Origin of the sequence: Curtobacterium uvaldense, from assembly GCF_028307415.1 — a bacterium.
Lineage (GTDB): Bacteria > Actinomycetota > Actinomycetes > Actinomycetales > Microbacteriaceae > Curtobacterium.
Genome location: NZ_JAQMHU010000010.1, coordinates 1 through 113,062, shown reverse-complemented (window position 1 = coordinate 113,062; position 113,062 = coordinate 1). Strand labels below are relative to the sequence as shown.

Here is a 113,062-nt window from a genome sequence, read left to right as displayed (position 1 = left end):
ACGGGGGTTCCATGCGAAGCCCGGCACCACTTCAAGTCGTCGAACCTGATACGAGCAGTAGCCACCCGCAGCGCCGACCTGCCGGAAGTAGGTGAGTGCGTCAACGAGGGTCTGCTCGGCGGTCGCAGGGCGAGGCCGGGTTGAGTCGGCGCGGGGCATCCGTCCGTGCTCGTCGACAAAGTCATCGAGGTCGTGCACTCGGTCGGTCCAGCGTCGCACGAAGGATTCAACCTCCACGGCGTCATCGGTGTCGGCGACGTAGAACGCGACGCCGCGTCGTTGGTCGAGGGTGAGCGTCAGGGCTGGCTGCGTTGCGTGGTCGGAGTACTCGGCGTGGAGCGCTGCGAGCGCCGTGGTCGGGGTGGGCATGTGGTCCTCTCCGAGGCCGGTGGTCGGCCTCGGAGGGGGTATGCGCGGAGCGGGCGTGATCTTGGAGGACGCGCGGGTCGCGGACGAGCGGGGTCCGCAAACAGGACCAATCCGGCCGCGAAGATCACTACGTTTTCTGAGTCCCCGAAGCAGAGAGCCGCCCGGATCGCATGCACATCGCGAGCGTCACGCGTACGACGCCGACGTCACCGTCACGTGCGCAAGCAAGCGGCGACACGCCCGGCATCACGCATCCGTTCGCATCGGCGGCGGTACCCACCGATCCCTGCGGGCATGCGGATCGGCAGGCAGCGAGATCAGAATCTGGAGCGCTTTCCCACGGCTCATCTCACTGCGCCTGCATAGGCCGGGCATGCCTAGCCAGATCCTCCGCTCGCTGCGTCAGTACATCGCCCCGATGCTGCGCGCCCTCGTGTCGTTCCTCGCACGCGGAGAAACACCGGTGAAGTACGTCCCGACGTTCGCGGACGACCGATGGAGCGTTGTCCGGGACTTCGTAGTCAGCGCAGTGGCCGACGCGGCAGCATGCATTGCTCGGCCCGCCGACCGGCTCATCGTCGTTGCGGCACCGTTCGTCGACTGGGTCATCAACGTCAACGGATACCCGGCGAAGACCGTCGTCGTGTTCCACCCCGTCATCATCCGGCGCTACATCACCAGGACCGACGTCACCTGGTCGGACACCACGCGTCGCACGTACCGGTCCGCTCTGATGCGTATGTCCGAAGTCCTCGTCGGCGAGGTGCCGCTGGAGTTCGCGCCGACGGCTCCGCAGAACATCGCAGCCCCCTACGACGACCTCGACCTGCACCTCCTTGAGAGCTGGGCGACGGGCCAGTCGACCGCGGCTCGACGTCGCAGCGCCGGCGTCGTCCTCGCGCTCTGCGCTGGAGCGGGGCTCAAAGCGAACGAGCTCCTCCGGGTCCGCCGCCGAGACATCGTCGCTGACGCCGAGGGTGTCAGCGTCACCGTCACGGCGGGAGCCCGGACCGTCCCGCTCCTCGCGCGCTTCGAGAGTCTTCTGCTCGACTCCATCTCCGATGTCGAACCGGACCACTGGGTGTTCGGCTCTCCGAAGCGTGTGAAGCACGGAATCAGCACGCTCACCACGTTTCTCTACGACACCGATCGTGGCAACGAGCCCGACCCCGTCACCACCCGCATGCGGAACACATGGCTCATCACGCACCTCATCGCCGGGACCAACATGCGTTCCCTGATGACCGCCGCTGGTGTCACAAAGTTCGAGCACCTCGACCAGCTTGTCGCCCACGTTCCCGCGCCCGACACTGCTTCCTACTGCCGTCAGCTGCGCGCGGAGGTTGCACGATGACCGCGGCGAAGCCGAAGCATCACGACTTCGACGACGCCGAACGGTGGATGCAGGACGACTTCGGTATGAAGATGTCGACCTACATCCGCATCGGTCAGGCCTTCCCCCTTGAGCTGGCGACGTTCGAGACCGTCCGCTTGTTCGACCTGGGGTGCATTCGAGCGCGCATCGAGCGTTGGAAAGCGGAAGACCGGACGTCCGAACGGGGCCGGAAGGCGTTGATGTCGGAAACCTCCGTGCTCATGCTGATGTTCATCACGATGCGAGCTCGCCGGAGCGTCAGCATCCAGCAGATGACGGAAGTCGCGATGTCCCTGACGACGTCACAGCGTGAAGCAATCGGCATCCTGAAGTTCACCCCCCACCAGGACACCCTTTACCGCCGCATCTGGGAGGCAATCAAACGACTTCGGAAGCTCATCGACCGCCACCCCGGACCTCGCCGCAACAACATGACCGAGGCGGAACGCGCGGCGGTCGTTGCAGAGCTGCGCGACCCGGTGGAGATGGCGAAGCGCGCAGCCCGCATGCTCGAACTCACGAACCAGCTGATCGAAGGGTCCGTCCAGTTCCTCAACCGTGAAGTCCGCCGGCGATTCAAGGGCGCGATTGCCATCGATGCCACATTCGCGGAAGTCTCGGGCAAGCAGAAGAGTGCAAAAAACATCAAGCCGGGCGATAAGGTCTCCACGAACTACGACTGCGGTTGGTACGGCCGGCAGGGCAGCCACGACCCCGACCAGGACGGCGGCGACAAGTACGCGTTCGGATGGGAGCTCGAGTACGCGGTTATGACCCGCGACCCGAACGAGACTGAGGCGAGCTATCCCCTGCTCTTTCTCTCCACCAGCGGTCACAAGCCTGGCGCGCTCACGGGGCACGGCTTGTTCCTCTACCAGTCTGCCGTTGAACGCGGTCACGCCATCAAGACCGTTGTCGGCGACCGCGCCTACTTCCCTGGAGCGAAGCCCGAGGACTTGCAGCGCCCTCTCGCGCAAGCAGGCGTCAAGGTCGTCATGGACTACAAAAACGAGGAAGAGGAGCTCGGTCAGCAAGCGTTCTACGCAAGCACCGATGGCCGGCACAACCTGGTCATGGTCACGGGTAGCTGGCACCTGCGGTTCATGCCAGCCGCCCTCATCGACGCCGAGAAGACATACCTCGACTACCTCAAGACCATCACGAACAAGCCCGAGGCCGAGCGCTCCAAACTTCGAGACGAAGCCCACGCGCTTCTCCGCCAGCGCCGCAAGGAGCGCTCTCGCTACCGGCTCATCCCCCGTAGCGGTTACGACGCCACCGGCGCGCGCCAGTACTCCTACCCGGAGTTCACCGACCCGAAGGTCTACGACGCAGAGTCCGACACCTGGACCGACGTCGTCATCCCGGGCAAGACCGTGAAAGTCCCCGGGGTTCTCAGCGACAAGAACGGCGTCAAGAACCAGAACCACCTCAAGTACGGTCAGGAGTACGAGTACAAGTCCGACGTGTGGCGCGCCTGGTTCGGCAAGCGCAACAACGTCGAGAACGGTAACTCGTGTCTCAAGGACGCGGACCGCGAGGCGCTCGGGGTTCCGATGAAGCGACGCATGCGTGGCCCCTGGATCGTCGAGATGGCCGGCGCCATGGCAGCAGCGAGCGCCAACATCTCCCGCATCATCGACTGGCTCAAGGCCCGCCTCGCTCTCCGTGGGATGAACCGCATGAACCGCTCGAGCGCCGCGCTCTTCGAGCCCGGCCTCGAAAGCCTCACGGTCGAAGAGCACGATCGTCGCAACCCGTTCAACCGACTTGCGGAGATAGAGCTACTCAGACTCATTGCGTAGCGCACTGCGCGCTCCGAACTGAACATCGACCCTCCTGACGGCCGCCCCGGCCGCGGTACCCCCTGCCCGCTTTTCGGGCAGGGGTTTCTGTCGTTGGCGCAGAGCGCCTTTGGCCGAGGGGTGCGGTCGCGTTCGACGTCTCGCAGTTCGTCCCCGGGGCGCCCAACCCGGCTTCCGGGGCCCCCGAGCTCCCCAGCCGGAAAAAGTCTCAACCCGAACGCCGAAAACTCGGATCACCCCCGCGCTCCGCCTCCAGGATTCGAACCCGGACCTAACGGCACCAAAGGCCGTCGTGCTGCCGTTACACCAAGGCGGAACACACCGGACGGGGTGGAGCCCGTCCGGTGCCCGTCCATCCTCCCACGGCCCGGGCGCTGGCCGCGCGCGACCGGTTCGGCCAAGATGGAGGGATGCCGCAGCAGGACGAGGTCGACCGGATCGTCGCGGCGTGGGGTCGGGAGCGGGGCGACCTGGACTTCGGGCCGCTCGAGGTCCTGTCCCGCGTCGACCGGCTCGCCCGGCACCTCGACCGCGCACGACGGGCCGCGTTCGACGCGAGCGACGTCGAGCCGTGGGAGTTCGACGTGCTGTCGGCGCTGCGGCGTGCGGGCGAACCGTACGAGCTCAGCCCGAAGGCGCTGCTGCAGCAGACCCTGGTGTCGAGCGGCACGATGACGAACCGGGTCGACCGGCTCGCGGCGCGAGGGCTCGTGAACCGGCGGACGGACCCGCGGGACGGTCGGGGCATCCTCGTGTCCCTCACGGCGAGCGGTCGCGCAGCCGTGGACGCTGCGATCGCGGACCTGCTCCAGGCCGAACGCGCGATCCTGTCCGGGGTGTCCGAGGACGAGCAGGCGCAGCTGTCCGGGCTGCTCCGACGACTCATCCTCGGGCTCGGCGACTGACGGCAGCCGGCAGCCGGCAGCCGGCAGCCGGCGGCCGGCGGCCGGTCCGGCGTAGCGTGCGCGGCATGCACGCCATCACCCTCGCCGTGGCCGACGTCGGACGATCCGCAGCCTTCTACCGCGCACTGCTCGGCATCGACGGCAGCGGGATCATCGGCACCGAGTACCCCGCGTCCGAGACCGCGGCGGGCGGCACCACCGCGATGTTCACCCTCGACGACGGGCTGATCGTCAGCGTCTACGGGCGCGAGGACATGCGGAAGGACTCCGGCGTCGCACTCGCCGAGGCACCGAGCACCACCATCGGGCACTTCGAGCCGTCGCAGGAGGCCGCACAGGCGTTCCTCGACCGTGCGGCAGCCGCCGGAGCGACGATGCTCGCGGCGCCGGACACGCGCCCGTGGGGCATGTGGTCCGGCTTCTTCCAGGACCCGGACGGCCACCTCTGGGAGGTCGTGGCGAACCCCGGTGGCGGTGACCCGGCCGGAGCGGACCCCGAGCAGGACAGCGTCGACCCGGAGTCGATCGAGTAGCGTCCCCGAGCCCGCGGCCCCCGCTACACCCCGAGCTGCTCGGCCACTTCGAGCCAGCGCTCCTCGAGCTGCTCGACCTCGGCGTCGAGCGCGCCGAGCTTCGTCTGCAGCGCCCCGAGCCCCGCGTAGTCGGACTGGTCGTGCGCGGCGAACGCGTCGAGCAGCTTCTGCCGGTCCTGCCCCGCCTTCGCGATCTTCCGGTCGAGGGCCGACATCTCCTTCTCCGCGGTGCGACGGTCCGCACCCGACAGACCGGGTGCGGCAGGGGCGCTGGACCCGGCCGCGGCACCGCCGGAGCCGCCTGCCGGAGCCGTGTCGGGCCTCCCGGCCGAGGCGGCGGCGGCCGCAGCAGCCGTCTGCGGGACGGAACCGGACGCGCGCAGCCGCATGTACTCGTCGACGCCGCCGGGCAGGTGCCGGAGGTGCCCGCCGAGGACCGCGTACTGCTGGTCGGTGACCCGCTCGAGCAGGTACCGGTCGTGCGACACGACGAGCAGGGTGCCCGGCCAGGTGTCGAGCAGGTCCTCCATCGCGGCGAGCATGTCGGTGTCGAGGTCGTTCGTGGGCTCGTCGAGGATCAGCACGTTCGGCTCGTCGAGCAGGATGAGCATGAGCTGCAGGCGGCGCTTCTGCCCGCCGGAGAGGTCCTTGACCGGCGTGGACAGCTGCTCCGAGGTGAAGCCGAGCCGCTCGAGCAGCTGCGACGGCGTCATCTCCTTGCCGTCTGCGATGTAACTCGTCTTCTTGCGGGCGACGACCTCGCGGACACGGTCGTCCGCGAACTGCTGCAGGTCGGCGAGCTGCTGGTCGAGCACCGCGACCTGCACGGTCTTGCCGGTCTTCACGCGGCCGGTGGTCGGCTGCAGCTTGCCGGACACCAGGTTGAGGAGCGTGGACTTGCCCGCACCGTTCGGTCCGAGGATGCCGGTCCGCTCCCCCGGTGCGATCCGCCACTCGACGTCACGCAGGATCACGTCGTCGCCGAACGAGACACCGATGTCGAGCAGGTCGACGACGTCCTTGCCCAGCCGGGCGGTCGCCATCTGCGACAGGCCGACGGTGTCGCGGATCGGCGGCACGTCGTCGATCAGGGCGTTCGCCGCGTCGATGCGGAACTTCGGCTTGCTGGTCCGCGCGGGGGCACCGCGGCGGAGCCAGGCGAGCTCCTTGCGGGCCAGGTTCTGCCGCCGCTGCTCGCTCGCGGCTGCCTGCCGGTCACGCTCGACGCGCTGCAGGATGTACGCCGCGTAGCCGCCCTCGAACGGCTCGACGACACCGTCGTGGACCTCCCACGTGTCGGTCGACACCGCGTCGAGGAACCACCGGTCGTGCGTCACGACGACCATGCCGCCCTGGTTCGACGACCACCGGCGGTTGATGTGGTCGGCGAGCCACTGGATGCCCTCGACGTCGAGGTGGTTCGTCGGCTCGTCGAGGAACAGCACGTCCCAGTCACCCACGAGCAGCTTCGCGAGCGCGATCCGTCGCCGCTGTCCACCGGACAGGTCGTCGACCGTGGCCTCCCACGGGATGTCGGACACGAGGCCGCCGATGATGTCGCGGATCTTCGGGTCCCCGGCCCACTCGTGTTCCTCGAGCTCGCCGACCACGATGCTGCCGACGGTCGCCCCCGCAGGCAGGACGTCGCGCTGGTCGAGGTACCCGACGGTCAGGCCGCGCCGGTGGGTGACGCGGCCGGCGTCCGGCTCGAGGCGCTGCGCGAGCAGGGCGAGCAGGGTCGACTTGCCGTCACCGTTGCGGCCGACGACGCCGATGCGGTCGCCCTCGTCGAGGCCGAGGGTGACGCTGTCGAAGACGACACGGGTGGGGAACTCGAGATGCACGTTCTCGGCGCCGAGGAGATGAGCCACCCGTCAAGGGTAGGCGGCGCGGCGGGGTGCGGGTGCCGCGGGGTGCGGGTGGGGGCCGGAGTGGCCCCGGTGGTTCGGTGGCGTTGGGTGCTCCCGCACAACCGAAAGCACGTCGCGCCAGGCGATTCCGCGGCGCGACGTGCTTTGGGTTGTGCTGCGGCCAGCGGCTGCGGCCAGCGGGCAGCAGGTGCCGGCCTGGAGGCGCGGCTCAGCTCCCCGGGGTCGGCTCGCCCTCGCCCGCGGCCTCCTTGGCACGCCGGAGGCGCGCCTGCGCCTCCCAGTACTCGATCTCGCGTTCGAGCTCGGCGAGCTCCTGCTCGGTGCCGTTCACGCGCTTGTCGCCGTGGGCGGCGCGGGCGTGACCGATGCTGGCGTACCGGTCCTCGTGACGGTTCGGCTCGAGGTAGCGGCCGTGGTTCCGGTCGTTCGCGCTCCAGTCGTGCCCGACGGCGAACCACACGATGCTGCCGACCACGGGCACGAAGATGCAGATCAGGACCCAGGCGAACTTCGGGAGTCCGCGGACCTGGTCCTCGCCCCGGGTGACGATGTCGATCAGGGCGAAGACGAGCAGCACGATCCCCGCGCCGTACAGCAGAACGCTCATGGCTCCGGATTCTATGGATCCGCCGAGTGCGGGACCATGCCCTGAACGGGTGCCGGGATCACGATCCTGCGTCGGTCTCCTGCGGTGCCGCTCAGGTCGTCGGCCTCGGGGCCTCGATCGCGGGGGTGCGGTCGGCGAGCCAGCGTCGAGCAGCGACGGCGTCACGGGCCGACACGACACTCGACCCAGTGGCGAGCAGGCCGGTGGCGACGTACATCGGCCACAGCTCGCTTCCCGTCGCGGTTGCCGCCACGCTGCTCACCGCGAACAGACACAGCACGACGAGTTCTGTCCGGCTGCCGCCTGGGCGGCGGCCGCGTCCACGACCCGCCGTCGGTCCTCCGGCACCGGTCGACTCCCGTGGAAGGCCTGGCGGACGGCGTGCCGCTCGCGGGTCTGCAGCAGTGCGACCACGGGAGCCGGGGGCACACCGCGGCGGCGGCGGACGACGATCGCTGCGACGACCTGCACCACCGTGCCGGCCAGGGCAGCGGCAATGACGACCGTGGTGGTGACCGTCCTGCCGGGCGCACCGGACGGGAGCACGAGCGCGAGGACGACCAGCGCGACCGCCACGGCGGCCGAACCGACGAGCACCCACACGACGGGAGCCGCCGTACGGCGACGCGCCGACGGATCGGCCGCGGCGAGGACGACCTGTGCGCGCTCGTCCGCCAGGGCCCACCGATGCGCGGCAGCGGTCAGTTCGTCCGTGATCATCGCCCCGAGCCCATCACCAGGAGCCCGGTCCCGTCACAGCGCGGCGACCCACTCGTCCGTGCCGTCCGTGAACTCCTGGCGCTTCCAGATCGGCGTCCGCTCCTTCACCAGGTCGACGAGCGCGGCGCAGGCTGCGAAGGCCTCGGCACGGTGCGGCGACGCCACTGCTGCGGCGAGCGCCACGTCCCCGATGCCGAGCGCGCCGACGCGGTGCAGCACGGCGATGCGGACCTCGGGGTGGTCGACGGCGATCGTCCGGGCGACCTCGGCGATGACGTCTCCCGCGCTCGGGTGCCGTTCGTAGTCGAGTGCCGTGACGCCCTTGCCCTCGTCGTGGTCGCGGACGACCCCGGCGAAGGTCACGACGGCGCCGTCGCGGTCGGTCGTGACGGCAGCGGAGACCTCGTCCACCGTGATCACCCGGTCCACGACGTCGGCCACGACGACACGGTCGCCGCTCACGACGCGCTCCGGGGTGCGTGGCCCTCGCCGTGCAGCTGGGCCAGCACGTGGTCGAGCACCCCGTCCAGCACCGCGAGCCCGTCGGCGACGCCCCCGCGCGACCCGGGCAGGGTCACGACGACGGTGCGGCCACCGGCGATGCCCGCGACCCCGCGGGTCAGCAGCGCGGTCGGACCGGCACCGGCGAGTCCGCGCCGGCGGATCTCCTCGGTGATGCCCGGCAGCTCGAGGTCGATCAGGGGTGCGACGGCCTCGGGCGTGCGGTCGGTCGGGGTCACGCCCGTACCGCCCGTGGTGACGACGACCTTCGCGTCCGCGAGGAGCTCGGCGGACACCGTCTCGGCGATCGGGCCGCCGTCGGGCACGATCGTCGGCTCGGCGACGGCGAAGCCGCGCTCGCGCAGCCACGCGGCGATGACGGGTCCGGTGCGGTCGAGCGCGGGGTCGGTCGAGGCCTGCGTGGAGACCACGACGACGCCCGCGCGGCCCCTGGTCGGTTCGGGGTTCATCGGTTGCTCCAGTCGCCCGAGCGTCCGCCGTGCTTCTCGAGCACCCGGACGTCCGTGATCACGGCCGTGCGGTCGACGGCCTTCACCATGTCGTACACGGTCAGTGCCGCGACGCTCGCGCCGGTCAGGGCCTCCATCTCGACACCGGTGCGGGAGGTCGTGCGCACGGAGACCTCGATCCGCACGCGGTCGCCGTCGCCGGTGATGTCCACCTCGACCCCGGCGATGGGCAGCGGGTGGCAGAGCGGCACCAGGTCCGACGTCTTCTTGACGGCCATGATCGCCGCGATCCGGGCGGTGCCGATCACCTCTCCCTTGGGCAGCGACCCGTCGAGGATCCGCTCGACGACGTCGGTGCGGGTCACCAGCGTGGCCGTGGCCGTGGCCGAGCGGGCAGTGACGTCCTTGTCGGACACGTCGACCATGTGCGCGGTGCCGTCGGCGCGGACGTGGGAGAGCTCGGCGTCGCGCACGCCGTTCGGGTGGTCGTCGGTCATCGGAGGCTCCAGACGGTCAGCGGGTCCCCCGGTTCGACGGAGTCGGTGCCGAGGGGGACGTGGACGAGGTGGGTGGCAGCGGCGAGGTGCCCGAGCAGGTGCGAGCTCGGCCCGCCCACGAAGTGCACACGCCCGTCGGCGACCCGGCCGCGGCGGACCTGGTGCTTGCCGACGGGTGAGCTCGCCGACTCGGCGGCCGGCAGCTCGGCGGTCGGGCGGTCCGGTGCACCGACGAGGGCCGCGAGCGCCGGCCGCAGGATCACCTCGAACGACACGAGGGCGGACACGGGGTTGCCCGGGAACGCCACGACCGGCACTCGTCGACCGGCGAGGTCGACGAGTCCGAGGGCCTGGGGTCCGCCGGGCTGCATCGCGACCGGGGTCACGGCGAGTCCGCGCGGCTCGAGCACCTGACGCACGACCTCGTACGCCCCCGCACTGATCCCACCGGTGGTCAGGACGACGTCGGCCCAGTCACCGACGGCCGACTCGAGCCCCGGCAGGAAGGCGTCCGGGGCGTCGCTGAGCCGGACGCCACGGGCGATCGCACCGACCTCGGCCAGGGCAGCACGGAGCGCGACACCGTTCGCGTCGCGGATCACCGCGCCCGTTCCGTCCAGCCCGTCAGGCGCGGCGTCATCGGTGAGTTCGCTGCCGGTGGACACGACGAGCACGTGGACCGGGCGGACCACGGACACCTCGCCGACACCCGCCGAGGCCAGGGCCCCCAGGAGCGCCGGCGTCACCGGGGACCCGGCCGGGGCGAGCTCGGCGCCGACGGCGACGTCGCTGCCGACCCGGCGGACGAACGTCCCGGTGGTCGTCCCGGCGGGCACGGTCAGCACGTCGAGCCCCAGCGCCGCGGGGAACGCCCCCGGCGGTGTCGCCTCCACCGGCACGACGGCGTCCGCGCCCTCGGGGATCCGCGCCCCGGTCATGATCGGCGCAGCGGTGCCCGGGCCGAGCGGTGCCGGCACGGCCCCGGCGGGGATCGGGTCGACCACGCGGACGTCGTTGCCGGCATCGGTCGACCGGACGGCGAACCCGTCCATCTGGCTGTTGTCGAACACCGGCAGCGGGACCGGCGCGGAGACGGCCCGGGTGAGCACCCGGTACCCACGGCCGGCACGGGCGCCGTCCGCCAGCGCGTCGAGCGGCAGGGTCTCCTCCGCCCGCGCAGCGAGCACGGGCGCGAGGAGCGCGGCGACCTCGTCGCGGTGCTGACCGATCGTGCGCACGGATGCCTCCGAACCTCGTGGGGACGCCCCGTTCCCGGTCGATGCCGGAGGGGCGTCAGTAGCGTATCCAGGGCGCACCACGCGCCGAGAACATCCGGAGGACCTGTGGAGGACCACGTGACCACGACCGAACCTGTGGACGGAACGACGGCTCGCATCGGGGTGATCGGGGGCTCCGGCCTCTACCGCCTCTTCGAGGAGGGCACCGCCGACGAGATCACCCTGGACACGCCCTACGGCCCGACGTCGAGTCCGATCACGGTCGGCACGATGGCCGGCAAGCGCGTCGCGTTCCTCACCCGCCACGGTCGCGAGCACTCGGTCGCCCCGCACCTGATCAACCACCGCGCGAACGTCTGGGCTCTCCGGTTCCTCGGCGTGCGTGCGATCGTCTCGTCGAGCGCGGTCGGTGGCCTGCACCCGGACTACGCCCCCGGCACCTTCGTCGTGACCGACCAGCTGATCGACCGCACCTGGGGCCGGAAGGACACGTTCTTCGAGGACCAGGTGCAGCACCTGTCCTTCGCCGACCCCTTCGACCCGGTGCTCCGCCGCGCCGCGATCGACGCCGTCGCCGCGCTCGACGTGCCCTTCCGGCCGACGGGCACGTGCGTCGTCATCCAGGGCCCGCGCTTCTCGACCCGCGCGGAGTCGACCTGGATGCGCGAGGCCGGCGGCCACACGATCAACATGACGATGACGCCCGAGGTGCCGCTCGCTGCCGAGCTCGGCATCGGCACGGTCAACCTGTCCTTCGTGACCGACGCCGACGCCGGCCTGGCCCCCATCGAGGACGAGGCGGCACGGTCCACCGAGGCCCCTGTCACCCACGGCGCCGTCATGGAGCGCCTGGCCCGCGCGAACGAGGTCATCGTCCGCGCCATCGGTGGCGTCGTCGCCGCGTTGCCCGACGACTACACCCCGCGCGAGCTCGTCCCCGCTGCCGCCAGCGCCAGCGTCCTCGGGGCGACGGCGTGAGCCGCCTGCTCGTCACCGGCGGCGCGGGCTTCATCGGGTCCGCGATCGTCCGTCGCGCCCTCGCCGAGGGGCACGAGGTCCGCGTGCTCGACTCCCTGCGCGACGACGTGCACGGCGACCCGGCCGAGGTCGTCCGCGCCCACGAGCAGCAGGGCCTGTCGTTCGTGCACGGTGACGTCCGTGACCGCGTCGCCCTCGAGGCGGCGCTCGACGGCGTCGACGTCGTCTGCCACCAGGCGGCCAAGGTCGGCCTCGGCGTCGACTTCCAGGACGCCCCGGACTACGTGTCGTCCAACGACGCCGGGACCGCGCACGTGCTCGCGGGCATGGACCGGCACGGCATCGGCCGCCTGGTCGTCGCGAGCTCGATGGTGGTCTACGGCGAGGGCGCGTACGAGACCGCCGACGGTCAACCGATGCGGCCGCCGGCACGACGACGCGAGGACCTCGACGCCGGACGCTTCGACCCGATCGGGCCCGACGGTCGCGCGCTCGTGCCCGGGCTGATCGACGAGTCGGCCGCCCTGGACCCCCGCAACGTCTACGCGCAGACGAAGGTCGCGCAGGAGCACCTGGCCTCGTCGTGGGCCCGCGCGACCGGCGGTACCGCGATCGCCCTGCGCTACCACAACGTCTACGGGCCGGGCATGCCGTCGAACACCCCGTACGCCGGCGTCGCGTCGCTCTTCCGCTCGGCCCTGGCCCGCGGCGAGGCCCCCCGCGTCTTCGAGGACGGCCGCCAGCGTCGCGACTTCGTGCACGTGGACGACGTCGCGGGTGCCAACGCCGCGTCGATCGCCGCGACCGCGGAGCTGCCCGCCGAGACCTTCCGCGCGTACAACGTGGGCTCGCGCGTCGTGCACACCATCGGTGACATGGCCGCGGCCATCGCCGGGCCGGACGGCCCGCAGCCGGTCGTCACCGGCGAGTACCGGCTCGGAGACGTCCGGCACGTCACGGCGTCGTCCGAGCGGATCCGTTCGGAGCTCGGCTGGCACGCGCAGGTCGACTTCGAGCAGGGCATGCGTGACTTCGCGACCGCACCGCTCCGCGCCGCCGTGCAGCGGTGACGCAGCGTCCAGCGGACGACGCCGCCTGAGACTCGTCTCAGCGGACACGGCTCGCGCCTCGGGGCGCGAGCCGTGTCCGTCCAGGCGAGTCTCGCGTCCGCCACCGCACCAGCGCGGGACGCCACCGCGCCAGCGCGGGGCGCCACCGCACCAGCGCGAGACGCCACCGCACCAGCGCGGGGCGAGCACGCACCACCCGCCCGCGCACGCGGACCCGGGACCGCACCCGGGCCTCCCGGCCGTCCCCCGATCGCGGGCCAGACGGTCCGATCACCGCGCTCGACACGCCCCGGGGGACAGGATCCTGTACCCCGCGACGTGTCATCGTGTTACGTCGTGAGCATGGACCGAACCCCACCCGCCGGCGACCAGCCCGACGAGGACGCGACGCGCGCGACCGGAGATCGGCCCCGTCGCCAGGGCGACCCGCACCGAATGGACCACATGACCGTCGACGTGATCCTCCCCTGCCTGGACGAGGCGGACGCGCTCCCGCGCGTCATCGGCCGCCTGCCCGAGGGGTACCGCGCCATCGTCGTCGACAACGGCTCGACCGACGGATCCGCCGACGTCGCCCGCGCCCACGGCGCGACGGTCGTCACCGAACCGGTCAAGGGCTTCGGCTCGGCGTGTGCCGCCGGCGTCGCCGCCGCGACCGCGGAGTACGTCGCGTTCTGCGACGCCGATGCCTCGATGGACCCCGCAGAGCTGCCCGACCTCGTCGCCCGCGTGGCCGACGGGCGGACCGACCTCGCCCTCGGTCGGCGCGTGCCGACCACCCGTGGCGCGTGGGCGCCGCACGCCCGCTTCGCGAACCGCGTGCTCGCGGTCCTGATGCGCCGCGCGACCGGCTACCGCCTCCGCGACCTCGGTCCGATGCGCGTCATGCGCCGCGCCGACCTGGTCGCCCTCGACCTGCAGGACCGACGCAGCGGCTACCCGCTCGAGATGGTCCTGGCGGCACACGCGGCCGGGTGGCGGGTCGACGAGTCCGACATCGGGTACGCCCAGCGCGTCGGTGACAGCAAGGTCACCGGCACGCTCCGCGGGACGGTCAACGCCGTCCGCGACATGTCCCGTCTGCTGCGCGAGTACGGCCGGGAGGCACGCCCCCGCGTGGTCGCGCCCGGTCCGGCCCGCGACGCGGCCGGGTCCACCACGGAAGGAGCACGCTCATGACGGACGTCACGGTGGTCGTCGTGGCCAAGGAGTGCCTGCCCGGCAAGGTCAAGACCCGGCTGACGCCGGCCCTGACCCCGGAGGGTGCTGCCCGCGTCGCCTCGGCCGCGCTGGCCGACACGATCGCGACGGTGCGTGCCCTGCCCGCCTCGCGTCGCGTGCTGCTCTACGACGGCGTCGTCCTGCCCGAGGGCACCGACGACTTCGAGGTCCTGCACCAGGTCGGCGGCGGCCTCGACGAGCGCCTCGGGGCGATGTTCGACGCGATGACCGGTCCGACGCTGCTCGTCGGCATGGACACCCCGCAGGCCACCTCCGAGCACCTCGCACCCGTGTTCGACGACCCGGACCGCGACGCGTGGTTCGGCCCGGCGGACGACGGCGGCTTCTGGTCGCTGTACCTGCGCGAGCCCGACGGCGCCCTGCTCCGCGGCGTCCCGATGTCGCAGGACGACACGGGCGCCGTGCAGCTCGCGCGCCTGACCGACGCCGGCCTGTCGGTCGGCACCCTGCCCGCGCTGCTCGACGTCGACACCGTCGCGGACGCCGAGCAGGTCGCCGCCCTCGCGCCGACCTCGCGCTTCGCCACGGCCTTCGCCGCCGAGCACGACACGACCATGACCACGACGACCGGAGGTGCCCGATGACGATGCACGACACCGTCACGTTCGGCGCCGGCGGCGGCGAGCCGTACGCCCGCGCCCTGCAGACCGACGGCCACCTGCGCCTGACCGACCCGGAGCGTCCCGACGTCGAGGTCACGATGGACGTCGGCCGGTGGAGCGCCGCAGCCGACCGGATCGACCGTTCCCTCCTCGAGGGCGCGGACGGCCCCGTGATCGACATCGGGTGCGGCCCCGGTCGCATGCTCGTCGCCGCCCGGGCGCTCGGCATCCCCTCGCTCGGCGTGGACGTCTCCGCCGAGGCCGTCGCGATCGCCCGACGCTCCGGCGGCACGGCCGTGCAGGGCTCGGTGTTCGACCCGATCCCCGACGAGGGCCGCTGGGACACCGCCCTCGTGATCGACGGCAACATCGGCATCGGCGGCGACCCGGTCGCGCTCCTGGCCCGGTGCGGCGAGATCGTCCGCGACGGCGGCCGCGTGGTCGTCGAGACCCACGTGGACCGCGCGGCGGACCGTGCGTTCACCGCGCACGTGGTCGACGTGGACGGCAACCGGAGCGAGGGCTTCCCGTGGGCCGAGGTCGGCGTCGACGCACTCCTCCGTCACGCGGCCACGGCGGGGCTGCGAGCCCGGCAGAGCTGGACCGCCGACGGACGGACGTTCTGCGAACTCGTCGCGTGACCGCGTCGCGTTGTCTTGCATGATTCAAGACAACGCGGTAGCGTCGTGGGCAACAGCCGACGGCGTCCTGGTCGTCGGTCCGACGAACCGGGACCCTCGGCACGACGACGAGGAGCACCCGTGCAGAACCGACAGAACCCCCTCGGCGGCGCCTACGTCTCCGGTCTCGAGCAGCGCGACGAGCTCGGCGCGTACACGGTCGAGGCCGCATGGCGCCCGGTCGGCAGCTACACCGGCACCGGGGCGGGCCGTGCGCTCGGCCGCTTCGTGGACACCCAGTTCCGCCGTCCCGGCACCGCGACGTCCTCGACGCGGACCGTGACCGGCTCGCTGCGGACGACGACCGGGTCGTTCCGGACCGCCTGAGCCCCGGCTCCCCCAGACCGCGAGCGGTCGCCCGACCCGGGACGTCCCCCCACGTCCCCGGCAGGGCGGCCGCTCGTGCCGTACCGGGGCGGTCTCCTGCCGGACCCGTGCGGCTGCGTGACACCCGGCGACGCGCGGAGGGTCCTGGTGCCAGGATGGGCGCATGAACGACCGCGCCGGCACCCCCGCGACCGCAGACGACCTCGTCGACCTCGACGCCCTCCTGGCCGCGTACCACGAGCGTGTCCCCGACGTGTCGATCCCCGAGCAGAAGGTGGTGTTCGGCACCTCCGGCCACCGCGGCTCGTCGCTCGACACCGCCTTCAACGACACGCACATCGCCGCGATCACGCAGGCGATCGTCGAGTACCGCACCGAGCAGGGCACCACCGGTCCGCTGTTCATCGGCCGGGACACGCACGCGCTCTCCGCGCCGGCGGAGCAGACCGCGCTCCAGGTCCTGGCCGCCAACGGCGTCCGCGTGCTCGCCGACGCCGAGGACGGCTTCGTCCCGACGCCCGCACTGAGCCACGCGATCATCCGGTACAACCGCGCGGAGCACGGCGACACCGCCGACGGCATCGTCATCACGCCGAGCCACAACCCCCCTCGTGACGGCGGCTTCAAGTACAACCCGCCGCACGGTGGCCCGGCCGACAGCGACGCCACGTCGTGGATCGCCGACCGGGCGAACGCGATCATCGCCGGCGGGAACGCCGACGTCCGCCGCCAGGACGAGACCGCAGCCGAGGGCTACGACTACCTCGGCACGTACGTCGCGGACCTCGAGCACATCATCGACATCGACGCGATCAAGCGCGCCGGGGTGAAGATGGGCGCCGACCCCCTGGGTGGGGCGTCCCTGCCGTACTGGGAGCGCATCCGCGACCACTACGGCCTCGACCTGACCGTCGTGAACCCCGAGGTCGACCCGACGTGGGCGTTCATGACCCTCGACTGGGACGGCAAGATCCGCATGGACCCGTCGAGCCCGTCCGCGATGGCGTCGGTGCTCGCCCACAAGGACGACTTCGACGTCCTGACCGGCAACGACGCCGACTCGGACCGCCACGGCATCGTCACGCCCGACGGCGGCCTGATGAACCCGAACCACTACCTCGCCGTGGCGATCGAGTACCTCTACGCGCACCGCCCCGAGTGGCGCGACGACGCGGCGATCGGCAAGACGCTCGTGTCGTCGAGCATCATCGACCGCGTGGCGGAGTCGCTCGGCCGCCGGCTGTGGGAGGTCCCCGTCGGCTTCAAGTGGTTCGTCCCCGGTCTCATCGACGGCTCCGTGGCGTTCGGCGGCGAGGAGTCCGCGGGCGCCTCGTTCCTCCGCAAGGACGGCACGGCGTGGACGACCGACAAGGACGGCATCATCCTGGCGCTCCTGGCGTCCGAGATCACCGCGGTGACCGGCAAGACCCCCTCGCAGCTCTACACCGAGCTCACGGAGCGCTTCGGTGCGCCGGTCTACCAGCGGGTCGACGCCGCTGCGAGCAAGGAGCAGAAGGCCCGGCTCTCGAAGCTCGACGGCGACGCGATCACCGCCGACACCCTGGCCGGCGACCCGATCACCGCGAAGCTCTCGAAGGCGCCGGGGAACGACGCCGCCGTCGGCGGCGTCAAGGTGGTCACGGACAACGCGTGGTTCGCCGCACGGCCCTCCGGCACCGAGGACGTCTACAAGATCTACGCGGAGAGCTTCGTCGGGCAGGAGCACCTCGAGCAGGTGCAGCGCGAAGCGAAGGAGATCGTGGACGCCGCCCTGGGCGCGTAGTCCCCGACGACCGACAGGGGCGTCACCGGATCCGTCCGGTGGCGCCCCTGTCGCTCCTCCGCATCCGCGGGAGGACCCTGCCGATGTCCACAGGAACGAGGCGGATGGGAACAATCCGTTTGCGCTGGTTGTATTTTTGCAGTGCGCGCAACAACGCTCCCCCGCGCCCGGGCGAGAGCGACGCGCGAGCACCAGTACGCACGGGAGACCGAATGACCCAGACGGCGACCGCACCCGCGGCCCCCACCACGTCCTCGAACGCGGTGATGAACCACCGACAGATCCTGCTCGTCATCTACGGACTGATGGCCGGCATGTTCCTCGGCGCGCTCGACCAGACCATCGTCGGCACCGCCATCCGCACGATCGGCGACGACCTGCACGGGCTCGACCAGCAGGCGTGGGTGACCACGGCCTACCTGATCGCGTCCACGATCACGACGCCGATCTACGGCAAGCTCTCCGACATCTTCGGCCGCCGCCCGCTGTTCCTCACCGCGATCGGCATCTTCATCCTCGGGTCGCTCGCCGCGTCGTTCTCGACCTCGATGCTCATGCTCGCCGGGTTCCGCGCGCTGCAGGGCCTCGGCGCCGGCGGCCTGATGTCGCTGCCGCTCGCGATCATGGGCGACATGCTCGCCCCGCGCGAGCGCGCCAAGTACCAGGGCTACTTCCTCGCCGTGTTCGGCATCTCCTCGGTCATCGGGCCGCTCGTCGGCGGCCTGTTCGCCGGCGCGTCCGAGATCCTGTTCGTCAGCGGGTGGCGCTGGGTCTTCCTGGTCAACGTGCCCGTCGGCATCATCGCGCTCTTCATGGTGACGACGTTCCTGCACCTGCCGAAGTTCGGCGACCGCGGGAAGCCCCGCATCGACTGGTGGGGCGCCTCGCTGGTCATCGTCACCCTCGTCCCGCTGCTCCTCATCGCCGAGCAGGGTCGCGAGTGGGGTTGGGACTCCCCCGGCGCGATCGCCTGCTACGCGATCGGCGCGCTGGGTCTCGTCGCCTTCGTGATCGTCGAGCGCTCCATGGGCGACGACGCGATCCTCCCGCTCAAGCTCTTCGGCTCGCGGGTGTTCTCGATGGCCGCGGTCCTGTCCGTGCTCGTCGGCTTCGGGATGTTCGGCGCGATGCTGACGATCCCGCTCTACCTGCAGATCGTCAAGGGCGTCACCCCGACCGAGTCCGGCTTCGCCATGCTGCCGATGGTGCTCGGTCTGATGATCTCCTCGATCGCCTCGGGTCAGATCATCTCGCGCACCGGCCGCTACGGCGCCTTCCCGATCACGGGCACCGCGTTCACGGCGATCGGCTTCACGCTCCTCACCTTCCTGACCGCCGACAGCCCCCTCTGGTTCCTCATGCTCGGCATGTTCGGCATCGGTCTCGGGCTCGGGCAGCTCATGCAGACACTGACCCTCGCCGCGCAGAACTCGGTCTCCCCGCGGGACATCGGCGTCGCCACGAGTGCAGCGACGTTCTTCCGCCAGATCGGCGGCACGATGGGCACCGCGGTGCTCCTGTCCGTCCTGTTCACGCTCATGCCGACGAACATCACCGGCGCGATGCAGAACGAGTCGACGCTCAAGCCGGCCCTCACCGCCGCGCTCACCCCCTCGGTCGCCAGCGCGTCCGAGAACAAGGGCGTGATGGACCAGATCTGGTCGAAGATCGTCGACCCGGTGCAGCAGAACGTGCAGCAGGGTCTCGACCAGGGTGCCGCAGCGGCGAAGCAGGCCGCGGACCAGGCCGTGACGAAGCAGGTCACCGCGCAGGTGCAGCAGCAGGTCGCCGCCGGCCGGATCCCCGCCGCCTCCGCCGACTCGGTCATCGCCGAGCAGGTCGCCGCGAACAAGTCGGCCGCCGAGCAGCAGGCGCTCGAGACCGCCGCGTCCAAGGCGAACGCCGACGTCGTCGACGGCACGCTGCAGATCGACTACAGCAACGCCGACCAGCGGAAGGCCGTGGTCGACGAGGTCGCGCCGAAGCTGGTCGACCAGCTGCAGAACGGCGACACGGCGGCCAGCTCGTCCGCCGGCTCGGCCACGAGCGACACGTCGTTCCTCAACGGTGCGGACCAGCGGCTCACCCGTCCGTTCCTGGTCGGGTTCAGCCAGTCGGCCGTCGTCGTCTACTTCGTCGGGCTGGGCGTCATCCTGCTCGCCTTCGTCCTGACCTGGTTCTTCCGGGTCCCGCCGCTCCGCAAGGTGTCTGCACTGCAGGAACAGGCGAACGCGGCGAAGGGCGACTCCGACCGCCTGGCGGCGGACGCGCAGCAGGCGGCGGCGGACACCGGCTCGCTGGTCACCCCGGACACGGGGTCGGTCCGGGCGGTCCCGACCTCGCCCGACGTCACGGTGCAGCAGCCGCAGGACCGGTCCGGAGGCTCCACCTCCCCCGCCGACCGGCCCGCCTCCGACACGGGTGCAGCTGACCGCGCCGGTCACCACCCCGAGGGCGGCACCCGGGCACCGCTCACCGACGCGACCACGCACGGCGCGCACGCCGCGGCGGCACCGGTGGACGAGCCTCCGGCCACGACCGCGACCATCCGGACGCACCCGGCGCACGCCGCGTCGGACGGGGCACCTGCCACGGCCGAGCACCACGGGCGACACACGGCGGAGTAGCCCGCGACTGCCGCTGGGAGGCGACATCCCCGACGTCGTACGACGTCGACGATGTCGCCTCCGTCGTCCCTACCGGGCGGGCGCCGCGCTCGTCAGCGCTGCCCGCGCTCCTGCTCCCGGAGCTCGACGTAGTCGCCAGCCGCGCACTCCGAGGTCGCACTGATCGTGTCGCCGCCGCCCAGGTCGGACGAGTTGAACGCGATGTTCGCGATCCCGGCGCCCCTGCCGTTGAGTCCGGAGTAGCTGCCGTCCCCGTTGGTGAAGCGCTCCGTCACGAGCCCGGCACGCTTCCACAGCGTGGTGAGGGTGCTGACATCGGTCTCGATGTCGCCGCGCTCGGCTCGCGAGGACAGGATCGTGGAGTGCACGCCCTCGCCGTTGCCGCGTTCGTCCGTGCACGTCCCGAGTCGTGGGCCCTCCTCCACGGTCCAGTCCCCTCCGAGCGCACTGGCGGAGTCGTCCACGATCTGCTGCACCGCTCGCTCCGCGTCCTCGGGCCGCGACGACGGGGAACCCGTCCCGCCCGTGCACCCGGCCGTGAGGGCGAGTGCACTGACCATCAGTCCGACCGCAGCCGTGCGGACCCTCTTCGCCGCCATCTCCCCCGTCTCCCCGGGCGCAACGCGTCCGCCCCGATCCATCCTGGCCGCTCCGGGCGGAAGGCGCTCAGTCCTCCTGCGCGACGGGAGACACGACCGCCGAACCGACCGCCGACTCGACCGCTGCGTGCGGCAACCGGCGCCGCATCACGTCGACCGCCACCGGGTTGTCGTCCACGAGCACGAACCGCCGGCCCAGGTCACGAGCGACCGCACCGAGCGTGCCGCTCCCCGCGAAGAAGTCGAGCACCCAGTCCCCCTCGCGCGACGACGCCTGCACCATCCGACGCAGGACCCCCTCGGGCTTCTGCGTCGGGTAGCCGGTCTTCTCGCTGCCGGTCGGCGACACGATGGTGTGCCACCACACGTCCGTCGGCAGCTTCCCACGCTCGCGCTTCTCCGGCGTGACGAGTCCCGGCGCCATGTACGGCTCGCGGTCGACCGTCTCGGAGTCGAACCAGTAGCGCTCCGGGTCCTTCACGTAGACCAGGATCGTGTCGTGCTTGGTCGGCCAGCGCGTGCGGGACTTCGCGCCGAAGTCGTACGCCCAGATGATCTCGTTGAGGAACGCGTCGCGGCCGAAGAGCGCGTCGAGCAGCACCTTGGCGTAGTGGGCCTCGCGGTAGTCGAGGTGCAGGTACAGCGTGCCGTCGTCGGTGAGCAGCCGCCAGGCCTCGAGCAGGCGTGGCTCGAGGAACGCCCAGTAGTCCTCGAAGCGGTCGTCGAAGCGCATCAGGTCACCGCGGATCCGCTCGTAGGTCCGACCACGGAAGCCCGTGATCGTCCCGGCGTCGCCGACGGTCCGGCGCTGGGCGGTCACCGCGTGGCGCCGCTGCTTCCGTCCGGTGTTGAAGGGCGGATCGAGGTAGACGACCGTGAACGACGCGTCGGGCAGTGTCGGCAGGACGTCGAGGTTGTCGCCGAGCACGACGAGGTCGGGGCTCGAGTCGTCGATGCTGCGCACCGGACCATCCTCCCGCAGAGCGGACCGACGCCCGACCGCACCCAGCCCCCACCGCGTCCGACGGCGTACGGTCCCCTGCATGGCATCACCCGAGGTCCGCAACGACACCGACGCGCAGCAGTACTCCCTGGTCGAGGACGGCGAGGTCATCGGCTTCGCGGCGTACGAGGTCGCCGGCGACGAGATCCGCTTCACCCACACCGAGGTCGACCCCGCACGCCGCGGCGGTGGCCATGCGTCGATCCTCGTCCAGCACGCGCTCGACGACGTCCGCGAGGGGTCCCTGCGGGTCGTCCCGCTCTGCACCTACGTCAAGGCGTGGATCGAGCGGCACCCGGACTACCAGGAGCTCACCACGCGCTAGCGCGGCAGGTGCTCGCGCTCAGTAGGTGCGGTCGAGCGTGCCGGGTCGCGCCTCGTGCCGCCCGCGGTGTCCGACCGCAGGCACACGGATGAGGACGGTGCCACTGAGCAGGTCGTGGTCGTCGTCGGCGGGCGTCGGGGCCTCCTCCGGGAGGCGCGACTGCCGCTCGTACTCGGCCTGCGTCTCGTGACGGGTCGGGGCGAACACCTCGTCCATCATCGCGCCGACACCGCCGGATCCGCCGCTGCGTGTGGCCTTGTTCGACAGGTCGATCCACCCCACGCGATCGGCGACCCACATCACGACGGCCGCCACGGCCACCGCCCCCAGGAGGATCAACCAGTTCACGGTCCCGACGCTACGTCAGTCGACCGGCCAGGGCCTCCGCCGCGCGGATGATCCTGGCGATCGGTCCGCCGCGCCGGCGGACTGCTCGCGAGCTCGTCCAACGGTGTCCGTCGTGCGGATCAGTCGACGACGACCGTCGCCTCCGGCTCGAAGCCGCGGTGCACGATGGAGACGTACCAGTACGAGACGACGTCGCCGTGCCGGACAGCATCGCTCGCGTCCGACTGCGGCTCCACCTCGACCGTCAGCCCGCCGCCGCGCGGCACCGTGACCGGCACCCTCGTGACCAGGCCGCACGGTACGTCGGTGCGCAGGACCTCGTCACGGCCGCCGGGTCCCACGGACACCCGCAGGCGCTTGCCGTCGACGCCGTTGCAGGCGACGAGGAGGTCCCAGTCGCCGGCGGGCGTCTCCGTCCCGGCCGCGCCACGGTCGAGTCCGTTCGACGAACCGAAGCCGCGGTCCCCGTCGAGCAGCGCTGCGTTCATCGCGTCGCCCCACCGGTCGAGTCCTGCCGCCCGTGTCGCGTCGGCATCGTCGGACAGCAGTCCGGAGACAGGTGCGGACGAGCAGGCCGTCGCGACACCGAGGACCACGAGTCCTGCGACCGTGGCGGACAGGAGACGGCTCGGACGACGCATGCGCAGAGCACAGAGGGCGCTCCGTACGGGCGTCACCGCCCGGTCAGGGCACCCGCTCGAGCCACTCCCGCGTCGCGAACTTCGTCTCGACCAGCTCGCGCGCGCGGGCCCGCTCCGCCTCGGTCACGTGGCCCTCGTGCGCGCCGTAGAGCTTCGTGAAGGTGCCGATCAGCCGGTCGATGATCTCGGCTCGGGTCAGGCCGGTCTGCGAACGCAGCGGGTCGACACGCTTGGCGGCCGAGGTCGTCCCCTTGTCGCTCATCTTCTCGCGACCGATGCGGAGCACCTCGACCATCTTCTGGCCGTCCATGTCGTAGCTCATCGTGGCGTGGTGCAGCAGGGCGCCGGTGCCGAGCCGCTTCTGCGCCGCGCCGCCGATCTTGCCCTTGGTCGAGGAGATGTCGTTGAGCGGCTGGTAGTACGCGTCGATCCCGAGTGACTTCAGCGCCTCGATCACCCACTCGTCCAGGTAGGCGTACGAGTCGGCGAAGGTCATGCCCTGCACGAGGTCGGTCGGCACGTACAACGAGTACGAGATGATCGCGCCGGCGTCCATGAACATGGCGCCACCGCCGGAGATGCGGCGGACGACCTCGACGCCGTACTTCGCGGCACCGGTCGGGTCGACCTCGTTCTTCAAGGACTGGAACGACCCGATCACGACCGCGGGCTGGTCCCACTCCCAGATGCGCAGGGTCGGACCGCGACGGCCGGCACCGACCTCCTCGGTCAGGACCTGGTCGAGTGCGAGGTGCTCGTTCGGGCTGATCGGCCCCTCGTGAACGATCTCCCAGTCGTACTCCTGCCACGTCGACGCCCGCGAGAGCGCGCGACGGACGGCGACCCCCACCGACTCCGGTGTGAAGCCGAGCAGCACCGCCCCCTCGGGCAGCGCCGTGCGGACCGCGGCGGCGATGCCGGCCGCGTCGGTGGTCGCGGGCAGGCCGTCCACGGCCTGGTCGATCAGCGGCAGCGCGTCGTCCGGCTCGAGGAAGAAGTCACCCGCCAGCCGGAACTCCTGGATGCTCCCGTCGACGACCTCGAGGTCGACGACGACCAGCTTGCCTCCGGGGACCTTGTACTCACCGTGCACAGGGCGAGCCTACGCCCGCCACCGGCCGGACGGGAGGCACGGGGCACCGCTGCCACGCGCCTCCCGTCCGGCACCCCGTCGCGTCAGCGCGTCACGTGGCGGTCGAGCCACGCGATCAGGTCGGCGACCACCTCGTCGCGGTTCGTCTCGTTGTAGACCTCGTGCCGCGCCCCCTCGTAGACGTGGACCTGGACGTCCGACAGCCGACCGCGACGGCGGTACGCCTGGGCGAGCCGCTCCACGGAACGGGGGCCGCCGAGGGTGTCGTCCGATCCGACCTGCAGCAGGATCGGCAGGTCGTGCGGGATGCCTCGGCGCGGCACGCCGAGCAGCCGCGCTGCGTCACGGACACCGAAGAGCTTGATCACGTCGGCCTCGACCGCGAGCGGGTCGGCGGCGATCGCGTCGATGACGGCCCGGTCGCGCGTGATCCACTCGAACTTCGTCGGTCCGGAGCCCGCGTGCCGGGCGTTCAGGTCGCCGCTGTTCATCCACCCGGGCAGTCGGTACGCCGTGGCGGAGAGCACGACCCCGTCGTACCGCTCCGACGAGGTGTTGACGATCCGCTGTGCCATGAGCGACCCCCACGAGTGCCCGACGAGCACGAGCGGGACGCCGGGGTCCTGCGCGCGGGCGACGGCGGTCATCTGCTCCACGGCCGCGATCGCCGCACGCAGGCCACCGGGTCCCAGCCGTCCGAGCCGCGCGTGGTCCCCGTCCCACTGCGCCAGACCGGTCCGGCCGTGCCCGCGGTGGTCGTTCGCGTGCACGGTGTACCCGGCACGGACGAGGTCCTGCGCGAGCGGCTCGTACCGGAGCCCGTGCTCCCCGACGCCGTGCGCGATCTGCACGATGCCCTTCGGCCTGGCGGCGCGCCAGGTCGAGTAGACGATCTCGACGCCGTGGGCGTCGGTGAACGAGGAGTCCCCTCGAGCGGCGGAGAAGGTGGGCACGGGTCGATCCTCGCAGACGTGGAGGCGGCGCAGGCGGTCCGTGGCGTGTCCGTCCGGCGTCCACGCAGCCGGCTCGGAGCCCGCCCAGGTCCATCAGGAACGCTGCACGCCTGGGAGGATCGACCGGTGACCTCCCACCGCATCGATGCCTCGCCCGACACCGCTGTCGACGTCCTCACCGCGGAACGCGAGCGCGTGCTCCGCGTCGAGGACGGTGACACCGTGACCGTCCGGACGCTGAGCGCCGCGGGCTACACCGAACGGCTGGCCGCGCCGGGGGCGGACGCACCGACGCTCCTCGATCCGCGACGCGGGCACTGTCTGGTCGGACCGATCGCGGTCGCGGGAGCGCGACCCGGACAGGTGCTCGCCGTGCGCTTCGACGCGCTGGTGCCGGACGACTGGGGCTACACCGGGTCCGGCGGCGTCGACACCCCGGTCAACCGGGCGCTCGGGCTCGTCGACGCTGCGTCGCGCGGGCCGCTGCTCTGGGACGTCGACGCGGACGCCGGCACGGCGTGGAACCAGCTCGGGCTGGGCGTCCGGACCGCGCCGTTCCTCGGCGTGGTCGGTCTGCCGCCGGAGCCCACCGGGGAGCACTCGACGATCCCGCCGCGTCCGCTCGGCGGGGGCAACATCGACTGCCGAGAACTGGTCGCCGGCGCGACGCTGTACCTGCCCGTCACCGTGCCGGACGCGCTGCTCTCCGTCGGGGACGGGCACGCCGCACAGGGCGACGGCGAGGTCTCCGGCACCGCGGTCGAGTGCGGCATGACCACCACGATGACGCTGTCCCTGCTCGACCACGCCCCGGTCGAGGGCGTCCACGCCGACACCCCTTCCGGCCGCATCACGTTCGGGTTCGACGCCGACCTCAACACGGCGACGACGACGGCGCTCGACCGGATGGTCGACTGGATCGTCGGGCTGCACGGGATCACCCGCGGGCAGGCACTGGCGATGGCGAGCGTCGCGGTGAGCATGCGCGTGACCCAGGTCGCGAACCGGACCTGGGGCGTGCACGCCCTGCTCCCCCACGACGCGATCCTCGCGCCCGACGCAGGCTGAGCGCCCGACGCGGCCCGGGCGCGACGTGCCGGGACGGGAGGCGCGACCAGCGTGCTCGACGTCGGGGACTCGGGTCGCGCCTCCCGTCTGCCCGTTCCTTCCCATGACACTCGCGATGCATGGAGAGAACGGGCGTACCTGACCGGAAGTTCCGACCAGGTACGCCCGGACCGACCAGGCACGCCCGATCCGTCCCGGTTGGCAGGCGCGCCACCATGCTCGTCGCGTCCGCGCTGGCGAGACGGCGCGCTCGAGCCGCGCCGCGCCTCCCGTTCGCCCGTTCTTTCCCATCGCACCTGCGATGGAAGGTGAGAACGGGCGTACCTGGTCGATCGTTGCGATCAGGTACGCCCGTTCTCACCGGGTACGCCCGATCCGACCAAGTACACCCGCTCCGGGGTCAGTGCGCGGAGTACCCGCCGTCGACCAGGTGGTAGCTGCCGCTGATGAACGAGGCCTTGTCGCTCAGCAGGAACAGCACGAGCGCTGCGACCTCGGCATCGGTACCGAGCCGCTTCGCCGCGTGCTCACCCTCGAGCGCCGCGAGCTCCTCGGCGGAGAGCGACGACCGGACGAGCGGGGTGTCGATGAACCCGGGACCGACCGCGTTCGTGCGGACACCCTGCGCCGTGTACTCGAGCGCCGCGACCTTGGTCAGCCCGACGAGCGCGTGCTTCGACGCCACGTACGCGGCGTTGTGCGCGATGCCGACCGACCCCAGCACCGACGCCATGTTCACGATCGCGCCACCACCGGCAGCCAGGATCGCCGGGATCTCGTAGCGGAGCCCGTAGAAGACGCCGTCGAGGTCGACCGCGCGGACCCGGTCCCACGCCTCGACGTCGTACTCGCCGATGGGCTGGGGAGCCGCACCGATGCCGGCGTTGTTCACCGCGAGGTGGAGCGCGCCGTAGGTGTCGACCGCGTGCTGGACCATCCGCTCGTTGTCGCCCGCGACCGCGGAGTTCGCCTCGAACGCACTCGCGGTGCCCCCGGCACCCTCGATCTCGGCCACGACGCGCTGCGCGGCCTCGGCCTTGATGTCGGTGACGACGACCCGCGCGCCCGCGGCCGCGAGCTCCTTCGCGATCGCAGCCCCGATGCCGCTGCCGCCACCGGTGACGACGGCGACCCTGCCCTCGAACTCGGACATGTTCTCCTTCTTCCTCGACGTTCCGTCGATCGTGCACAAAGCAACACGTGTTGCGTACGCAGCGTACACCTCGCGCAGACCAGTTCGTTCGCTGAACTAATGAGGTAGGCTAACGGTCGTGCCCGACACCTCACTCGCCACCGACCTCCGCGTCGCGGTGGCCCGGTTGTCCCGGACGCTGCGCGCACAGAAGGTCGACGCGAGCATGACGGACGGCCAGTTCTCGGCCCTCGCGCGACTGCACCGCGAGGGCGCCATGACCCTCGCCGAGCTCAGCCGGCAGGACGGCGTCACACCGCCGAGCATGACGAAGTCGATCGCGGTGCTCGTGGACCGTGGCCTCGTGTCGAAGGTCGACCACGGCGACGACCGCCGCAAGGTCCTGCTCGCCGCGACCCCGGCCGGAGCGACCTTCGTCGAGGAGACCCGGCGCCGCCGCGACGACTGGCTCTCCCCGCGCCTCACGACCCTGACCGCCACCGAGCGCCGCACCCTCGCCGAGGCCACCGAGATCATGAGGAGGCTTGCCCAGCAGTGACCGCCCTGTTCCGCTCCCTGTCCACCCGCAACTACCGCATCTGGTTCGCCGGGGCCCTGGTCTCCAACGTCGGCACCTGGATGCAGCGCACCGCCCAGGACTGGATCGTCCTGACGAAGCTGTCCGACAACGACGCGATCGCGGTCGGCATCACGATGGCGCTGCAGTTCGGTCCGCAGCTGCTCCTGCTCCCGCTGACCGGCCTGGCTGCGGACCGCTTCGACCGGCGGCGGATGCTCATGCTGACGCAGGGACTCATGGGCGCCCTCGGGCTCGGCCTCGGGATCATGGTCCTCACCGACACGGCGACCCTGTGGTCCCTGTACGGCTTCGCCCTGGCGCTCGGCATCGTCGCCGCGTTCGACACCCCGATCCGGCAGGCGTTCGTCTCCGACGTCGTGCAGGGCGAGCACGTCTCGAACGCCGTTGCGCTGAACTCGGCGTCCTTCAACGCCGCCCGGCTCATCGGGCCCGCGGTCGCGGGGGTGCTCATCGCCGCGATCGGGTCCGGCTGGGTGTTCGTCATCAACGCCGGCTCGTTCCTGGCCGTCCTCGTCGCGCTCCGCTTCGTCGACCCCGCCCAGCTCGCCGAACGCGTGCGCGCGAAGCGCGGGAAGGGGCAGATCCTCGCCGGCTTCACCTACGTGCGGACCCGTCCGGACATCATCGTGGTGCTCTGCATGATCTTCGTCGTGGGGACCTTCGGCGTGAACTTCCCCATCTTCACCTCGACCATGGCGCGGGTCGAGTTCGGCAAGGGTGCCGGCGAGTTCGGCCTGCTGAACTCCGTCATGGCGATCGGTTCGGTCGCCGGCGCGCTCCTCTCCGCCCGGCGGGACCGCCCGCGGATGCGGACCCTCGTCGTCGCCTCGGCCGGCTTCGGCCTGGCGTGCACGGCGGCGGCCCTCGCCCCGACGTACTGGACCTTCGCGGTCGTGCTCGTCTTCGTCGGCTTGGCCTCGCTCACCTTCATGACCACGGCCAACGCGCTCGTGCAGACCACCACGAAGCCCGCGATGCGCGGTCGCGTGATGGCGCTGTACATGGCGATCTTCGCCGGGGGCACGCCGATCGGCGCCCCGGTGGTGGGCGCCGTCGCGGATGCGTGGGGGCCACGCTGGGCGATCGTGGTGGGAGCCGCGTCGGGCTTCGTCGCGCTCGCGATCGCCCTGGTCTGGCTCGTCCGCTGGGAACACCTGCGGCTGCGGTACGACGCCGACGCCCGACTGCACCTCGCGGTCACGCACGCGGTGCCGGTGGTCGGCACGCGGGCGTCGCGTGCCGCGCTGCGGCGCGACCTGGAGCGCGACGAGGCGGTGGCGGACCGGTCCAGCTCGGTCTGAGCGTCGGGACCGTCGCCGGCCAGGAGGCACGGGCCACCCCCGCCGCGCGCGCACCGCGACAGGATGTCGGCCGGGAGGCACGGTGCCAGCCCGCCACGGCCCTCCCGTCCGGCGCTGTGCCCCGCCCGACGACCGCAGCTCAGCGCGCGGGGGTCGCGACCGTGAAGACGCGGTCCTCGAGCGCCGCGACGACGGCGTCGACCGCGGCGGCGAGTCCCTCGGCGGCGGCTCGGATCCGGTCCGGAGCACCGACCTCCACGCGTCCGAGCGCCGAACGCGCGACCCGGAACGCGGCGACCTGGTCCCCCACGCAGGCGGGCGCGACGTCCGCGAGGCAGTCGTCGGCGCGCGCCGCGAGGAACGCGAGCGACCGCGGACTGTGCGACTCGTGGAGCAGGAACCCGGCGGCGTCCCGCGGATCGACGCCGTGGTGGTCGCGCCCCCGCCGGAAGGCCTCGCCGGCACCGCACGCCCGCAGCGCGGTGGTCCACGACGCCGCCGACCCCGCATCGACGAGCGACGACGCCAGCAACCGCGCCGTGAGGCCGCACCGCAGCAGGGACCTGCCCAGGGTGAAGAACTCCCACACCTCGTCGCGGCTGACGTCACCCTCGACGACGCCGACGGCCAGCGCGCTCCGTTCCCGCACCCACGCGAGGAACTCGTGCGCCCGGTCGACGGCGACCTTGCGCGGCATGCGCGACCGGGTGACGTCGAGGCAGTCCCAGAGCTCGGTGGACACGACCTCGCGCGCGCGACGGGCGTGGTCCCGTGCCACACCGACCGCGTGTGCGACCGAGGCGGGTTCGTGCCGGTCGAGGGCGAGCGACTCGACGACGGCCGCACGCTCACGGCGTCGTGCGGGCGCGTGTGCCCCCACGACGCGGTGCAGCACGGAGCCGACCGTGGACTCCTCCTCGACCACACCCGCGTCGGGCCGGACGACGTAGACGTCGAGCATCCTCGCGACCACGTCGGCCCGCTCCACCGCGCTCCCGACGTGGAACACGCTCCCCGCGAGTCGGCTCAGCACGTCGGCTCCTGCATGCGGCGAAGCTACCGAGCGGGCGTTGCGGCGGTGTTTCGGGACCGCGTCACGGGTGTTGCGAGCCATCCGGCAGACGCGCTCCCAGGGGACACTCGCTAGACAATCTAACTAGAGCGTCTAGCATTGTCCGTATGACGACCGAGGTGACGAACACCACCACGGGCTTCTGGTACGGGTCAGGATCCAGGGTCGACGCGGTGGACGTACTGAACGCGCTCCGTAGGTACCGGAGCGCCGAGAGTGCTGCACAGCGCCGGGCGCGCGAGGCACTCGGCATCGGCGAGAACGCACTGCTCGCGCTCCGGGTCCTGCTGGACGCCGAGTCCGAGGGACGCTCCGTCAACGCGAAGGAACTCGCCGACCGACTCGAGATCACGCCGGCGTCGACCTCGGCACTCGTGGACCGACTCGTCCGCAGCGGTCACGTCGAACGACACCCCGACCCCCACGACCGCCGTGGGGTCATCCTCACCGCGTCCGGCGGGTCGATGCGGCAGGTGCTGCGGGTGATCGACCAGCTCGACACGCGCGCGATCGAGGTCGCCGAGCACCTGCCACAGACGGACATGTCGGTCATCGTCGCGTTCCTCGAGGAGATGGCCCGGGTCGTCGACCACGACGAGGACGCGGCCGACACGGAGCGCTCCGCGTAGCCTCGTCCCATGCCCAGCGCACCGGACGAACCCGTCGGGGTCCCACCGCTCGGTCCGCGGTCGCAGGAGCCGGGCCGCGAGCACGCGCGCGACCCCGAGGACGACATGCCGCTCGCCGAGCTCGACGCACGCGCCCGGGCCGACGCCGCACTCCGGCGCATCCGGAACGGCGCCGACCCCGCGCGGGAGGCCTTCGACCTGGCGAACACGATGAACGACGAGGCCGTCGGACGGCTCCGCGGCGCCGTGCTGCGCTGGCTGCGCCGAGACTGACCCGGCTGGCGGCCTACCGCTGGTCGTCGGCGAAGGCGGTGCCCACCGCAGCGATGTCGTCGGCGCCGTGCCCGGCTGCACTGGCGTCGGTGTAGACCCGGTCGAGCGCGTCGAGGAGGGTCGTCGACACCCCCGCGGTCCGTGCCGCGTCGCCGATCAGCCCGATGTCCTTCCGCAGGCCGTCGAGGGCGAACTGTGGCGCCAGGTCACCGCCGATCATCGCTGCACCCTTCGTGTGCGCGTAGGGCGAGTCGCTCGCGGTGCCGTCGATCGCGTCGAGGAACAGCTGCGGGTCGAGTCCGAGCGCACGGGCGATCGCGAGCGACTGGCCGGTGGCGGCGGTGATCGACGCGACCCAGGCGTTGGCCGCGAGCTTCAGGGCCGTACCGTCGCCGACCCGCTCCCCCGCGCGGACGGTCTTCGCCCCGATGGCGTCGAGCACCGGGTCCACACGGTCGAGCACGTCCGACGGGCCGGCGGCGAGCATGGTGAGCTTGCCCTGCTCCGCCGGGGCCTTCGTGCCGAGCATCATCGCCTCGACGAGGGTGATGCCGTACTTCTCGGCCAACTGCACCACGGTCTCGGTCCCCGCGACGCCGATGGTCGAGGCCTGCACCCACACGGCGTCCGCGGGAGCGTCCCCGGCAGCGGTCTCGAGGACGTCGACGACCGCATCGGTGTCGAAGAGCGTCAGCAGGACGACCTCGGCGTCGCTGACCGCCGCGGCAGCGTCCGTCGCCACGGTGGCGCCGGCGTCGCCGAGCGGGCGGGCCTTGTCGGCGCTGCGGTTCCACACGGTCACCCGGTGGCCCTCGCGCAGCAGCGACCCCGCGACCCCTGCACCCATCGTCCCCGTACCCAGCACCGTCACGCGCACCGCTGTCTCCGTCCTGCGTCCGGCACCCTGCCGACGTCGCTCTCGACGCTACGCCTGCACGGCCCGACCAGCCTGGCCCGGTCGGCGTGCGGACGCCGACACCCGTCGCCGGTGCGACCCGTTCAGAGCAGGCCGCGAGCGGCGAGCCACGGGGCCGGATCGATCGGCGTCCCGCCGACGATGACCTCGAAGTGCAGGTGCGGGCCGGTGGAGACCCCGGTGCTGCCCACGGCGCCGAGCTGTTCGCCGGCCGACAGCGTCTGCCCGGGCAGGACGTCGATGCGGGACAGGTGCCCGTACCGCGTCTGCGTGCCGTCCGGATGTGCGAGGAGCACCTGGTTGCCGTACCCGCCGAGCGGCCCGGCGGACACGACCCGTCCGGGCATCGCGGCGACGACGGGCGTCCCGGATGCCGCGGCGAAGTCGAGCCCGTGGTGGTTCGTCGAGCACGCACCACACCCGGCGACCTGCCGACCGCCGAAGCCTCCGGCTGTCGGGATCGTCCCCGCGACGGGACGGACCACGTCCGAGCCCGTCGTGATCTGCACGCGGCCGTGTCGATCGCCACCCGCCCGGGTCGCCTGCACGTCGAAGCCGTCGCGGACGACGGTGACGGTGACGCCGGACGCGACGCGGTAGTGCTGCTCCGGCGCCGGGGCGACCTGGTGCGCGGGTGCGGATGCGGGTGCGGCGCCGAGACCGAACCCAGTGGGGTCGTCGAGTGCGGCGGCCGGGGTCGACACGGAGACGACCAGGCAGGCTGCGAGGGCGGACGCCGTCACCGGGAGGAGTCGCGAGGACGACCCCGATCGGGCCGCCGGCAGCTCCGCGGGACGCCGAGGCCGACCGACAGCGACGCCCCTGCGGAGCTCGGGGACGTGCCGGTCACGCCCGGGTCGCCCGGACACGCGCGGGTCAGGCACGCGCAGGTCGGGTACGCGCAGGCCGTGCTTGTTGTGCTTGTTGTGCTTGCCGGGACGATCGGCGGACCGGCGAGGGGTGCGGAGGTCACGACGACTCGGCAGGGCTGCTCCGGACCGAGCGCCGTCGATGGTGGTGGTGGTGGACACCGAGGCGGCGGCAGGGGGGACCGCCGCCTCGGCGGTCTGGTGGCCGACACGGACGGACCGGGCAGCTGCGTCGTTCGCCGCTCGGCGGGCCGCTCCGCGGGGGCGGATCGGTGCCGTCGGTGCCGAACCGGGGGCGCTGTCGGTCGTGGTCGTCGTCATCGTGTCGGGAGATCGGATCGGGTGTGTCGGGATGGGGTGTGTCGGGATGGGGTGTGTCGGGATGGGGTGTGTCGGGATGGGGTGTGTCGGGACGCTCGGACGTCGTCCGTCATCGGTGGCGGTGCCGGTCGGCTCAGCCGCGGACGACGCCGTCGCGCGTGATGCGCTCGAGCTCCCCGACGACGGCGTCGACGACCGCGCGGGTGATCGCATCGGTCACCGCTTCGACCAGGGCGAGCTGGTCGGGCGTGACGGCGACCTCGTTCGGGAGCGCGGTCCCGACCCGCTGCGGGATCTCGTCGATCGCGGCGACGAGGGCAGCCGGCACCAGGGCGGACCGCATCGGGGACACGGGGGCCGTCAGCGGCGAGGTGGGTGCGGGGACGACCCGGGTGCGTGCGGCGGTGACGGAGACCGCTGCTGCCGGAGCGGGCGTCGCCGTCGGGGCCGGTGCCGGTGCCGGTGCCGGTGCCGCCGGAAGGGTCACCGCGGGCTGCGCCTGTTCCGGAGCCGTGGTCGCGGCGCGGGAGGCCCGACGCGAGATCGAGTCGAAGAGGGGCGTGGAGGACATGCTGCTTGCCTTCCGGTCAGTGGTGGATCGGGCCGTCCTGGGCGGTCCGACTGGGCTCGTGCCTCGGGCACGAGGACGATTCAACCACTGATATTCCGAATGTGCAATAGCGCGTTCTGGATCAGTCGGGCTCGACCGCTTGCGTCGGGTCGTCGCGCCGCAGCACCTGCTTGACCCGCTCGACGATCGTCGACGGCGGATTGTTGTAGGCGTTCGCGGGTTCCTGCCCGCTCAACGCCTGGATCGCGTCCATCACGGCGTCGGTCGCGTGGCGCCGTGCACGGCCGGACGACGCCTCGCCGAAGTGGGACAGGTCCATCGGTGCACCGAACTCGATGGTGACGCGGGCGAGCCGCGGCAGCCGCGAGCCGACGGGCTGCACGTCCTCGGTGCCGGTGAGTGCGACCGGCACCACCGGAGCCCCGCTCGTCAGCGCCAGCCAAGCCACGCCGGTCCGACCCTTGTAGAGCCGACCGTCGAGGGACCGGGTGCCCTCGGGGTAGATGGCGAAGGCCTCGCCGGCCTCGAGCCGCTCGAGCCCGAGGTCGAGGGCGTGCTGCGCCGCGGCTCCCGCTCCGCGTTCGACCCCGATGGCACCGATCCCGCCGAAGAACGCGCGCGAGACCGCACCGCGCAGACCGGTCCCGGTGAAGTACTCCTGCTTGGCCAGGAAGGACACCTTGCGCGGCGCCATGAGGGTGATCGCCGGGGAGTCGATGAAGGACCGGTGGTTGCTCGCCAGGATGACCGGCCCGTACTTCGGTACGTTCTTCCGTCCCACGATGCGCGGTCGCCAGACCAGGCGCGCGAGCGGGGTCACCACCGCACGGCTCATCGTGGTGGCGAACTTCGTCGTACCGGGCAACCGGGCCTCCTCGTCGTGGGAGGTTCCGAGTGTAGTGAGCGTCGGGCGGGCCACATTCCGTCTGCGGAATGCGTCTGCGTGGCGACCGCCGGCGGCTCAGTCCGCGTGCGCTGCGACCACGTCGAGGACCGCGCGCCCGTAGCGCTCGAGCTTCGCGCCGCCGATGCCGGAGATCTCGCTGAGGGCGTCCTCGTCCGCCGGCTTCACCGCAGCGATCCCCCGCAGTGTCGCGTCGTTGAACACCACGTAGGCGGGGACCCCCTGCTCCCGGGCCTGCGCCGCACGCCAGGCACGCAGCGCCTCGAACAGGCCGAGCGCCTCCTGCGGCACGTCGGTGGCCGTCTGACGTCGCACCCGTTGACCCCGCGGGGCCTTCACCGGGTCGCGACGCATCAGCACGCGCGTACGACCGCTCAGGACCTCGGCGCTCGTGGGGCTGAGGACGATTGTGCCGAAGCCGTCGCCCGACACCGCCGCGTAGCCCTGCGCCAGCAGCTGCCGGGCGACCGCACGCCACTCCCCCTCGCCCAGGTCGTTGCCGATGCCGAAGGTCGCGAGGGAGTCGTGCCGCAGCTCCTGCACGCGGGGTGACTGCTTGCCGACCAGGATGTCCACGAGGTGCGCGACGCCGTACCGCTGGCCGCGCTCACGCTCCAGCCGGACCACGGTCGACAGGAACTTCTGCGCGGGCACGGTGCCGTCCCACGGCTCGGGCGGTGCGATGCAGGTGTCGCAGTTCCCGCAGGCCGTGGACTCCTGCCCGAAGTACGCCAGCAACCGCACCCGGCGGCACTCGATCGTCTCGCACAGCGCGAGCATGGCGTCGAGGTGGGCGCTGAGCTGCCGCCGGTGCGCCGCGTCGCCCTCGGACTGGTCGATCATCCGGCGCTGCTGCACGACGTCGTTCAACCCGTAGGCGAGCCACGCCGTCGAGGGCAGCCCGTCACGCCCCGCACGTCCGGTCTCCTGGTAGTACCCCTCGACCGACTTCGGCAGGTCGAGGTGCGCCACGAACCGCACGTCGGGCTTGTCGATGCCCATGCCGAAGGCGATCGTCGCGACCATGACGATGCCGTCCTCACGCAGGAACGTCGACTGGTTGCGCTCACGGACCTTCGCGTCGAGGCCGGCGTGGTACGGCAGCGCCGGGATCCCCTGGTCGGCGAGGGCGGCCGCGGTGCGTTCGACCGAGTTGCGGGACAGGCAGTAGACGATCCCGGCGTCGCCGCTGTGCTCGGTGCGGATGAACGTCAGCAGCTGCTGCAGCGCGCCGGTCTTCGGCTCGATGCGGTACTGGATGTTCGGCCGGTCGAAGTCGGCCACGAAGTGCGCGGCGTCGTCGAGCCCGAGTCGGCCGGAGATCTCGCGGTGGGTCTGCGGTGTCGCGGTCGCGGTGAGGGCGACGCGCGGCACCGTCGGCCAGCGCTCGTGCAGCACGCTGAGCTCGAGGTAGTCGGGGCGGAAGTCGTGGCCCCACTGGGCCACACAGTGTGCCTCGTCGATGGCGAACAGGGCGATGCGTGCGCGGTCGAGCAGGGATCGGGTCGACTCGAGTCGCAGGCGCTCGGGCGCGAGGTAGAGCATGTCGACCTCGCCGGAGACGACCGCCCGTTCGACCCGGGCGCGCTCGTCGGGGCCCTGGGTGGAGTTGAGGAACGCGGCGCGGACACCGTTGGCGGCGAGGGCGTCGACCTGGTCCTGCATGAGGGCGATGAGCGGCGAGACGACCACGCCGACGCCGTCACGGACGAGCGCGGGCACCTGGTAGCAGAGCGACTTGCCGCCACCGGTCGGCATGAGCACGAGCGCGTCGCCGCCGGAGACGACCTGGTCGATGATCGCGGCCTGCTCGCCGCGGAAGGCGTCGTACCCCCACACGCGGTGCAGGACGTCGAGCGCGGCAGCCCGCGACGGCGAGGTCGTGGTCGTCGTGCTCATGCACCCAGCCTACGAGCGCGGGGCGACACCCACCGTCTCGTCCACAGGCACCGCGTCGTCCGGGCCGGCCGCCGACGTGTCCCGGTCCGTCTCGGGACCGCGGGCCGGTGCGGCTGCCCAGCCCGTGCCTCCCGGCAGGGTCCACTGCCGACCGCCCGCCCAGACCGGAACCGGACCGCGGAAGCGGGGCGCCTCGTGTCCCGGGAAGCGACGGTCGAGCCCCCGCCACCACGCGAGGAGCTCGATCATGCCCCAGAACGCGAGCGAGGTCGCGAGCGTGACCAGGAAGCCACCCGCGGTGCCGTCCGAGGCGTCGAGGTCGACCTTCGACCAGCCGGGGGCCTGCAGCACGAAGATCATGATGTTGTTGAAGGCGTGCTGGAGGACGGTGGCCTCCATGCCCCCGGTCCGCAGCACGATGATCGCGGCGATCAGCCCGAACGAGCCGACGTCGAGGATGCCCCACACGTTGTAGCCGTTCGGGATGTGCCCCGCGGCGAACACGACCGTCGACACCGCGACGGCGACGACGACGCCGACGATCCGCACCGGGATCCACGATGCGATCGTCTGGACCAGGAAGCCGCGGAAGACGTACTCCTCCGCTGCACCCTGGAAGGGGACGAGCACCAGGACCATCACGATCGTGAAGGTCAGGGTGGCGGGCGAGACCGTCGACTGCCCGATGGCGTCGTGGTTCCAGCCGAAGCCGCCGTCGAACGAGAACATCCCCCACGTCTGCAGCAGGAACATCGGGATCGCGATGACGAGCGTGGGGAACAGGCACCACAGCGTCCACCGCCAGCGCACCCGGAAGCGCGTCGACGACAGGATGTCCGCCGGGCCGATCCGGGCGATCTTCACCGCGAGCAGGATGCCGGGCAGCAGCACCACGAGCGACAGCAGGGTCAGCGACAGGATGAGCGGGTCCGTGGGGTCGAGGGCGCCGTTCGTCAGGTCGTCCTGGAACCCGATCAGCCCCTCGGCGCCCTGCGTCGCACCGATCGGCACGAAGTACGCCACCGCGAGGACGATCTGCGTCACGACGTAGTACCCGACGAGGAACGCGAGCGCGACCAGCGGACGCCACCAGCGCCAACGGGCATCGACACGGGGCAGGCGGTGGTAGGGAACGCTCACCCGCGCAGGCTACCGGCACGGGCAGGATGGGAGCCGTGCTCTCCGTCCTGCTCGGCCTGACCGGTGCGGTCGTCTACGGGGCGGCCGATTTCCTCGGCGGCCTCGCCGCACGCCGGGTCCGGGCCGTGGTCGTCGCGGCCGCCGCTGCGGCGGTCGGGCTGGTCCCGCTCGGCGCCGGGGTGCCGCTCGTGGGTGCGTCGTTCTCGACCGGCGCGATCGTCGCGGGGACGGCCGCGGGTGTCTCCGGGTCCGTGGCGGTGCTGCTGCTGTACCGGGCGCTGGCCGTCGGCCCGATGAGCGTGCTGTCGCCCCTGACGGCGGTGTTCGCCGCGCTCACCCCGGTCGTCGTCGCGCTGCTGGGCGGGACGGTGCTGTCGTTGGCGGCGTCGGTCGCGCTCGTGGTCGCGGTGCTCGCGGTCGTGCTGGTCGCGGCGGTGCGGGACTCCTCGGGTGCGCGGGTGACCGCGGTCGGGGTATCGACGGCCGCGGTGGCAGGGTGCGGGTTCGGCGGGATCGTGCTCGCGTACGACGCGGCACCCGGGGACGCCGGGGTCGCGACGCTCCTGGTCGGGCGGGTGGTGCAGACGGTGCTGCTCGGCGCCGTGGCGGTCGCGGTGGCGGCGCGGTCGGGGCCGGTGCGGCCGGCACGGTCTGGTCGGCCGGGAGGCACGGATCGCGTCGGTCCGCCGGCGCCGGCCGCGCGGTCTGCCGCGGCTGACGCGAGGGCGGTGCGTCGACCAGGCCGGTCGCGCCGACCCGGCTCGTCGGGTCCGTCGCCGTGGCGGGATCCGTTCCGCTGGCCGCGCTGGTCACGGCCGACGGTGGTCGCCGTGGTGGCGTGCGGGGTGCTCGACGCCCTCGCGAACGCCTGCATCCAGGCGGCGCTGCACGTCGGTTCGGGCGACGCCACGCTCCCGGTGGTGAGCGTCCTCAACGCGCTGTACCCGATCGGCACGGTGGTGCTCGCGGGCGTCGTGCTGCGCGAACGGCTGACCGCGGTGCAGTGGACGGGGATCGTGCTCGCGTTCGTGGCCGCGGTCGGACTGGCGCAGGCCTAGCGCGCGTCGGGCGTCGGAGTCAGTCGTCGGGCGCCGGGCGCCGGGCGCCGGGCGTCGGGCGCCGGACGTCGGCCGTCGGCCGTCGGAGTCAGTCGTCGGGCGTCGGGCGCCGGGCGTCGGCCGTCGGCCGTCGGCCGTCGGAGTCAGTCGTCGGGCGTCGGGCGCCGGAGTCAGTCGTCGGCGATGAGGCGCTTGCCGAGCGAGACCGCGCGGTCCGGGGCGTAGCCGAGCGAGGCGTAGAACCCGAGGACCTGCTCGTTCCCCTCGCGCACCTGCACGTTGACCTTCGGGCAGCCGCGCTCGGTGAGCAGCCGTTCGAACTCGGCCATGAAGGCGCGACCGAGCCCGGAGCCCTGCAGGTCGGGACGGACGGCCAGGTAGTTCACCCAGCCGCGGTGCCCGTCGTACCCAGCCATGCCGACGCCGACGACCGTGCGCTCGTCGTCGTGCTCGGGCTGCTCGGGTTGGTCGGGCTGCTCGGCGACCAGGAAGAGCTCGGGCTGCTCGGCGACCTTCCGCGCGATGTCACGACGCGGGTCGTTCCATGGACGCAGCAACCCACAGGCTTCCCACAGGGCGACGACCGCCTCGGTGTCGTCGGGGCGGAACGGTCGGAACACCGGGGTCATCCGTCCACGCTAGCGGGACCCGTGGGCATCCACAGGTACGAGGACTCGTCACCTGTTCGTCGGCGTGGTCTGATAGACCTGTCCGACCACCCCATCCGGATCAGGAGCACCGTGACCGCACACGACACCGCCCCGACGCGCCGCTCGGCGCGCGAGGACGAGGCCACGCGGCCGCCACGACGCCCTCGACGCCGTCAGACCGTCGGCGGGGCGCTCGTCTCGCTGCTGGCCGAGCTCCTGATCATCGCCGGTGCCGGCACGGGCCTCTACGTGGTGTGGACCGCGTGGTGGACGGACGTCGTCGCCGTGAACGAGCAGACGAAGCTCGTCGACGACCTCGGGCAGCGCGCAGCGCCGAAGGTCGAGGGCTCGGAGCACCGGGGCGAAGCGCCCGTGCTCGCCGAACCGCCGGAGGTCACGAGCGTGTTCGGCACGATGCAGATCCCCCGCTTCGGCGCCGACTACCTCCGTCCGATCGGTGAGGGCACCGACCGCGAGCGCGTGCTCAACACGATCGGGCTCGGGCACTACCAGGACACCGCGATGCCGGGCGCCGAGGGCAACTTCGCCGTTGCCGGGCACCGCGTGACGTACGGCAAGCCGCTCAACCAGATCGCGGAGCTCAAGACCGACGACGCGATCGTCGTCCGGGTGACCGACGAGGAGAAGGACTTCGACGTCTGGTACGTCTACAAGGTCACCGACTCGCAGATCGTCACGCCGGACAAGATCGAGACGATCGCGCCGGTGCCGAACCAGCCGGGTGTCACGCCCTCGGCCGAGGACCGCTGGCTCACCCTGACCGCGTGCCACCCCATGTGGTCCGCCAAGGAGCGCTACGTGACCCACGCCAAGCTCGACTACTGGATGCCCGTCTCGGAGGGCACCCCCAAGGAACTCTCGGAGACGCCGAAGTGATCTTCCCGTTCGTCTGGCGGATCCTGCCCGGCCCTGCTGCCCTGAAGGTCCTCGAGCTGCTCGTGCTGCTCGCGGTGATCGTGTACGCGCTGTTCACGTGGGTCTTCCCGTGGATCGCCGCCGACATCCTGCCGCCGCCCGACGGCACGGTGGACGCGCCGCCGTCGCCCTGACCACAGCCGTCCGTCGACCGCCCGCGGGGTCCGCAGCGGCGGTCTGCGGTCCGACGTCTGCTGCCCGCTGCCCGCCGCCCGCTGCCCGCGCGGACCGTCAGACCGTGGTCGTGACCCGCGAGCCGCCCTCGGCGGTGCGCCGCACGGCGATGCGCTCGGGGATGCGCTGCTTGAGCTCCTCGACGTGGCTCACGATGCCGACCTGCCGTCCGCCGGCGGTCAGGCGTGCGAGTTGCCCGATGACGTCGTCCAGCGTCTCCGGGTCCAGCGTGCCGAACCCCTCGTCGACGAACAGGGTGCCGAGCGAGACCCCGCCGGCCTCGGCCTGCACGACGTCGGCGAGCCCGAGTGCCAGGCAGAGCGACACCGTGAAGGTCTCGCCGCCGGACAGGCTCCCCGGGGCGCGCCGGGTGTCGGTGGTGTGGTCGTGGACGGCCAGCGCGAGGCCGGTCCGGCGGGCCCGTGACCCGGCCTCGCGCTCGTCGGACGTCTCGAGGGTGAACCGCCCTCCGAGCATCCCCCGCAGCCGGTCGTTGGCTGCGGCGACGACGTCCTCGAAGCGCCGCATGAGCACGTAGGTACCGAGGGTGATCCCGCTCGGGTTCACGGCGGTGACACCGTTCGCGACGTCTGCCAGGCGGACCACGGCGCGGCTGCGTGCCGACGTGTCGTCGCGAGCACGGACGGCCCGGACCACCTCGGCGGCACAGCGGGCTGCGGCCTCCGACCGGTCGGACGCGGACACCGCCGCGCGGGTGGCCTCGTCCGCACGCTCGGCAGCGGCGACGGTCGCGGTGCGGGCGGCGTCCAGGTCGAGCGCGACGGTGGCCCCGGCGGCGGAGCCCTCGTCGGCGGCGGCCGCCACCACCGCCGGTTCGACGAGCCCGGCGTCGACGACGGCACGCTCCCGCTCGGCGGCGACGACCTCGGCCTGCAGCGCGGCCGAGGCATCCGGCTGGAGCAGTGCTGCCCGGGCCGCGTCGAGCCTGTCGAAGCCCTGCTCGGTCAGCGCCAGGTCGACCTCGGCGGACCGCTCGCGCACGGCCTGTGCCGCCGTCGTCGCCTGCGACTCGGCGACGGCGACCTCGTCGGCTCGTGCGACGAGGTCGTCGAGCTGCCGGACCAGCTGCGCGAGGGAGCGGTCGTCCGACGTCCCACCGATGCGGCCGTCGGTGTCGGCGGATGCGTCCCAGGAGCCCGCGGCGACGGTCGCTGCGCGCTGTCGGGCGTCCGTCACGGCAGCGGCGTCCTGGTCGAGCCGCGATCCCTCTGCCCCGCTCGTCGCCACGAGAACGGCGTGGTCGGCCTGCACGGTGTTGTGCTCGCGCTCGAGTGCCCGGGTCTCGTCGTCGTACGCCGTCCGCTGCCCCTCGACCTCGGCGACGCGGACTGCCGCAGCGTGGGCTGCCTGCACGCGGGCGTCGGCGGCCGCGGCTCGGGTCGCCAGGGCGTCGGCGTCCGTCTCCCCGACGGCGGCGCGCAGTCGTTCGAGGGCGGCACGCTCGACGGCGAGCGCGGACGCCGCCTCGGCGAGGGCGCCGTCGGCGACACGTGATGCGTCGGCGGCTTCGTCGACGGCGGCTGCGTCCGGGTGGTCGTCCTGCGGCAGGGCGACGTCCGGGTGCTCGAGCGCGCCGCACACGGGACAGGGGTCGCCCGGGACGAGTGCCGCGCCGAGTTCGCCCGCCAGTCCGGCGATGCGGCGGGTGCGCAGGGCCTGCTCGGTCCGCAGGAGCGCTTCGGCGCGGACGCGGCGGTCCGCCACCACCTGCTCCGCCCGGTGCACGGCGGCGGCTGCGGCGTCACGGGCGTCGAGGTCTGCGCGCAGCTGCCGGAGGCGCTCGACCTCGGCTCGGGCGGCCTCGGCGTCGCCCGCGGCGGTGGCCGCGGTCCGGGCTTCCTCGACGAGCGCGGCCCGACCGGCGGGACGCGCCTCGAGCGCACGGTCGAGCTCGGCCACCCGTCGGACGAGCAGTGCGGCCCGGTCGGCGGCGTCCGTGCGGGCTCGTCGGCGGTCGTCGAGCGTGGCCTCGACCGCGACGAGGTGCCGGACCGCCGCGACGCAGGTGGCCAGGTCGGTGCGGCGTGCGGCGGTGTCGACGTCCGACGGGACACCGAGGCGCGCACGGAGGTCGTGCGCTCGGCGACGGTGCTCGTCAGCACGGGAACGGGCGGCGTCGAGCCCCTGTGCCGGCGTCGTGACCCGGACGGCCCGTTCGGCGAGCGCGAGCCGGGCGCGGGCGGCCTCGACCCGGGGTGCGGCGTCGTCGAGGGCGCGGCGACGATCGAGGAGCACGGCACGTCGCGCCCTGGCCTGCAGTCGCGCGGCCACGTCGTGCTCGTGCACCCGGGCGCGTTCCGCCGCCGCGACCGCCTCGGTGCGATCTGCTGCGGTCGCCGTGGCCACGGCGCGCAGCGCGTCGAGGGTCCCCGGCACCGAGGCCTCGTCGGCGTCGACGACACCGGCGGCCTGGGCGAAGCGGCTCAGCGCGTCCCGCACCCGGGCGTCGGCGGACTCCACCTCGGCCTGGACCTCTCGGCGGCGGGCGGCGAGCTCGTCCGCCGTGCGGTCGTAGACCTGGGTGCCGAAGAGCGACTGCAGGAGCTTCCGGCGGTCCTCGCCCGGTGCCCGGAGGAAGCGAGCGAACTCGCCCTGCGGGAGCACGACCGTCTGCAGGAACTGTGCACGGTCGAGTCCGACGACCCGAGCGACCTCGAGCCCGATCTCCGGGATCCGCGAGGACACCGGCTCACCGACGACGTCGCCGGAGTGTGCGAGCCGGAAGAGCTGCGCCGACGCCTGCTGTCGCACCGTCCCTGCGCCGCGCTGCTTCGGCCGGTCGTACTGCGGCGTCCGGCGGACCCGGTACACGCCGGCACCGGTCTCGAACACGAGCTCCACGAAGGGTTCCACCCCGGGGTCGGCGTGCTGGCTGTGCAGGCGGTCGTGCGTCGATCCCTCGCCCGCGAGCCCGCCGTACAGGGCGAACACCACGGCGTCGATGATGGTCGACTTGCCGGAGCCGGTCGGGCCCTCGAGCAGGAACACCCCGGAGGCGGCGAGCGCCGCGAAGTCGATCGTCACGAGTTCGGGGTAGGGCCCGATCGCCCGGAGTTCGAGTCGGTGCAGGTACATCAGCGCCCCCGGTCGTCGTGCATCGCGAGGACCGCTGCCTCGTACGCCTCGGTCAGGACCGCGCGGTCGTCGTCGCCCGGCGTCGCGCCGGTGGCGAACGCGACGAAGTCGGCCGCGACCTCGACCGGGTCCGAGGTCGCCGTGACCGCCCGCGCCGCCTGCCGGTCGGGGCGGTCGGCGGGCTCGTGCGTGATCGCCAGCGCGTGCGGGAAGTGGTCCTTCACCCGGGCGTAGAGCCGCTCGGGGTGGACGGTGTCGGTGACCGCGACGCGGACCCAGGCGTCGGCGTCCGCGCGGTGCGCGCCGGACTCGATCGCCTCCATGCTCGTCCGGACGTCGACCAGGCGCCGGGGCACGGGAGCGGGTACCAGCTCCACCGAGACCCCACCGTCGGCCGCCAGTTCGACGAGGGTGACGCTCTTGCGCTGCTGCCGTTCCCCGAACGAGAACGCGAGCGGGGACCCGGCGTACCGGATGCGGTCCCCCGCGCCCACGCGCTGCGCTCCGTGCAGGTGTCCGAGCGCGACGTAGTCGATGCCGTCGAAGACCGAGGCGGCGACCTGGTCGACCCCGCCGACCCGGATGTCCTGTTCGCTGTCGCTCGGAGCAGCCCCGCCGACGAAGGCGTGCGCGACGACGACGCTGCGGGTGCCCGGGCGCTCGGCGAGGTCTGCTCGGATCCGTGCGGTGCCTGCGCCGACGACCGCCTGGTGGGACCGGGCGAGGGGCTCGTCCGGCACGTCCGCGAGGGCGTAGCGCGTCAGGTCGGGGTGCAGGTACGGGATCCCGTACACGGCGACGGGGCCGTGCTCGTCGTCGAGCAGCACCGGCGTGCCGATGCCCGTCGGCTCCGCCAGGATCCGCACGCGGTCGTGCATGACCCCCGCGCCGAAGCCGAGCCGCGCGGCGGAGTCGTGGTTGCCCGGGGTCAGCACGACCGTCGCCGTCTCGGCCAGGCGTTCGAGCGTCCGCGAGAGCAGCCGGACGGCGTCGACCGGCGGGATCGCACGGTCGTAGACGTCGCCGGCGATGACGACCAGGTCGACCGCGCGGTCGCGGACGGTCTCGACGAGGAAGTCCGCGAAGGTCGACTGGTGTCCGAGCAGGTCCGCACCGAGCAGCGTGCGGCCGAGGTGCCAGTCGCCGGTGTGGAGGATCCGCATGCCGCCACGGTAGCGGCGGCCGGGGACATCACCCGCGAGCCCGTGCCGCCCTGTGGAGGACCGGCGCGTGCCGCTGCCCGTGCAGGAACGTCAGCGCACGCAGCTCGTGCCGGAGACGAGCCCGAGCCCGAGGAGCGACGTGAACTGGATGGGCACCCCTGCGCTCTGCGTCGACGTCCAGGCACCCGGCGCGGCGGCGTTGGTCTGCACCTGCACGGTGCGCCTCGTGCCCAGGGCGAGCGCACTGCTGAGCTTGACGGTCGCGCTCCGCGCCTGGCCGTCGGCTGTCGTCGCGAGCACCGCCCCGGTCTCGTCGGTCACGGTGAACGACTTCGGCGGGTCCCCGGCGTACGACCAGCCGATCACGACCGAGCCGTTGCTCGAGTCCGTACACGAGAGGGTCGTGACGACCGGTACGGTCCCGGCGGTGAGCTGGACGGCCGTGCCGGTGGTCCGACCGAACGGTGCAGCATCGGCCTGCGTCGGCACGAGCACGGCGCTCGCCCCGACCACGACGGCGACGAGCCCGAGGACCCCGGTCTGGCCCACGCGAGGGACACGCTGCACGGCCGCGCGGCGTGCGGCGCGGCCGCGCTCGTCGACGTGGCGCGGGACGGGACGTGACGACCGGCGGTCCGGGACGCTGTGAGCACCCACCGCGGGCGGCGCTGCGGAGGCGATCAGTGCCTCCCGGCCGCCGTCGCCCGTGGGCCCGCCGCTGCCCGCGTGCCCACCGTCGCCGCGGTGCCGCGGACCGCGTCGACGGAGCGGAGCGTCGACCGTGCAGAGCAGGAGCACCGCGACGAGCGCGAGGGCGACGGTGCCGACCTCGACCCAGCGGCCCTCACGGACCCAGAGCACCGGGGTGGCGACGGACGGCACCCGCAGGAAGCCGACCCCGTGCACGGCGGAACGCTCGATCGGCGTCGAGTCGACCTGCGGGTTCGCGTCGCCCTTCGTGACGACGGTGCCGTCCGGGCCGGGTTCGACGAACCGGTGCATCCGCAGGTGTCCCGGCTGGTCGGGGTCGTCCGCGAGCAGGATCTGCCCGGGCCGGATCTCCGCCGAGGCGACCGGCCGCGACACCACGACGTCGCCCGGCGCGAGGCGCGGTGCCATCGACCCGGTCATCACGGTGGTCGGGTGCCAGCCGAGGAGCGCCGGGGCGGCCGACCACAGCGCGAGCCCGAGGAGCGTCGCGACGACGGCCCGAGCCGCGGTCGCGACGACGACACGCCCCCAGTCGACGACGTCGTGGAGCACGTCGTGCGGGGTGTGACCACCGTGCACTGCGATGCTGACCATGACTGCCTTCGACCGGGGGCGTGGTGACGGGCGGGGTGCCCTGCTAGTTGTTCTGGGCCTCCCAGGTGAGACCGATCTGGGCGTTGGTGCCCTGCGCCGCGTTCGGGGTGTTCGCGGAGACGGTGTACGTGACCCTGTAGACCCGGGTCTCGCTGGCGGCACCGGTCGTGGTCCACGCGCCGAGGCCCGAGGCGAAGTTCGTCGCCTGCGTCCCGAGGGTCGGGAGCGTGTTCTCGAAGAGGGTCCCGCCGGTCGCCGCGGGGGTGAAGCCCGAGCACGACGAGAGGCCGCCGCCGGTGCCCTGCTCGATCTTGATCGTGGTGTTCTGTGCGAGCACGCTCGAGGTCGACGGCGAGGTCGCGTAGAGCTTCACGGTCGACGGCAGCGACCCGGTGGAGGTCACGGTGATGCACTTGCTGTCGACGGAGCCGGGCTTGAGATTCGCAGCGGTGAAGAGCGCGGTGTTCGCGTCGTCGTCCGACAGCGCGACGGTGCCGGCGGTCCAGTTGCTGGTGGGGTTCGTGGTGGTGGCCGAGAAGGCCGAGTACGAGGCGGTCGACACGACGACGCCCGAGGCGACGAGGGCGGCGGGCACGGCGATCCAGGCGGCGAGACGGGCGGCGCGAGGGGACACACGGGACATGGTTGTCCTCCGGAGGAGAGATTCTGATCGGTGGTGGCTCCGGACCCGCGGTGGTTGGTCGCGCTACGGTGCCTGTGTACTACGGCGATCAAGCTACTTGTCGAACGTGTTGATGACAAGGGAAGCAATGACCCCATTGTTGGGGGGTGTCTCAATCGTTGAGATACTTGTTGCATGGACCTCTGACCCGGGTCCGCCCGCGTCCCGTCGATCGCCGCCGCGATCACCACCCGAGAAGAGCCACCCCGTGACGGACACCTCCCCCGCCCTGCCTCCCCTGACCGTCACGACCAGCCTCCCCCCGGCCCCGGTCTCCCCCGACGTCGAGATCGACCTCGAGAGCGACCTCGCGAGCGACCTCGCGATCGGCGACCCGGCACCGGCGCACCGTGTCGGCACGGCCGCGGACGACGCCGGGCTCGCACGGATGATCGCGGCCTTCCGGGTCCTGCAGGTCCGGCACGCTCGGGTCCTCGCGCACGAGAGCGCCGCGCAGGGCCTCGGCATCACCGACACGCGCTTCCTGGTGCACCTCGCGGCATCGGAGGGGCAGGCGACGACACCGAAGCAGGCCGGCGACGTCCTCGAGCTGAGCACCGGTGCGATGACCTCGCTGCTCGACCGGCTCGAGCGCCACGGGCACCTCGAACGACGCCCGAACCCGGGCGACCGGCGGAGCATCCTCGTGCACCTGACGCCGTCGGGCGCAGCCGTCGCACGGGCCGTCAGCGCCGCGTACGCCTCGGCCTTCAGCGAGGCCGTCCCCGCCACCGAGCGGAACGGCGTCGCCGCTGCCCTCGAGGACATCGGCGCAGCGCTCGACCGGCGGCACCGCGCGGCCACCGCCCGCTGAGCACGGACCGGGGCCCTGGAGCAGGGCCCGCACCCGCCGCGTAGCGTCGGCCGCATGACCCCTGCCGAACTCCTCACCGAAGCGTTCTCCCGCGTCCCCGAGACGGTCGAGCGTGCGCTCGACGGTCTGTCCGCGGACCAGCTCGCCGCTCGCCCGGCGGCCGGCGCGAACACCCTCGCGTGGCTCGCCTGGCACATCGCTCGCGGGCAGGACGCGCAGGTCGCCGACCTCGCCGGCTCCGAGCAGGTCTGGACCGCGGACGGCTGGGTCGATCGGTTCGACCTGCCGTTCCCGGCCGACGCGCTCGGGTACGGGATGTCGCGCGACGACGTCGGTCGCGTGCGCGCCTCGGCGGACCTGTTGAACGGCTACCTCCGCGCGGTCCACGAGCGGACGGTCGCGTACGTCGCGACGCTGGCGCCGGAGGACCTCGACGCCGTCGTCGACGACGCCTGGGACCCGCCGGTGACCCGCGGCGCACGGCTCGTCAGCATCCTCGACGACTGCACGCAGCACGCCGGCCAGGCCGGCTACGTGCGCGGCCTGCTCTTCTTCAGCCGCTGACCCCTTCCGGACGGACGGGAGGCACGGTGCCAGCTGGCTCCGTGCCTCCCGTCGGTCGAGGTGGTCGCGTCTAGCGCGCCGCGAGCTCCGCGACGATGCCGTCGCCGGGGGCGGCCTGCACGAGGTCCGCCTCGATCTCGGCGTTCTCGAGGATGCCCTCGATCTTCCGGACGCGGCCACGCGGGACGAGCGTGACGACGGTGCCCTCCTTGCCGGCACGGCCGGTGCGGCCGGAGCGGTGCATGTACGCCTTGTAGTCGTCCGGGGCGTCCGCCTGCACGACGAGCGACACGTCGTCGACGTGGATGCCGCGCGCCGCGACGTCCGTCGCGACGAGGACGTTCACCCGGCCGCTCGTGAGCAGCTGCAGGTTGCGCGTGCGGCGCGACTGGTTGAGGTCACCGTGGAGCGAGGTCGCCCGGATGCCGGCGTCCTCGAACTGGTCGGCCAGGCGCTCGGCGTAGGCCCGGGTACGGGCGAAGACGATCGTCTTGCCGTCACCGGCGACGAGCTCCTCGAGGACCTGGTCCTTCTGGCGCTGCTCGACGACCAGCACGCGGTGGTCGATGGTCGAGGACGCCTGGTCCTCGCCGGCGACCTCGTGGACGCTCGGCTCGTGCAGGAACTCGGACACGAGCGACGCGACCTGGGCGTCGAGCGTGGCGCTGAACAGGAGCTTCTGGGCGCGGTTGCCCTGCGGGGTGACCTCGGCGGTCGCGGAGAGGATCTCGCGCACCGGCTCGAGGAACCCGAGGTCGCACATGTGGTCGGCCTCGTCGAGCACGGAGACGACGACCTCGCTGAGGTCGAGCTTCCCCTTGTTCATGAGGTCCTGCACCCGGCCGGGCGTGCCGACGATGATGTCGACGCCACGCTCGAGGGCACCCTCCTGGCGACCGTAGGGCACACCGCCGTAGATCTGCGTCGTGAAGAGGCCCACCGAACGGGCGATCGGCTGCACCGTGCGGTCGATCTGCAGGGCGAGCTCGCGCGTCGGGGCGAGGATGAGCGCACGCGGGGCGCGGCCCATCTTGCGCTTCGTCCCGCCGCCGTGCTCCATGAGCTTCTCGACCAGGGGTGCACCGAACGCGATCGTCTTGCCGGAACCGGTGCGGCCACGGCCGAGGACGTCCTTGCCGGACAGCACGTCGGGGATCGTCGCCGCCTGGATCGGGAACGGGGCCGTGGCGCCCATCTCGGCCAGGGCGCGGGAGATGTTGCCGCCGATGCCGAGGTCGGCGAAGGTCACGCCCTCGACGTCGGCCGCGACGGTCGCCTCGGCCTGGAGCTTCTCGAGCTTGACGTCGTCCGCGGGGACGTACGAGCCGCGGGAGTCGTCGCGGTCGCGGCGGGGCGCGCGGTCGTCGTCGGAGGAGCGGCGCTGCGGGCGGTCGTCGCGGTCGAAGGAGCGACGCGGGGCGCGGTCATCGCGGTCGAACCGACGGGCACCACGATCGTCGTCACGACGGGGCGCACGGTCGTCACGATCGAACCGACGGGCGCCACGGTCGTCCTCACGACGGGGCGCACGGTCGTCACGGTCGAACCGACGCGGGGCGCGGTCGTCACGGTCGAACCGACGAGCACCACGGTCGTCATCGCGACGGGGGGCACGGTCGTCACGGTCGGACCGGCGCGGGGCGCGGTCGTCGTCACGACGGGGCGCACGGTCGTCACGGTCGAACCGACGCGGGGCACGGTCGTCATCACGGCGAGGAGCGCGGTCGTCGCGGTCGAACCGGCGCGGGGCACGGTCGTCACGGTCGAACCGACGCGGGGCACGGTCGTCATCACGCCGGGGAGCGCGGTCGTCGCGGTCGAACCGGCGCGGAGCACGGTCGTCACGGTCGAACCGACGAGCACCACGGTCGTCGTCACGACGAGGGGCACGGTCGTCACGGTCGAAACGACGCGGGGCACGGTCGTCACGGTCGAACCGACGCGGGGCACGGTCGTCGCGGTCGTGGCCACGACCACCACGGTCACGGTCGAACCCGCGCCCGCCGCGGTCGTCACGGCGCTGGCCGCCGTCGCGCGGCTCCCAGTTCGGGCGGGCCGGGCGCTCGCCCTGCGATGCGCGGCCGCGACGCTCCTCGGCGTCCCAGCGCTGCTTCTGCCGCGGCTGGGCCGGGTCGGCGGCGCGGAACCCGCGGTGCTTGCTGCTGCGAGCGGCGGGCGTGCCGTTCGCGTGGCGGACTCGGTCGTCGGCACGCTGACGCGCGCCCTTGTCGTACGGGGCCATTGCTACTTTCCGGGGTGCAGACGTCCCACAGCGCCCGGCAGCGACATCGGCGGGGGCTCTTCAGCGGGGAGGGGGTTCTTCCCGTCGCGGATCGACGTGAATCCAGCCCTCGAGCGCACACACACCCAAACGAAACCCGCGGTCACATGCCGCGGTGCCGAAGGCCGACCGAGCGAGTCTACGCGACACGAGCCCGCCTGGCCACCCCCGACCGACCGACTGCCGGCCGTGCGCGGGCCGTGGGCCGCGGGGCGGAGGGGCGGAGGGCCTCCAGACCGTGAGCGGGATCAGGACTCCGCGAGCCGCCGTCGCTGCTCGGCCACGTCGAAGTCGGCAGCGGGCCAGGTGAGCTGGAGGTCCTCGAGCGCGCGGAGCAGGAGCTGCTGCACGGCGAGTCGGGCGTACCACTTGCGGTTCGCGGGGACGACGTACCAGGGCGCCCGGGCCGTCGAGGTGCGCTCGAACACCGTCTGGTACGCCTGCTGGTACTCGTCCCACAGCAGACGATCGTCGATGTCGCCCGGGGTGAACTTCCAGTGCTTGTCGGGGCGGTCCAGCCGGTCGCCGAGGCGCTCGCGCTGCTCGTCCTTCGAGATGTGCAGCATGACCTTGACGATCGTCGTGCCCTGCTCGACCAGACGGTCCTCGAAGTCGACGATCGCGCCGTACCGACGCTCGATCTCCTCGGGCGGGGCGAACGCGCGCACCTTCTGGACGAGGACGTCCTCGTAGTGGGATCGGTCGAACACACCGAGCTGCCCCGCCGCGGGGAGCTGCCGTTCGATGCGCCAGAGGAAGTCGTGCTCGCGCTCCTCGGCGGTGGGCACCCCGAAGCCCGCGTAGTGGACGCCGTTCGGGTCGACCGCGCCGACGACGTGCGAGACGATGCCGCCCTTGCCCGCGGTGTCCATCGCCTGCAGCACGAGGAGCACACGACGCTGGTCGCCGGCGGTGCTCGCGGCGTGCAGGCGTTCCTGCAGGGCGGCGAGGCGGTCGGCACCGGCGGCGAGAGCCTCGAGCCCGTCGATCTTGCGGCCGGGGAAGCCCGGCGTGCCGTCGGGGTCGACGCGGTCGAGGCGGAAACCCTCCTCGACGCGGAGCAGCGGTTCGGGGTCGGTGTTCCAGGCCTTGCGACGGCTCACGGGTCCTCCTGCGGGTCTCGTGCCCATCCTGGCACCCGGCGGATCCCGGCGTCCCTGGCGAGATCGGGCGTACCTGGCGAGATCGGGCGGCCCGGGCGCCCGGTGACTTCGGGTGTACCTGGCGAGATCGGGCGTACCTGGTCGATCTGTTCGACCAGGTACGCCCGGGACGACCAGGTGTGCCCGGTCCGACCAGGTACGCCCGGTTCGACCAGGTGTGCCCGGCTCGGCCGCGTGTGCCCGGCTCGACCGCGGGGAGGAGCCCACTCGTCCGGACGGCGGACGCAGTGCCGAGCGGGCGGGATTAGCGTGGACGTCGATGAAGACCGGCCGCACCCTGCTCGCGCTCCTCACCGCGCTCGTGGCGACGGCCGTGCTCGGGTCGTGCAGCGGCACACCGGCGGGCGACCGTGACGACGTCGTCACCGCCGACCCCGTGATCTACCCGCTGTCGCTGCGCTACCCCGGCATCGAGGTCGTCGCCGACGTGCCCTACGGTCGGGAACCGCTGCAGCGCCTCGACGTGTGCCTGCCGCCCGACAGCGCACCGGACACCACGGCGACCCCGACGTCGACGCCAGCGACGCCGGCCGGTGACGCCACTGCGCGCGCGGACGCACGGGACACCCGTGCTGCCGGCGGCCGACCGGCCGTGATGCTCGTCCACGGGGGCAGCTGGTCGCACGGTGACAAGGCGACGGCCGCCTACCGGGCGGTGTGCCAGTACCTGGCGTCCGAGGGCTTCGTCACCGTGAACGTGGACTACCGCCTCGCACCGACGGACCCGTTCCCGGCGGGGCTCGACGACGTCCGCCGAGCGCTCGACTGGGTGTTCCGACCCGCGACGCTGGGGACCTACGACATCGACCCGGACCGCGTCGGGCTCTTCGGCGGCAGCGCGGGAGGCAACCTCGTGGCGATGCTCGCGGTGACCGACCACGAGTCGGCCGCGTGGGCCGCCGGGGACCGCATCCGCGCGGTCGTCGACCTCAGCGGTCCGACCGACCTCACGACGCGGTCGACCGAGCCGGACGGGGTGTCGGCGTCGTTCCAGCGGAAGCAGCTGCTCTACCTCGGTTGCCGGGACTACACGACGTGCCCGGCGGCACGGGCGGCCTCGCCGGGGTACCACGTCACCGACGAGACCGCTCCGTTCTTCGTGGGGCACTCCACCGACGAGTTCATCCCGCTGTGGGAGTCGCAGGAGTTCGTCGCCACCCTGCGCGAGCACGACGTCCCCGTGACGTTCGTCGCGGTCGAGGGGACGGCGCACTCGATCGCTCAGCTCGACCGGGCGATGAGCGAGCGGGTGGTGGCGTTCCTCCGCGACCGCCTCCGCTGACGGGTCCGGCCGGGCCGTGCCCCGTGCGGGTGGCACCCGGACTCGGGTGTGCGGGGGGATGGGGCGTCCGCGCACACTCGAGGGGTGACCGACACCACGAGCCGTCCCGCGCGCCCCGTCACCGAGTGGCCCACCCGGACCTCCGTCCGGACGTACGCGGAGCTGCTGCTCGGGCTGTCGTTCGCCGCCGCCGTGGCCTTCGGCGGATACTCGGCGGCCACCGGGCACATGGCGATCGCCGCCCAGGGTGCCGCCGTCGTGTTCCTCGTGACCCTGACCTGCGTGCTCGTGTCGTGGTTCCGGCAGGTCGACGCCGAGGAGTCCGGCACCAGCGACTGACGCGGGTCTCGGGCATCCGGACCCCGGCGTCCGCCGTCTGACGCCCAACACCCGGCGCCCGCGGTCCGGCGCCCTCGGTCCGGCACCCGCGACTGACGCCTCGAGCGTCCGGACCCCGGCGCCCGGTGTCAGTGCTCTGCTGCCGCCTCCCGCTCCGCCCGCCGGTCGGCCCGGCGTTCCCGGAAGCCCTCCACCACCGAGTACAGCGCCGGCAGCACGACGAGGGTCAACAGCGTCGAGGACACCAGACCGCCGATCACCACCAGGGCGAGCGGCTGCGAGATGAAGCCCGACTTCCCCGTCAGCCCGACCGCCATCGGCAGCAGCGCGAAGATCGTCGCGAGCGCCGTCATGAGGATCGGCCGGAGGCGGCGGGTCGCTCCCTCGATCAGTGCCTCGCGGACGCGGAGCCCACGGCGGCGGTACTGGTTGACGAGGTCGATGAGCACGATCGCGTTCGTGACGACGATGCCGACGAGCATGAGCAGGCCGATGAGCGACGCGACCCCGAGCGGGATGCCGGTCACGATCTGCAGGAGCAGCGCACCGGTCGCCGCGAACGGCACCGAGAGCAGCAGCAGGATCGGCTGCAGCAGGCTCCGGAAGGTCGCGACCATGATCACGTAGACGATCAGGATCGCGACGAGCACGGCGAGCAGCAGCTGGCTGAACGCCGACGACTGGCTCGACGCCACACCGCCGATCGTCGCCGACGCACCCTTCGGCAGGTCGAGGGCATCGACGGCCGTCGTGACGTTCTGCACCGCCTGTCCGAGGTTCGTCGAGTCGGGCGTGACCGTGATGGTCGCCGTGCGGACGGCGCTCGACGTGGTGATGGTGGTCGGACCGTCGGACTGCTCGACCGTCGCGACGTCGGTCAGCGGAACCTCGCCGCTCGCGGTCGGGATCGACAGCGACTTCAGCGCGTCGATGGTGGTCGGCGGCTCCGGGTCGGCGATGTAGACGTCGAGGGTGGCGTCGTCGATCTCGACGCTGCCGGTGTCCCGCGGCGAGACCGCAGCGGCGACGATCCCGCCGACCTGGGTCTCGGTGAGCCCGCGCTCGGCGGCCTTCGTCCGGTCGACCCGGACGGCCAGGTACGGCTCGGCGGCGGACAGGTTGCTCGACGCCGCGGTGGTGCCGTCGACGCCGCGCATCTCGGTGAGGACCTTCTCCGCCGCGGTCTGCAGCTCGGCCTGGGTCGGCGCGGTGACGTCCACCTCGATGTCGCTCGACCCGCCGAAGCCGCCACCGGCGCTCGACAGGCTGACCTCGCCGACGCCGTCGATCCGCTCGATGCGGTCGCGGGCCTCGGACTGGATCGTCGTCTGGTCCACCCCGGCGTCGGTCGTGACGTTGTACTGCACGGAGGCAGATGCACCGCCGCCGAAGGCGGCCTGGATGGACTGGCCGCTCGACCCGATCGTGGTCTGCACGGTCTCGACGCCGGAGACGTCCTGCAGCACCCGCTCGACCTTGCGCGCGGCGTCCGACTGCTCGTCGAGACTGGTGCCCGGCTCGAGGTCCTGCGTCACGGTGAAGGTGTTCTGCCCGGAGTCGCCGAGGTAGTTCGTCTTGACGAAGGGCACGGCCGCTGCGGTGCCGCCGAGGACGACCAGGGCGAGCACGAGGACGAGCGCCGGGCGGCCGACCGCCCAGCGGAGGACGGGCAGGTACCCGCGACGCAGCCGGTCGGACGTCCCGGCGTCGTGCAGGTCGTCGGCCGAGGTCAGCGCCCCGGTCGACGTCGGTCCAGCCGCCCCGGACGCAGCCGACACCGGTGCCGACGAGCTCGCGGGCACGGTCTCGGTCGACCCGGTCTCGGTCGATCCGGTGGTCGGCACCGCCGCGTGCCGGTGCGTCTTCGGCGCCCGGAGCCACCAGTACGCGAGCACGGGCACGATCGTCAGCGACACGAACAGCGACGCGAGCAACGCCATCGTGACCGTGAGCGCGAAGGGCCGGAACAGCTCGCCGACGAGCTCGGCGACGAACGCGACCGGCAGGAAGACCGCGACGGTCGTGAGCGTCGAGGCGGTGACCGCCCCGGCGACCTCGCGCACGGCGTCGAGCACCGCCCGCCCGCGGTCGACGCCGGGTTGCAGGTGCCGTTTGATGTTCTCGATGACGACGATCGAGTCGTCGACCACGCGGCCGATCGCGATGGTGAGCGCGGCGAGCGTGATGATGTTGAGGGTGTAGCCGGCGGCCTGCATGCCGATCGCGGCGAGCAGCACCGAGGTCGGGATCGAGATCGCGGTCACCAGCGTCGACCGCCACGACAGCAGGAACACCAGGATGACGACGACCGCGAACCCGAGGCCGAGCAGGCCCTCCTCCGCCAGGGAGTCGATGGACTGCTGGATGTAGGGCGCCTGGTCGAACACCACGGTGAACTGCGGGTCGCCGGTGACCTTGGCCTCGATGCCGGGCAGTGCGGCCTTCACCGTCTCGGAGACGTCGACGGTGTTCGCCTCCTGCGTCTTCGTGATCGCGATGGTCAGCGCGGTCTTGCCGTCGACGCGGCTGATCGAGGTGCTCGGCGACTCCTCGATCTGCACCGTCGCGACGTCACCGAGCGAGGTCGGCGTGGAGGCGGTGCTCCCGCCCGCACCGCCGGTCGCGGTCGTCCCGGTGCCGGTCGCACCGGTCTGGCCCTGGCCCGCGGCCGTCCCGCCCGCGGTGCCGTCCCCGGAACCCGCGGAGCCGGTGGCCGTGCCGGTGCTGCCGGGAGCGCCCGCGGCACTGCCGGAGTCCGTCGCAGCACCGCCCGTGGACGATCCACCGGCCGACGAGCCGGACGACCCGGACCCGCTCGACGCCGTCAGGGGCAGCCCGCGGATGTCGTCGAGCGACGCGATGCGCTGCCCGGTCTGCACCGAGAGGGTCGTGCCGTCCTGCGTGATCGTGCCACCGGGGATCAGCGTGCCGTTGTCGTCGAGGGCGTCCGAGATCGACTGCGTCGTGAGCCCCCGTGCCGCGAGCTCGTCCTCGTCCGGGGTGATCACGATGCGGCGGCCGGGGTTGCCGAAGACGTCGGCCTGCCGCACGCCGTCGAGCTTCTCGAGGTCGGGCACCGCCGTGGCGTTCAGCCGGTCGACGAGCTGCTCCTGGTTGCCCGAGGCGGTGACGGCGAGCTGCAGCACGGGCAGGTCGTCGAAGGACCCGGTGACGATCTGGGTCTGCACGGTGTCCGGCAGCGACAGGGCGTTCACCGCGGTCTGGATCTTGTCCTCGGCGCTGGCCAGGTTCGACCCGTAGTCGAACGAGGCGGACACCACGCTCTGCCCGGTCGAGGAGGTCGCACTCGTCGACTCGAGGTTCGGCACGACCTGGATGGCCTGCTCGATCTTCGTCGAGACGTCGTTCGACACGACCTCCGGTGTCGCACCGGGGTAGGCGCTGACGATCGCCACCTGGGGGAACTGGACGCTCGGGATGAGCTCCTGCTTGAGGTTCGTCAGGGCGACGCCGCCGAACACCGCGACGACGATCGTGACGAGCGCGATGAGGGCGCGGTTCCGGAGGCTGAAGACCGAGAGGAGGTGCACGTGCCGATCCTCGCAGTTCCACCTGCGAACCAGACCGCCCGGCGCAGGTCCGTGGACGAACGTGCACCTGTGGACGACCGGGCGTTCAGACCACCGCGGCGAGCGACCCCCGGGCGCCCGCTGCCTCGCCACCGATCCGCGACCACGCGCGCCCGAGCACGTCGACCAGGCGCTCCCGGTCCGCCGCGGCCGTCGTCCAGGGCACCCGGAGGAACCGCTCGAACCCGCCGTCGGGGCCGAACACCCCACCCGATGCCAGGAGCACCCCCTCGGCCCGCGCGGCCAGGACGAGTGCGCTCGACACCGGACGGCCGAGCCCGACCCACGTCGTCAACCCGCCTGCCGGCGACGGGACGTCCCACTCGGGCAGCCGGGCGCGCAGGCCGGCCACGAGCTCGTCGCGACCGGCGCGCAGGAAGGTGCGCCGCCCCTCCAGGACGGCCGCCGTGCGCGGCACGAGCTCGCGCGCGACGAGCTGGTCGAGGACCGGCGTGCCGAGGTCGCCCGTCGGGCGGGCGAGCAGCAGGCGCTGGAGGAGCTCCGGTGCGGCCCGGACCCAACCGATGCGCAGGCCGCCCCAGAAGACCTTCGCGGCGGAGCCGATCATCACGACCGAGGCGCCCGACGGTTCGGCCGCGGCGAGCGGCGGCGCGGGGTCCCCGTCGATGCGGAGCTCCCCCATCGTCTCGTCGGCGACCACGGTCGTGCCGGTCGTCGCGGCGACGTCGAGCAGCAGCCGCCGGGTGTCGGCAGTCATGGTCGCCCCGGTCGGGTTGTGGAGCTCGGGCATGACGTAGGCGACCGCCGGGGCCGTCCGGCGCAGGGTCGTCTCGAGCGCTGCCGCGTCCCAGCCGGCGCGGGCGTCGACGGGCACACCGACGAGTCGCGCACCGGCCTCGCGGAAGGCCTCGTGCGCGTGCGGGTACGTCGGCGACTCGACGAGCACGGTGTCGCCGCGGCGCACGAGGACGCGGGCGAGCAGTGCGATCGCGTGCTGGGCACCGATCGTGACGATCACCTGCGAGGGGTCGGTGGGCAACCCGCGCTCGGTGTACCGGTCCGCGATCGCTGCGCGGAGCCCGGGGTCGCCGACGGTGTCGTAGCCGATGCCGGCGAGCGCGGCGGGCACGGACCGGACCGCCCGCTCGACGGCGTCGGCGACCTCGGGTGCGGCGTGCAGGGCGGCCTTCCGCAGGTCGAGCAGGTCCCCGGGCACCACACCGCCGAGTCGCTCGGGGTCGGGGCGACCGGCCAGGTCGCGCGGCAGGTGCACGACGCTGCCGGACCCGCGCAGCGACACCACGAACCCGTCGTCCCGCAGCCGGGCGTAGGCGTTCGCGACGGTCGTCCGGGAGACGCCGAGGGCCTCGGCGAGCCCGCGTTCGGCGGGCAACCGGACGCCCAGCGGCACCCGACCGTCGATGACGAGCACGCGGACGGCGTCGGACAGGGCCTCGTACGCGGGGGCGTCGGTGCCGTCCCGCCAGTCGGCGAGCAGGAGGGCGGCGGCACGGGCGCTGAGGGAGACCGGGGGCACGGGGCCACGCTAGCCCGATTGGCTCTCGACGGCCAGGCCAATCCGGCGGGAGCATCGGTGCATGCGCCGCTCCACCGCCCTCGTGCTCCGCTCCGTCCAGCTCGCCGTCGGGCTCTTCCTCTACGGCGCCTCGACCGCGCTGCAGGTCCGCGCCGTGGTCGGCGTCGGATCGTGGACGGTCCTGACGCAGGGCCTGGAGAACGTGCTGCCCTGGTCGTTCGGCGTCATCACCGTGGCGTCGAGCGTCGTCATCCTGCTGCTCTGGATCCCGCTCCGCCAGAAGCCCGGCATCGGCACGCTCTGCAACGTGCTGGCGATCGGCCCGTCGGCCGACCTGGTGCTGTGGCTCGTGCCGGAGCCCGACGGGATGGTCCCCCGGATCCTGCTGTTCGCCGCGGGGCTCGCGCTGCTCGCCGTCGCGACGGCCTGCTACATCGGCGCCGGGCTCGGCACCGGCGCCCGGGACGGCCTGATGGTCGGCGTGCACGAGCGGTTCGGCTGGCCGCTGTGGCTCGCCCGCACGGTCATCGAGGTCACCGTCGTCGTGGTCGGGTGGCTCCTCGGCGGCGACGTCGGGGTCGGCACGGTGGTCGCGGCGTTCGCGATCGGCCCGATGGTGCAGCCGCTCATGCCGCTCTTCCGCCGCCTGCCGTGGTCCCCGCAACGCCAGGGCAGCACCCCTGGTGGCGGCGCACCGACTGCGGCTAGGGTCGCGCCATGCGACTCGGAGTGTCCTCCTACAGCTACGCCCGCTCGCTCCAGCGCGGTGCACTGACGATCCTCGACGTCGTCGACCGGGTCGCGGACGCCGGCGGCGAGCACCTCGAGATCGCCGCGGGCGGGTTCGGCGACGACCTCCCCCGGCAGCCCGAGCTCGTCGACCGGTTGCGCGAGCACGCCGCCACCCGCGGGATCGGGCTCGCGAACCACGTGATCGGTGCGGACTTCTCGGACCCGGCGACCGTCGACGCCGAGGTCGCCCGCGTCCACGATCACCTCGACGTCGCACACCGGCTCGGGATCACGCACCTCCGCCACGACGTCGTCCCCTGGGCCTGGCGGGACGCCGACCACGCGGAGTTCGAGCGGGTGCTCGCGCAGGTGGTGCCGGTCTGCCGCGCGGTCGCCGAGCACGCCGCGACGCTCGGCATCACGACGATGGTCGAGAACCACGGCTTCGCCTTCAACGACAGCGAGCGGATCCTGCGACTGGTGCACGAGGTCGACCACCCGGGCTTCCGCGCGCTGCTCGACGTCGGCAACTTCGTCTGCCTCGACGACGACCCGCTGCGCGCGGTCCAGCGGGTGCTGCCGGTCGCAGCGGTCGTGCACCTCAAGGACTTCCTGGTGCGCGAGACCCCGCCGGCGGCGGACGGGTGGCTCACCACGCTGGCCGGTCGCGCCGTCCTCGGCACGGTGGTCGGGCACGGCGACCTGCCGCTCGGCCGGATCGTCGAGCGGATCGTCGCCAGCGGGTTCGACGGGCCGGTGTCGATCGAGTTCGAGGGACTCGAGGACGACGTCGACGCGGTCGAGCGCGGACTCGCGAACGCACGCCGCCTGTGGGCGGCGGCCGGTGGCTCCTGACGCGACCGCCCGGCGGTCGGGCCGCACCCGCTGACGGCCTGGAGGCGCGGCGCCGGCCGGCACCGCGCCTCCTGGCCGTCAGCGGGTCGGGTCAGACGGACCGCACCCGCACCGTCTCGCCGGTCGCGGCCGACTCCTGCGCTGCCAGCACGATCGCCAGGGTGCGCAGTCCCACGGCCGCGTCGGGCTGGGGCTGTTCGCCGGAGCGCACCGCGGCGACGAACGTGTCGAGCATCGCGGCGTCGAAGTCCGGCCCGTAGGGCAGGACGACCGACCGGCCGCTCGCGGCGTCGAGCCCGCGGACGCTGGGCCGGAAGAAGTCGACGTCCACCGATCCCTCGGTCCCGACGACGGTGAGGGCCAGCCCACCCCACGCCGGCGAGGTGTCCGGACGGCTCCACGAGCAGTCGATCGCCGCGATCGTGCCGTCGGCGTAGGTGATGGTGACCAGACCGGCGGTCTCGGCCTGCGCGCGCGACGCGTGCAGCACCCGGTTCGTGACCGCCGTGACGGTCTCGGCCGGCGTGCCGTCCAGGAGCTCGTCGAGCAGGTCCGCGATGTGCACGACGTGGTCGACGATCGCGCCGCCGCCGGACAGTCCGGGTTCCGTGAACCACGAGCGGGTCAGCGGCAGCATGCCGTTGTTGGCACCGCGGACCGAGAACACCTCGCCGAGGCGGCCGGACCGCTTCGTCGCGGCGAGCCGGGCGAAGGTGCTCGCGAAGCGGACCGGGAAGGCGACCATGAGCAGCACGCCGGCGGCCTCGGCGGCGGCGCGCATCGCGAGCCCGTCCTCCCAGGTCGTGGCGAGCGGCTTCTCGCACAGCACGTGGGCCCCGGCGGCGGCGGCCTGTTCGACCAGGGCGCGGTGCCGGGCGTTCTCGCTCGTGACCACCACGGCGTCGACCCCGCTCGCCAGCAGCTCCTCGACGGTGTCGACGTACGCGACCCCGAGGGCGTCGGCGAGTGCACGACCGCGCAGGTCGACCAGGTCGGTGCCCGTCGAGGTGCCGTCCGGGTCGGTGCCGACGACCTCGACGTCCGGCATCGCCTGCAGCGCGGACAGGTAGGACAGGGCGTGCGTGTGCGCGAAGGACAGCACGCCGATGCGCAGGGCGGTCACGCCGTCGCCCCCTCGTGCGTCCCGGCCGCCGGGGCGGGCTCGAGGTCGACGGGCTGCCCCGTCGCGACCGACCGCAGCGCGGCGTTGACGATGCGGACCGCGGTGGCGCCGTCCTCGGCGGACACGCGGGGCACCGCGCCGCCACGGAAGGCCCCGAGGTACTCGCGGATCTCGAGGAAGTACGGGTCCTCGGCGGGGTCGAGCTCGGGCAGGTCGCCGCCGACCCCGGCTTCGTCGAGGAGCTCCGCCGTGTAGTTCCGCTCGGCGCGGGAGTCGTGCGACAGGGACCCGAGGGTGCCGGTGGCGGAGAACTCGGTGACGAACGGCAGGTGCGCCGGCCCCCAGATGCCCGCGACGTGGCTGATCGCCCCGGACGCGTGGGTGAGCAGCACGTGCGCCGCCTCGACCGGGTGGTCGACGGTGCCCTTGCGGACGTGCACCGCGCTGACCCGGACGACGTCGCCGGCGATCCACCGTGCGATGTCCAGGTCGTGGATCATCTGGTCCATGATGATGCCGCCCGAGAGCTCGGGGTCGGCGAACCAGGCGGAGCGGGTCGGGAACGCACCCGAGCGGACGAACCGCAGGACGGCCAGTTCGCCGAGCTGCCCGGCCTCGACCGCGGCCTTGAGACGGACGTACTCGGGGAAGTAGCGGACCACGTGTGCCGGGTAGAGCTGGCGACCGGCCTCGTGCGCGAGCCGGACCAGGTCGTCGGCGTCCGCGTCGGTGCGGGCGAGCGGCTTCTCGCTGATGACGTCCTTGCCGGCGGCGAGCGCCGCGCGCACGACCTCGGCGTGGGCGTACGTGGGGACGACGACGTCCACCACGTCGACGCGGGCGAGGAGTTCGTCGAGCGAGTCGACCACCTCGCCGCCGTGTGCTGCGACGAGGTCCTCGGCGCCGACCTCGGAGAAGACGACGACGTCCCCGATCCGGAGCAGGTTCGGCAGGTGCGCGTGGGCGATCACCCCCGCGCCGACGAGGCCGATCCGGAGTCGCTGAGCGGTCATGGGGTCCTCCTGGTTCGTGGTGGTGCGGTGTCCGTGGTGGGTTCGGCGCCGTGGGCAGCGGTGGTGGCGGCAGGCGGCGCAGGGGCCGACTGCGCTGCGGTCGACTGCGCTGCGGTCGACTGCGCAGCGGTCGACTGCGCAGCGGTGCGGGCGAGCAGGGCTGCTCCCGCCAGGCCGGCACCGGCGCCCGCGAGGGACTGCTCGATGCGGGGCGCGGGACGCCAGCCGAGCCGCGCGTCCACCGCGGTGCGCAGCGGGGCGAGCAGGCGTTCCCCGGACCCGCCGAGTCCGCCGCCGACGACGACCACCGCCGGGTCGAGCACGGCGGACAGGATCGCGATCCCGGCGGCGAGCGCGTCGACCGCGTCGGCCCAGACCGCGGCGGCCACGGGGTCGGTGTCCACGGCGGCGACGATCTCCTCGGTCGCGCCGTCGATCGTACCGCCGGCCGCGCGGTAGCGCCGTCGGATGTTCCGTGCGGAGGCGTACACCTCGACGCACCCGCGCTGCCCGCACGTGCAGGGCTCGCCGCCCGGTCGGACGCACACGTGTCCGACCTCGCCGGCACCTCCGGCTGCCCCGACCACCAGGCGCCCGTCGACGACCAGGCTCGCGGAGACGCCGGTCCCGATCGGGATGAAGACCAGCTCGGCGACGTCCCGGCCCGCCGCGGTGCGTGCTGCGATCTCGGCCGTCGCGGCAGCGCGGGCGTCGTGCGCGACGGCGACGGGGACGCCGTACCGGTCGCACAGGAGTCCGGCGAGGGGCAGGTCGTGCCAGTCGAGGTTGACCGCGACGACCACCGTCCCGGTCTCGGCGTCGACGACCCCGGGCGTGCAGAGACCGATGGCGGCGAGCGGGTGCCCGGCGGTGGCTGCGGCGGCGGCGAGCCGGTCGACGACGGCGGTGACGGCGGCGAGCGCCGGACCGCCCACGGCGGCGTCCGTGGCCGCCGCGTGCGCGTCGGTCGCCGCGACCGGCGCCAGGGTGGGGACGACCGCGCGGTCGAGGACGACGTCACCGACCCGGACCATCCCCTTGACGGTGGTGCCGCCGACGTCGACGGCGACGACCGCGCCCGATGCCTCCCGGCCGCCGTGCGAGCCCGTGCCCGCGGCGCTCATGCCGTCCGCTCCGTCGCCGCGCGGGCGAGTTCGTCGACGCGTGCCGGTGCGAGCACCTCGTCGATCGCGAGCACCGTCGCCCCGCGGATGCCGGCGTCGCGCGGGGACGAGCTCGCCCGGACGTCGAGGGCGTCCGCGACCATCGGCAGGCACGACCGGTAGAGCTCCCCGCGGATCGTCGCGACCAGGACGGACGACGCCGACATCGCCCCCGCCAGCACGACCTCGCTCGGGTTGCAGAAGTTCACGATGCCGGAGAGCACGCGGCCGATGTGCTCCCCCGCCCGGCGGAGCTCGTCGAGGACGACCGCGTCGCCCTGCGCCGCGAGCGCGAGCACGTCGCTCGTCCCGCCGACCTGCCGTCCGCCCGCGCGCAGCCGCGCCACGATCGCGCCCCCGGACGCCACCGACTCGAGGCAGTCCGGCACGCCGCAGGTGCAGCCGATCGCGGCCTGGCCGTCGACCGGGGTGTGGCTGATCTCGCCGGCGGCACCGCTCACCCCGCGGTGCAGGCGCCCGTCGAGCAGCACCCCCGAGCCGATGCGGGTGCCGAGCTTCACCGCGACGAGCGTGCCCGTGCGGTCGGGGCCCGGACGCTCGGCCAGGGCGATGAGGTTCGCGTCGTTCTCCACGAGGACGGGGGCGTCGGTGTGCTCGGCGAAGAGCTCGGGCAGCACGGCACCGTGCCACGACGGCTCGAACGACGGGGTCGCGATGCTGCCGCCCGGGTACGACACGGGCGCAGGGACGCTGATCGCGGCGCCGCGGAAGCGGGTCGTGTCGAGGCCGGCGTCGCGGGCGAGCTCGACGAACCGGTCCCACAGCGCGGCGACCGACGCCCGCGGTCCGGCGGCGACGGGCACCGTCGCGGCGCCGTGCTCGAGGGCGTCGGTGTCGGCGACGATCCGGCCGGCCAGGTCGGTGAGCACGATGCGCACGTGGTGGGCGCCGAGGTCGGCCGCGGCGACGAAGCCGGCGTCCGCCACGAGTTCGAGCCGCCGGGCACGCCGGCCGCCGCGGGACCCCTCGGCGCCGCTCTCGCGCACGAGCCCGAGCGCGGTCAGTGCGTCGACCCGGGCCGAGGCCGTGGACGGTGCGAGTCCGGTGCTCCTGGCGATGCTCGAGCGCGAGGTCGTGTCCGAGACGCGGATCAGTCGGAGGACGTCCCCGACGGACCCGGGGTTCCGGTCCATGTCCTGGAAGTGCTGCTCGTGCATGCCGACACTGTAGCGACGAAACGGTCGATTATCGAACGAAGTCGTTGCAGATTCGACTGTTTACTTTTGGTGATCGAACGGTAATCTGCTCGAAACAGCCGATTCCTAGCGTTCAACGACGAGCCAAGAGGAGGTCCGCATGACGAGTGCGGTTGAGAACCCGGCCCGGGTGCGTGTCCCCGGTCGACGGTCGTCCACTGCGGACGCGAGCCGGATGGAACGACGCGAGGGCCGAGCGGGCTACGTGCTCATCGCCCCGACGACGGTGCTGCTGGCGCTGTTCTACCTGTACCCACTGGCGCAGACCGTCTTCTACTCGTTCACCGACTGGAACCCCGCGTCCGGCGAGACGAACGGCTTCGTCGGCCTGTCGAACTTCACCGGGCTGTTCCAGGACGGCGAGTTCGTCCGGGCGGCCGGCAACACGGCGCTGTACGTGGTGGTCGTGGTGCCGATCACGATGGCCCTCGGGCTGTTCTTCGCGGCACTGCTGGCGCAGCCGTTCCGCGGTCGCGGCGTCTACCGGGCACTGCTCTTCGTGCCGTACATCGCCCCGATCGTCGGCAGCGCGCTGATCTTCAGCTTCATCCTGTCGCCGCTCGGTGGTCTGGTGAACGGCGTGGTCACCGCGCTCGGTGCTCCCCCGATCGGCTTCCTGACGTCCGAGCCGTGGGCCCTGGTCTCGGTGATCGTGTTCTCGATCTGGCAGGGCGTCGGCTACACGATGATCATCTACTCGGCCGCGCTCACGAACATCCCGGCGTCCTACATGGAGGCCGCGACGCTCGACGGCGCCGGTCCGATCCGCCGCTTCTTCCGGATCTCGCTCCCCCTGGTGGCCCCGACCACGGGCTTCCTCGCGATCACCGGCGTGATCGGCGCGCTGCAGGTCTTCACGCAGGTCTACGTCCTGACCCAGGGCGGCCCGATTAACTCGAGCGAGACGATCCTCTACTACATCTACAACCAGGGCTTCGTGTTCTTCCACGGTGGCTCGGCCAGCGCTGCCGCCGTGCTCCTGCTCATCGTCGGCATCCTCGTCGCGGTCGTCCAGCTGCGGGTCATCAACCGCCGCGATCCCGTCGAGCTGAACTAGGACCGCCACCGTGACCCAGATCACCTCCCGCACCCTCCCGGCGGACGCACACCGCACCTCCCGTCCGCACCGCAGCCGCCCGTTCGGCGTGCTGTTCCGCAAGCACTCACCCGCCGTCCTGCGGCACGTCATCCTGCTCGTCGCGGTCGTGCTGTTCTTCGGCCCGTTCCTCTGGATGCTGCTGACGAGCTTCAAGTCCTCGGAGGAGGCACTCGCCTTCCCGCCGACCTTCCTGCCGCGGCAGTGGGAGCTGTCGAACTACACCGACATCTTCACCGTCGCCCCCTTCGGGCTGTACTTCTTCAACTCGACGGTCGTGGCGATCGCGACCACCCTCGGGCAGATCGTGACGAGCCTGGCTGCGGGCTTCGCGTTCTCGCGCCTGAAGTTCCCCGGCAAGAACATCGTGTTCGTCGTCCTGCTCGCCGCGCTCCTCGTGCCGTTCGAGGTCGTGTTCACGCCGCTCATCACCCTGCTGTCGTCGCTGCACTGGCTGAACAGCTACCAGGGCCTCATCGTCCCGAACATCCCGTCGATCCTCGGCACCTTCCTCTTCCGGCAGTTCTTCACGTCGTTCCCGAGCGAGATCGAGGACGCCAGCCGGGTGGACGGTGCCGGGGTGTGGCGGCGGATGTGGTCCGTCGTGACGCCGATGGCGACCCCGATGATCGGGTCCTTCGCGGTCCTGTCGTTCGTCTACAACTGGAACAACTTCTTCTTCCAGTTCCTCGTGGCGTCGCGGACCGAGTTCTTCACCGTCTCCGTCGGCCTCACGCAGCTGCAGTCCGCGAACGCGAGCCAGAGCTTCAACCTGCTGATGGCCGGCTCGACGCTGGCGATCCTGCCGGTCTTCATCGTCTTCATCATCTTCCAGAAGCAGATCGTGTCGGCCATGGCCGGCGGACTCCGCTGATCCCGCACCGCCCCTCGCTCCACTCCTCCTCATCACCCTCCGCTCCACGCGGAGGCACCCTTCGCTCCACCCGAAGTCCGAGAAAGGACGACTCATGCGCAAGCGACTGCTCGGCGCCACGGCCCTCGCCGTGGGTGCCGCACTGGCCCTGTCCGGGTGTTCCGGCGGCTCCGTCACCGGCAACTCCGGCGGCAGCGGCGGCAAGACCACGATCACGGTCTGGCACAACTACACGGGGCCGCAGGCCACCGAGGTGAAGAAGCTCATCGACGAGTACAACTCCTCGCAGGACGAGATCGACGTCCAGCCCCAGTACGCGGCCTCGTCCGACCAGTTCGACGCGAAGCTCATCAACGCGCTGAAGAACGACACCGGTCCCGACATGGTGCTCGGCGACAGCACCCCGCAGCAGACCGGCGAGGTGATCCAGACCGGCAAGGTCCTGCCGCTCGAGGACCACCTGTCGAGCGGTGACGTCACGAAGGACAGCTTCACCGAGGGCATGCTCTCGACCGGCGAGTTCGACGGCAAGCAGTACACGCTGCCGACCGACATCGGCGACTACGCCGTCGTCTACAACAAGGAGATGTTCAAGGCCGCGGGCATCACCGACACCCCGACGACGTGGGCGGAGTTCCAGGACGACGCGAAGAAGCTCACCAAGGGCACGACCCAGTACGGCGCCTACCTGCCGATCGGTACCGGTGAGTGGCCGGTCTTCACCTGGCAGTCGATGCTCTGGGGTGCCGGCGGCGACTTCCTCAACGAGGACAACACCAAGGTCGAGTTCAACAGCGACGCGGGCGTGAAGGCCCTCACCGCGTGGACGGACATGCTGCAGGACGGCTCGGCCTACCCGCAGTCGCTCCTGACCACCTCGACGAACGGCGCCGTCCCCGCGCTCACGTCGAAGAAGGCCGCGATGGCGATCACCGGCGCGTACGACCTGTCGACCATCGACAGCACGCTCGGCAAGGAGAACGTCGGTGTCTTCCCGCTCCCGGGCATCGAGGAGCCGGCGATGAACCTCGGCACGAACAACTCGTACATCATCGAGACGACGACCGCGAAGCAGGACGCCTCGTGGAAGTTCCTGCAGTGGTGGCTCAGCCCGGACACCCAGGCGAAGTGGGACATCGCGACCGGCCTGCTCCCCGCGAACCAGGCCACGGCGGACAACGCGACGTGGAAGCAGTACCTGGACGAGAACCCGCGCCTCAAGGCCTTCGCCGACGAGCTCGAGTACGCCAAGGCCCGTCCGTCGATCACCGCGTACGGCGAGGTGAGCGCGGCGCTGTCGACGCAGCTGCAGTCCGCGATGCTGCTGAAGACCAGCCCGAAGGAGGCCCTCGACGCGGCGGCGGAGAAGGCACAGGCGGCGCTGGACGACGCCGCGAAGTAGGCCCGCTCCGCAGGACGGCCCCGCTCCCCACCGGGAGCGGGGCCGTCCTGCATCCTGGCCTGGTGACAACGGGTCACTCGCGATGTACCGTGACTCCACACACGCGATACATCGCGAGTTCGAGGAGGCAACATGGCCCAGGAGAAGTGGCTCGTCGAGGAGCCCAAGGTGATCGACACCGGCATCGTCCGCGCCCTGCGCGTCGGGCTCGCCGGTGGGCAGGTCGACGTCGTGGCCCACGACGAACCGACCGCCCGGGTGGAGGTGCACGGCGTGTCCGGCAAGCCGCTCAAGATCGAGCTGGACGGCGACACGCTCACCATCGACCACCCGCAGGTCCGGTGGGACGACCCGCTCGGCTTCCTCAGGTCGTTCCGCGGTCGCGCCACCGCCGACGTCAGCGTGCTGGTCCCCCGCGACGCACGGGTCACGGTCGGCGTCGTCTCCGCGGGGGCGCTGCTCTCCGGCACGAACCGCGGCGCCTCGGTGAACACCGTCTCGGGCGACGTCGTCGTCGACGGGCTCGCGGGCGACCTCGCCGTGCACGCCGTCTCCGGGGCGACCACGGTCCGCGACCTCGACGGCGCACTGACGGTCCGCACCGTGTCGGGCGACGTCGTGGCGACGGGCGCGATCCCGCGCCTCACGGCCGACGGGGTGAACGCCGACGTGGTGCTCGACCTGCAGGGCACCCCGGACGCCGCACGCATCAACACCGTGTCCGGTTCGGTGAGCGTCCGGCTCGAGGACGGCGTCCCCTACCGCTGCACCGTCAGCACCGCGTCCGGCAAGCTGCAGTTCGACGACTCCGAGATCCGCGGCGTCCGCGGCTCGTACGTCAAGCAGGGCGGCGAGCTGAGCGGGCAGTGGCTCGACCTCAAGGTCAACTCGGTCTCGGGCGACGTCGCGGTCCTGCACGCCCCGCCCGCCCCGGCCGCCCCGACGGACGCCCCGACCGGCGCGGAGGCGTCCGAATGAGCCCCGTCTTCGCGCACGGTCACCTGCGCCTGTCACTGCTCGCCATGCTCGACGACCGCCCCATGCACGGCTACGAGCTCATCCAGGCCCTCGGCGAGCGCTTCGGCGGCGCGTACGTCCCGAGCGCCGGCACCGTGTACCCGCGGCTCGCCAAGCTCGAGTCCGAGGGGCTCGTCACCAAGACCGTCGACGGCCGCAAGACCGTGTACGCGATCACCGACGCCGGCCGTGCCGAGCTCGACGCCCGCGCCGAGGAGCTCGCCGCGGTCGAGTCCGGGGTCGCCGACTCGGTGCGGTCCCTGGCCGACGGCGTCCGCGCCTCGGTCGGCGAGGCCATGCGCTCGCTCCGAGCGGACCTCGCCGCGAGCGCCCAGGCCCCGCGCGGTCAGACCGCCGACGAGCCCGTCGACGTCCCGACGGAGGGCGCCCGCGCCCTGCGCGAGGTCGAGATGGCGATCGCCGCGTTCCGGCAGCAGGTCCGGGCGGACCTGCGTCGCCGCGCGACGCGCGGGACGCTCACCGAGGACACGGTGACGCGCCTGCGGGACGGCCTGGAGGCCCTGCGCCGCTCCGTCTGACGGCCGCCGGCGGACGGGTGGTGGCGAGCCGCGCCTCCCGTCCGCTGCCCGTCGGCGTGCGTCCGGCGCACGGCCGTCGCCGCCTGTCCGTTCCCACAGTGTTGACTCGGGCGCGCAACTGAGTAGGTTTGCCGCTCGTGACGAACGAGATCCGGTCGCTCAAGGCGCGACTGATCGGCGATCCCCTGCCCTCCGAGAAGCTCGAGGGACAGCTCCTCCCGAAGCACCTGGCGCTGCCGATCTTCGCGAGCGACCCGCTGTCGAGCGTGGCGTACGCCCCGCAGGAGCTCCTCATGATCCTGCTGCTCGGCGGGATGGCGTTCCTGACCTTCGCCCCGTGGGTCGCGGCCGTGGTGGTGCTGCTGCTCGTCGTGGTCGTCGCGTCCTACCGGCAGCTCGTCAAGGCCTACCCGTCCGGCGGTGGCGACTACGAGGTCGCCCACCGGAACCTCGGCGAGAAGGCCGGCCTCGTCGTGGCGAGCGCGCTGCTCGTCGACTACGTCATGACGGTCGCCGTGTCGGTGGCCTCGGGCGTGGACAACATCATCTCGGCCCTGCCGGGACTCGACCCGTTCCGTGTCGAGCTCGCGGTCGCCTTCGTCGTGCTGCTCGCCGGGGTGAACCTGCGCGGCGTCCGCGAGTCGAGCAAGGCGTTCGCGGTGCCGACCTACCTGTTCGTCGGCTCGGTGTTCGTCATGGTCGTCACCGGCCTGGTCCGCACCGCCCTCGGCAACGCCCCCGTCGCCGAGTCCGCCGCGTACACGATCGACAACGTCGAGCACACGACGCAGGCGGCCTTCGTGCTGCTGCTCCTGCGCGCGTTCGCGTCCGGCTGCTCGGCCCTGACCGGTGTCGAGGCGATCGCGAACGGCGTGCAGGCCTTCCGTCGCCCGAAGATCCGCAACGCCCAGACGACGCTGGTGCTCATGGGCTCGATCGCGATCGTGCTGTTCGTCGGGCTCATCACGCTCGCGCTCGTCTCGCACGTGCACTACGCCGAGCGCGCGTGCGACCTGCAGGGCTTCACCGCGTGCGCGACCACACCGCAGCGCTCGCTCATCGCGCAGATCGCCGCCGCGACCTTCGGTGGCGGCAGCGTGCTGTTCTTCGTCGTCCAGGCGACGACGGCCGCGGTCCTGCTCCTCGCCGCGAACACCGCCTTCAACGGCTTCCCGCTGCTCGGCTCGATCCTGGCGCGGGACTCCTACGCGCCGAAGGCCCTGTCGACCCGCGGCGACCGCCTCATCTACTCGAACGGCGTCATCGTGCTCGCGCTCGTCGCGGTCGCGCTGCTCGTGGTCTACCGCGCGAACGTCACGAGTCTCATCCAGCTGTACATCATCGGCGTCTTCGTGTCGTTCACGCTCGGTCAGACCGGCATGGTCCGGCACTGGCTGCGCCTGCTGCGCTCGGACCGCGACGGCAGCGCGGACGAGCCCGTCGACCGCGGACAGGTGTGGCGCTCGCTGACGATCAACGCGATCGGCGCGACCTCCACCTTCGTCGTGCTCGTCGTCGTCACCATCACGAAGTTCACGCACGGCGCCTGGCTCGTGTTCGTGATCATGCCCGTGCTGTTCGTCCTCATGCTCGGCGTGAACCGCTACTACCGCGACGTCTCGCACGAGGTCGAGGCGGACGTCGACACGCAGTTCGGCGCGACCGGCGACCACGCGATCGTCCTCGTCAACACACTCCAGAAGCCGGTGCTCAAGGCGATCGACTACGCCATCGCGGCACAGCACGCCGGACTCGAGGCGGTGCACGTCGCGATCGACGACGCCGAGGCCCGCCGGCTGCAGGAGCAGTGGGTCGAGCACGGGATCGAGGTCCCGCTCACCGTCGTGCCGAGTCCCTACCGCGACATCTCCATGCCGCTCATCCGGTACATCAAGGCGCACCGGGCGGAGCACGGGTCCGAGGTCGTCACCGTCTACACGCCGGTCTTCGTCGTCGGGCACTGGTGGGAGACCCTGCTGCACAACCACCGCGGGCGCCGGATCCGCAAGAAGCTCCTGCTGGTGCACGGGGTGACCGTGGCCCTGGTGCCGTGGCTGCTCGACTCGTCGGAACTGCTCTACGGCCGGCGCTCCCGTCCGCTGCCGGGGCAGGAACGCCGCGGTGAGCCGGTCCGGCCGGCACTCCGCCGCTCGCCGCAGGGCGTGTCCCACCACGACGCGCAGGAGGACCGTCTGCTCCGGTCCGTCCAGCGGAACAGCCTGCAGCCGGTGGGGTCGCCGGTGCAGCGCGACGGCCTGCAGCCGCGGCGGGCGTCGCGTCCCGCCGGTCCCGCGGAGGGCGTCGACCCGACCCAGTGCACGGGCGAGGTGCACCTCCTCGTCGCCACACCTGCACGCCGTGACGGCGGCCGGTCGTAGCATCGTCGGCGACATGACGATCTCCGACCTGCGCACCTTCGCGACCTTCGACGGCCACGGCGGCAAGGTGTCGAAGCGCGTCGAGGTGCTCGACCACGAACCACCGGTGGCCGGACCGTACGCCGGACTCGTCGCCGTGCGCGGTGAGCACCCGCTCGGAGCCCTCGACGAACGCCCCGCCGACGACCGCGCCGACCTCGCCCGCGGGGTCGCCAGTATCGGCTGGGTCGATCCGGCCACACTCCGCGACTGGTACCGACCGGACCGCGTCGTGGTCACGCGGCTCGAGGCACGCCGTTCCGGGCTCGAGCCGGGGCTCTACGCCGACTCGCGTGGCCGCGGTCGCGTGCGGATCGACGGCCTGGAGGGACTGCTCGCCCCCGACGGTCGGCCCGCCTTCCGTGCACTGGCCGGTCCGGTCGACGACCCGGTGGTCGACGTCCCCCTGCCCACCGACCAGGCGGTGCGCCTGGTCGCCGTGCGCGCCGTCGAGGGTGGTCTCGAGGTCGTGACCACCCCGGTCTCGCCGTTCCTCTCCCCCGGTCGGTACGCCGCGTACGACGCCGACGTGGTCGGGCTGCCGCCCCGGGCGTCCACCGGGCAGGTGTCCGTGCGGGCGGCGGTGCTCATCGACGGGTCGTTGCACGAGGTCGTCCGGATCGACGAGCGGGCGGCGACGATCTGGATCGAGCAGGGCGGCGACGAGGTGCCGATCGCGACGAGCGGCGTCGGACCGGACCTTGTGCGCTACACGGCGACGCCGGTCTGAGCGCCGCCGTCCGCCTGGTCGGGAGCCCGGTCCGCGTGCCGGCGCACGTCCCCTGGGGGACGTCCTCGCTGCGTGTCGTGTCCGGCGTCGCGCGTAGGTTCAGCGCCATGACCGACGCAGCAGACCAGACCCCCGACGAGTCGCACCAGGGCGAGACCCTGGGCGGCGAGCGTCCCGACCCCTCGACGACCGCGAGCAAGGACCCGGAGCAGTGGGTGACCGGCGACGAGCCCATGACCGGCCCGCAGCGCAGCTACCTCGACACCCTCGCCCGCGAGGCCGGCGAGGAGCTCCCCGCGGACCTCAGCAAGGCCGAGGCGTCCGAGCACATCGACCGCCTGCAGCAGCAGACCGGGCGCGGCGCGGACTCCTGACGCGACACCCTGTCGCCCGACGCCGGTCCCCGCTGTGGTGGACCGGCGTCGGTCGTTCCTGAGCGTCGGTCCCCGATTCGGCGGACCGACGTCTGGGTGGCCCCTGGCCGAGTGCGGACAATCCCCCGAGGGCCTCGGGTCGATGACACGTCACCGCATAGCGTCGTCGCCATGCGAACGACATCGACCTCCATCGGCCTGACCGCGCTCCGCATCGTCCTCGGCGTGGTGTTCACCGCGCACGGCGCCCAGAAGTTCGCGCAGGGGATCCCCGGCGTCGCGCAGGGCTTCTCGGGCATGGGCGTCCCGCTCGCCGAGGTCGCGGCACCCCTCGTCGCCGGCCTCGAGCTCGTCGGCGGGATCCTGCTCGTGGTCGGCGTCGCGACTCGGGTCGTCGGACTGCTGCTCGCGGTCGACATGGTCGTCGCGGGCCTGCTCGCCCACGCGACCGCGGGCTTCTTCGCCCAGGACGGCGGCTTCGAGTACGTGCTCGTGCTCGCCGTCGCCTCGCTCGCGATCGCCCTCACCGGGCCCGGGCGGTTCTCGCTCGACGCCCTCGTCCTGCGCTCGGCACGGCGGAAGCGGGGCGTGCCGGAGCCGCTCGCGGCGTGAGCCCCGGTCACCTCTGCGACCGGCCGACGGGGGACGCCGATGGGCAGGTGGGGAACGGGGTACATGGTAGAGTGATCGGCAGATTTCAAACCACGAACCGTTCGGTTCCCCGGGTGGCAACCATGCACCCGCCAGGACCGGACCAGAGCCGATCACGAGGGGGTCACGCATGGGGCGCGGCCGTCAGAAGGCAAAGCACACCAAGGTCGCCCGGGAGCTGAAGTACTTCAGTCCGGACACGAACTACGGTGCGCTCGAGCGAGAGCTCTCCGCCGGGCAACACTCGGACGAGAACTCCTACGTCGACCGCTGGGCTGACCAGTACGGTGAGGAACCGGGCGACGACGAGGACGAGTTCGAGCCCCAGCAGGACCAGGACAAGTCCGCCTGACCCGGACCGTCGACGCCGCGCACCCTCCGGGGTCGCGCGGCGTCGTCGTGTGCGCGGGCGGCGGCGGTCGGCGGGCACGTCCAGCTCGCTGGGCTCGAGCCCTGGTCGCACGACTTGCCACTCACCTTCGACATGAGCGGCAGTTCGCGCGACCCGAACGATCGCACGCGGCAGGTCGTGCAACCAGGACGGCCGCGCCGGCACCGGTGGAACATCGCCGACGCCGGCCCGAGCGGGTCGACCTCGCCGCACCACCGCACGCGGCGGCGAGCTTCGGTCGCACGACTTGCCGCTCACCTTCGACATGAGCGGCATGTCGTGCGACCCGAACGATCGCACGCGGCATGTCGTGCGACCAGGACGGCCGCTCCGGTACCGGTGGAACATCGCCGACGCCGTCAGCTCGGCGCAGACGATGACGCCGCGCGACCGCACGACGCCGTCAGCTCGGCGCGACCGCACGACGCCGCGCGGCCGACGAGGTCGGGGCGGTGCGCCTCAGCCCGCGTAGGAACCGACGAGTCGGACCGCTCCCCCGTCGACGCCCTTGGCACCCTGCTCGAACCCGTCCAGGTTCCGCGCCGAGGTCGACACCGTGCCGACCGTCCACGCGGGCAGCCCCACGGCCCGCAGGTCGTCGAGCACCGCCGATGCCGAGGACGCCGCGACGACCGCGAACATCCCGATGCCGAGGTTCCAGGTGCCCTCGGTGTCCTCCACCGGTGTCCCCGCCATGTCCGCGAGCACCCGGAACACCGTCGGGGGCGTCCACGTCGAGCGCTCGACCTCGACCCAGGTGCCGACGGGCAGCACCCGCGCCAGGTTCGCGGCGATGCCACCACCGGTGACGTGGGACAGCGAGTGGACGACGCCGGGTCGGGCGTCGAGCAGGTCGAGCAGCGGCGCGGTGTACAGCCGGGTGGGCTCGAGCAGGGCTTCGCCCACCGAGACGCCCGCGCCGAACTCCGGCAGCTGGTCGGTGTACCCGATGCCCTTGCCGGACAGGATGTGCCGGACCAGCGAGTACCCGTTCGAGTGCAGCCCGGAGGACTCGATCGCCACGACGACGTCGCCGTCATCGACGAGGTGCGCGCCGAGCTGACGTCCGGCCTCGACGACGCCGGTCGCGGCACCCGCCACGTCGTAGTCGTCCGGCCCGAGCAGCCCCGGGTGCTCCGCCGTCTCGCCGCCGACCAGGGCGGTCCCGGTCGCCGAGCAGCCGCGGGCGATGCCGGCGACGATGTCGGCGATGCGGTTCGGCACGACCCGGCCGCAGGCGATGTAGTCCGTCATGAAGAGCGGCTTCGCGCCCACCACGACGATGTCGTCGACGACCATGCCGACGAGGTCCTGGCCGATCGTGTCGTGCTTGTCGATCGCCTGCGCGATGGCGACCTTGGTGCCGACGCCGTCGGTCGAGGTCGCGAGCAGCGGACGCTCGTAGTCCTTGAGGAACGAGACGTCGTAGAGCCCGGCGAACCCGCCGACACCACCGAGCACCGATGGGTTGTGGGTCGCCGAGACGGCGGACTTCATGAGTTCGACGGCCAGGTCACCGGCGGCGGTGTCGACACCGGCGGCAGCGTACGGGTTCGGCATGCGTGGTCCTCCGCGGAGCATGGCAGACTTGTTCGGTACCACCCGATCCTACGGTCTGGAGCACTCCGCGAATGTGCGGCATCGTCGGCCTCGTTGCGCAGGGGCCCGTCAACCAATCCATCTACGACGCCCTGCTGCTCCTGCAGCACCGGGGCCAGGACTCGACGGGCATCGCCACGGTCGAGGGTCGCGTCCACCACATGCACAAGACGCGTGGGCACGTCCGTGAAGCATTCCGCACCCGCGACATGCGTGCCCTGCTCGGCACGATGGGGCTCGGACACGTCCGGTACGCCACGAAGGGCGTCGCGAGCAACGAGGAAGAGGCCCAGCCGTTCTACGTGAACGCGCCCTACGGCATCGTGCTCGTGCACAACGGCAACCTGACGAACACCCGCGAGCTCACCCGCGAGCTGTTCGACATCGACCGCCGTCACCTCAACACGACGAGCGACACCGAGCTGTTGGTCAACGTGCTGGCGCACGAGCTCCAGGGCCAGGTCCGCGGCAGCGAGCTCGACGCCGGCCAGGTGTTCGACGCGGTCGAGCGCGTGCACGAGCGCGTCGAGGGCTCCTACGCCACGATCGCCACGATCGCCGGGCACGGCCTGCTGGCGTTCCGCGACCCGTACGGCATCCGACCGCTGATCCTCGGCCACAAGTTCGACGAGGCCGGGCAGCCGGAGTGGGTCGTCGCGAGCGAGTCCCTCGTGCTCGAGTCCGGCGGCTACGAGGTCGTCCGCGACATCGCTCCGGGCGAGGCCGTGTTCATCGAGATGAACGGCCAGATGCACGCCCGCCAGTGCGCGAAGGACCCGCGTCTGGTGCCGTGCTCGTTCGAGTACGTCTACCTCGCGCGTCCCGACTCCGTCATGAACGGCATCTCGGTGTACGACGCCCGCCTCCGTCTCGGCAACCGCCTGGCCGACACGATCGCGCAGTACGCCCCGACCGGGGACATCGACGTGGTCATGCCGATCCCGGACTCGTCCCGACCCGCGGCCATGCAGGTCGCGCAGAAGCTCGGCATCGACTACCGAGAGGGCTTCTTCAAGAACCGCTACGTCGGCCGCACGTTCATCATGCCCGGGCAGGCGGAGCGCAAGCGTTCGGTGCGCCAGAAGCTCAACGCGATGTCGTCCGAGTTCAAGGGCAAGAACATCCTGATCGTCGACGACTCGATCGTCCGCGGCACCACGAGCCGCGAGATCGTCGAGATGGCACGGGCCGCCGGTGCGAACGAGGTCACGTTCACGAGCGCCGCTCCCCCGGTCCGGTACCCGCACGTGTACGGCATCAACATGCCGACCCGCGCCGAGCTGATCGCGCACGACCGGAAGATCCCGGAGATCAACCGCGTGCTCGGCAGCGACCACCTCATCTACCAGGAGGTCGCGGACATGCGTGACGCGATCATCGAGGGCTCGGGCGTCACCGACCTCGAGATGAGCTGCTTCACCGGTGAGTACGTCACCGGCACGGTGAGCCCGGAGTACCTGTCGTGGGTGGAGGCGAACCAGCTCAGCTGAGTCGCGTCGCCACGGCGACCACGGAACGGACGGGAGGCTCCCCACCAGCTGGTGGGGAGCCTCCCGTCCGTCGTGCGGTGCAGACCGTCAGCGGTCGGTGCGTCCCGCGGGTCCGCCCGCGTCACCGTGCTCCTCGACCTCGCCGTCGACGGTCTCCTCGGCCGGCTCGACCTCGACGCGCTCCGCCGTCAGGCGGGCGGCGCGGCGGGCGAACACGCGGTCGAGGACGATCGCCACGACGGCTCCGACGAAGGCGCCGATCGTGACACCCCACAGCGAGAAGTAGCCGACCAGCGTGCCGAAGTCGGCGTCCTGCTGGTCGCCGCGGTCGATGTCCATGGTGAGCGTCACGACCAGCAGGGTCGCGAGGAAGCCGAGCACCGCGCCGCCGACGATGAACACGCCGAACTTCGGTGCGCGGCGGATGGTGACCTCGTCCGCCGAGCTGACGGCGCTCGGAGCCGGCGTCGCGGCCGGCGCTGCCGGGCGGTCTTCGGGTCGGTCGGTGTCGCTCACCCGACCATTGTCCCCCACTGTGGGACGTCCGTCGGCCTGTTGCGCGTCGACCGATCCAGGGCATGATGTCCCTACCGGTCGGTATCCACGGAACGCAGTCCGTCGGACACCGACCACCCGGTCGAGGACGATGTCGGAGCCCGGGAACGGGATCCGTGAGCCGGGGGGAGCAGGCGGAAGACCAGGAACGGGAGGTGACGGGGTGCACGAACAGTCCGTCCGTGGGCGTCGCCGCCCCCGCACGCCCGGACGCATCCCGTGGCCGATCGTGCAGCGTCGCGAGGAGGACCGCGCGGTCTCCGTCGTCGCCGAGCACCGCTGGAGCGTCGCGATCGTCGGCGCACCGGGGCTCGGCAAGACCTCCACCGCCGCCCGCGTGACCGACCGAGTCGCTCGCCGTGACCCCACCGGTCGCACGGTCGTCGTGCCGATCACCGCGGTCGAAGCCGGTCGCTCGATGCCGTTCGGTGCCGTGGCGGACCGCTTCGGTGAGCTGCCGGCGGCCCTGGCGGACCTGGTCGACGACGCCTCGGCCGCACGCCGACTGCGCGAGACCGACGACCTGGCCGACCGCGACGTCGTGCTGCGCGTCGACGACGCCGACCACCTCGACGCCATCTCGGCTCGGTACGTCGCCTGGCTCGTCCGCGACCAGGGTGCGCGGCTCGTGCTGACGTGCCGCGACTTCACCGCACTGTCGGAGCCGCTCCGCGCACTGTGGCAGGACGACCTGCTCGAGCGCATCGACCTCGCCCCGCTCGACCTGCACGAGACCGGCGAGGTCGTCGCGCAGGCACTCGGCGCGCAGCTCGAGACCGCCTCGACCGAGCGCGTGCACCGGGCGACCGCCGGCAACCCGCTGTACCTGCGTGAGGTCGTCCGCGCGGCACTGACGTCCGGGGCACTCGACCAGACCGCGACGGGCTGGTACTGGCGCGGCCGGGTCACCGCGTCGAACAGCCTGGCGGACATGTACCGCACCGAGCTCGGCGCGCTGCCCGAGGACCTCCGTGACGTCGTCGACATCGTCGCGCTGGCCGATCCGATCCCGCTCGTCCGACTGCTCGGCATGGTGTCCGGCGGCGACGTCGACCGGGTCGTCGCGCTGGGCCTGGTCGCGGTCGACTCCGCCGAGGACGGCACGAGCATCGTCCGGTCGTCCCACCCGCTCGTGGGCGAGGTCGTCCGTGGCCTCGTGCCGGTCGCGCGGCGCACTGCACTGTTCGCGCGCGCCAACGCCTTCCGGACCGCCCGGCCGGAGGGTGCGCCGCCGGCCGCCCGGCTCCGCGCTGCGCTCTGGTCGCTCGAGTGCGGTGTGCTGCCGTCGGTCGGCCAGCTCATCGACGCCACCCAGGTCGCCGTCCGGCTGCAGGAGCACGAGAGCGCCGTCGCCCTGGCCTCGGCCGCGCTGCGCACCGCGCTCACGGCCACCGAGCGGGTCACCGCCCTCTGCCTGCGGTCCATCGCGCACTCGTACAGCACGGGTCGTGAGGCCGGTCGCGCCGACGCGGAGGCCGCGTGGGACCTCGCCCGGAAGCGCGCCGGCGAGATCGACGACGCCGTCGTGGTCGAGGCGTGCGAGACCCTGGCGAACATCCGGCAGTTCCACGACGACGACGTCGACGCCGCCGTGGCGCTCTCCGAGGCCCTCGCACCCCTCGTCGGTCCGGAGACGGCCGAGCACGTCCGGCTGCTCCGACTGGCCCACCTGGGTTGGGGCGGTCGGTTCGCCGAGGTCCGGGCGGAGATCGAGCGGTCGCGCATCCTCCAGCAGCCGACCGTGCCCGTGTCGCTCCTGTGCCTCGCGCCGTGCGTCACCATGGCACTCGCGACCGAGGGCCGGCTCGAGGAGGCCGCCGCGTTCGCGCGTCGGGCGATCGCCACCGCCGTCGAGCACGTCGAGGCTGCCCCGTGGGGCGTCGGCGAGAACGTCTCGGTGCTGCACCAGGTGCAGGTCTGGCGCGGGGACATGGCCGACCTGGTCACCGAGATCCCGGTCCGACGCGGGAGCCCGTTCCTGAAGTACGACTTCACGCTCGAGCTCATCGGCCTGGGCAACCACGCGATCGGCCAGCGACGGTGGGACGACGCGATCGCCGCGTTCTCGGCGGCGTGCGAGCGCTACGACGTGGCCGACCACGGCGGGTTCGCTGCCTACCCCTGGGCACGACTGGCCATGGCGTACGCGTACGCCGGCGACACCGAGCGCGCGGCCGCGGCACTCGAGCGCGCCCGCACCACACCGGGCCGCGCGATGCGGATCACCGGCGAGCAGGTGGCGGTGTCGATCGCCTGGACCGAGACGGTGCTCGGCAACCCGGCCGGACTCCGACACGCGGACGAGATCATCGAGCGCAGCACCCGTGACGGGTCGTGGCTGCACGTGATGTACGCGGTGACGCAGCACTACACGCACGACATGACGTCCGGGCGGGACACCACCGCGTCGCTCGCCCGCATGCGCGAAGCCGCAGCGCGCGTCGACGGTCCCCTCGCCCGCGCGGTCGTCGAGTACGCGGACGCCGAGCTCGCCGGCGACCGGACGCGGGTCGTGGCGGCGCAGGGGGTCCTCGCCGCGCACGGGATGGCCGTGTCGGCCGGTCGGGTCCGCCCACCGCTGACGAACCGGGAGTACGAGGTCGCGGAACTCGCGGCGCAGGGCCTGAGCAACCGGCGGATCGCGGAGACGCTGAGCCTGAGCGTGCGGACGATCGACGCGCACATGTCGCGGATCTTCGCGAAGTGGGACGTGCACGCGCGGTCGGAGCTGGTGGAGATGCTCGGCGCCCGCTGACCACGCGTCTGCGTCCTGATGGTCGTCCTGCGGCGTCCTGAACCGCCTCGGAAGCTGACGCAGGGTCAGGAAAGGTCCCCGATGGGACCGCGATCGTTGCGGTTTGCAGCACGACTCGCCGTACCGGTTGACAACGAAGGCAGCATGTCGCGTACCTTGAACCCTGTCGCCGGGTTCGGACCCGTTCGGGTCGGGTCCGAATCCCGGCGACTTCGACGTTACGCGGGTGGTCCTGTCGGTCACATCGGTAGGACCTACCTAAGTCGGTGAGCCAGGCTGTACGACCCGGCCGAGCGCCCCGGCTGCCGGGTCACCCGGCCGCGCGACCGCAGCGGCGCGACCGGCGTCAGACCGCGGTACGGACCGGCAGGAACGCCGTCAGGTCGGCCCGGGAGCCGGACGCGCTGACCCGCGACGCCGCCAGGGCCTCGTCCCACCGCAGCTCGCCCAGCGCCAGGGCCAGCCAGGTCGTGGCGTCGGTCTCCACCACGTTCGGCGGGGTCCCCCGCGTGTGCCGTGGACCGGGGACCGCCTGCACCGCGGCGAAGGGCGGGACGCGGACCTCGACGCTGTTGCCGGGGACGTCGTCGGCCAGGCGCTGCAGGGTCCACCGGACCGCGGTCGCGACGTCCGACCGGACGGTCGAACCCGCGCGCACGGCGGCGAGCGCGGAGCGTCCCGCGGCGTCCTCGATCCTCTTCGGCGGCATGTCCACAGGCTAGCCGTCGCATCGCGGACGGCGTGTCGCGCTCGGTAGGCTTGCCGCGTGCGAATCCTCGTCCTCGGTTCCGGTGCCCGCGAGCACGCGATCATCACGGCCCTCCTCGCAGAGCGGGCCGGACACGTCATCACGGTGGCCCCCGGCAACGCCGGCATCGCCGCCGACGTCGAGACCGTGTCGCTCGACCCCACGAACGGCGAGCTGATCGCCGAGTACGCGATCGAGAACGGTGTGGAGCTCGTGGTCGTCGGGCCCGAGGCGCCGTTGATCGCCGGGGTCGCCGACCCGCTCCGGACCCGGGGCATCCCGGTGTTCGGCCCGAGCCGTGCGGCCGCCCAGCTCGAGGGCTCGAAGGCCTTCGCGAAGCGCATCATGGCCGAGGCCGGGGTCCCGACCGGACGCCCCGTGTACGCCGGCACGGTGGACGAGGCAGTGGCCGCGATCGACGAGCTCGGGGCACCGTACGTGGTCAAGGCCGACGGGCTCGCCGCGGGCAAGGGCGTCCTGGTGACCGAGGACCGGCAGGCGGCCGTCGACCACGCCACGTACTGGCTGCAGCACGGCCGCGTGGTGGTCGAGGAGTTCCTCGACGGCGAAGAGGTCTCGCTGTTCTTCCTGAGCGACGGGCACGACGTCCGGGCGCTCAGCCCCGCACAGGACCACAAGCGCCTGGGCGACGGGGACACCGGTCCGAACACCGGCGGCATGGGCGCCTACTCCCCGCTCCCGTGGCTCGCCGAGCGGTGGGAGTCCGAGCAGGCGTTCGTCGCCGAGGTCACCGAGCTCGTGGCGCTCCCCACCGTCCGTCGACTCGAGCACGAGGGGACGCCGTTCATCGGCCTGCTCTACTGCGGGCTCATCGTGACCGAACAGGGCGTCCGCGTCATCGAGTTCAACGCCCGCTTCGGCGACCCGGAGACCCAGGTCGTGCTCCCCCGCCTGACCACGCCGCTCAGCGCCCTGCTGACGGCGGCCGCGACCGGACAGCTCGCGTCGGCTCCGCAAGCGGCGTTCAGCACCGACGTCGCGGTCACGGTGGTGCTCGCGAGCGAGGGCTACCCGGAGAACCCGCACACCGGTCGGGTCATCACCGGCATCGACGCTGCCGAGGCGCGCGAGGGCGTGTCCGTGGCGCACGCCGCGACCGCCGTGCTCGACGACGACCTCGTCGCCACCGGCGGCCGGGTGCTGAGCGTCGTCGCGACGGGCACCGACTTCGCACAGGCCCGGGAGCGCGCCTACGCCGGACTCGGCGACATCGCGCTCCAGGGGGCGCAGTACCGCACCGACATCGCCGCGAAGGTCGCACGGTGACGGCCGTGTCCGAGCTGCCCGGCTGGCGGCACGTCTCGTCGGGCAAGGTCCGCGAGCTCTACGTGCCCGCGGGCGTCGACGACGTCGCGAGCGCGTCGGAGCTGCTGCTCGTCGCCTCGGACCGGGTCAGCGCCTACGACTTCGCACTCGAACCCCCGATCCCCGGCAAGGGCGAGCTCCTGACACGGCTGTCGCGCTTCTGGTTCGACCGCATCGCGGACGTCCCGAACCACCTGGTCGACCCCGGTGCCGGCGGGACCCCGGTGCCGGAGTCCGTGGCCGCCAGGTCCATGCACGTGCTGCCGCTCGCCATGTTCCCGGTCGAGTGCGTCGTCCGGGGGTACCTGGTCGGCAGCGGTTGGGCGGAGTACCGCGAGACGCAGAGCGTGTGCGGTGTCCCCCTGCCCGCGGGGCTGTCCGAGGGCGACCGCCTGCCCGAGCCGATCTACACCCCGGCCTACAAGGCGCCGCAGGGCGAGCACGACGAGAACATCTCCTTCGAGCAGACCGTCGAGCTCGTCGGGCGCGAGGACGCCGAGGCCCTCCGCGACCTGTCGCTGCGCGTCTACGGCGAGGCGGCGGCGATCGCCCTCGAGCACGACGTCGTGATCGCCGACACGAAGTTCGAGTTCGGCCGCGACACCGACGGCACGATCCGGATCGCGGACGAGGTCCTGACCAGCGACTCCAGCCGCTACTGGGACGCCCGCTCCGGCAGCCGCACGGACTCGTTCGACAAGCAGATCGTGCGCGACTGGCTCAGCGCGAACTGGGACCGCCAGGGCACCCCGCCGGTGCTGCCGCCGGAGATCGTGGACCGCACGGCTGCCCGTTACGCGGAGCTCATCGAGCGCCTCGGCGCCTGACCGCCGGGCCGGCGTCGCGGCCCGGCCGGGTGCGTCCCGCCACGCGTCCGCCGATCACGGATCGCGCCCCGGCACGGACGTCGCGCCCTCGCACGGACGTCGCACCCCGCACAGCAGGGTGCGTCGTCCGCAGCGGAGCGCGACGTGACCGGGTGACGGCCGGGAGGCGCGTGGCGGGGCCGCCGCGTGCATCCCGTCCGACCACCCGACGACCGACGACCGACGACCACGACCGCCGGTCGCCGGTCGCCGGTCGCCGTGGCTCAGTCGCGGACGAGCACGACGACCGTCAGGTCGTCACCGGGGTCGTGCTCGAGCGCACGCGCGCGGACCCGGCCCAGGAACGCGTCGATCTCGGGTTCCTCGCGCCACAGGGCCCCGAGCCGGGACAGCGACTGCAGCGTCGAGTCCCAGAGCTCGAGCGCACCGTCGCTGACGAGCACGAGGACGTCGCCCTGCTCGAGCACGAGCGACCCCGACGACCGGGTGATCCCGGCCGGGTGCAGGCCGATCGGCAGGTCGTTCGACAGGAGCGTCCGTTCACGGCCGTCCGCACGCATCTGCAGGACGAGGCCGTGCCCGGCGTCGACGAAGTCCATCCGCCCGCTGGTCGGATCGAGCCGGCCGTGGAACATGGTGGCGAACGACTCGGCACGGCCGAGGTCCGGCGCAACCTGCTCGTCCAGGGCGGCGATCGCCCGCCCGGGCTCCTCGTCCGGCCGCGCGAGGAGCGCTCCGCGGATCGTCGCCGCCAGCAGCCCGGCGGACATGCCCTTGCCCATCACGTCCGCGACCGTCAGGTGCAGGGCGTCACCGGCGAGGTGCCACTCGTGCAGGTCGCCGGAGACCACCCCGTGCGGGACCGACATGCCGCCGATGCGGTACCCCGGCACCGTGACCGGCGTGGGCTGCAGCCCGGCGAGGACGTTCCGGAGGCGGTCCTCGTCCGCGCCGGCCGCGAGCTCGCGCTCCGCCCACACGCCGAGCTCCTCGAGCAGCGCCAGGTCGTCGGGCTCCAGCGTCCGGGGCTGCGGGTCGACCAGGCAGAGCGTGCCGACCTTGACGTGGTCGTCGCCGACGCGGAGCGGCACACCGGCGTAGAAGCGCACGTTGGGGTCCTCGACGACCATCGGCATGTCGGCGTACCGGTCGTCGGCGCTGGCATCCGGTACGACGATCGGACCGGCCTGGTCGAGCGTGCGGCCGCAGAACGTGTCCCGGAGCGGGATGGTCGGGCCGAACACGGCGTCGCTCTGCTGCGACTTGATGGTGAGGACCTCGGTGCCGGCGAGGTTGAGGAAGGAGCCCGAGACACCGAACGCCTCGCGGGCGATCCGCGTGATGCGCTCGAAGCGTTCCTCGGGCCCGCCGTCGACGACGTCGAGCGCGGCGACGAGGGCCGCGCGGCGGACGGCGTCGGGCGATGATCCGGCGGAGGTCGGTGAGGTCCCCTGGTGCATGCCCTCCACGCTACTGGTCCGCCGTGGGAGCGCCCCTCCCCAGAACGGTGGACCCGGGAGCGCGCGACCGGATCCGCCGGACACGCGCCTCCGTCGGACGCGCGTACCCTCGGCACGGTGATCCGTCGTGCTCCGCTCGTGCTCGCCCTCGGCGCTGCCGCCGCGCTCTCACTGACGGGGTGCGGCGCCCACGACTCGACCGGGCAGATCTCGGTGACCGTGTCGTCGAACGCTGCGGATCGCCCCTACGAGGTGAAGGTCTTCGCCGCGACCGGCAAGCTGTCCGAGCACCAGCGGGTGTTCCCCGGAGGCACCGCGGACTTCGCCGGGGTCCCGCTCGGCGACGTCACGGTGCGGGCCGGCGACCTGTGCTCCGTCCGGACGACGGTGTCGGGCGACGACGTCACGCGGGTCACGCTCAGCACGACCGGCTGCTGACCGACCACCGCGACCGGACGACCCGGCTGCTGACCGGCCACCGCGACCGGACGGCCCGGCTGCTGACCGACCACCGCGTCCGGACGACCCGGCTGCAGGCCCGTCCACCGCGCTGCGCGGGGTCCCTCACCGCGGGTCGGGCACCGCGTCCCACTCCTCGCCGTACCGGCCGAGCACGCTCCACCGCGTGACCGGCCAGGTCACGACGAACGCCCGTCCCACGACGTCCGCCGTCGGCACCGTCCCGTGGATGCGCGAGTCGGCCGACTCGTACCGGTTGTCGCCCATCACCCAGATCCGCCCCGCGGGCACGGTGACGTCGAAGTCCTCCGCCGAGACACGGTCCACGTCGGATGGCCGGACCACGTACGGCTCGTCGACCGCGTGCCCGTTCACGGACAGCCGTCCCTCGGCGTCGCAGCACGACACCCGGTCGCCCGGCAGCCCGATCACCCGCTTGATGAGGTCGTCGCCCTGCTCGCTGGTCAGCCAGTCGCCCGGGTCGCGGAAGACCACGACGTCGCCCCGGCGGAGCGGGGCGACGCCCGGCACGAGCTCGTTCACCAGCACGTTGTCGCCGATCAGCAGCGTGCGCTCCATCGAGCCGGACGGGATCGAGAACGCCCGCACCAGGTAGGCCTTCACCAGGAAGGACGCCAGCAGCGCGACGACCACGATGACCGCCAGGTCGCGGACGAAGCGCCACCCGGACCGTACCGGTCGTCCGGCACGGGACTCGTCGGTCTGCTCGCTCAATGCGTCACCACCACCTTCACCAGGCCGATCACGAAGGCCACCGCGGCGAGCACGATGCCACCCCAGAGCCCGAGGAACGTCGGACGCCGTCCGCTGAACCGCTGCAGGAACACCCCGACCATCCCGATGCGGACGACGAGGATGACGATCGCCGCGGTCTGCGCCCACTGCGCCGGCAGCCAGTCCGCCCACGCGACGGCGTAGAGCACCGCGGGGATGAGGCCGGAGGTCGCGATCGGGTTCGCGTCGCGCAGGATCGCCCCGATCGTCTCCCGGTGCTCGGCGTCGTCACCGGTGTCGCCGATGGTGTGCGCCACGAGGTGGGACAGCACGTGCGCCAGGTACGTCAGCACCGCCGTCGCGAGCACCGTGAGCACCGCTGCCCCGTGCTCGATCTGCTCCGGCCCCACCGCGATCGCGACCGCGAGCACGGTGATGTTGCCGTAGATGTACGACGACATGCGGTCGCGCAGACGGTCGACCGGGAAGGTCGCCAGGTCGGGTCGGCGGGAGGGCGGCATGCTCCCATCCTGGCCCTGCCGCGCCGCGCCGCGCCGACGGGATCCCGTGTGCGATGCCATCCTGGTCGGGCGACGCACCGACGCGTCGCCCGGACGGGAGGCACGACCCATGACCCACGGACCGCTCACCAGCAGACCGCTCGCCCTGGTGACGGGCGTCGGCCGCCGCGCCGGGATCGGTGCCGCGATCGCGACGCGGCTCGCCGCCGACGGTTGGGACCTCGCCCTCTCGTGGTGGGGGCCGTACGACGCGCGCGTGCACGGCGCGGCCGACCCCGACGGGGTGGACGCGGTGGTCGCGGAGGCCGAGCGTGCGGGGGCACGGGTGACGCGCCTCCCGGTCGACCTGGCCGACCCCGAGCAGGCGGCCGCGCTCGTCGGCCGCGCCGAGGCAGAGGCCGGCGTGCCGGTGACCGCCGTGGTGATGTCGCACTGCGAGTCGGTCGACTCGGACTTCGCGACCACGACGGTGGAGTCGTTCGACCGGCACCTGGCGGTGAACGTGCGCGCGCCGTTCCTCGTCGTGCAGGCGTACGCGCGGCGGCTCCGCGAGGGTGCAGCCGTACCGGAGGACCGCCGTCGCATCGTCGCGCTGACGAGCGACCACGTCGGGTTCAACCTGGCGTACGGCACGAGCAAGGGCGCACTCGACCGGTTGATCGTCGGGGCTGCCCTCGAGCTCGGCGACGTCCGGGTCAGTGCGAACCTGGTCAACCCGGGCCCGAACGACACCGGGTGGATGACCGACGAGATCCGCCGGGCCGCCGTCGCGCAGACGCCGCTCGGGCGCCCGTCGATGCCGACCGACACCGCGGCGCTCGTCGGCTTCCTGCTCGGGCCGGACGGCGGGTGGGTGAACGGCCAGCTGCTGAAGACCGACGGCGGGTTCAGCGCGAAGTAGCCCGTGGTCGCGGTTTGGTTGACGCGTCAACCATTCCGGCGCACACTGGGGGCATGCACACGCAGGACCTGCTCGCAGCCGACATCGGGATGGGCGCCGTCACGCTCCGCGTTGCCGACCTCGACACGATGGTCGCCTACTACCGCGACGGCGTCGGCCTGACGGTGCTGACGAACGCGGGCGGGACCGCCGTGCTCGGTCGTGGGTCGACGCCGATCGTCGTCCTCGAGCACGCCCCCGCGATGCGGCACGCCGCCCCGCACGAGGCCGGGCTCTTCCACACCGCGATCCTGTTCGACACGCAGGCCGACCTGGCGGCAGCGCTGTACTCCGTCGCGACGAAGTACCCGCAGACCTTCACGGGCAGCGCCGACCACCTGGTCAGCAACGCGTTCTACTTCCAGGATCCCGAGGGCAACGGCGTCGAGCTGTACTGGGACCGCGACCGCACCGAGTGGTCGTGGACGCACGGGATGGTCGACATGGCGACCATCTACGTCGACCCGAACGCCTTCGTGCAGGAACACCTGACCTCCTCGGCGCTCGAAGCGGCCAGCACGCGCCCCGGCCGGGTCGGCCACGTGCACCTGTCCGTGGGCGACGTCGCCACCGCGAAGGCGTTCTACGTCGACCGGCTCGGCTTCGCGACGACCGCGGCGATGGGCGACCAGGCGCTGTTCGTCAGCGCGGGCGGGTACCACCACCACATGGCGATGAACACGTGGAACTCCCGCGGGGCCGGGCGCCGGCAGCAGGCACTCGGGCTCGGGCTCGTGCGGATCGAGGTGCCGGGTGCGGACGACCTCGGCGCACTCGTGTCCCGCATGCACGACACCGGGGTGCAGACCGCGGACGACGGTCGGACCGTGGCGTTCGAGGACCCGTGGGCGAACCGCATCGAGGTGACCGCGCCCGGTCGCGGCTGAGCGGCTCGCGCGAGGGAGGTCTGCGCCGAGCCTCGGCTCCGCGGACACGTTCGTGGTCGAGCACACGCGAACATGTCCGCCTGGCCGAGCCTCGGGCCGCACCGACGCGCAGGCGGACCCGGCAGGATGGACCCGTGAGCGAAGACATCCGGTGGGAGGTGGTCGAGGAGAGCGCACTGTCGCTCCCCGACCACGAGGCGATCGCAGCGATGCTCGGGCAGGCGTTCCCGAGCTGGTCGCACTGGTACGTGGGCGGCCGCGACTACGCCGGCATGCAGCCCGAGCGCCGCGTGGTCGGCTGGGGCGAGGACGGCACGGTGCTCGCGCACGTCGGGATCCGTCGGATGTTCGTCACGGTCGGCGGGCAGGACGTCCTGGTCGGCGACACCGGCATCGTCGCCGTCTCGCCGAGGCTGCAGGGCAGCGGGGTCGGCCGCGAGCTCCTCGTCCGCACCCGCGCCGTCCTCGAGGGACTCCGCGTGCCCTACGGCTTCCTCGGCGCCGGCGAGGACCGCATCCCCTTCTACGCGCACATGGGCTGGCACGAGGTCGACGGCGCCGTCGGCACGTTCTCGGCCTTCACGGCCGACGGGGTCGGCGTGAACGAGACCGAGCAGGGCGGCTGGATGGTCCTGCCGGTCGAGGCGCAGCTGGAGGACTGGCCGACGGGCGAGATCATGCTCAACGGACAGCAGGTCTAGGAACGAGGACCGGGCCCCGCCACCAGCCGGGCGAGATCATGCTCAACGGACAGCAGGTCCAGGAACGAGGACCGGGCCCCGCCACCAGCCGGGCGAGGTCATGCGCAACGGACAGCAGGTCCAGGAGCGACAACACGACGGACGGGAGGCCCGGTACCAGCTGGTACCGGGCCTCCCGTCCGTCAGGTGGTGGCGACTACGCCTCGACCGCGACCTTCTCCGGGTCCTCGTTCGAACCGGGCGCGCTCGGCGCGACCGCGGCGCGCACGCGCGCCCCCAGGTCGGCGTCGACGCTGGTCCAGTAGGCGAACACGCGCTCGCGCAGGTCGTCGCGCGTCACCTTCGAGACGTGGCCGGCGATGTTGCCGACCAGGCGCTCACGCGCGGCGTCGTCGAGGACCTCACGGTAGAGCGTGCCGGCCTGGCCGAAGTCGTCGTCCTCCGCGTGCAGGGTCGCCGCGGAGCGCTGCAGCGCGCCGTCGGACTCCCAGCCCGGGACGTCGTCCGTCGCGGTCGGGTCGGCGTGCGCTCCACCCTGGGTGTTCGGCGCGTACACCGGCACCTCCGCCTTCTGGAAGTCGAAGCGCATGGCGCCGTCCTTCGAGTACGAGTGGACCTCGTTCTTCGGGGCGTTCACCGGCAGCTGCGCGTGGTTCGTGCCGACGCGGTAGCGCTGGGCGTCCGCGTAGCTGAAGATGCGCGCGAGGAGCATCTTGTCGGGGCTCGCCGCGATGCCGGGGACGAAGTTCGACGGCGCAAACGCGGCCTGCTCGATCTGCGCGAAGTAGTTCTCCGGGTTGCGGTTCAGCTCCATCGTGCCGACCTCGATGAGCGGGTAGTCCGCGTGCGGCCACACCTTCGTCAGGTCGAACGGGTTGAAGCGGTAGCCCTCGGCGTCCGCGTACGGCATGACCTGCACCTTGAGGACCCACTTCGGGAAGTCCTGGCGCTCGATCGCCTCGTACAGGTCGCGGATGTGGAAGTCGGCGTCCTCACCGGCGATGCGGTCGGCGTCCTCCTGCGTCAGGGTCTTGTGGCCCTGCTGCGTCTCGAAGTGGTACTTCACCCAGAAGCGCTCGCCCTCGGCGTTGATCCACTGGTAGGTGTGCGAGCTGAAGCCGTCCATGTGGCGCCACGACGACGGCAGGCCGCGGTCACCCATGAGCCACGTGACCTGGTGGGCCGACTCCGGGGAGAGGGTCCAGAAGTCCCACTGCATGTCGTGGTTGCGGAGGTGGCTGCCCGGCAGGCGCTTCTGCGAGCGGATGAAGTCGGGGAACTTGATGCCGTCGCGGATGAAGAACACCGGGGTGTTGTTGCCGACGAGGTCGTAGTTGCCCTCTTCGGTGTAGAACTTCAGCGCGAAGCCGCGGGGGTCGCGCCAGGTGTCCGGGGAGCCCTGCTCACCGGCGACGCTCGAGAAGCGGGCGAGCATCTCGGTCTGCTTGCCCGGCTGCAGGAACGCGGCACGGGTGTACTGCGACACGTCGTGCGTGACGGTGAAGGTACCGAACGCACCGCCGCCCTTCGCGTGGACGACGCGCTCCGGGACGCGCTCGCGGTTGAACTGGGCGAGCTTCTCGACCAGGTAGTGGTCGTGCAGGGCGAGGGGGCCGTCGGCGCCGACCCCCATGGAGTGCTGGTCGCTCGAGACGGGGGCGCCGGAGTTGGTCGTCGTGGTGGGGGTGCCGGCGGGGCCGGTCGTGTTCTGGTCGGACACGGTTCCTCCTCAGGTGGAACGGTTGGTTCGGTCAGGATGGTTCGGGTTGCTCGTGAGGCGCGTCACGTCGGTGTCGCGCCGGGCGGTCTCGTCCGACTCCGGACGTCCCGCCGGCGTCAGGCCGTGACGACCTGAGCGTCGTCGCGTTCCGCCGCTGCGCAGCGTTCGCAGATGCCCCAGTACGTGACCTCGGCCGTCGTGACGGCGAAGCCGTGCGTCTCCGACGGCGTGAGGCAGGGGGCGTGGCCGACCGCGCAGTCGACGTCCTCGACCGCGCCGCACATCGTGCAGACGATGTGGTGGTGGTTGTCCCCGGTGCGCCGCTCGTACCGCGCCGGACTGCCCGCGGGCTCGATGCGCCGGACGAGTCCTGCGCCGGTCAGGGCGCCCAGCACCCCGTAGACGGCCTGGTGGCTCGTCGTCGGCAGCTCGACCGAGACCGCGGTGAGGATGTCGTCCGCGGTCGCGTGCGGCATCGCTCCCGAGGCACGCAGGACGGCCAGCCGGGGCGTCGTCACCCGCAGGCCGGCGGCCCGGAGCAGGTCGGCGTCGGCGTCCATCAGCTTCTTTCTCTTGCATCGGTCAAGACAAGCTCCACCGTACACGGTCGTGGGCTCGGAGCCCAGGGGGCGGCGTGCTGCGCGTGTCGGCGCGCCATCCGGCCGTGCCCGTCCGCAGCGGCGGTGTGCCCCCCCGTCGACTCCGCGCGCGACTCTCAGGACGATGTATGCCGCTGCTGGCATGCGATGTGTCACGATCCGGTCGCGATCCGCTGGGACGATGCTGATCCAGCCGGTCGGGCGCTAGCGTCACGGCATGTCCACGAAGCAGGGGCCTTCGTCGCGGATCGACTCCGTGCCGGCCAGCAGCGCTCAGGACGTCCGGGGGATCATCGCGCAGCGGGACCTGGTCGTCGACCTCATCAGGACGGCGTGCGTCGTCCTCGTCGTCGTCGTGCACGTCACGATGGTCGGGGTGGCGGTGTCGGCCGACGGTATCGGTGTCACGAGCCCGCTGCAGGAGGCGGCCTGGTACGTCCCCGCGACGTGGGCGGGCCAGGTGATGCCGCTGTTCTTCGCGGTCGGCGGGTTCGCGAGCGCGGTCGGGTGGCGCAGCACGCTCGCTCGGGGCGGCGGCGCGCGGGACTTCGTGGCGACGCGACTCGTGCGGCTCTACCGCCCGGCGGTGCCGCTGTTCGTGGTGCTGGCACTCGGCCTGGGGATCGCGACGGCCCTCGGCACCCCCGCGGAGCTGCTCGCCGAGATCGCGTTCGGCATCGGCTCGCCGCTCTGGTTCCTCGCCGCGTACGGCATCACGCAGTGCTGCGTGCCGGTGATGGCACGCCTGCACGCGCGGGCGCCGTTCCGCACGCTCGGTGTCCTGCTGGTCCTCGCGACGGCCGTCGACACGCTCCGCTTCGCGACCGGCACCGCCGAGGTCGGACTCCTCAACCTCGGCCCGGTGTGGCTCTTCGCGCAGCAGCTCGGGTTCCTCTGGGCAGACGGCTGGTTCGCCCGCCGCTCGAGGCTGCTGCTCGCGGCCGTCGCGCTGGTCGGGTACGCCCTCCTCGTCCCGCTGACGAGCGTCGGACTCTGGGCGCCGGACATGCTGCAGGACCTCAACCCGCCGATGCTGCCGCTGGCGGTGCTCGCGGTGTCGCAGGTCTGCCTCGTGCAGCTCGTGCACCGACCGCTCACCCGACTGATGCAGACCCGGGCGGCGCAGGCGACCGTGTTCCTGCTCGGTCGTGACGGCATGGCGATCTACCTCTGGCACCTGCCGCTGTACATCGCCCTGAACGGCGTCGCGCTGCTGCTCGCCGTCCCGTTCCCCGACCCGGGCTCGGTGCCGTGGTGGGCGACGCGGCCGATCGCACTCGTCGTCGTGCTGGCCGCGGCGATCGGTGTGGCCAGGGCGCTGCGCCGGTGGGACCGCCCGCTCCCCCGACTGCAGCCGGGGACCGACCGGGCGGGGTGGCCCGTGGTGACCGTCGCAGCGCTGTGCACGATCGGTCCGGCGTTCGTCGTGATGCAGTGGCACCTGTCCTTCGGCGTCGCGGTCCTCGGCGCGGTCGCCGTGCCGGTCGGGGTGTGGTTGCTCGGCCGGACCCGGCCCGCCCGGACAGCCTCGACAGCCGTGGGACCAGTGGGCACCTGAGCCGATCCTCACCGCCGCTGCGCATCGGCCCGGCTGCGGCGGGGTCGGACGGGCGGAGGATGACGGAGCCGGCTCGTCCGGCCCGACACCAGGAGGCACCCCACGCCCGAACCCGCCGAGTTCTGGAGCACCTGGCACGTCGATCCCCTGGCTGCGGTGCTGCTGGCGGTCGCCGCGGTGACCTACGGCTGGTGGCTCGTCGGCGCTCGACGCCGTGGGGCCCGGTGGTCCGCCTGGCGCACCGCGTCGTTCCTGGTCGCACTGCTGCTCTTCGCCGTGCTGCAGTTCGGCATCGTCGGGCGGTACGACCAGGAGCTCCGGTGGGCGTTCACGCTCCGGCTCGCCCTGTTGTTCTTCGCGGTGCCGACCTTCGCCGCCCTGGCCGCTCCCGTGTCCCTGCTGCGCCTGGGCGGACCCGCGCACTGGTCCGCCGTCGCCGACCGCGTGGTGCACTCCCGGCCGATCCGGGTGCTCGGCAACGCGATCGTCGCCCCCGTGGTCGGGCTGGTGCTCTTCGCGGTGCTGCTCACCCCGCTGTCCGCGGTCGTGCGCGAGTCGAGCGTGTGGGCCGCGCTCATCACGGTGTCCGTGCCGGTGCTCGGCTTCACGGTGCTCGGGCCGCTGTCCGAGCCGGGGGTCCTCCGGAGTTCGACGTTCGTGACGGTCGAGTTCCTGCTCGCCTTCGTGGAGCTGCTGCTCGACGCGGTCCCCGGCATCGTGCTGCGGGTGTCGGACCACGTGCTCGACGGGTCGCTCGTGCACGCCGTGGGGCAGCCGTGGTTCCCGACCCCGCTGCGCGACCAGCACCTGGCGGGTGACCTGCTCTGGTTCATCGCCGAGGTCGCCGACGTCCCGGTGCTCGTGATGCTGTTCGTGCGGTGGCAGCGGACGGACCGCCGCGAGGCCCGCTCCGTGGACGCCCTGTCCGACGAGGAGATGGCCGAGCTGACCCGGGCGCACCTGCAGCGGCGGGGGTGAGCGGGGTCCGGGGGGTCGTGCGGCGCCGTCGTATGACAGATGCGCTGTCGTACGACGACGATCCTGTCGCACCAGTCCCCGCCAATCCACGCTCTTCCGCTCTGGACGGCAAGAACGACAAGACCGCTGTCGTACGACAGCGGTCTTGTCGTTCTACACCGGCACGACCCGGACGACTGCCCCGCACGACCGGCACCCCGGACGACTGCCCCGCACGAGCGGGACCGGGGTCCGTGTGACGACGACCGCGCCGCAGCGTCAGCGCGCCGCGGCCTCGGGCTCCGCCGCGCCGGGCTGCGTCTCGACCGCGCCGGTCTGCTTCCACGCCGTCGTCTGCTTCGGCTTCGCCAGGAACAGCGCCGCGACGATGGCCGCCACGAGCACCACGGCCGGCAGCACGAGCGACTGCCCCATCGCCGTGGCGAACGGCTGCTGCAGGAACTCCGGCAGCGCGCCGACCTGCTGCTCCGCACCGCCCGAGCCCGTGCCCGACCCGGACGGGAAGTTCGCCGTGATGCGCGCCTCGATCAGCGCCGCGATGCCGGCCGAACCGAGCACCGCACCGATCTGCCGCGTGGTGTTGTAGACGCCCGACCCCGCACCGGCGAGCGCCGGCGGCAGGTTGCGCGTCGCCGAGACCGAGAGCGGACCCCACATGCAGGCGTTCGCGAGCCCGAGGAGCGCGCTCGGCAGCAGCGTCCAGCCCCAGCCGGCACCCGACCACAGCAGGGCGCCGAACCAGAACAGCCCGCCGGAGAAGCACGCGAGGCCGAACGAGCCGACCCACCGCGGGTTCCACTTGTTGAGGTTCTTGCCGACGAGCGGTGCGAGCGCGGCGGACAGGACGGCCTGCGGCACGAGCAGCAGCGCGGCCTGGGTCGGCGAGAAGCGCAGGACGTCCTGCGCCCAGAGCATGATCGGCAGCGCGAACGACGAGATCGCGACGCCGACGGCCGTGATGGCGATGTTGGCGAGCGTGAAGTTGCGGTCCTTGAACAGGCCGAGCGGCAGCAGCGGCTCGCCCTTCTGCACGCCCTGCCACACCACGAAGGCGGCGAGCACGACGATGCCGGTGATGATCAGCGACCAGACCGAGATCGGGCCCGTGATGGTGCCCCAGTCGTAGGTCTCGCCCTCCTGGATGCCGAAGACGAGCAGGAACATGCCAGCGGCGCTGAGCACGATGCCCAGGTAGTCGAAGCGGTGTCCGTGCCGCTCGAAGCGGGGGACGAAGCGCTGCGCGAGCACGAACGCGACGACGCCGACGGGGACGTTCACGAAGAAGATCCACTCCCAGCCGAGGCCGTCGACGAGCAACCCACCGACGATCGGGCCGACGAGCGATGCGACGCCGGCGACGGCGCCCCACAGCCCCATGGCCGCACCGCGGTTCTGCGGCGGGAAGATGCGCGTGATGACCGCCATCGTCTGCGGGGTCATCATCGCGGCACCGAGGCCCTGCACGACGCGGGCGAGGATGAGCACCTCGATCGACCCGGCGAGGCCGCACCACAGGCTCGCGAGGGTGAACACCACGAGACCCGCCTGGTACAGCACCTTCGGGCCGAACCGGTCGCCGAGGCGCCCGGTGATGAGCAGCGGCACCGCGTACGCGAGCAGGTAGGCGCTCGTCACCCAGATGACCGCGTTGATGTCGGCGTCGAGCGCCTGCGCGATCGTGGGCGTCGCGACCGACACGATGGTCGAGTCGACGAGGATCATGAAGAAGCCGACGACGAGTGCCCAGAGCGCGGGCCACGGCTTCTTCCCGTGCTGCAGGTCGGCGGACGTGGTGGAGGTCATCGAGTGGTGTCCTGGTCCTTCTGTAGTGCTGGGTCGGGGACGGCGGGGCCGTCCCAGGGGATGTCGCCGCTCGCGATCCGGTCGGCGGTGGCGGTGAGCCACTCGATCTGCGCGGTGAGCATGCCACGCACGTACGACACGTCGAGCCAGTAGCGCTCGGCGAGCTGCTTGGCCTGGAGGCCCGTGGCGGCTTCGTCGTACCCGGCACGTTCCGCGCGGAGTGCGGCAGCGCGTGCGCGCATCGCGGTCACCGCGTCGGTGGCGGTCAGGTTGTCGACGTGGGACACCGCGAGCTGGAACTCGGGGTACTCGTCGGCGGGCTCCGCGATCATGCGCCGGAGTCCGGCGTCGAGCTCCGCGCGGCCGTGGTCGGTGATGGCGTAGGTGGTGCGCTCGGGCCGGTTGCCCTCGCGCGCGGTCCCGAGTGCCTCGGCGTACCCGAGGTCCACGAGGCGTCCGATCTGGTGGTACAGCGTGCTCGGCCGGACCTTGACGTTCTGGTCCTCGTGCCGGTGGAGCATCGTCTGGAACATCTCGTACGGGTGCATGGGCGCCTCGGCGAGCAGGCCGAGCGCGGCGAACGCGAGGGGCGTGAGCGACGCCATCCATGCCTCCAGACCATGTTCGCGAGCGATTATTCGACTTGGAACATACGCCTTGGACGACTTCTCCACAAGCGGCCCGGCGCGGCGCGCGCGGCCCGTAGACTGATGCCGTCCCACCCAACCCACCCAAGCGCTGGAGTGAACACGTGCCAACCATCGTCGTCGAGGTCATGCCCAAGGCAGAGATCCTCGACCCCCAGGGCAAGGCGGTGGGCAACGCCCTCGCCCGTCTCGGCAAGGCCGACCTGACCGACGTCCGCATCGGCAAGCGCTTCGAGATCGCCGTCGACGGCCCGGTCGACGACGCGAAGCTGGCCGAGGTCCGCGACATCGCGGCCGACGTCTTCTCGAACGCCGTGATCGAGGACGTCGTCTCCGTCACCGTGCAGGACGCGTGACGCGGATGCGCATCGGCGTCATCACGTTCCCGGGCTCGCTCGACGACCGCGACGCCCAGCGCGCGGTCCGCCTCGCAGGAGCCGACCCCGTCGCGCTCTGGCACGGCGACCACGACCTGCAGGGGGTCGACGCGATCGTGCTCCCCGGTGGGTTCTCGTACGGCGACTACCTGCGTGCCGGCGCCATCGCGGCGAAGGCCCCGATCATGGCCGAGGTCATCGGCGCCGCAGGCAAGGGCATGCCCGTGCTCGGCATCTGCAACGGGTTCCAGATGCTCGCCGAGGCCCGCCTCGTGCCCGGCGCCCACACCCGCAACGCGCACCAGCAGTTCATCCGCCGCGACCAGAAGCTCCGCGTCGAGACCGCCGGCACCGCCTGGACCTCCGGGTTCAGCGCCGGGCAGGAGATCACGATCCCGCTGAAGAACGCCGACGGCCGGTTCGTCGCCGACGCCGACGAGATCAAGCGCATCGAGGACAACGGCCAGGTCGTGTTCCGCTACGTCGGGGTGAACCCGAACGGGTCGATCGACGACATCGCGGGCGTCTCGAACGAGCGCGGCAACGTCGTCGGGCTCATGCCGCACCCCGAGCACGCGACGGAGCCCGGGTTCGGCCCGGACACCCCCGCGGCGATGGCCTCCGGCACGGACGGCCTCACCTTCTTCACCTCCGTGATCGAGTCGACGCTCGTCAAGTGACGACGACTCCGACGAACACGACTCCAGTGACAGGGAACGACAACACCGTGACGACCCACGTTCGCCCGAAGCCCGACACCGTCCAGGACGCCGCCGCCACCCCCGACAAGGAGCAGCCGTACGAGGCACTCGGGCTCAAGGCCGACGAGTACGCGAAGATCCGCGAGATCCTCGGCCGCCGCCCCACCTCGGGCGAGCTCGCCATGTACTCGGTGATGTGGTCCGAGCACTGCTCGTACAAGTCGTCGAAGAACTACCTCCGTCAGTTCGGCAAGAAGGTCACGCCGGAGATGACGAAGAACCTGATGGTCGGCATGGGCGAGAACGCCGGTGTCGTCGACGTGGGCAACGGTTGGGCGGTGACCTTCAAGGTCGAGTCGCACAACCACCCGTCGTACGTCGAGCCCTACCAGGGCGCCGCGACCGGCGTCGGCGGCATCGTCCGCGACATCATCTCGATGGGCGCACGCCCGGTCGCCGTGATGGACCAGCTGCGCTTCGGTGCGATCGACCACGAGGACACGGCGCGCGTCGTGCACGGCGTCGTCGGCGGCATCTCGTTCTACGGGAACTGCCTCGGCCTGCCGAACATCGGCGGCGAGACCTACTTCGACCCGGTGTACCAGGGCAATCCGCTCGTCAACGCGCTCGCGGTCGGTGTCCTGCGGCACGAGGACCTGCACCTGGCGAACGCCTCCGGTGCCGGCAACAAGGTCGTGCTCTTCGGTGCCCGCACGGGTGGCGACGGCATCGGCGGCGCGTCGATCCTGGCGTCCGACACCTTCACCGAGGGCGGCCCGACCAAGCGCCCGGCGGTGCAGGTCGGCGACCCCTTCGCCGAGAAGGTCCTCATCGAGTGCTGCCTCGAGCTGTTCCGCGAGGAACTGGTCGAGGGCATCCAGGACCTCGGTGCCGCTGGCATCTCCTGCGCGACGAGCGAGCTCGCCTCGAACGGCGACGGTGGCATGCACATCTCGCTCGACGACGTCCTGCTGCGCGACCCCACGCTCACGGCCGAGGAGATCCTCATGTCCGAGAGCCAGGAGCGCATGATGGCGGTCGTCCGCCCGGACAAGCTCGACGCGTTCCTCGCGGTCGTCGGCAAGTGGGAGGTCGAGACGAGCGTCCTGGGCGAGGTCACCGGCACCGGCCGTCTCGTCATCGACTGGCAGGGCCAGGAGATCGTGAACGTCGACCCGCGCACGGTCGCCGTCGACGGTCCGGTGTACGACCGCCCGGTCGCCTACCCGTCGTGGATCGATGCGCTGCAGGCCGACACCGCCGCCTCGCTCGAGCGTCCGACCGACGGTCCGGCCCTCAAGGCGCAGTTCCTGCAGCTGCTCGGCTCGCCGAACCTCGCGTCGAAGAACTGGGTGACGAACCAGTACGACACCTACGTGCTCGGCAACACCGCGCTGTCCTTCCCCGACGACGGCGGCATGATCCGCGTCGACGAGGAGACGGGGCTCGGCGTCACCGTCGCGACCGACGCCAACGGCCGCTACTGCCAGCTCGACCCGAAGCAGGGCGCGCGCCTGGCGCTGGCCGAGGCGTACCGGAACGTCGCCGTCACCGGCGCCGTCCCCGCCGCGGTCACCGACTGCCTGAACTTCGGCTCGCCGGAGAACCCCGAGGTGATGTGGCAGTTCTCCGAGGCCGTCGAGGGCCTGGCTGACGGCTGCATGGAGCTCGGCATCCCGGTCACCGGCGGCAACGTGTCGTTCTACAACCAGACCGGCACGACCCCGATCCACCCGACGCCCGTCGTCGGTGTGCTCGGCATCATCGACGACGTCGCCCTGCGTGTGCCCTCGGGCTGGCAGGACGACGGCCACAACGTGTACCTGCTCGGCACGACGAGCCTCGAGCTCGACGGCTCGGCGTGGGCCGGCACCGTCCACGGGCACCTCGGTGGTCGCCCGCCGGCGGTGGAACTCGACCGCGAGAAGGCCCTGGCGGAGCTGCTGCACGCGGCATCCGGCGAGCAGCTGCTCACGAGCGCCCACGACCTGGCGGACGGCGGCCTCGGCCAGTCCCTCGCCGAGTCGGTCCTGCGCTTCGGGATCGGCGCACGCGTGGTGCTCGACGAGCTCGAGGAGCGCGACGGCGTCGACACGGCGACCGCGCTGTTCTCGGAGTCGACGGGTCGCGTCATCGTGACCGTGCGCCGCGAGGACGACGTGCGGTTCCGCGGGCTGTGCGAGGGTCGCGGCTTCCCGGTGCTGCGCATCGGTGTGACGGACGCCTCGTCCGGCACGCTCGAGGTGCAGGGCGCGTTCGAGGCGTCGATCGACGAGCTGCGGGGCACGCACGGCGCGACGCTGCCGGCGCGCTTCGGCGACGTGATCGTCGAGGACGTCACCGAGGGCTACGTCGGGCGCGGGCCGCTCGACGACCACGGTTCGTTCTCGCCGCGCACCGACAGCTGACGGCGACCAGGAGCACCGCGACCGCATGCCGATCGTCACCCTGCCCTTCGTCGAGCTCGTCGACCGGTTCGGCCCCGTGCCGGACGGCGTCGAGCTCGACGTGTGGGACGTCGAAGGCCCGTACGACCGCCCCGAGGACGTCGCGCTCACGCTGCTGCCGTTCTACTTCGCGGGTCGTCACCGGTGGCAGTTCGTGCACGACCTGCCGAACCTGCGACTCCTGCAGCTGCCGAGTGCCGGGTACGAGCACGCGCTGCCGCACGCCCCGGCACACGCGCAGGTCGCGAACGGCCGCGGCATCCACGACGACGAGACGGCCGAGCTCGCGGTCGGTCTGGCGCTGACCTCGCTCCGCGAGATCCACACGTTCCAGGCCGACCGCGCCGCAGGGGTGTGGGCCGTCCGCACCACTCGATCGCTCGCGGATCGTCGGGTCACGGTGGTCGGTCACGGGGCGATCGGCGCTGCGATCGCCACGCGGTTCGAGGCGATGCGGTGCGACGTCACCGTCGTGGCCCGCACTGCGCGGGAGCAGGACGGGCGGTACGTGCACGCGTTCGGGGAGCTCCCGGAGCTCGCGGCCCGGACGGACGTCCTCGTGCTCATCACCCCGCTCACCGACGAGACCGAACACCTCGTCGACCGAGACCTGCTCGCTGCGCTGCCCGACGGAGCCCTCGTGGTGAACGTCGCCCGCGGGCGGGTCGTCGACACCGATGCCCTGGTCGCGGAGCTCCAACGCGGGCGGCTGTCGGCAGCGCTCGACGTGACCGACCCGGAGCCGCTCCCGGCCGGGCACCCGCTCTGGACGACGCCGAACACGGTGCTGACGCCCCACGTCGGTGGGAACACGGACCTCAGCGTGCCGCGGACCCTCGAGCTCGTGCGACGCCAGGTGTCCGCGCTGGCAGCGGGCCGGCCCTTCGCCAACGTCGTCCACGGCTGACGCCCGGCCCCTCAGCGCAGCGGCAGCGCCATCCCGAGGCTCGGCGCGACGTCCTCGAACCCGAGCGAACGGTAGAGCCGCTGACCGGGCGGGTCCCCGACGAGCGTGATGTAGGCGCCTTCCGGCGCGCGGGACCGGATGTCCGCCACGAGCCACTCGACGACGACCCTTCCGAGCCCCCGGCGCTGGTGGTCCGGATCGGTGGCGATGTCGGCGATGTGGAAGTACCACCCGCCGTCCCCGATCGTGCGGCCCATGGCGACGGGGACCCCGTCGGTGTCGACGACGTGCACGGCCGACCAGCTCCCCGCGATCGCCCCGGCACCCTGCGCAGCGTCCTTCGGTGACAGACCGGAGTCCCGTCGCAGGCGCAGGTAGTCGTCCAGCGGCGGCGGCCCGACCACCAGGCGGTACCCGTCGGCGAGCACGCCCGACGCACCGGCCACGGGCACGGGCACGGGCACGGGCGCCCCAGCGCCATCCCCGGCCCCGGCACCAGCGCCGGCCCCAGCCCCGACCTCGGTCACGACCGGGCCGGCACCGGCACGATGCACGCGGGCGACCCGACGGCGATCTGCGCCACGGTCTCGCCCGGCACCCCGTCCGCCCCGATGGGCAGCACGGCGATCGCGTCGGACATCTGGTTGGCCACCAGCAGGTACCCGGGCACCTGCGCGAAGTGCCGCGGCCAGACGCCGCCGCACGACGCCGACCCGACGACGGTCAGCCCGTCGTCCGCGGTGTCGAGCACCACGATCAGGTCGCGGCCTCGGACCGCGACGACGACCCGTCCGGCCCGGTCGACCTCGACGTGGCTGAGGAGCGACTCCCCCACCTCGCCGTCGAACGCCGGCGCCGAGGCGATCGGCCGCAGCGTCCCGGAGCCGTCGCGGCGCAGGCGGTACACGCGTCCATCGAGCTCACCCGCGACGACGAGATCCGCGTCGGCCCCGGCCCCGAGCCACGCCATGTGCCGCGGCCCGACCCCGGGCCCGAGGTGGTGCACGCGCACGAGGTCGATCGCGGGGTCAGCCGTCACCCGGAACTCGTGGAGTGCGTCGCCGCCGAGGTCCGCGACGAGCACCGTGCCGTCGGGCGTCGCGATCGACTGGTGGGCGTGCGGCCCCTCCTGCCGGTCCTCGACGGGCCCCTCGACGTCGGGCAGCACGCCGGTGACGAGCGCCGACTCGGGGACGACGACCCGGTCCGCGCTCCCGTGGGTCCCGACGACGCCGTCGCTCGCGGTCACCGAGGCGGCGTGTGATTCTGCGGCCTCGAGCGACACGGCCGTCACGGTGCCGGAGACGTAGTTCGTGACGACGAGCGCACCGGAGGGGTCGACCCGCACGTGGCAGGGCGCGTCACCACCGGCGTCGGCATCCCACCGGTGCTCGAGCGCACCACCGGCGTACCGGAAGGCCGAGACACGACCGTCCGCGGTCTCGGACACGGCGTAGACCCGGTCGCCGGAGAGCGCGAGGAACGAGGGGTCGTCCATCACGGCGACGGTGGAGGCGGTGGTCCCGTGCACGACCGAGATGCCGGTCGCGTTCCCACCACCCGTCGCCGTGTACGACCCGACGAGCAGGTGCAGGTCGGCGAGATCCTGGGGGAAGCCGTCGGCTGGGATCCCGGCAGCAGGCCCGCTCACCGCTCGCCGCCGGCGATGCGCTCGTGGTGGTGGATGACCTCGGCGACGATGAAGTTCAGGAACTTCTCCGCGAACGCGGGGTCGAGGTGCGACTCGGCGGCCAGCTGTCGGAGCCGCGCGACCTGCACCTGCTCACGCCCCGGGTCGGCGGCCGGCATGCCCGCCTCGGCCTTCAGGTAACCGACCCGCTGGGTGTACTTGAAGCGCTCGGCGAGCATGTGGATCACGGCGGCGTCGATGTTGTCGATGCTCTGCCGGATGCTCGCCAGCTCGGCGACCGCATCGTCGTGGACGGGTGTGGACTCGTCGGCACTCATGGCCCGAGCCTACCGGCGGCCCTCCGCCGAGCGGGCTGGTGTGACGGACGGACACGAGCACTGCTCCGGGGCTGCGAGAATGGAGGCCATGTCGGTCCTGCTCGTGATCTCGGGCGTGTGTGCGGTCCTCGCGGGCCTCGTGCACGTGTACATCTTCTTCCTCGAGTCCGTCGCATGGACGAGTCCTCGCGTGCGTCGCGTGTTCGGCATCGCCTCGGAGTCCGAGGCACAGGCCACCCGCTCCCTCGCGTTCAACCAGGGCTTCTACAACCTGTTCCTCGCGATCGGCGCGATCCTCGGCGTCGTGCTGGTCGTCACCGGCAGCGGTGCGACGGGGTGGACCCTCGTGGTGTTCTCGAGCGCGAGCATGCTCGGCGCCGCGGTCGTCCTGGCCGGCACGGGTCGCCGGTACCTGAACTCGGCGTTCGTGCAGGGCTCGCTGCCGCTCATCGCCCTGCTCTTCGCCTTCATCGGCTCCACCTTCACCGCCGCGTAGCGGAACGCGCGGAACGGCACCAGACGTCGGACGGGAGGCGCGGTGCCGGCCCGCACCGTGCCTCCCGTCCGGCGACCGCGCACCATCCGTCACCGCCGGTCGCCACGCCCCCGCACGCACGCACGCACGCACGCACGCACGCAACGAGGGACGCACGCAACGGGAGACGCCGGGTCGCGACTCGCGACCCGGCGTCTCCCGTACTCCCCCTGTGGCTGTCGGTCAGCCGAGCTTCTTCGCGAACTCGTCCGGCAGCCGGTCCAGCGCCCACTCGATGGCGGCGGTGGTGCCGAGCGAGAACGCGTTCGACACGTCCGCGTCGTCGACGACGATGGAGTGCCCGGCCTCGACCGACGGCACCTTCTGGAACAGCGGGTCGGACTCGGCCTTCGACGCGTCGACGTAGATCGGCAGGACGACGGTCAGGTCTGCGTCGAGCAGGTCGAGGTTCTCCTCGGACAGGCTCACCGAGAACGCGTCGCCGGCCTGCTGGTCGACGGCCTTGGGGATGGTGAAGCCGAGCTGCTGCATGAAGGTGGAGCGGCTGTCCTTCGAGGCGTACGCGCCGAAGCCGTCCGCCGTGTACGAACCGACGACGGCGGTCTTGCCGTCGAACTCGGGGTGCGCCTTCCGCGCCGCGGCGTACGCGTCGTCGAGGTCGGTCAGCAGCTTCTTGCCCTCGGACTCCTTGCCGAGCGCACGCGACACGAGGTCGACCTGCTGCTCGGTGGTGGTGAGGTAGTTCGCGCCGCCCTTCGGCACCGCGACGGTCGGCGCGATCGCCGAGAGCTTCGCGTAGCGGTCCTTGTCGCCCGAGCTCTTCGTGTCGAGGATCAGGTCCGGCTTGAGCTTGAGGATCTGTTCGTAGCTGGGCTCGAGCGTCTGGATGATCGTCGGCTTCTTCGTGTACGCGTCCTTGAGCCACGGCCCGACGCCGTCGCCACCGAAGGCGAGCCAGTCGCTGGCGCCGACGGGCTGCACGCCGAGTTCGAGCGCTGTCTCCGCGTCACCCCAGCCGAGGGCGACGACGCGCTTCGGCTGCGAGGGGATCTCGGTCGTGCCGAGTGCGGTCTGGATCGAGACGGGGAACGCGCCGCCCGAGCCCGAGGCACCGTCGGACGCGGCGGGCGACGAGGAGCCGGAGGTGCACCCGGCGAGGACGAGGGACGCGGCGACGACGGCGCCGGCGGCCGCGAGCACGCGGCGGACGCGGCGCGCTGAGGGGGAGGTTCGGATCACACAGGTAAGGCTACCCTAAGCACCCCAGTCGAGGGTGCTGAGCGGCTAGGCTCCGGACGTGGAGTTCACCGACCCCGACCGGACCCGGCTGGCCGTGCTGGGCTCCCCCATCGCGCACTCGCTCTCCCCCACGCTGCACGCGGCGGCCTACGACGTGCTCGGGCTGCCGTTCACGTACGGGAGGCACGAGGTCGCCTCCGGTGGGCTCGACGCGTTCGTCGCGGGGCTGGGTCCCGACTGGCGCGGGCTCAGCCTGACCATGCCGCTCAAGCGGGACGTCCTGCCGATGCTCGACCGCACCACCCCGCTCGTCGACGAGCTCGGGGTGGCCAACACCGTGGCGTTCCGGCAGGAGGGCGACCGCGTCGTCCTGGCCGGCGCGAACACCGACGTCGAGGGCATCGTCCGACCGGTGGAGGCACTCGGACACCTGCCGGGCGAGGCCACGATCGTCGGCGGTGGGGCCACTGCGGCGAGCGCCCTCGCGGCTGCGGTGCGGCTCGGCGCGGTCGACGTGCGGCTCTTCCTCCGCGACACCGCGAAGGCCGGCTCCCTCGTGGACCTGGCGGTGCGCCTCGGGGTGACGCTCGAGGTGCTGCCGATCGACTCGCTGCCGGGGACGCGGCACGGGTTCCTCGTGTCGACGCTGCCCGGCGGCGCGGCCGACCCGCTCGAGCTGCTGCCCTCCGGGCCGGACGCGGTGCTGTTCGACGTCGCCTACGAGCCCTGGCCGACCGCCGCGGCCGGACGCTGGGCCACTGCCGGGGGCCGGGTGCTCAACGGGCTCGACATGCTGACGGAGCAGGCGATCGGGCAGATCCGGTTCTTCGTGTCCGGCGACGACACCGAACTGCTGCCGGACGAGGCCGCGGTCCGACGGGCGATGCGGCTCGCGGTCGGGCTGCCGGCGACCATCACCACCTGACGATCAGCGCTCAGGCACCACGGTTCAGGCGACCACGCCGTCGACGGTGAACCGCGGTTCAGGCGATGACCCCGTCCAGGTAGAACCACCGCCCCTGCTCCCGCACGAACTCGCTCGTCTCCTCGAGCGTCCCGCGGTCGTCGTCGGTGCGCCACCACGCGCGGAAGGTGACCTGCCCGGCGGAGTCGAACGGGCCTCCCGACCGGGTCGACACGATGTCCAGGCGCGTCCAGCGCTGCGACGGGTCGAGCGTCAGCTCGTCCGGCCGGGTCCGCGGGTGCCAGGTGAGCAACAGGTACTCCGGCAGCCCGAGCGCGAACGCGGTGAACCGGGAGCGCATGAGCCGCTCGGCGGTCGGAGCGGCGGCACTTGCGTGCAGGGGGCCGCAGCACTCGCCGTAGGGGTTGCCGCTCAGGCAGGGGCAGCGCTGTTCGTCGTCCACCCGGGCACGCTAGCAGCGGCCGGTCCTCGCAGCCTCGCGGCGTAGAAGGGGTCCGTGTACCGGCTCGGTTGGCAGGTCTTGCGCGGGCGCCTCTGGGAGGTCGTCGACCCGGCGCGGGCCCGTCGTGCCCTGTGGTCCGCGGGAGCCGTCGCCGCGGTCGCCCTCGTCGTGTTCGTCGCGACGGAGTGGGCGTGGGCCTGGGTGGGCCCCGGTGTCCTCCGCCCGGTCGTCGCGATCACCTTCGCGACGCTCGGAGTCCTCGCGGTGGCGTACTCCTGCTTCCCGACGGCTCGCGACATCGGTCCCGAGCTCCGGATCAACGGGCGACAGGTGCGACCCGACTGGCAGCTGTCCGTCCGGTGGTCGGTGCAGCCCTACATCGGCCGGCGAGCGCAGCCGATCGCGCCCGAGGACCGCGAGGCCGTCCTGATCGACGTGCCGCTGTTGCAGCGTGGACTCGTGCGACGGCTCTCGCGGCTCGGGCCGCTCCTGGTGGGGGCGGCCTCCGGCGGGATCACGGCGCTCGTCTCCGGACAGGTCGAGGTCTTCGTGATCCTGTGGCCCTTCGTGTACCTCCTCACACTCCCGGACATGGTGGCGCGGCTCGGACTCGCCGAACGTGCCCGCCTCGCGGCGCTCGAGGCGGCACCAACCACGCCGGGGCACCGTCCGCTCTGGCGCCGGCACCCCCACGGGTCGAAGGTCCGCCTGCCCGGCGAGTGACGGCTGCGCGCCCGCACCACTGTCGGCCGCGGCGGGCACACTGGGCGCATGTGTGGAAGGTTCGTCGTCTCCGACACCACGGCTGATCTGCTGCCCGAGCTCGTGGGTGAGCTCGCGGCGCGCACCGAGCACGTCGACGAGGACACCGGCGAGGTGCACGCCGGCCTCGCCCCGAGCTGGAACGTCGCGCCGACCGACCCCGTGTACGCCGTCCGGCAGCGCCACGGGCAGCGCGAGCTCCCGCAGATCAGCTGGGGCTTCGTTCCGAGCTGGGCGAAGGACTTCCGGAAGCAGCGGCCGAAGCCGATCAACGCCCGCATCGAGACGGTCGCGACGAGCGGCATGTTCAAGCGCGCGTTCGCCACGAACCGGTGCATCGTCCCCGCGCTCGGGTACTACGAGTGGGTCGTGCGCGAGGACGGCAAGGAGCCCCACTTCGTGCACGAGCCCGACGGCGCACTGGCGATGGCGGGCATCGTGAGCGCCTGGCCGGACCCGACGAAGCCCGAGGACGACCCGGACAAGTGGCGGCTGTCGCTCGCGATCATCACCCGCGACGCGCACGTCGCGCCCGGCGAGGTCCACGACCGGATGCCGGCGTTCCTCACCCCGGACGGCTACGACGACTGGCTCGACGGCGACCTCGGCTCCGACGACCTGCTCGCACTGCTCGACCACGAGTCGCTCGCGGTCGCGGCCGGGCTCGAGCAGTACGAGGTCTCCCGCGCGGTGAACAGCGTGCGGAACGACGGCCCGCAGCTCATCGCACCCATCAGGTGAGCGCTGCGCGCCACGGGCCCGTCCACTGACCCCCGAGGGCACGGCGACCCGACGTCGGGTCGCGACCACGGACGACGGACGGGAGGCCCGGATCACGTGCGCCTGTCGGCTGACGTGGTCCGGGCCTCCCGTCCGGTGGTGGGGTGCGGTCGTCAGGACCCGCTGCGGCGGCGCGTCCCCGTCACGACGGCGGCGCCGTCACCTCGGCGGCGGACCACGAGGAACGCCCCGGCCAGGACCATCGCGACCGCGGCCAGGCCGAGTCCGACGAGTCCCGTGGTGCCGGTGAAGGCGAGCTTCGCGACGTGCGCGACCGCTGCGATCCCGGTCGGGTAGGACACCTCGATGGTCGCGCGGACCAGCTGTGCGGCGCTGTCCAGCACCGTGTAGTCGATCGAGGTGCGCGCTGCCCAGCCGTGCTCGGGGGTGAACACGACCTGCCCACGGTCGACCTGCCAGGTGCCCATGCCCTGCACGACGACCCGGTCGGTCGGTGCGCCGGTGGCCGGGTCGACCAGGTGCAGCGTCGTCGCCACGAAGTGCGCTCCGCCGCTGGCGTGGTCGTTGTCCGTCGGACGGAGGCTGGCCGGGTGGCCCACGGCACCGACAGCCGAGTCGTCCGTGGCGGTGGCGGCCGCGACGACCGTCATGACCGCGGTGGCCGTCGTCGTCTGCCCGGAGGCGTCGGTCACCGTGTAGGTGAACCGGTCCGTGCCGGTGAAGCCGTCCGCGGCCTCGTACAGGTACGAGCCGTCGCGCTGCACCGAGACGGTGCCGTGCGCGGGCTTCCGGTCGAGGGCGGCGGTCAGGCCGGTCCCCCGGTCGTTGCCGAGCAGGCCGTGCCGGGCGTCACGGGCGACCGGGGTGCCCGCGACGGTCCGTGCACTGTCGTCGACGGCGTCGATCCCGACGGTGATCCACACGGTGGCGTCCGCGGCCTGGCCCTCCAGGTCGTGGTCGCGGTACGTGACCGAGTCCACACCCGAGAAGCCCTGGTCCGGCGTGTAGACGAAGGTCCCTGCGCCGGCGATGCGGACCGTTCCGTGCCGCGCCGTCCCCGCGGACACGACCCGCAGGGCCGAGCCGTGGTCGTTGCCGAGCACGCCCGGGTCGACCGCCGTCACCGGGGTGCCGGCGGCGGTGCTGGTGCGGTCGTCGGTCGCGACCGGCGTGACGGTGATCGTCACGAGGCCGGTCGACGTCGAGCCCTCGGCGTCCACCGCGGTGTACGTGAAGGTGTCGGTGCCCGAGAAGCCGGCAGCCGGCGTGTACACGTACGAGCCGTCCTTGTGGAGCTCGACCGTGCCGTGCTCCGGCTGCCGGTCGATCTTCGCCCAGAGCCCCGCGCCGGAGTCGTCGGTCAGGACGCCCGAGGCCGCGGACACCCGCAGCGTGCCGTTCGTGGTGGTGGTGCCGTGGTCGGCCGTCGCGACGTTGCCGACCAGGACCGTGACCGTGGCGGTCGCGGTCTGCCCGGAGGCGTCGGTCACGGTGTACGTGAACGTGTCCGTGCCGGACCAGCCCGTCGTCGGCGTGTAGACGAGCGAGCCGTCGGCCGCGGTGGTCACCGTGCCGTGGCGCGGAGCGGAGTGGTCCGTGACCGTCAGCCCGGTGCCGTGGTCGTTCCCGGTCAGCACGGTCCCGCCGAGCGCGAGCGGGGTGCCGGAGGTGGTCTGCAGCACGTCGTCGGTCGCGGTGGGTGCGACGGTGACGCGCACCGTGGCGGTCGCGGTCGAGCCGGTGCCGTCGGTCACCGTGTAGGTGACGGCGTCGGTGCCCGAGAACCCGTCGGCGGGCGTGTAGGTCACGCCGGTGTCGCGGGCGACCGTGCCGCCGGTGCCGGTCGTGTCGGAGATCCGGACGGTGCCGTTCGCAGCCGTGCCGACGCCGGTCACCCGGAGCGCGGTGCCCTTGTCGTTCTCGGTCACGGCGACGTCGATCGGGGTCCCCGTCGTGGTCGTCGCGGTGTCGTCGACGGCCTTCGGTGCGACGGTGATCGTGACGGTGCCGGTCGTGGTGTTCCCGGAGCCGTCGGTGATCGTCACGTCGAAGGTGTCCTTTCCGGAGTACCCCGGCTCGGGCGTGTACGTGTACGAGCCGTCCTTGCCGACCTCGACGGTGCCGTGGCCCGGGTCCGTGTTGTCGGTGACGGTCAGGCCGGTGCCGGTCGCGCCCTCGAGCACGCCCTCGTCTGCGGGCACCACGAGGGTGCCGTCGGCGGTGGCGTCGGCAGCGGTCGCGGCGACCACGGGCGTGATGGTCACCGTGACGGTGCCCGCGGCCTGCTCGTCGTTCGCGCCGGTGACCCCGTACGGGAAGGTCGCCGTGCCCGAGGTCCCCGGAGCCGGGGTGTACGTGACGGTGCCGTCGGCGTTCAGCACGACGGTGCCGGCGCTGGGCTGCCCGACCGACGTGACGGTGAGGCCGGAACCGTGGTCGTTGCCGGTCAGGTCACCCGAGGTCACCGTGACGGGCTGGTCGGCCGTGGTGCGGATCCGGTCGTCCTCGGTGCGGGGCGTGACGGTGATCGTCACGAGACCGGTGCTCTCCTCGTCGGTGTCGGACGCGTCCTTCGCCGTGTAGGTGAAGCGGTCCGAGCCCGACCAGTCCACGGTCGGCGTGTACGTGTACGAGCCGTCGGCGGCGAGGTCGACCGTGCCGTGCAGCGGCTGCTCGTCGATCGTCGCGGTCAGCCCGGTGCCGTGGTCGTTCGCCAGGACGCCTTCCGCCACGGGGACGGTCAGCGTGGTGGACGCCGGGACGGTCGCGGAGTCCGCGGTGGCCTGCGGTCCGACCACGACGACGACCCAGGTGGAGTCGGTGCGGCCCGAGGCGTCACGGACGTCGTACCAGAACGAGCCGGTACCCGAGAAGCCGTCGGCCGGGGTGAACACGGCGTTGCCGTCCGCGTCGAGCACGACCGTGCCGTTCGAGGCCTTGCCCACGCCGGTGACGGTGAGCCCGGTACCGGAGTCGTTGCTCGTCATGGCCGTCGCCGCGACGGTGACCGGGGTGCCGGCCGTCGTCGAGGTGGTGTCCGGGCGGGCGGTCGGCGAGACCGCGATCGTCACGGTCGCCGGCTGCGACGTCCGGCCGGAGCCGTCGGTCACCGTGTAGGAGAGGGTGTCGGTGCCGGACCAGTCACGGGCCGGGGTGTACTCGACGGCGCCGTCCCCGTTCACGACCGCGGTGCCGTGGGCCGGAGCCGTGGCGATCCTCGGCGTGAGGTCGGTACCGGTGTCGTTCCTCGTCACGTCGAACGCGACGGGATCGTTCGCCGTCGTCGCGGCGCGGTCGTCGGCAGCGACGGGCACGACCACCACGGTGACGGTGCCGCTGACGACCGTGCCGGCGCTGTCGGTGGCCTGGTAGGTGAACGTGTCGGTGCCGGAGAACCCGGTCGCGGGCACGTAGGAGTAGGTGCCGTCGGGTGCCAGCGTCAGCGAACCGTGCGTCGGCTCGGTGTTCGAGCGGATCGTCAGGCCGGTGCCGCGGTCGTTGCCGAGGACGCCGTCGGCGCGGGTCGTCGCCGTGGCGGTGCCGCCTGCGGGCAGCGTGATCGTGTCGTCGACCGCCGCGGGGCGCACGAGGACGGTCACGGTGACGGTGTCGGACTTCCCGTTGCCGTCGGTGACCGTGTAGTCGAAGGTGTCGTCACCGGAGTAGCCGTCGGCCGGGGTGTAGGTGTACGAGCCGTCCTTGCCGACGGTGACCGTGCCGTGTGCGGGCTGGGTCGAGCCGGTGACGGTCAGGTCGGTGCCCTGGTCGTTGCCGAGCAGGCCCGGCGCACCGACGGTGGTCGGTCCGCCGGCGGTCACGGTGATCGCGTCGGCGCCGGCCGCGGGCAGCACCGTCACGGTGACGGTCGCCGTCGTGGTGGTGCCGTTGCCGTCGGTCGCCGTGTAGGCGAAGGAGTCGGTGCCCGAGAAGCCGGGGGCCGGGGTGTACCGGTAGGACCCGTCCTCCCCGAGCTCGAGGGTGCCGTGCGTCGGGTCGGTGTGGCTCGTGATGGTCAGGTCGCTGCCGTCGTCGTTGGCCAGGAGGCCCGTGGTTGCGTCCGCCGTCGCGGTCCCGCCGGCGCGCACCGGGAAGGCGTCGTCGGCGCCGCTGGGCGAGACGGTGACCGTGACCGTGCTCGTCGACGTGCGGCCGGAACCGTCCGCCGCGGTGTACGTGAACTGGTCGGTGCCGGAGAAGCCCTTCGCCGGGGTGTATGTGAAGCTCCCGTCCGCCGAGGTCGTCACGGTGCCGTGCGCCGGGGCGCCCGTGGACTGCAGGGTCAGGCCCGTCCCGGAGTCGTTGCCGAGCACACCTGCAGCGGCGACGTCCAGCTTCGTCCCGACCGGGGTGCTGTAGGCGTCGGGCTTCGTCACGACGTGCGCGAGCTTGAGCGTGTTGGTGAACGTGACGACGACGTCGGTGCCGTCGGCGGTGGTCGCCTGCGGGAACCGGAACACCGCCGTGCCGCCGGTACCGCTCGCGACGGTGCGCTTCGTCGACAGGTCGACGGCCTGCCACGTCGTGTCGTAGTCCGCGGGGTCGGTCGTGCCTGCGGGCTGCTGCGTGACCGTGTAGTCCTTGTCCGGCGTGGTCAGCAGGGCACCGGCGGTCTTCGACTGGACACCGGTCGCGGTGCCGCTCGTCGTGCCCGAGGCACCGGGCGTGGTGGCCTGGATGCCCTGACCGGCGATGGACAGCGCGAACTGGTCGGTGTCCTTCCAGCGGTCGTCGACGGAGGCCTGTCCGGTCAGGGTGTCGGCGTAGTTGCAGGTGGCGAGGTCGGTCGCGCCGAAGTCGCCGGTGATCGCGAAGCGACGCTGCTCGGCACCCGACGTCGGGTCGAGCTGGAACACCGTCGTCGTCTTGACACCGTTGGTCGCGGTCGCGGACGAGGAGACGTAGAGGTACCCGTCCGACGAGAAGGCGATGCCGGGGCTGTTCGTGCCGTTCGGCAGCGTCCCGATCTCGGTCGTCGACAGGTTGCGGCCGCCCGACGGCATCGCCGTCGTCGGCAGCTCGGTGGTGTCGACGCGGTAGACCTTGTGCGCGGCCACGACGAACATGAGCCCGCGCGAGCTGAACGCGAAGTCACCGTTGACGCCGGTGCCGCCGGTCGAGTTCGTCGTCGTCATGCCGGTCAGGGTGCCGACCTGGCCGAGCAGCTTGCCGGCTGTCGGGTCGTACGCCCAGATCCGGGTCGCGTCGCCGTAGTAGTAGATGCCGGTGACCGGGTTGACCGCGCCACGGATCACGGTGTGCACCCCGTCGGTCGGGATGGTCGCGAGGACCTGCCCGGTCTTCGGGTCGTACTGCTTGATGGTCGCGGTCCCGCCGTTGGCGGCGCCGAACATCGAGACGCCCTCGCGCGAGATGCCGAGGCCGTTGTTGCCCTCGGCCCCGAGCTCGGTGACGGGGACGTTCTTCCCGGCATCGGTCGTGGGGGTGATGTCGACCGCGATGACCTTGCCCGTGCCGTCCACGGCGTACAGCGTGTTCTGGTTGCAGACGAGCCGACCGTTGTCGAGCGCCGAGACCGCAGCCGACGCCGGCTCGGCCGCGACGACCGCGGTGGTGGCGGACACACCGGCGCCGACGAGCAGCGCGGCACCGAGCATGGCGACGAGACGTCGGCCGGGGCGTCGGGAGGGCAGGGGGCGACGACCTGCAGGGTCGTCACCGGGCACACGGGTGCCCTGGTGCAC

107 protein-coding genes and 1 tRNA gene (1 of these 108 cut by a window edge) are annotated in these 113,062 nt (G+C 72.4%); 55 read left to right on the top strand and 53 right to left on the bottom strand.

All coding sequences use genetic code 11. The features are described from left to right. Positions 1 to 369: the 5' portion of a helicase associated domain-containing protein gene (locus tag PIJ49_RS08150; protein WP_251160604.1), read on the bottom strand. 201 nt of this gene lie to the left of the window's left edge; 369 of the gene's 570 nt are visible here — the first part of the coding sequence; the start codon lies at positions 367 to 369; the stop codon falls past the left edge of the window. A 463-nt stretch (positions 370 to 832) separates the two neighbouring features. On the opposite strand from PIJ49_RS08150, the gene PIJ49_RS08145 reads away from it, so the two are divergent. Together PIJ49_RS08145 and PIJ49_RS08140 are read left to right on the top strand one after the other, a co-directional pair. Next, on the top strand, positions 833 to 1,723 hold the full coding sequence (locus tag PIJ49_RS08145) for a site-specific integrase (protein WP_271826289.1): 891 nt from the start codon (positions 833 to 835) through the stop codon (positions 1,721 to 1,723). Then, positions 1,720 to 3,549 carry a hypothetical protein gene (locus tag PIJ49_RS08140; RefSeq protein ID WP_251160606.1) on the top strand — a complete coding sequence of 610 codons (1,830 nt, stop codon included), beginning with the start codon at positions 1,720 to 1,722 and terminating at the stop codon, positions 3,547 to 3,549. The genes PIJ49_RS08145 and PIJ49_RS08140 overlap by 4 nt, the downstream gene beginning before the upstream one ends. Positions 3,550 to 3,793: 244 nt before the next feature. Here the strand turns inward: PIJ49_RS08140 and PIJ49_RS08135 are convergent. Next, positions 3,794 to 3,865 (bottom strand) — tRNA-Gln (locus PIJ49_RS08135). Positions 3,866 to 3,959: 94 nt separating this feature from the next. On the opposite strand from PIJ49_RS08135, the gene PIJ49_RS08130 reads away from it, so the two are divergent. Both PIJ49_RS08130 and PIJ49_RS08125 read left to right on the top strand, forming a co-directional pair. Next, a complete protein-coding gene (locus PIJ49_RS08130; RefSeq protein WP_066652288.1) occupies positions 3,960 to 4,454 on the top strand; it encodes a MarR family winged helix-turn-helix transcriptional regulator in 495 nt (164 codons plus the stop codon). A gap of 65 nt (positions 4,455 to 4,519) precedes the next feature. After that, a complete protein-coding gene (locus PIJ49_RS08125; protein ID WP_251160607.1) occupies positions 4,520 to 4,987 on the top strand; it encodes a VOC family protein in 468 nt (155 codons plus the stop codon). 23 nt (positions 4,988 to 5,010) lie between these two features. On the opposite strand, the gene PIJ49_RS08120 is transcribed toward PIJ49_RS08125, so the two are convergent. From PIJ49_RS08120 to PIJ49_RS08085, 8 genes are all read right to left on the bottom strand, one after another. After that, a complete protein-coding gene (locus tag PIJ49_RS08120) occupies positions 5,011 to 6,858 on the bottom strand; it encodes an ABC-F family ATP-binding cassette domain-containing protein (protein WP_271826288.1) in 1,848 nt (615 codons plus the stop codon). 208 nt (positions 6,859 to 7,066) lie between these two features. Then, a complete protein-coding gene (locus PIJ49_RS08115) occupies positions 7,067 to 7,465 on the bottom strand; it encodes a PLD nuclease N-terminal domain-containing protein (RefSeq protein WP_209683939.1) in 399 nt (132 codons plus the stop codon). A gap of 91 nt (positions 7,466 to 7,556) precedes the next feature. Next, positions 7,557 to 7,682, bottom strand: coding sequence for a hypothetical protein (locus PIJ49_RS08110; protein WP_271826287.1), 126 nt, complete (start codon positions 7,680 to 7,682; stop codon positions 7,557 to 7,559). Between the two features lie 41 nt (positions 7,683 to 7,723). Next, positions 7,724 to 8,185 (bottom strand): hypothetical protein, encoded by a 462-nt coding sequence (locus PIJ49_RS08105; RefSeq protein WP_271826286.1) that lies wholly within the window; start codon positions 8,183 to 8,185, stop codon positions 7,724 to 7,726. A gap of 33 nt (positions 8,186 to 8,218) precedes the next feature. Beyond that, positions 8,219 to 8,647 carry a molybdenum cofactor biosynthesis protein MoaE gene (locus tag PIJ49_RS08100; RefSeq protein WP_251160613.1) on the bottom strand — a complete coding sequence of 143 codons (429 nt, stop codon included), beginning with the start codon at positions 8,645 to 8,647 and terminating at the stop codon, positions 8,219 to 8,221. After that, positions 8,644 to 9,156, bottom strand: a complete 513-nt coding sequence (locus PIJ49_RS08095; RefSeq protein WP_066652261.1) for a MogA/MoaB family molybdenum cofactor biosynthesis protein — start codon at positions 9,154 to 9,156, stop codon at positions 8,644 to 8,646. Before PIJ49_RS08095 ends, PIJ49_RS08100 begins: the two co-directional genes overlap by 4 nt. Next, positions 9,153 to 9,653, bottom strand: coding sequence for a cyclic pyranopterin monophosphate synthase MoaC (gene moaC / locus PIJ49_RS08090; RefSeq protein ID WP_066652259.1), 501 nt, complete (start codon positions 9,651 to 9,653; stop codon positions 9,153 to 9,155). The genes PIJ49_RS08095 and moaC overlap by 4 nt, the downstream gene beginning before the upstream one ends. Next, on the bottom strand, positions 9,650 to 10,891 hold the full coding sequence (locus tag PIJ49_RS08085; RefSeq protein WP_271826285.1) for a molybdopterin molybdotransferase MoeA: 1,242 nt from the start codon (positions 10,889 to 10,891) through the stop codon (positions 9,650 to 9,652). Before PIJ49_RS08085 ends, moaC begins: the two co-directional genes overlap by 4 nt. 117 nt (positions 10,892 to 11,008) lie before the next feature. Between PIJ49_RS08085 and PIJ49_RS08080 the strand changes: the two genes are divergently transcribed. From PIJ49_RS08080 to PIJ49_RS08045, 8 genes are all read left to right on the top strand, one after another. After that, positions 11,009 to 11,869: an MTAP family purine nucleoside phosphorylase gene (locus tag PIJ49_RS08080; RefSeq protein ID WP_271826284.1), complete on the top strand. Its 861-nt coding sequence runs from the start codon at positions 11,009 to 11,011 to the stop codon at positions 11,867 to 11,869. After that, on the top strand, positions 11,866 to 12,939 hold the full coding sequence (locus PIJ49_RS08075; RefSeq protein ID WP_271826283.1) for an NAD-dependent epimerase/dehydratase family protein: 1,074 nt from the start codon (positions 11,866 to 11,868) through the stop codon (positions 12,937 to 12,939). The genes PIJ49_RS08080 and PIJ49_RS08075 overlap by 4 nt, the downstream gene beginning before the upstream one ends. 435 nt (positions 12,940 to 13,374) lie before the next feature. Beyond that, positions 13,375 to 14,118, top strand: coding sequence for a glycosyltransferase family 2 protein (locus PIJ49_RS08070; protein ID WP_271826293.1), 744 nt, complete (start codon positions 13,375 to 13,377; stop codon positions 14,116 to 14,118). Continuing rightward, entirely contained in the window at positions 14,115 to 14,765 is a 651-nt protein-coding gene (locus PIJ49_RS08065; protein ID WP_271826282.1) for a TIGR04282 family arsenosugar biosynthesis glycosyltransferase, read from the top strand. The genes PIJ49_RS08070 and PIJ49_RS08065 overlap by 4 nt, the downstream gene beginning before the upstream one ends. Next, on the top strand, positions 14,762 to 15,424 hold the full coding sequence (locus PIJ49_RS08060; RefSeq protein WP_066652249.1) for a class I SAM-dependent DNA methyltransferase: 663 nt from the start codon (positions 14,762 to 14,764) through the stop codon (positions 15,422 to 15,424). The genes PIJ49_RS08065 and PIJ49_RS08060 overlap by 4 nt, the downstream gene beginning before the upstream one ends. Positions 15,425 to 15,544: 120 nt before the next feature. Beyond that, positions 15,545 to 15,790, top strand: a complete 246-nt coding sequence (locus PIJ49_RS08055) for a hypothetical protein (protein WP_209683951.1) — start codon at positions 15,545 to 15,547, stop codon at positions 15,788 to 15,790. Positions 15,791 to 15,953: 163 nt separating this feature from the next. Then, positions 15,954 to 17,573 (top strand): phosphoglucomutase (alpha-D-glucose-1,6-bisphosphate-dependent), encoded by a 1,620-nt coding sequence (pgm, locus tag PIJ49_RS08050; protein ID WP_209683953.1) that lies wholly within the window; start codon positions 15,954 to 15,956, stop codon positions 17,571 to 17,573. A gap of 212 nt (positions 17,574 to 17,785) precedes the next feature. After that, positions 17,786 to 20,200, top strand: coding sequence for an MDR family MFS transporter (locus tag PIJ49_RS08045; protein WP_271826281.1), 2,415 nt, complete (start codon positions 17,786 to 17,788; stop codon positions 20,198 to 20,200). A gap of 92 nt (positions 20,201 to 20,292) precedes the next feature. Here PIJ49_RS08045 and PIJ49_RS08040 read toward each other — a convergent pair whose 3' ends face one another. Both PIJ49_RS08040 and PIJ49_RS08035 read right to left on the bottom strand, forming a co-directional pair. Continuing rightward, positions 20,293 to 20,760, bottom strand: a complete 468-nt coding sequence (locus PIJ49_RS08040; RefSeq protein ID WP_271826280.1) for a hypothetical protein — start codon at positions 20,758 to 20,760, stop codon at positions 20,293 to 20,295. A gap of 106 nt (positions 20,761 to 20,866) precedes the next feature. Further along, positions 20,867 to 21,763, bottom strand: a complete 897-nt coding sequence (locus PIJ49_RS08035) for a DNA-methyltransferase (protein WP_442854640.1) — start codon at positions 21,761 to 21,763, stop codon at positions 20,867 to 20,869. A 79-nt stretch (positions 21,764 to 21,842) separates the two neighbouring features. Between PIJ49_RS08035 and PIJ49_RS08030 the strand changes: the two genes are divergently transcribed. Next, positions 21,843 to 22,127: a GNAT family N-acetyltransferase gene (locus tag PIJ49_RS08030; RefSeq protein WP_271826279.1), complete on the top strand. Its 285-nt coding sequence runs from the start codon at positions 21,843 to 21,845 to the stop codon at positions 22,125 to 22,127. Between the two features lie 18 nt (positions 22,128 to 22,145). Here the strand turns inward: PIJ49_RS08030 and PIJ49_RS08025 are convergent, their stop codons facing one another. The 4 genes from PIJ49_RS08025 to PIJ49_RS08010 all read right to left on the bottom strand — a co-directional run bounded on the left by PIJ49_RS08025 (position 22,146) and on the right by PIJ49_RS08010 (position 25,162). Continuing rightward, positions 22,146 to 22,475, bottom strand: a complete 330-nt coding sequence (locus PIJ49_RS08025) for a hypothetical protein (RefSeq protein WP_066652239.1) — start codon at positions 22,473 to 22,475, stop codon at positions 22,146 to 22,148. 119 nt (positions 22,476 to 22,594) lie between these two features. Further along, entirely contained in the window at positions 22,595 to 23,116 is a 522-nt protein-coding gene (locus PIJ49_RS08020) for a hypothetical protein (protein WP_066652236.1), read from the bottom strand. Between the two features lie 43 nt (positions 23,117 to 23,159). Continuing rightward, a complete protein-coding gene (gene lplAB / locus PIJ49_RS08015; RefSeq protein WP_066652234.1) occupies positions 23,160 to 24,209 on the bottom strand; it encodes a lipoate-protein ligase LplAB in 1,050 nt (349 codons plus the stop codon). An 83-nt stretch (positions 24,210 to 24,292) separates the two neighbouring features. Beyond that, positions 24,293 to 25,162 (bottom strand): alpha/beta hydrolase, encoded by an 870-nt coding sequence (locus PIJ49_RS08010; RefSeq protein ID WP_251160621.1) that lies wholly within the window; start codon positions 25,160 to 25,162, stop codon positions 24,293 to 24,295. A gap of 126 nt (positions 25,163 to 25,288) precedes the next feature. Here PIJ49_RS08010 and PIJ49_RS08005 point away from each other — a divergent pair, with 126 nt between their 5' ends. Then, on the top strand, positions 25,289 to 26,230 hold the full coding sequence (locus tag PIJ49_RS08005) for an acetamidase/formamidase family protein (RefSeq protein WP_271826278.1): 942 nt from the start codon (positions 25,289 to 25,291) through the stop codon (positions 26,228 to 26,230). Between the two features lie 400 nt (positions 26,231 to 26,630). Here PIJ49_RS08005 and PIJ49_RS08000 read toward each other — a convergent pair whose 3' ends face one another. Then, the gene (locus tag PIJ49_RS08000) at positions 26,631 to 27,383 is read right to left on the bottom strand and encodes an SDR family NAD(P)-dependent oxidoreductase (protein WP_066657758.1); all 753 of its coding nucleotides are present in this window, start codon (positions 27,381 to 27,383) and stop codon (positions 26,631 to 26,633) included. 118 nt (positions 27,384 to 27,501) lie between these two features. Here PIJ49_RS08000 and PIJ49_RS07995 point away from each other — a divergent pair, with 118 nt between their 5' ends. Together PIJ49_RS07995 and PIJ49_RS07990 are read left to right on the top strand one after the other, a co-directional pair. Beyond that, the gene (locus tag PIJ49_RS07995; protein ID WP_066652230.1) at positions 27,502 to 27,921 is read left to right on the top strand and encodes a MarR family winged helix-turn-helix transcriptional regulator; all 420 of its coding nucleotides are present in this window, start codon (positions 27,502 to 27,504) and stop codon (positions 27,919 to 27,921) included. Beyond that, positions 27,918 to 29,264 carry an MFS transporter gene (locus tag PIJ49_RS07990; protein WP_066652228.1) on the top strand — a complete coding sequence of 449 codons (1,347 nt, stop codon included), beginning with the start codon at positions 27,918 to 27,920 and terminating at the stop codon, positions 29,262 to 29,264. The genes PIJ49_RS07995 and PIJ49_RS07990 overlap by 4 nt, the downstream gene beginning before the upstream one ends. Before the next feature lie 139 nt (positions 29,265 to 29,403). Here the strand turns inward: PIJ49_RS07990 and PIJ49_RS07985 are convergent, their stop codons facing one another. Continuing rightward, on the bottom strand, positions 29,404 to 30,297 hold the full coding sequence (locus PIJ49_RS07985) for an alpha-E domain-containing protein (RefSeq protein ID WP_251160623.1): 894 nt from the start codon (positions 30,295 to 30,297) through the stop codon (positions 29,404 to 29,406). 146 nt (positions 30,298 to 30,443) lie between these two features. Between PIJ49_RS07985 and PIJ49_RS07980 the strand changes: the two genes are divergently transcribed. Both PIJ49_RS07980 and PIJ49_RS07975 read left to right on the top strand, forming a co-directional pair. Beyond that, the gene (locus tag PIJ49_RS07980) at positions 30,444 to 30,965 is read left to right on the top strand and encodes a MarR family winged helix-turn-helix transcriptional regulator (RefSeq protein WP_066652224.1); all 522 of its coding nucleotides are present in this window, start codon (positions 30,444 to 30,446) and stop codon (positions 30,963 to 30,965) included. Between the two features lie 9 nt (positions 30,966 to 30,974). Beyond that, entirely contained in the window at positions 30,975 to 31,238 is a 264-nt protein-coding gene (locus PIJ49_RS07975; RefSeq protein WP_066652222.1) for a hypothetical protein, read from the top strand. Between the two features lie 13 nt (positions 31,239 to 31,251). Here PIJ49_RS07975 and PIJ49_RS07970 read toward each other — a convergent pair whose 3' ends face one another. From PIJ49_RS07970 to PIJ49_RS07945, 6 genes are all read right to left on the bottom strand, one after another. Continuing rightward, complete coding sequence (locus PIJ49_RS07970) at positions 31,252 to 32,109, bottom strand: NAD(P)-dependent oxidoreductase (RefSeq protein WP_271826277.1); 858 nt, start codon at positions 32,107 to 32,109, stop codon at positions 31,252 to 31,254. 128 nt (positions 32,110 to 32,237) lie between these two features. Beyond that, positions 32,238 to 33,344: a M23 family metallopeptidase gene (locus PIJ49_RS07965; protein ID WP_271826276.1), complete on the bottom strand. Its 1,107-nt coding sequence runs from the start codon at positions 33,342 to 33,344 to the stop codon at positions 32,238 to 32,240. 133 nt (positions 33,345 to 33,477) lie between these two features. Further along, positions 33,478 to 33,915, bottom strand: coding sequence for a hypothetical protein (locus PIJ49_RS07960; RefSeq protein ID WP_271826275.1), 438 nt, complete (start codon positions 33,913 to 33,915; stop codon positions 33,478 to 33,480). A 121-nt stretch (positions 33,916 to 34,036) separates the two neighbouring features. Next, the gene (locus tag PIJ49_RS07955) at positions 34,037 to 34,750 is read right to left on the bottom strand and encodes a lysophospholipid acyltransferase family protein (protein WP_271826292.1); all 714 of its coding nucleotides are present in this window, start codon (positions 34,748 to 34,750) and stop codon (positions 34,037 to 34,039) included. Between the two features lie 126 nt (positions 34,751 to 34,876). Further along, positions 34,877 to 36,718, bottom strand: coding sequence for a DNA helicase RecQ (gene recQ / locus PIJ49_RS07950; RefSeq protein ID WP_271826274.1), 1,842 nt, complete (start codon positions 36,716 to 36,718; stop codon positions 34,877 to 34,879). A gap of 9 nt (positions 36,719 to 36,727) precedes the next feature. Further along, positions 36,728 to 37,858 carry a CPBP family intramembrane glutamic endopeptidase gene (locus PIJ49_RS07945; protein ID WP_271826273.1) on the bottom strand — a complete coding sequence of 377 codons (1,131 nt, stop codon included), beginning with the start codon at positions 37,856 to 37,858 and terminating at the stop codon, positions 36,728 to 36,730. A gap of 35 nt (positions 37,859 to 37,893) precedes the next feature. Here PIJ49_RS07945 and PIJ49_RS07940 point away from each other — a divergent pair, with 35 nt between their 5' ends. Further along, complete coding sequence (locus PIJ49_RS07940) at positions 37,894 to 38,916, top strand: EamA family transporter (protein WP_271826272.1); 1,023 nt, start codon at positions 37,894 to 37,896, stop codon at positions 38,914 to 38,916. Between the two features lie 170 nt (positions 38,917 to 39,086). Here the strand turns inward: PIJ49_RS07940 and PIJ49_RS07935 are convergent, their stop codons facing one another. Continuing rightward, complete coding sequence (locus PIJ49_RS07935; RefSeq protein ID WP_066652210.1) at positions 39,087 to 39,545, bottom strand: GNAT family acetyltransferase; 459 nt, start codon at positions 39,543 to 39,545, stop codon at positions 39,087 to 39,089. Between the two features lie 111 nt (positions 39,546 to 39,656). On the opposite strand from PIJ49_RS07935, the gene PIJ49_RS07930 reads away from it, so the two are divergent. Together PIJ49_RS07930 and PIJ49_RS07925 are read left to right on the top strand one after the other, a co-directional pair. Then, a complete protein-coding gene (locus PIJ49_RS07930) occupies positions 39,657 to 40,463 on the top strand; it encodes a class E sortase (RefSeq protein ID WP_235426468.1) in 807 nt (268 codons plus the stop codon). After that, positions 40,460 to 40,636 (top strand): hypothetical protein, encoded by a 177-nt coding sequence (locus PIJ49_RS07925; protein WP_158407726.1) that lies wholly within the window; start codon positions 40,460 to 40,462, stop codon positions 40,634 to 40,636. The genes PIJ49_RS07930 and PIJ49_RS07925 overlap by 4 nt, the downstream gene beginning before the upstream one ends. 97 nt (positions 40,637 to 40,733) lie before the next feature. On the opposite strand, the gene PIJ49_RS07920 is transcribed toward PIJ49_RS07925, so the two are convergent. The 4 genes from PIJ49_RS07920 to PIJ49_RS07905 form a co-directional block, all read right to left on the bottom strand. After that, positions 40,734 to 43,772: an AAA family ATPase gene (locus PIJ49_RS07920; RefSeq protein WP_271826271.1), complete on the bottom strand. Its 3,039-nt coding sequence runs from the start codon at positions 43,770 to 43,772 to the stop codon at positions 40,734 to 40,736. Beyond that, complete coding sequence (locus PIJ49_RS07915; protein WP_271826270.1) at positions 43,772 to 44,935, bottom strand: metallophosphoesterase family protein; 1,164 nt, start codon at positions 44,933 to 44,935, stop codon at positions 43,772 to 43,774. The genes PIJ49_RS07920 and PIJ49_RS07915 overlap by 1 nt, the downstream gene beginning before the upstream one ends. Positions 44,936 to 45,025: 90 nt before the next feature. Further along, the gene (locus PIJ49_RS07910) at positions 45,026 to 46,240 is read right to left on the bottom strand and encodes a S24/S26 family peptidase (protein ID WP_271826269.1); all 1,215 of its coding nucleotides are present in this window, start codon (positions 46,238 to 46,240) and stop codon (positions 45,026 to 45,028) included. 43 nt (positions 46,241 to 46,283) lie between these two features. Continuing rightward, complete coding sequence (locus PIJ49_RS07905; protein WP_209683990.1) at positions 46,284 to 46,883, bottom strand: M73 family metallopeptidase; 600 nt, start codon at positions 46,881 to 46,883, stop codon at positions 46,284 to 46,286. 247 nt (positions 46,884 to 47,130) lie between these two features. Between PIJ49_RS07905 and PIJ49_RS07900 the strand changes: the two genes are divergently transcribed. After that, positions 47,131 to 47,736 (top strand): MarR family transcriptional regulator, encoded by a 606-nt coding sequence (locus PIJ49_RS07900; protein ID WP_209683992.1) that lies wholly within the window; start codon positions 47,131 to 47,133, stop codon positions 47,734 to 47,736. Positions 47,737 to 47,790: 54 nt separating this feature from the next. Beyond that, positions 47,791 to 48,300, top strand: a complete 510-nt coding sequence (locus PIJ49_RS07895) for a mycothiol transferase (protein ID WP_066652197.1) — start codon at positions 47,791 to 47,793, stop codon at positions 48,298 to 48,300. Positions 48,301 to 48,370: 70 nt separating this feature from the next. Here PIJ49_RS07895 and PIJ49_RS07890 read toward each other — a convergent pair whose 3' ends face one another. Both PIJ49_RS07890 and PIJ49_RS07885 read right to left on the bottom strand, forming a co-directional pair. Then, positions 48,371 to 50,542, bottom strand: a complete 2,172-nt coding sequence (locus PIJ49_RS07890; protein WP_271826268.1) for a DEAD/DEAH box helicase — start codon at positions 50,540 to 50,542, stop codon at positions 48,371 to 48,373. A 287-nt stretch (positions 50,543 to 50,829) separates the two neighbouring features. After that, positions 50,830 to 51,711, bottom strand: coding sequence for a PPK2 family polyphosphate kinase (locus tag PIJ49_RS07885; RefSeq protein ID WP_442874616.1), 882 nt, complete (start codon positions 51,709 to 51,711; stop codon positions 50,830 to 50,832). Positions 51,712 to 52,003: 292 nt separating this feature from the next. On the opposite strand from PIJ49_RS07885, the gene PIJ49_RS07880 reads away from it, so the two are divergent. Together PIJ49_RS07880 and PIJ49_RS07875 are read left to right on the top strand one after the other, a co-directional pair. Continuing rightward, on the top strand, positions 52,004 to 53,026 hold the full coding sequence (locus tag PIJ49_RS07880) for an alpha/beta hydrolase (protein ID WP_271826266.1): 1,023 nt from the start codon (positions 52,004 to 52,006) through the stop codon (positions 53,024 to 53,026). A gap of 84 nt (positions 53,027 to 53,110) precedes the next feature. Further along, on the top strand, positions 53,111 to 53,365 hold the full coding sequence (locus PIJ49_RS07875; protein WP_271826265.1) for a hypothetical protein: 255 nt from the start codon (positions 53,111 to 53,113) through the stop codon (positions 53,363 to 53,365). Between the two features lie 128 nt (positions 53,366 to 53,493). On the opposite strand, the gene PIJ49_RS07870 is transcribed toward PIJ49_RS07875, so the two are convergent. Together PIJ49_RS07870 and yczR are read right to left on the bottom strand one after the other, a co-directional pair. Then, on the bottom strand, positions 53,494 to 56,916 hold the full coding sequence (locus tag PIJ49_RS07870) for an efflux RND transporter permease subunit (protein WP_271826264.1): 3,423 nt from the start codon (positions 56,914 to 56,916) through the stop codon (positions 53,494 to 53,496). An 85-nt stretch (positions 56,917 to 57,001) separates the two neighbouring features. Beyond that, positions 57,002 to 58,453: a MocR-like transcription factor YczR gene (gene yczR / locus PIJ49_RS07865; protein ID WP_271826263.1), complete on the bottom strand. Its 1,452-nt coding sequence runs from the start codon at positions 58,451 to 58,453 to the stop codon at positions 57,002 to 57,004. Positions 58,454 to 58,514: 61 nt separating this feature from the next. Between yczR and yczE the strand changes: the two genes are divergently transcribed. After that, entirely contained in the window at positions 58,515 to 59,228 is a 714-nt protein-coding gene (gene yczE, locus PIJ49_RS07860) for a membrane protein YczE (RefSeq protein ID WP_271826262.1), read from the top strand. Then, the gene (locus PIJ49_RS07855; protein WP_271826261.1) at positions 59,171 to 60,040 is read left to right on the top strand and encodes a sugar phosphate isomerase/epimerase family protein; all 870 of its coding nucleotides are present in this window, start codon (positions 59,171 to 59,173) and stop codon (positions 60,038 to 60,040) included. The genes yczE and PIJ49_RS07855 overlap by 58 nt, the downstream gene beginning before the upstream one ends. 91 nt (positions 60,041 to 60,131) lie before the next feature. Here PIJ49_RS07855 and PIJ49_RS07850 read toward each other — a convergent pair whose 3' ends face one another. From PIJ49_RS07850 to PIJ49_RS07835, 4 genes are read right to left on the bottom strand one after another with little or no spacing between them, the layout of a single operon-like run. Then, positions 60,132 to 61,163, bottom strand: coding sequence for a Gfo/Idh/MocA family protein (locus PIJ49_RS07850; RefSeq protein ID WP_271826260.1), 1,032 nt, complete (start codon positions 61,161 to 61,163; stop codon positions 60,132 to 60,134). Continuing rightward, entirely contained in the window at positions 61,160 to 62,176 is a 1,017-nt protein-coding gene (locus PIJ49_RS07845; RefSeq protein WP_271826259.1) for a Gfo/Idh/MocA family protein, read from the bottom strand. Before PIJ49_RS07845 ends, PIJ49_RS07850 begins: the two co-directional genes overlap by 4 nt. Next, a complete protein-coding gene (locus PIJ49_RS07840) occupies positions 62,173 to 63,300 on the bottom strand; it encodes an ROK family protein (RefSeq protein WP_271826258.1) in 1,128 nt (375 codons plus the stop codon). The genes PIJ49_RS07845 and PIJ49_RS07840 overlap by 4 nt, the downstream gene beginning before the upstream one ends. Continuing rightward, positions 63,297 to 64,517, bottom strand: coding sequence for an ROK family transcriptional regulator (locus PIJ49_RS07835; protein WP_066652175.1), 1,221 nt, complete (start codon positions 64,515 to 64,517; stop codon positions 63,297 to 63,299). The genes PIJ49_RS07840 and PIJ49_RS07835 overlap by 4 nt, the downstream gene beginning before the upstream one ends. A gap of 139 nt (positions 64,518 to 64,656) precedes the next feature. Here PIJ49_RS07835 and PIJ49_RS07830 point away from each other — a divergent pair, with 139 nt between their 5' ends. The 10 genes from PIJ49_RS07830 to PIJ49_RS07785 all read left to right on the top strand — a co-directional run bounded on the left by PIJ49_RS07830 (position 64,657) and on the right by PIJ49_RS07785 (position 74,008). Then, a complete protein-coding gene (locus tag PIJ49_RS07830) occupies positions 64,657 to 65,613 on the top strand; it encodes a carbohydrate ABC transporter permease (RefSeq protein WP_081984625.1) in 957 nt (318 codons plus the stop codon). Positions 65,614 to 65,623: 10 nt separating this feature from the next. After that, on the top strand, positions 65,624 to 66,526 hold the full coding sequence (locus tag PIJ49_RS07825) for a carbohydrate ABC transporter permease (RefSeq protein WP_271826257.1): 903 nt from the start codon (positions 65,624 to 65,626) through the stop codon (positions 66,524 to 66,526). A 94-nt stretch (positions 66,527 to 66,620) separates the two neighbouring features. Beyond that, positions 66,621 to 67,928: an ABC transporter substrate-binding protein gene (locus PIJ49_RS07820; RefSeq protein WP_066652171.1), complete on the top strand. Its 1,308-nt coding sequence runs from the start codon at positions 66,621 to 66,623 to the stop codon at positions 67,926 to 67,928. Between the two features lie 132 nt (positions 67,929 to 68,060). Then, positions 68,061 to 68,906, top strand: a complete 846-nt coding sequence (locus tag PIJ49_RS07815) for a DUF4097 family beta strand repeat-containing protein (RefSeq protein WP_066652169.1) — start codon at positions 68,061 to 68,063, stop codon at positions 68,904 to 68,906. Further along, on the top strand, positions 68,903 to 69,484 hold the full coding sequence (locus tag PIJ49_RS07810; protein WP_271826256.1) for a PadR family transcriptional regulator: 582 nt from the start codon (positions 68,903 to 68,905) through the stop codon (positions 69,482 to 69,484). Before PIJ49_RS07815 ends, PIJ49_RS07810 begins: the two co-directional genes overlap by 4 nt. 128 nt (positions 69,485 to 69,612) lie before the next feature. After that, complete coding sequence (locus PIJ49_RS07805) at positions 69,613 to 71,862, top strand: APC family permease (RefSeq protein WP_271826255.1); 2,250 nt, start codon at positions 69,613 to 69,615, stop codon at positions 71,860 to 71,862. Positions 71,863 to 71,875: 13 nt separating this feature from the next. Continuing rightward, positions 71,876 to 72,631, top strand: coding sequence for a hypothetical protein (locus PIJ49_RS07800; RefSeq protein WP_271826254.1), 756 nt, complete (start codon positions 71,876 to 71,878; stop codon positions 72,629 to 72,631). A gap of 107 nt (positions 72,632 to 72,738) precedes the next feature. Beyond that, positions 72,739 to 73,005: a DUF3072 domain-containing protein gene (locus tag PIJ49_RS07795; protein ID WP_066652161.1), complete on the top strand. Its 267-nt coding sequence runs from the start codon at positions 72,739 to 72,741 to the stop codon at positions 73,003 to 73,005. Between the two features lie 171 nt (positions 73,006 to 73,176). Further along, a complete protein-coding gene (locus tag PIJ49_RS07790) occupies positions 73,177 to 73,617 on the top strand; it encodes a DoxX family protein (RefSeq protein ID WP_066652159.1) in 441 nt (146 codons plus the stop codon). 169 nt (positions 73,618 to 73,786) lie between these two features. Then, the gene (locus PIJ49_RS07785) at positions 73,787 to 74,008 is read left to right on the top strand and encodes a DUF3073 domain-containing protein (RefSeq protein ID WP_066652157.1); all 222 of its coding nucleotides are present in this window, start codon (positions 73,787 to 73,789) and stop codon (positions 74,006 to 74,008) included. 498 nt (positions 74,009 to 74,506) lie between these two features. On the opposite strand, the gene purM is transcribed toward PIJ49_RS07785, so the two are convergent. After that, a complete protein-coding gene (gene purM, locus PIJ49_RS07780; protein WP_271826253.1) occupies positions 74,507 to 75,607 on the bottom strand; it encodes a phosphoribosylformylglycinamidine cyclo-ligase in 1,101 nt (366 codons plus the stop codon). Between the two features lie 71 nt (positions 75,608 to 75,678). Here purM and purF point away from each other — a divergent pair, with 71 nt between their 5' ends. Beyond that, positions 75,679 to 77,136, top strand: a complete 1,458-nt coding sequence (purF, locus tag PIJ49_RS07775) for an amidophosphoribosyltransferase (RefSeq protein ID WP_271826252.1) — start codon at positions 75,679 to 75,681, stop codon at positions 77,134 to 77,136. A gap of 87 nt (positions 77,137 to 77,223) precedes the next feature. Here the strand turns inward: purF and PIJ49_RS07770 are convergent, their stop codons facing one another. After that, positions 77,224 to 77,652: a hypothetical protein gene (locus PIJ49_RS07770; RefSeq protein WP_209684023.1), complete on the bottom strand. Its 429-nt coding sequence runs from the start codon at positions 77,650 to 77,652 to the stop codon at positions 77,224 to 77,226. Positions 77,653 to 77,854: 202 nt separating this feature from the next. Between PIJ49_RS07770 and PIJ49_RS07765 the strand changes: the two genes are divergently transcribed. After that, positions 77,855 to 80,446, top strand: a complete 2,592-nt coding sequence (locus PIJ49_RS07765; RefSeq protein ID WP_066652152.1) for a helix-turn-helix transcriptional regulator — start codon at positions 77,855 to 77,857, stop codon at positions 80,444 to 80,446. Positions 80,447 to 80,792: 346 nt separating this feature from the next. Here PIJ49_RS07765 and PIJ49_RS07760 read toward each other — a convergent pair whose 3' ends face one another. After that, entirely contained in the window at positions 80,793 to 81,155 is a 363-nt protein-coding gene (locus PIJ49_RS07760; protein WP_066657743.1) for a sterol carrier family protein, read from the bottom strand. Between the two features lie 57 nt (positions 81,156 to 81,212). Here PIJ49_RS07760 and purD point away from each other — a divergent pair, with 57 nt between their 5' ends. Both purD and PIJ49_RS07750 read left to right on the top strand, forming a co-directional pair. Further along, the gene (gene purD / locus PIJ49_RS07755) at positions 81,213 to 82,481 is read left to right on the top strand and encodes a phosphoribosylamine--glycine ligase (protein ID WP_271826251.1); all 1,269 of its coding nucleotides are present in this window, start codon (positions 81,213 to 81,215) and stop codon (positions 82,479 to 82,481) included. Positions 82,482 to 82,486: 5 nt separating this feature from the next. Further along, positions 82,487 to 83,347, top strand: coding sequence for a phosphoribosylaminoimidazolesuccinocarboxamide synthase (locus tag PIJ49_RS07750; RefSeq protein ID WP_271826250.1), 861 nt, complete (start codon positions 82,487 to 82,489; stop codon positions 83,345 to 83,347). 263 nt (positions 83,348 to 83,610) lie between these two features. Here PIJ49_RS07750 and PIJ49_RS07745 read toward each other — a convergent pair whose 3' ends face one another. After that, the gene (locus tag PIJ49_RS07745) at positions 83,611 to 84,807 is read right to left on the bottom strand and encodes a PP2C family protein-serine/threonine phosphatase (RefSeq protein WP_271826249.1); all 1,197 of its coding nucleotides are present in this window, start codon (positions 84,805 to 84,807) and stop codon (positions 83,611 to 83,613) included. Positions 84,808 to 84,924: 117 nt separating this feature from the next. Between PIJ49_RS07745 and PIJ49_RS07740 the strand changes: the two genes are divergently transcribed. Continuing rightward, positions 84,925 to 85,245: a hypothetical protein gene (locus PIJ49_RS07740; protein WP_144411227.1), complete on the top strand. Its 321-nt coding sequence runs from the start codon at positions 84,925 to 84,927 to the stop codon at positions 85,243 to 85,245. Positions 85,246 to 85,371: 126 nt separating this feature from the next. Here the strand turns inward: PIJ49_RS07740 and lepB are convergent, their stop codons facing one another. Then, on the bottom strand, positions 85,372 to 86,001 hold the full coding sequence (lepB, locus tag PIJ49_RS07735; protein ID WP_245171601.1) for a signal peptidase I: 630 nt from the start codon (positions 85,999 to 86,001) through the stop codon (positions 85,372 to 85,374). After that, positions 85,998 to 86,522 (bottom strand): hypothetical protein, encoded by a 525-nt coding sequence (locus PIJ49_RS07730; protein WP_209684029.1) that lies wholly within the window; start codon positions 86,520 to 86,522, stop codon positions 85,998 to 86,000. The genes lepB and PIJ49_RS07730 overlap by 4 nt, the downstream gene beginning before the upstream one ends. A gap of 109 nt (positions 86,523 to 86,631) precedes the next feature. Between PIJ49_RS07730 and PIJ49_RS07725 the strand changes: the two genes are divergently transcribed. The 3 genes from PIJ49_RS07725 to PIJ49_RS07715 all read left to right on the top strand — a co-directional run bounded on the left by PIJ49_RS07725 (position 86,632) and on the right by PIJ49_RS07715 (position 89,050). Beyond that, positions 86,632 to 87,423, top strand: a complete 792-nt coding sequence (locus PIJ49_RS07725; protein ID WP_271826248.1) for an SDR family oxidoreductase — start codon at positions 86,632 to 86,634, stop codon at positions 87,421 to 87,423. A gap of 53 nt (positions 87,424 to 87,476) precedes the next feature. Beyond that, on the top strand, positions 87,477 to 88,349 hold the full coding sequence (locus PIJ49_RS07720) for a VOC family protein (RefSeq protein WP_271826247.1): 873 nt from the start codon (positions 87,477 to 87,479) through the stop codon (positions 88,347 to 88,349). A 134-nt stretch (positions 88,350 to 88,483) separates the two neighbouring features. Continuing rightward, positions 88,484 to 89,050: a GNAT family N-acetyltransferase gene (locus tag PIJ49_RS07715; protein WP_209684035.1), complete on the top strand. Its 567-nt coding sequence runs from the start codon at positions 88,484 to 88,486 to the stop codon at positions 89,048 to 89,050. A gap of 196 nt (positions 89,051 to 89,246) precedes the next feature. On the opposite strand, the gene PIJ49_RS07710 is transcribed toward PIJ49_RS07715, so the two are convergent. Together PIJ49_RS07710 and PIJ49_RS07705 are read right to left on the bottom strand one after the other, a co-directional pair. Then, positions 89,247 to 90,770, bottom strand: a complete 1,524-nt coding sequence (locus tag PIJ49_RS07710) for a catalase (protein WP_271826246.1) — start codon at positions 90,768 to 90,770, stop codon at positions 89,247 to 89,249. Between the two features lie 116 nt (positions 90,771 to 90,886). Continuing rightward, the gene (locus PIJ49_RS07705) at positions 90,887 to 91,330 is read right to left on the bottom strand and encodes a Fur family transcriptional regulator (protein WP_271826245.1); all 444 of its coding nucleotides are present in this window, start codon (positions 91,328 to 91,330) and stop codon (positions 90,887 to 90,889) included. A gap of 256 nt (positions 91,331 to 91,586) precedes the next feature. Here PIJ49_RS07705 and PIJ49_RS07700 point away from each other — a divergent pair, with 256 nt between their 5' ends. Together PIJ49_RS07700 and PIJ49_RS07695 are read left to right on the top strand one after the other, a co-directional pair. Beyond that, positions 91,587 to 92,927: an acyltransferase family protein gene (locus PIJ49_RS07700; protein WP_271826244.1), complete on the top strand. Its 1,341-nt coding sequence runs from the start codon at positions 91,587 to 91,589 to the stop codon at positions 92,925 to 92,927. Between the two features lie 156 nt (positions 92,928 to 93,083). Next, the gene (locus PIJ49_RS07695) at positions 93,084 to 93,905 is read left to right on the top strand and encodes a cytochrome c oxidase assembly protein (protein ID WP_271826243.1); all 822 of its coding nucleotides are present in this window, start codon (positions 93,084 to 93,086) and stop codon (positions 93,903 to 93,905) included. A gap of 258 nt (positions 93,906 to 94,163) precedes the next feature. On the opposite strand, the gene PIJ49_RS07690 is transcribed toward PIJ49_RS07695, so the two are convergent. Both PIJ49_RS07690 and PIJ49_RS07685 read right to left on the bottom strand, forming a co-directional pair. After that, entirely contained in the window at positions 94,164 to 95,708 is a 1,545-nt protein-coding gene (locus PIJ49_RS07690) for a DHA2 family efflux MFS transporter permease subunit (RefSeq protein WP_144411226.1), read from the bottom strand. After that, entirely contained in the window at positions 95,705 to 96,313 is a 609-nt protein-coding gene (locus tag PIJ49_RS07685; RefSeq protein ID WP_271826242.1) for a PadR family transcriptional regulator, read from the bottom strand. The genes PIJ49_RS07690 and PIJ49_RS07685 overlap by 4 nt, the downstream gene beginning before the upstream one ends. Before the next feature lie 146 nt (positions 96,314 to 96,459). On the opposite strand from PIJ49_RS07685, the gene purS reads away from it, so the two are divergent. The 4 genes from purS to PIJ49_RS07665 are packed head-to-tail and all read left to right on the top strand — an operon-like array spanning position 96,460 to position 100,787. Then, positions 96,460 to 96,711 carry a phosphoribosylformylglycinamidine synthase subunit PurS gene (purS, locus tag PIJ49_RS07680; protein WP_066652126.1) on the top strand — a complete coding sequence of 84 codons (252 nt, stop codon included), beginning with the start codon at positions 96,460 to 96,462 and terminating at the stop codon, positions 96,709 to 96,711. Between the two features lie 5 nt (positions 96,712 to 96,716). Then, a complete protein-coding gene (purQ, locus tag PIJ49_RS07675) occupies positions 96,717 to 97,412 on the top strand; it encodes a phosphoribosylformylglycinamidine synthase subunit PurQ (RefSeq protein ID WP_271826291.1) in 696 nt (231 codons plus the stop codon). 47 nt (positions 97,413 to 97,459) lie between these two features. Beyond that, positions 97,460 to 99,841 carry a phosphoribosylformylglycinamidine synthase subunit PurL gene (purL, locus tag PIJ49_RS07670; RefSeq protein WP_271826241.1) on the top strand — a complete coding sequence of 794 codons (2,382 nt, stop codon included), beginning with the start codon at positions 97,460 to 97,462 and terminating at the stop codon, positions 99,839 to 99,841. Between the two features lie 25 nt (positions 99,842 to 99,866). Next, on the top strand, positions 99,867 to 100,787 hold the full coding sequence (locus tag PIJ49_RS07665; protein ID WP_271826240.1) for a 2-hydroxyacid dehydrogenase: 921 nt from the start codon (positions 99,867 to 99,869) through the stop codon (positions 100,785 to 100,787). An 11-nt stretch (positions 100,788 to 100,798) separates the two neighbouring features. Here PIJ49_RS07665 and PIJ49_RS07660 read toward each other — a convergent pair whose 3' ends face one another. Genes PIJ49_RS07660 through PIJ49_RS07650 form a run of 3 tightly spaced genes read right to left on the bottom strand, consistent with a single transcriptional unit; the run spans position 100,799 to position 102,755 of the window. Further along, entirely contained in the window at positions 100,799 to 101,251 is a 453-nt protein-coding gene (locus tag PIJ49_RS07660) for a GNAT family N-acetyltransferase (protein WP_235426456.1), read from the bottom strand. Positions 101,252 to 101,310: 59 nt separating this feature from the next. Next, positions 101,311 to 102,438, bottom strand: a complete 1,128-nt coding sequence (locus tag PIJ49_RS07655; RefSeq protein WP_271826239.1) for a lactonase family protein — start codon at positions 102,436 to 102,438, stop codon at positions 101,311 to 101,313. Beyond that, on the bottom strand, positions 102,435 to 102,755 hold the full coding sequence (locus PIJ49_RS07650) for a chorismate mutase (RefSeq protein WP_066652113.1): 321 nt from the start codon (positions 102,753 to 102,755) through the stop codon (positions 102,435 to 102,437). The genes PIJ49_RS07655 and PIJ49_RS07650 overlap by 4 nt, the downstream gene beginning before the upstream one ends. Positions 102,756 to 102,843: 88 nt before the next feature. Between PIJ49_RS07650 and PIJ49_RS07645 the strand changes: the two genes are divergently transcribed. After that, entirely contained in the window at positions 102,844 to 103,251 is a 408-nt protein-coding gene (locus PIJ49_RS07645) for a DUF1304 domain-containing protein (RefSeq protein ID WP_200884129.1), read from the top strand. A gap of 222 nt (positions 103,252 to 103,473) precedes the next feature. On the opposite strand, the gene PIJ49_RS07640 is transcribed toward PIJ49_RS07645, so the two are convergent. After that, the gene (locus PIJ49_RS07640) at positions 103,474 to 104,490 is read right to left on the bottom strand and encodes an iron-siderophore ABC transporter substrate-binding protein (RefSeq protein WP_271826238.1); all 1,017 of its coding nucleotides are present in this window, start codon (positions 104,488 to 104,490) and stop codon (positions 103,474 to 103,476) included. 58 nt (positions 104,491 to 104,548) lie between these two features. Here PIJ49_RS07640 and PIJ49_RS07635 point away from each other — a divergent pair, with 58 nt between their 5' ends. Next, positions 104,549 to 105,415: a shikimate dehydrogenase family protein gene (locus PIJ49_RS07635; protein ID WP_271826237.1), complete on the top strand. Its 867-nt coding sequence runs from the start codon at positions 104,549 to 104,551 to the stop codon at positions 105,413 to 105,415. Between the two features lie 58 nt (positions 105,416 to 105,473). On the opposite strand, the gene PIJ49_RS07630 is transcribed toward PIJ49_RS07635, so the two are convergent. After that, a complete protein-coding gene (locus PIJ49_RS07630) occupies positions 105,474 to 105,857 on the bottom strand; it encodes a YchJ family protein (RefSeq protein ID WP_271826236.1) in 384 nt (127 codons plus the stop codon). A gap of 54 nt (positions 105,858 to 105,911) precedes the next feature. Here PIJ49_RS07630 and PIJ49_RS07625 point away from each other — a divergent pair, with 54 nt between their 5' ends. Then, on the top strand, positions 105,912 to 106,580 hold the full coding sequence (locus PIJ49_RS07625; protein WP_271826235.1) for a hypothetical protein: 669 nt from the start codon (positions 105,912 to 105,914) through the stop codon (positions 106,578 to 106,580). Positions 106,581 to 106,628: 48 nt separating this feature from the next. After that, on the top strand, positions 106,629 to 107,360 hold the full coding sequence (locus PIJ49_RS07620; protein WP_209684053.1) for an SOS response-associated peptidase: 732 nt from the start codon (positions 106,629 to 106,631) through the stop codon (positions 107,358 to 107,360). Between the two features lie 152 nt (positions 107,361 to 107,512). On the opposite strand, the gene PIJ49_RS07615 is transcribed toward PIJ49_RS07620, so the two are convergent. Beyond that, positions 107,513 to 112,975: an Ig-like domain-containing protein gene (locus PIJ49_RS07615; protein WP_271826234.1), complete on the bottom strand. Its 5,463-nt coding sequence runs from the start codon at positions 112,973 to 112,975 to the stop codon at positions 107,513 to 107,515. Positions 112,976 to 113,062: the final 87 nt, after the last annotated feature.

Coding starts and splice junctions, on each gene's coding strand:
- PIJ49_RS08140 (WP_251160606.1), top strand. CDS start 1,720: ATGACCGCGGCGAAGCCGAAGCATCACGACTTCGACGACGCCGAACGG.
- PIJ49_RS08130 (WP_066652288.1), top strand. CDS start 3,960: ATGCCGCAGCAGGACGAGGTCGACCGGATCGTCGCGGCGTGGGGTCGG.
- PIJ49_RS08125 (WP_251160607.1), top strand. CDS start 4,520: ATGCACGCCATCACCCTCGCCGTGGCCGACGTCGGACGATCCGCAGCC.
- PIJ49_RS08115 (WP_209683939.1), bottom strand. CDS start 7,465: ATGAGCGTTCTGCTGTACGGCGCGGGGATCGTGCTGCTCGTCTTCGCC.
- PIJ49_RS08110 (WP_271826287.1), bottom strand. CDS start 7,682: ATGTACGTCGCCACCGGCCTGCTCGCCACTGGGTCGAGTGTCGTGTCG.
- PIJ49_RS08105 (WP_271826286.1), bottom strand. CDS start 8,185: ATGATCACGGACGAACTGACCGCTGCCGCGCATCGGTGGGCCCTGGCG.
- PIJ49_RS08095 (WP_066652261.1), bottom strand. CDS start 9,156: ATGAACCCCGAACCGACCAGGGGCCGCGCGGGCGTCGTCGTGGTCTCC.
- moaC (WP_066652259.1), bottom strand. CDS start 9,653: ATGACCGACGACCACCCGAACGGCGTGCGCGACGCCGAGCTCTCCCAC.
- PIJ49_RS08070 (WP_271826293.1), top strand. CDS start 13,375: ATGGACCACATGACCGTCGACGTGATCCTCCCCTGCCTGGACGAGGCG.
- PIJ49_RS08065 (WP_271826282.1), top strand. CDS start 14,115: ATGACGGACGTCACGGTGGTCGTCGTGGCCAAGGAGTGCCTGCCCGGC.
- PIJ49_RS08060 (WP_066652249.1), top strand. CDS start 14,762: ATGACGATGCACGACACCGTCACGTTCGGCGCCGGCGGCGGCGAGCCG.
- pgm (WP_209683953.1), top strand. CDS start 15,954: ATGAACGACCGCGCCGGCACCCCCGCGACCGCAGACGACCTCGTCGAC.
- PIJ49_RS08045 (WP_271826281.1), top strand. CDS start 17,786: ATGACCCAGACGGCGACCGCACCCGCGGCCCCCACCACGTCCTCGAAC.
- PIJ49_RS08040 (WP_271826280.1), bottom strand. CDS start 20,760: ATGGTCAGTGCACTCGCCCTCACGGCCGGGTGCACGGGCGGGACGGGT.
- PIJ49_RS08030 (WP_271826279.1), top strand. CDS start 21,843: ATGGCATCACCCGAGGTCCGCAACGACACCGACGCGCAGCAGTACTCC.
- PIJ49_RS08020 (WP_066652236.1), bottom strand. CDS start 23,116: ATGCGTCGTCCGAGCCGTCTCCTGTCCGCCACGGTCGCAGGACTCGTG.
- PIJ49_RS08000 (WP_066657758.1), bottom strand. CDS start 27,383: ATGTCCGAGTTCGAGGGCAGGGTCGCCGTCGTCACCGGTGGCGGCAGC.
- PIJ49_RS07980 (WP_066652224.1), top strand. CDS start 30,444: ATGACGACCGAGGTGACGAACACCACCACGGGCTTCTGGTACGGGTCA.
- PIJ49_RS07975 (WP_066652222.1), top strand. CDS start 30,975: ATGCCCAGCGCACCGGACGAACCCGTCGGGGTCCCACCGCTCGGTCCG.
- PIJ49_RS07965 (WP_271826276.1), bottom strand. CDS start 33,344: ATGACGACGACCACGACCGACAGCGCCCCCGGTTCGGCACCGACGGCA.
- PIJ49_RS07960 (WP_271826275.1), bottom strand. CDS start 33,915: ATGTCCTCCACGCCCCTCTTCGACTCGATCTCGCGTCGGGCCTCCCGC.
- PIJ49_RS07955 (WP_271826292.1), bottom strand. CDS start 34,750: ATGAGCCGTGCGGTGGTGACCCCGCTCGCGCGCCTGGTCTGGCGACCG.
- recQ (WP_271826274.1), bottom strand. CDS start 36,718: ATGAGCACGACGACCACGACCTCGCCGTCGCGGGCTGCCGCGCTCGAC.
- PIJ49_RS07935 (WP_066652210.1), bottom strand. CDS start 39,545: ATGACCCCGGTGTTCCGACCGTTCCGCCCCGACGACACCGAGGCGGTC.
- PIJ49_RS07920 (WP_271826271.1), bottom strand. CDS start 43,772: ATGTACCTGCACCGACTCGAACTCCGGGCGATCGGGCCCTACCCCGAA.
- PIJ49_RS07915 (WP_271826270.1), bottom strand. CDS start 44,935: ATGCGGATCCTCCACACCGGCGACTGGCACCTCGGCCGCACGCTGCTC.
- PIJ49_RS07910 (WP_271826269.1), bottom strand. CDS start 46,240: ATGGTCAGCATCGCAGTGCACGGTGGTCACACCCCGCACGACGTGCTC.
- PIJ49_RS07905 (WP_209683990.1), bottom strand. CDS start 46,883: ATGTCCCGTGTGTCCCCTCGCGCCGCCCGTCTCGCCGCCTGGATCGCC.
- PIJ49_RS07895 (WP_066652197.1), top strand. CDS start 47,791: ATGACCCCTGCCGAACTCCTCACCGAAGCGTTCTCCCGCGTCCCCGAG.
- PIJ49_RS07890 (WP_271826268.1), bottom strand. CDS start 50,542: ATGGCCCCGTACGACAAGGGCGCGCGTCAGCGTGCCGACGACCGAGTC.
- PIJ49_RS07885 (WP_442874616.1), bottom strand. CDS start 51,711: ATGGGCACGAGACCCGCAGGAGGACCCGTGAGCCGTCGCAAGGCCTGG.
- PIJ49_RS07880 (WP_271826266.1), top strand. CDS start 52,004: ATGAAGACCGGCCGCACCCTGCTCGCGCTCCTCACCGCGCTCGTGGCG.
- yczE (WP_271826262.1), top strand. CDS start 58,515: ATGCGCCGCTCCACCGCCCTCGTGCTCCGCTCCGTCCAGCTCGCCGTC.
- PIJ49_RS07855 (WP_271826261.1), top strand. CDS start 59,171: ATGCGACTCGGAGTGTCCTCCTACAGCTACGCCCGCTCGCTCCAGCGC.
- PIJ49_RS07845 (WP_271826259.1), bottom strand. CDS start 62,176: ATGACCGCTCAGCGACTCCGGATCGGCCTCGTCGGCGCGGGGGTGATC.
- PIJ49_RS07840 (WP_271826258.1), bottom strand. CDS start 63,300: ATGAGCGCCGCGGGCACGGGCTCGCACGGCGGCCGGGAGGCATCGGGC.
- PIJ49_RS07835 (WP_066652175.1), bottom strand. CDS start 64,517: ATGCACGAGCAGCACTTCCAGGACATGGACCGGAACCCCGGGTCCGTC.
- PIJ49_RS07830 (WP_081984625.1), top strand. CDS start 64,657: ATGACGAGTGCGGTTGAGAACCCGGCCCGGGTGCGTGTCCCCGGTCGA.
- PIJ49_RS07820 (WP_066652171.1), top strand. CDS start 66,621: ATGCGCAAGCGACTGCTCGGCGCCACGGCCCTCGCCGTGGGTGCCGCA.
- PIJ49_RS07815 (WP_066652169.1), top strand. CDS start 68,061: ATGGCCCAGGAGAAGTGGCTCGTCGAGGAGCCCAAGGTGATCGACACC.
- PIJ49_RS07810 (WP_271826256.1), top strand. CDS start 68,903: ATGAGCCCCGTCTTCGCGCACGGTCACCTGCGCCTGTCACTGCTCGCC.
- PIJ49_RS07800 (WP_271826254.1), top strand. CDS start 71,876: ATGACGATCTCCGACCTGCGCACCTTCGCGACCTTCGACGGCCACGGC.
- PIJ49_RS07795 (WP_066652161.1), top strand. CDS start 72,739: ATGACCGACGCAGCAGACCAGACCCCCGACGAGTCGCACCAGGGCGAG.
- PIJ49_RS07790 (WP_066652159.1), top strand. CDS start 73,177: ATGCGAACGACATCGACCTCCATCGGCCTGACCGCGCTCCGCATCGTC.
- PIJ49_RS07785 (WP_066652157.1), top strand. CDS start 73,787: ATGGGGCGCGGCCGTCAGAAGGCAAAGCACACCAAGGTCGCCCGGGAG.
- purM (WP_271826253.1), bottom strand. CDS start 75,607: ATGCCGAACCCGTACGCTGCCGCCGGTGTCGACACCGCCGCCGGTGAC.
- purF (WP_271826252.1), top strand. CDS start 75,679: ATGTGCGGCATCGTCGGCCTCGTTGCGCAGGGGCCCGTCAACCAATCC.
- PIJ49_RS07760 (WP_066657743.1), bottom strand. CDS start 81,155: ATGCCGCCGAAGAGGATCGAGGACGCCGCGGGACGCTCCGCGCTCGCC.
- PIJ49_RS07745 (WP_271826249.1), bottom strand. CDS start 84,807: ATGCACCAGGGGACCTCACCGACCTCCGCCGGATCATCGCCCGACGCC.
- PIJ49_RS07730 (WP_209684029.1), bottom strand. CDS start 86,522: ATGCCGCCCTCCCGCCGACCCGACCTGGCGACCTTCCCGGTCGACCGT.
- PIJ49_RS07725 (WP_271826248.1), top strand. CDS start 86,632: ATGACCCACGGACCGCTCACCAGCAGACCGCTCGCCCTGGTGACGGGC.
- PIJ49_RS07720 (WP_271826247.1), top strand. CDS start 87,477: ATGCACACGCAGGACCTGCTCGCAGCCGACATCGGGATGGGCGCCGTC.
- PIJ49_RS07705 (WP_271826245.1), bottom strand. CDS start 91,330: ATGGACGCCGACGCCGACCTGCTCCGGGCCGCCGGCCTGCGGGTGACG.
- PIJ49_RS07700 (WP_271826244.1), top strand. CDS start 91,587: ATGTCCACGAAGCAGGGGCCTTCGTCGCGGATCGACTCCGTGCCGGCC.
- PIJ49_RS07690 (WP_144411226.1), bottom strand. CDS start 95,708: ATGACCTCCACCACGTCCGCCGACCTGCAGCACGGGAAGAAGCCGTGG.
- PIJ49_RS07685 (WP_271826242.1), bottom strand. CDS start 96,313: ATGGCGTCGCTCACGCCCCTCGCGTTCGCCGCGCTCGGCCTGCTCGCC.
- purQ (WP_271826291.1), top strand. CDS start 96,717: ATGCGCATCGGCGTCATCACGTTCCCGGGCTCGCTCGACGACCGCGAC.
- PIJ49_RS07665 (WP_271826240.1), top strand. CDS start 99,867: ATGCCGATCGTCACCCTGCCCTTCGTCGAGCTCGTCGACCGGTTCGGC.
- PIJ49_RS07650 (WP_066652113.1), bottom strand. CDS start 102,755: ATGAGTGCCGACGAGTCCACACCCGTCCACGACGATGCGGTCGCCGAG.
- PIJ49_RS07645 (WP_200884129.1), top strand. CDS start 102,844: ATGTCGGTCCTGCTCGTGATCTCGGGCGTGTGTGCGGTCCTCGCGGGC.
- PIJ49_RS07620 (WP_209684053.1), top strand. CDS start 106,629: ATGTGTGGAAGGTTCGTCGTCTCCGACACCACGGCTGATCTGCTGCCC.
- PIJ49_RS07615 (WP_271826234.1), bottom strand. CDS start 112,975: ATGCTCGGTGCCGCGCTGCTCGTCGGCGCCGGTGTGTCCGCCACCACC.